This is a genomic window from Coleofasciculus sp. FACHB-542 (assembly GCF_014695825.1).
Classification (GTDB): domain Bacteria; phylum Cyanobacteriota; class Cyanobacteriia; order Cyanobacteriales; family FACHB-T130; genus FACHB-T130.
This window is the reverse complement of sequence record NZ_JACJPB010000051.1, coordinates 1-115,343: the sequence shown is the minus strand read 5'-3', so window position 1 is coordinate 115,343 and position 115,343 is coordinate 1. Positions and strand designations below refer to the sequence as shown.

Annotated in this window: 94 protein-coding genes and 1 tRNA gene (1 of these 95 running past the window's edge); 45 read left to right on the top strand and 50 right to left on the bottom strand. The window is 46.6% G+C overall.

The features are described 5' to 3' along the window. On the top strand, positions 1-1,021 hold the end of the coding sequence (locus tag H6F52_RS21075) for an EAL domain-containing protein (RefSeq protein ID WP_190438600.1). 1,121 nt of this gene lie to the left of the window's left edge; the window shows 1,021 of its 2,142 coding nt (coding positions 1,122-2,142); the start codon falls outside the window, past its left edge; its stop codon occupies positions 1,019-1,021. A 57-nt stretch (positions 1,022-1,078) separates the two neighbouring features. Here H6F52_RS21075 and H6F52_RS21070 read toward each other — a convergent pair whose 3' ends face one another. The 8 genes from H6F52_RS21070 to H6F52_RS21035 form a co-directional block, all read right to left on the bottom strand. Next, positions 1,079-4,666 carry an AAA-like domain-containing protein gene (locus H6F52_RS21070; RefSeq protein ID WP_190536654.1) on the bottom strand — a complete coding sequence of 1,196 codons (3,588 nt, stop codon included), beginning with the start codon at positions 4,664-4,666 and terminating at the stop codon, positions 1,079-1,081. Beyond that, complete coding sequence (locus H6F52_RS21065) at positions 4,663-6,093, bottom strand: AAA-like domain-containing protein (protein WP_190536653.1); 1,431 nt, start codon at positions 6,091-6,093, stop codon at positions 4,663-4,665. Before H6F52_RS21065 ends, H6F52_RS21070 begins: the two co-directional genes overlap by 4 nt. A 365-nt stretch (positions 6,094-6,458) precedes the next feature. Further along, positions 6,459-7,031 carry an HD domain-containing protein gene (locus H6F52_RS21060; protein WP_190438723.1) on the bottom strand — a complete coding sequence of 191 codons (573 nt, stop codon included), beginning with the start codon at positions 7,029-7,031 and terminating at the stop codon, positions 6,459-6,461. Positions 7,032-7,140: 109 nt separating this feature from the next. Beyond that, entirely contained in the window at positions 7,141-7,797 is a 657-nt protein-coding gene (locus tag H6F52_RS25885; RefSeq protein ID WP_242031304.1) for a hypothetical protein, read from the bottom strand. 307 nt (positions 7,798-8,104) lie between these two features. Further along, positions 8,105-9,127: a serine/threonine-protein kinase gene (locus H6F52_RS21050; protein WP_190536652.1), complete on the bottom strand. Its 1,023-nt coding sequence runs from the start codon at positions 9,125-9,127 to the stop codon at positions 8,105-8,107. Positions 9,128-9,320: 193 nt separating this feature from the next. Further along, on the bottom strand, positions 9,321-10,868 hold the full coding sequence (locus tag H6F52_RS21045) for an ATP-binding protein (protein WP_190413058.1): 1,548 nt from the start codon (positions 10,866-10,868) through the stop codon (positions 9,321-9,323). Continuing rightward, the gene (locus H6F52_RS21040) at positions 10,865-11,311 is read right to left on the bottom strand and encodes a response regulator (RefSeq protein ID WP_190413057.1); all 447 of its coding nucleotides are present in this window, start codon (positions 11,309-11,311) and stop codon (positions 10,865-10,867) included. The genes H6F52_RS21045 and H6F52_RS21040 overlap by 4 nt, the downstream gene beginning before the upstream one ends. A gap of 41 nt (positions 11,312-11,352) precedes the next feature. Beyond that, positions 11,353-13,785, bottom strand: a complete 2,433-nt coding sequence (locus tag H6F52_RS21035; RefSeq protein WP_190536651.1) for a PAS domain S-box protein — start codon at positions 13,783-13,785, stop codon at positions 11,353-11,355. 341 nt (positions 13,786-14,126) lie between these two features. Here H6F52_RS21035 and typA point away from each other — a divergent pair, with 341 nt between their 5' ends. After that, positions 14,127-15,917 carry a translational GTPase TypA gene (gene typA / locus H6F52_RS21030; RefSeq protein ID WP_190413055.1) on the top strand — a complete coding sequence of 597 codons (1,791 nt, stop codon included), beginning with the start codon at positions 14,127-14,129 and terminating at the stop codon, positions 15,915-15,917. Positions 15,918-16,185: 268 nt separating this feature from the next. On the opposite strand, the gene H6F52_RS21025 is transcribed toward typA, so the two are convergent. Beyond that, on the bottom strand, positions 16,186-17,406 hold the full coding sequence (locus H6F52_RS21025) for a type IV pilus twitching motility protein PilT (RefSeq protein ID WP_190413054.1): 1,221 nt from the start codon (positions 17,404-17,406) through the stop codon (positions 16,186-16,188). Between the two features lie 208 nt (positions 17,407-17,614). Here H6F52_RS21025 and H6F52_RS21020 point away from each other — a divergent pair, with 208 nt between their 5' ends. From H6F52_RS21020 to H6F52_RS20990, 7 genes are all read left to right on the top strand, one after another. Continuing rightward, positions 17,615-18,772 (top strand): DUF58 domain-containing protein, encoded by a 1,158-nt coding sequence (locus H6F52_RS21020; protein WP_190413053.1) that lies wholly within the window; start codon positions 17,615-17,617, stop codon positions 18,770-18,772. A 95-nt stretch (positions 18,773-18,867) separates the two neighbouring features. After that, complete coding sequence (locus H6F52_RS21015; RefSeq protein ID WP_190413052.1) at positions 18,868-19,230, top strand: ferredoxin thioredoxin reductase catalytic beta subunit; 363 nt, start codon at positions 18,868-18,870, stop codon at positions 19,228-19,230. 628 nt (positions 19,231-19,858) lie between these two features. Continuing rightward, positions 19,859-20,260 carry a DUF309 domain-containing protein gene (locus H6F52_RS21010; RefSeq protein ID WP_190413051.1) on the top strand — a complete coding sequence of 134 codons (402 nt, stop codon included), beginning with the start codon at positions 19,859-19,861 and terminating at the stop codon, positions 20,258-20,260. 132 nt (positions 20,261-20,392) lie between these two features. After that, positions 20,393-20,905, top strand: a complete 513-nt coding sequence (locus H6F52_RS21005; protein WP_190413050.1) for an LptA/OstA family protein — start codon at positions 20,393-20,395, stop codon at positions 20,903-20,905. Between the two features lie 102 nt (positions 20,906-21,007). Then, positions 21,008-21,736 carry an LPS export ABC transporter ATP-binding protein gene (gene lptB, locus H6F52_RS21000; RefSeq protein WP_190413049.1) on the top strand — a complete coding sequence of 243 codons (729 nt, stop codon included), beginning with the start codon at positions 21,008-21,010 and terminating at the stop codon, positions 21,734-21,736. 194 nt (positions 21,737-21,930) lie between these two features. Beyond that, positions 21,931-23,094: an LptF/LptG family permease gene (locus H6F52_RS20995; RefSeq protein ID WP_242034015.1), complete on the top strand. Its 1,164-nt coding sequence runs from the start codon at positions 21,931-21,933 to the stop codon at positions 23,092-23,094. Positions 23,095-23,513: 419 nt separating this feature from the next. Beyond that, complete coding sequence (locus H6F52_RS20990) at positions 23,514-24,683, top strand: hypothetical protein (RefSeq protein WP_190536650.1); 1,170 nt, start codon at positions 23,514-23,516, stop codon at positions 24,681-24,683. Between the two features lie 49 nt (positions 24,684-24,732). On the opposite strand, the gene H6F52_RS20985 is transcribed toward H6F52_RS20990, so the two are convergent. After that, positions 24,733-26,160, bottom strand: coding sequence for an NADP-dependent isocitrate dehydrogenase (locus H6F52_RS20985; RefSeq protein ID WP_190536649.1), 1,428 nt, complete (start codon positions 26,158-26,160; stop codon positions 24,733-24,735). A gap of 681 nt (positions 26,161-26,841) precedes the next feature. On the opposite strand from H6F52_RS20985, the gene H6F52_RS20980 reads away from it, so the two are divergent. The 5 genes from H6F52_RS20980 (at position 26,842) to H6F52_RS20960 (ending at position 32,627) form a co-directional block, all read left to right on the top strand. Continuing rightward, positions 26,842-27,525 (top strand): response regulator transcription factor, encoded by a 684-nt coding sequence (locus H6F52_RS20980; RefSeq protein WP_190425439.1) that lies wholly within the window; start codon positions 26,842-26,844, stop codon positions 27,523-27,525. Between the two features lie 136 nt (positions 27,526-27,661). After that, the gene (locus tag H6F52_RS20975; protein ID WP_190536648.1) at positions 27,662-28,156 is read left to right on the top strand and encodes an adenylyltransferase/cytidyltransferase family protein; all 495 of its coding nucleotides are present in this window, start codon (positions 27,662-27,664) and stop codon (positions 28,154-28,156) included. Positions 28,157-28,269: 113 nt separating this feature from the next. Further along, positions 28,270-28,992 carry a GUN4 domain-containing protein gene (locus tag H6F52_RS20970; RefSeq protein WP_190425442.1) on the top strand — a complete coding sequence of 241 codons (723 nt, stop codon included), beginning with the start codon at positions 28,270-28,272 and terminating at the stop codon, positions 28,990-28,992. A gap of 482 nt (positions 28,993-29,474) precedes the next feature. Then, the gene (locus tag H6F52_RS20965) at positions 29,475-31,079 is read left to right on the top strand and encodes a GAF domain-containing sensor histidine kinase (RefSeq protein ID WP_190536647.1); all 1,605 of its coding nucleotides are present in this window, start codon (positions 29,475-29,477) and stop codon (positions 31,077-31,079) included. Between the two features lie 132 nt (positions 31,080-31,211). Beyond that, positions 31,212-32,627: an IctB family putative bicarbonate transporter gene (locus H6F52_RS20960; protein ID WP_190438581.1), complete on the top strand. Its 1,416-nt coding sequence runs from the start codon at positions 31,212-31,214 to the stop codon at positions 32,625-32,627. 293 nt (positions 32,628-32,920) lie between these two features. Here the strand turns inward: H6F52_RS20960 and H6F52_RS20955 are convergent, their stop codons facing one another. Then, positions 32,921-33,214 (bottom strand): WGxxGxxG family protein, encoded by a 294-nt coding sequence (locus H6F52_RS20955; RefSeq protein ID WP_190536646.1) that lies wholly within the window; start codon positions 33,212-33,214, stop codon positions 32,921-32,923. A 236-nt stretch (positions 33,215-33,450) separates the two neighbouring features. After that, positions 33,451-33,594 (bottom strand): hypothetical protein, encoded by a 144-nt coding sequence (locus tag H6F52_RS20950; RefSeq protein WP_190413040.1) that lies wholly within the window; start codon positions 33,592-33,594, stop codon positions 33,451-33,453. Positions 33,595-34,531: 937 nt separating this feature from the next. Between H6F52_RS20950 and H6F52_RS20945 the strand changes: the two genes are divergently transcribed. From H6F52_RS20945 to H6F52_RS20930, 4 genes are all read left to right on the top strand, one after another. Next, positions 34,532-35,377 (top strand): DUF4114 domain-containing protein, encoded by an 846-nt coding sequence (locus H6F52_RS20945; RefSeq protein WP_190536645.1) that lies wholly within the window; start codon positions 34,532-34,534, stop codon positions 35,375-35,377. Between the two features lie 284 nt (positions 35,378-35,661). After that, complete coding sequence (polA, locus tag H6F52_RS20940) at positions 35,662-38,625, top strand: DNA polymerase I (protein WP_190536644.1); 2,964 nt, start codon at positions 35,662-35,664, stop codon at positions 38,623-38,625. A 25-nt stretch (positions 38,626-38,650) separates the two neighbouring features. Continuing rightward, positions 38,651-39,568 carry a DUF4351 domain-containing protein gene (locus tag H6F52_RS20935; protein WP_190536643.1) on the top strand — a complete coding sequence of 306 codons (918 nt, stop codon included), beginning with the start codon at positions 38,651-38,653 and terminating at the stop codon, positions 39,566-39,568. A 163-nt stretch (positions 39,569-39,731) separates the two neighbouring features. After that, positions 39,732-40,304: a thermonuclease family protein gene (locus H6F52_RS20930; RefSeq protein WP_190413037.1), complete on the top strand. Its 573-nt coding sequence runs from the start codon at positions 39,732-39,734 to the stop codon at positions 40,302-40,304. Between the two features lie 36 nt (positions 40,305-40,340). On the opposite strand, the gene H6F52_RS20925 is transcribed toward H6F52_RS20930, so the two are convergent. Together H6F52_RS20925 and H6F52_RS20920 are read right to left on the bottom strand one after the other, a co-directional pair. Continuing rightward, positions 40,341-40,607: a LapA family protein gene (locus tag H6F52_RS20925; RefSeq protein WP_190413036.1), complete on the bottom strand. Its 267-nt coding sequence runs from the start codon at positions 40,605-40,607 to the stop codon at positions 40,341-40,343. A gap of 74 nt (positions 40,608-40,681) precedes the next feature. Continuing rightward, positions 40,682-42,121 carry a phosphoglucomutase/phosphomannomutase family protein gene (locus H6F52_RS20920; protein ID WP_190536642.1) on the bottom strand — a complete coding sequence of 480 codons (1,440 nt, stop codon included), beginning with the start codon at positions 42,119-42,121 and terminating at the stop codon, positions 40,682-40,684. A gap of 290 nt (positions 42,122-42,411) precedes the next feature. Here H6F52_RS20920 and H6F52_RS20915 point away from each other — a divergent pair, with 290 nt between their 5' ends. From H6F52_RS20915 to tsaB, 3 genes are all read left to right on the top strand, one after another. Then, positions 42,412-42,969 (top strand): Npun_F5560 family protein, encoded by a 558-nt coding sequence (locus tag H6F52_RS20915; protein ID WP_190413034.1) that lies wholly within the window; start codon positions 42,412-42,414, stop codon positions 42,967-42,969. Further along, positions 42,962-43,660, top strand: a complete 699-nt coding sequence (locus tag H6F52_RS20910) for a hypothetical protein (protein WP_190413033.1) — start codon at positions 42,962-42,964, stop codon at positions 43,658-43,660. The genes H6F52_RS20915 and H6F52_RS20910 overlap by 8 nt, the downstream gene beginning before the upstream one ends. Before the next feature lie 78 nt (positions 43,661-43,738). Beyond that, positions 43,739-44,437, top strand: coding sequence for a tRNA (adenosine(37)-N6)-threonylcarbamoyltransferase complex dimerization subunit type 1 TsaB (gene tsaB, locus H6F52_RS20905; RefSeq protein WP_190429185.1), 699 nt, complete (start codon positions 43,739-43,741; stop codon positions 44,435-44,437). A 95-nt stretch (positions 44,438-44,532) separates the two neighbouring features. On the opposite strand, the gene H6F52_RS20900 is transcribed toward tsaB, so the two are convergent. The 9 genes from H6F52_RS20900 to H6F52_RS20860 form a co-directional block, all read right to left on the bottom strand. Next, on the bottom strand, positions 44,533-44,871 hold the full coding sequence (locus tag H6F52_RS20900) for a hypothetical protein (RefSeq protein ID WP_190536641.1): 339 nt from the start codon (positions 44,869-44,871) through the stop codon (positions 44,533-44,535). A gap of 483 nt (positions 44,872-45,354) precedes the next feature. Continuing rightward, the gene (locus H6F52_RS20895) at positions 45,355-47,130 is read right to left on the bottom strand and encodes an iron uptake porin (protein WP_190536640.1); all 1,776 of its coding nucleotides are present in this window, start codon (positions 47,128-47,130) and stop codon (positions 45,355-45,357) included. Positions 47,131-47,276: 146 nt separating this feature from the next. Continuing rightward, complete coding sequence (locus H6F52_RS20890) at positions 47,277-48,422, bottom strand: ABC transporter permease (protein ID WP_190536639.1); 1,146 nt, start codon at positions 48,420-48,422, stop codon at positions 47,277-47,279. Between the two features lie 115 nt (positions 48,423-48,537). Beyond that, positions 48,538-49,419, bottom strand: a complete 882-nt coding sequence (locus H6F52_RS20885) for an Npun_R2479 family HD domain-containing metalloprotein (protein WP_190413028.1) — start codon at positions 49,417-49,419, stop codon at positions 48,538-48,540. A gap of 571 nt (positions 49,420-49,990) precedes the next feature. Beyond that, on the bottom strand, positions 49,991-50,896 hold the full coding sequence (locus H6F52_RS20880; protein ID WP_206753538.1) for an alpha/beta hydrolase: 906 nt from the start codon (positions 50,894-50,896) through the stop codon (positions 49,991-49,993). Positions 50,897-51,017: 121 nt separating this feature from the next. Further along, the gene (locus tag H6F52_RS20875; protein WP_190413027.1) at positions 51,018-51,362 is read right to left on the bottom strand and encodes a DUF1815 family protein; all 345 of its coding nucleotides are present in this window, start codon (positions 51,360-51,362) and stop codon (positions 51,018-51,020) included. A gap of 457 nt (positions 51,363-51,819) precedes the next feature. Continuing rightward, positions 51,820-52,035, bottom strand: a complete 216-nt coding sequence (locus H6F52_RS20870) for a DUF2839 domain-containing protein (RefSeq protein ID WP_190413707.1) — start codon at positions 52,033-52,035, stop codon at positions 51,820-51,822. A gap of 123 nt (positions 52,036-52,158) precedes the next feature. Next, positions 52,159-53,787, bottom strand: a complete 1,629-nt coding sequence (locus H6F52_RS20865; RefSeq protein ID WP_190438553.1) for an ATP-dependent DNA helicase — start codon at positions 53,785-53,787, stop codon at positions 52,159-52,161. 98 nt (positions 53,788-53,885) lie between these two features. Then, positions 53,886-55,466 carry a pentapeptide repeat-containing protein gene (locus H6F52_RS20860; protein WP_190413705.1) on the bottom strand — a complete coding sequence of 527 codons (1,581 nt, stop codon included), beginning with the start codon at positions 55,464-55,466 and terminating at the stop codon, positions 53,886-53,888. Positions 55,467-56,132: 666 nt separating this feature from the next. On the opposite strand from H6F52_RS20860, the gene H6F52_RS20855 reads away from it, so the two are divergent. After that, complete coding sequence (locus H6F52_RS20855) at positions 56,133-56,978, top strand: prephenate/arogenate dehydrogenase (protein WP_190536638.1); 846 nt, start codon at positions 56,133-56,135, stop codon at positions 56,976-56,978. 94 nt (positions 56,979-57,072) lie between these two features. Here the strand turns inward: H6F52_RS20855 and H6F52_RS20850 are convergent, their stop codons facing one another. Both H6F52_RS20850 and H6F52_RS20845 read right to left on the bottom strand, forming a co-directional pair. Beyond that, positions 57,073-57,855, bottom strand: a complete 783-nt coding sequence (locus tag H6F52_RS20850; protein ID WP_190429584.1) for an ion transporter — start codon at positions 57,853-57,855, stop codon at positions 57,073-57,075. A 185-nt stretch (positions 57,856-58,040) separates the two neighbouring features. Then, positions 58,041-59,066 (bottom strand): sodium:calcium antiporter, encoded by a 1,026-nt coding sequence (locus H6F52_RS20845; RefSeq protein WP_190536637.1) that lies wholly within the window; start codon positions 59,064-59,066, stop codon positions 58,041-58,043. A gap of 498 nt (positions 59,067-59,564) precedes the next feature. On the opposite strand from H6F52_RS20845, the gene H6F52_RS20840 reads away from it, so the two are divergent. Next, positions 59,565-60,059 (top strand): DUF427 domain-containing protein, encoded by a 495-nt coding sequence (locus tag H6F52_RS20840; RefSeq protein ID WP_190429582.1) that lies wholly within the window; start codon positions 59,565-59,567, stop codon positions 60,057-60,059. 62 nt (positions 60,060-60,121) lie between these two features. Here the strand turns inward: H6F52_RS20840 and H6F52_RS20835 are convergent, their stop codons facing one another. Next, positions 60,122-60,418 (bottom strand): hypothetical protein, encoded by a 297-nt coding sequence (locus H6F52_RS20835; protein ID WP_190438537.1) that lies wholly within the window; start codon positions 60,416-60,418, stop codon positions 60,122-60,124. A gap of 275 nt (positions 60,419-60,693) precedes the next feature. Here H6F52_RS20835 and dapB point away from each other — a divergent pair, with 275 nt between their 5' ends. Continuing rightward, positions 60,694-61,524: a 4-hydroxy-tetrahydrodipicolinate reductase gene (gene dapB, locus H6F52_RS20830; protein WP_190536636.1), complete on the top strand. Its 831-nt coding sequence runs from the start codon at positions 60,694-60,696 to the stop codon at positions 61,522-61,524. 83 nt (positions 61,525-61,607) lie between these two features. Next, entirely contained in the window at positions 61,608-62,312 is a 705-nt protein-coding gene (locus H6F52_RS20825; protein ID WP_190536635.1) for a phosphate ABC transporter permease, read from the top strand. A gap of 41 nt (positions 62,313-62,353) precedes the next feature. On the opposite strand, the gene H6F52_RS20820 is transcribed toward H6F52_RS20825, so the two are convergent. From H6F52_RS20820 to H6F52_RS20790, 7 genes are all read right to left on the bottom strand, one after another. Beyond that, positions 62,354-62,983 carry a precorrin-8X methylmutase gene (locus H6F52_RS20820; RefSeq protein ID WP_190413018.1) on the bottom strand — a complete coding sequence of 210 codons (630 nt, stop codon included), beginning with the start codon at positions 62,981-62,983 and terminating at the stop codon, positions 62,354-62,356. Between the two features lie 302 nt (positions 62,984-63,285). Further along, positions 63,286-64,089, bottom strand: a complete 804-nt coding sequence (locus H6F52_RS20815; RefSeq protein ID WP_190536634.1) for a TPM domain-containing protein — start codon at positions 64,087-64,089, stop codon at positions 63,286-63,288. Positions 64,090-64,361: 272 nt separating this feature from the next. After that, positions 64,362-65,009, bottom strand: coding sequence for a rhomboid family intramembrane serine protease (locus H6F52_RS20810; RefSeq protein ID WP_190536633.1), 648 nt, complete (start codon positions 65,007-65,009; stop codon positions 64,362-64,364). A 26-nt stretch (positions 65,010-65,035) separates the two neighbouring features. Continuing rightward, positions 65,036-65,554 (bottom strand): DUF948 domain-containing protein, encoded by a 519-nt coding sequence (locus H6F52_RS20805; RefSeq protein WP_190536632.1) that lies wholly within the window; start codon positions 65,552-65,554, stop codon positions 65,036-65,038. Further along, on the bottom strand, positions 65,551-65,919 hold the full coding sequence (locus tag H6F52_RS20800) for a YtxH domain-containing protein (protein ID WP_190413014.1): 369 nt from the start codon (positions 65,917-65,919) through the stop codon (positions 65,551-65,553). Before H6F52_RS20800 ends, H6F52_RS20805 begins: the two co-directional genes overlap by 4 nt. Before the next feature lie 130 nt (positions 65,920-66,049). Continuing rightward, positions 66,050-66,385 carry a hypothetical protein gene (locus H6F52_RS20795; RefSeq protein ID WP_190413013.1) on the bottom strand — a complete coding sequence of 112 codons (336 nt, stop codon included), beginning with the start codon at positions 66,383-66,385 and terminating at the stop codon, positions 66,050-66,052. A 298-nt stretch (positions 66,386-66,683) separates the two neighbouring features. Next, positions 66,684-67,952, bottom strand: a complete 1,269-nt coding sequence (locus tag H6F52_RS20790) for an HhoA/HhoB/HtrA family serine endopeptidase (protein WP_190536631.1) — start codon at positions 67,950-67,952, stop codon at positions 66,684-66,686. Between the two features lie 375 nt (positions 67,953-68,327). Between H6F52_RS20790 and H6F52_RS20785 the strand changes: the two genes are divergently transcribed. The 3 genes from H6F52_RS20785 (at position 68,328) to H6F52_RS20775 (ending at position 72,321) form a co-directional block, all read left to right on the top strand. Beyond that, a complete protein-coding gene (locus tag H6F52_RS20785) occupies positions 68,328-68,789 on the top strand; it encodes a DUF2127 domain-containing protein (protein ID WP_347276238.1) in 462 nt (153 codons plus the stop codon). A 219-nt stretch (positions 68,790-69,008) separates the two neighbouring features. Continuing rightward, positions 69,009-69,746 carry a hypothetical protein gene (locus tag H6F52_RS20780; RefSeq protein WP_190536629.1) on the top strand — a complete coding sequence of 246 codons (738 nt, stop codon included), beginning with the start codon at positions 69,009-69,011 and terminating at the stop codon, positions 69,744-69,746. A gap of 313 nt (positions 69,747-70,059) precedes the next feature. Next, positions 70,060-72,321, top strand: a complete 2,262-nt coding sequence (locus H6F52_RS20775) for a fused MFS/spermidine synthase (protein WP_190536628.1) — start codon at positions 70,060-70,062, stop codon at positions 72,319-72,321. 36 nt (positions 72,322-72,357) lie between these two features. On the opposite strand, the gene H6F52_RS20770 is transcribed toward H6F52_RS20775, so the two are convergent. The 5 genes from H6F52_RS20770 to acpP all read right to left on the bottom strand — a co-directional run bounded on the left by H6F52_RS20770 (position 72,358) and on the right by acpP (position 77,190). Beyond that, positions 72,358-72,618, bottom strand: a complete 261-nt coding sequence (locus H6F52_RS20770) for a hypothetical protein (protein WP_190413006.1) — start codon at positions 72,616-72,618, stop codon at positions 72,358-72,360. A gap of 349 nt (positions 72,619-72,967) precedes the next feature. Further along, entirely contained in the window at positions 72,968-73,099 is a 132-nt protein-coding gene (locus tag H6F52_RS26210) for a hypothetical protein (protein ID WP_277881986.1), read from the bottom strand. 81 nt (positions 73,100-73,180) lie between these two features. Next, a complete protein-coding gene (tkt, locus tag H6F52_RS20765) occupies positions 73,181-75,193 on the bottom strand; it encodes a transketolase (RefSeq protein ID WP_190413004.1) in 2,013 nt (670 codons plus the stop codon). 286 nt (positions 75,194-75,479) lie between these two features. Then, a complete protein-coding gene (fabF, locus tag H6F52_RS20760) occupies positions 75,480-76,733 on the bottom strand; it encodes a beta-ketoacyl-ACP synthase II (RefSeq protein WP_190536627.1) in 1,254 nt (417 codons plus the stop codon). A 205-nt stretch (positions 76,734-76,938) separates the two neighbouring features. Then, complete coding sequence (gene acpP, locus H6F52_RS20755; protein WP_190413002.1) at positions 76,939-77,190, bottom strand: acyl carrier protein; 252 nt, start codon at positions 77,188-77,190, stop codon at positions 76,939-76,941. 380 nt (positions 77,191-77,570) lie between these two features. Between acpP and H6F52_RS20750 the strand changes: the two genes are divergently transcribed. From H6F52_RS20750 to H6F52_RS20725, 6 genes are all read left to right on the top strand, one after another. After that, on the top strand, positions 77,571-78,476 hold the full coding sequence (locus H6F52_RS20750) for a CoB--CoM heterodisulfide reductase iron-sulfur subunit B family protein (RefSeq protein WP_190413001.1): 906 nt from the start codon (positions 77,571-77,573) through the stop codon (positions 78,474-78,476). Between the two features lie 220 nt (positions 78,477-78,696). Further along, complete coding sequence (locus H6F52_RS20745; protein WP_190536626.1) at positions 78,697-79,182, top strand: hypothetical protein; 486 nt, start codon at positions 78,697-78,699, stop codon at positions 79,180-79,182. Between the two features lie 548 nt (positions 79,183-79,730). After that, positions 79,731-80,438 (top strand): response regulator transcription factor, encoded by a 708-nt coding sequence (locus H6F52_RS20740; RefSeq protein WP_190412999.1) that lies wholly within the window; start codon positions 79,731-79,733, stop codon positions 80,436-80,438. Between the two features lies 1 nt (position 80,439). Continuing rightward, positions 80,440-81,537, top strand: coding sequence for a HAMP domain-containing sensor histidine kinase (locus H6F52_RS20735; protein WP_190536625.1), 1,098 nt, complete (start codon positions 80,440-80,442; stop codon positions 81,535-81,537). A gap of 407 nt (positions 81,538-81,944) precedes the next feature. Then, positions 81,945-82,145, top strand: a complete 201-nt coding sequence (locus H6F52_RS20730) for a hypothetical protein (RefSeq protein ID WP_190412997.1) — start codon at positions 81,945-81,947, stop codon at positions 82,143-82,145. Positions 82,146-82,461: 316 nt separating this feature from the next. Further along, positions 82,462-83,340 (top strand): IS982 family transposase, encoded by an 879-nt coding sequence (locus H6F52_RS20725; RefSeq protein ID WP_190413261.1) that lies wholly within the window; start codon positions 82,462-82,464, stop codon positions 83,338-83,340. Between the two features lie 274 nt (positions 83,341-83,614). Here the strand turns inward: H6F52_RS20725 and H6F52_RS20720 are convergent. Then, positions 83,615-83,687, bottom strand: a tRNA-Phe gene (locus tag H6F52_RS20720). 222 nt (positions 83,688-83,909) lie between these two features. On the opposite strand from H6F52_RS20720, the gene H6F52_RS20715 reads away from it, so the two are divergent. Beyond that, positions 83,910-84,074, top strand: a complete 165-nt coding sequence (locus H6F52_RS20715) for a metallothionein (protein ID WP_190413885.1) — start codon at positions 83,910-83,912, stop codon at positions 84,072-84,074. 114 nt (positions 84,075-84,188) lie between these two features. Here H6F52_RS20715 and H6F52_RS20710 read toward each other — a convergent pair whose 3' ends face one another. Further along, positions 84,189-85,067: a metal ABC transporter permease gene (locus H6F52_RS20710; RefSeq protein ID WP_190428163.1), complete on the bottom strand. Its 879-nt coding sequence runs from the start codon at positions 85,065-85,067 to the stop codon at positions 84,189-84,191. Positions 85,068-85,128: 61 nt separating this feature from the next. Between H6F52_RS20710 and H6F52_RS20705 the strand changes: the two genes are divergently transcribed. Continuing rightward, on the top strand, positions 85,129-85,539 hold the full coding sequence (locus tag H6F52_RS20705) for a metalloregulator ArsR/SmtB family transcription factor (protein WP_190530072.1): 411 nt from the start codon (positions 85,129-85,131) through the stop codon (positions 85,537-85,539). A gap of 31 nt (positions 85,540-85,570) precedes the next feature. Here the strand turns inward: H6F52_RS20705 and H6F52_RS20700 are convergent, their stop codons facing one another. Both H6F52_RS20700 and H6F52_RS20695 read right to left on the bottom strand, forming a co-directional pair. After that, positions 85,571-86,353: an ATP-binding cassette domain-containing protein gene (locus H6F52_RS20700; RefSeq protein WP_190536662.1), complete on the bottom strand. Its 783-nt coding sequence runs from the start codon at positions 86,351-86,353 to the stop codon at positions 85,571-85,573. A gap of 23 nt (positions 86,354-86,376) precedes the next feature. Next, positions 86,377-87,423, bottom strand: a complete 1,047-nt coding sequence (locus H6F52_RS20695; RefSeq protein WP_347276237.1) for a zinc ABC transporter substrate-binding protein — start codon at positions 87,421-87,423, stop codon at positions 86,377-86,379. A 334-nt stretch (positions 87,424-87,757) separates the two neighbouring features. On the opposite strand from H6F52_RS20695, the gene H6F52_RS20690 reads away from it, so the two are divergent. Next, a complete protein-coding gene (locus H6F52_RS20690) occupies positions 87,758-89,782 on the top strand; it encodes an iron uptake porin (protein WP_190438512.1) in 2,025 nt (674 codons plus the stop codon). Between the two features lie 357 nt (positions 89,783-90,139). On the opposite strand, the gene H6F52_RS20685 is transcribed toward H6F52_RS20690, so the two are convergent. Both H6F52_RS20685 and H6F52_RS20680 read right to left on the bottom strand, forming a co-directional pair. Further along, a complete protein-coding gene (locus H6F52_RS20685; RefSeq protein ID WP_190536624.1) occupies positions 90,140-91,960 on the bottom strand; it encodes an NFACT RNA binding domain-containing protein in 1,821 nt (606 codons plus the stop codon). A gap of 151 nt (positions 91,961-92,111) precedes the next feature. After that, the gene (locus H6F52_RS20680) at positions 92,112-92,924 is read right to left on the bottom strand and encodes a PEP-CTERM sorting domain-containing protein (protein WP_190536623.1); all 813 of its coding nucleotides are present in this window, start codon (positions 92,922-92,924) and stop codon (positions 92,112-92,114) included. Positions 92,925-93,648: 724 nt separating this feature from the next. Here H6F52_RS20680 and H6F52_RS20675 point away from each other — a divergent pair. From H6F52_RS20675 to H6F52_RS20665, 3 genes are all read left to right on the top strand, one after another. Beyond that, positions 93,649-93,915 carry a DUF370 domain-containing protein gene (locus H6F52_RS20675; protein WP_190413898.1) on the top strand — a complete coding sequence of 89 codons (267 nt, stop codon included), beginning with the start codon at positions 93,649-93,651 and terminating at the stop codon, positions 93,913-93,915. 31 nt (positions 93,916-93,946) lie between these two features. Next, positions 93,947-94,510, top strand: coding sequence for a guanylate kinase (gene gmk, locus H6F52_RS20670; protein WP_190413938.1), 564 nt, complete (start codon positions 93,947-93,949; stop codon positions 94,508-94,510). Between the two features lie 255 nt (positions 94,511-94,765). Further along, on the top strand, positions 94,766-95,461 hold the full coding sequence (locus H6F52_RS20665; protein ID WP_190413900.1) for an SH3 domain-containing protein: 696 nt from the start codon (positions 94,766-94,768) through the stop codon (positions 95,459-95,461). 99 nt (positions 95,462-95,560) lie between these two features. On the opposite strand, the gene H6F52_RS20660 is transcribed toward H6F52_RS20665, so the two are convergent. Together H6F52_RS20660 and H6F52_RS20655 are read right to left on the bottom strand one after the other, a co-directional pair. Further along, complete coding sequence (locus H6F52_RS20660) at positions 95,561-95,932, bottom strand: hypothetical protein (RefSeq protein WP_190413901.1); 372 nt, start codon at positions 95,930-95,932, stop codon at positions 95,561-95,563. Between the two features lie 243 nt (positions 95,933-96,175). After that, on the bottom strand, positions 96,176-97,885 hold the full coding sequence (locus tag H6F52_RS20655; RefSeq protein WP_190536622.1) for an AarF/UbiB family protein: 1,710 nt from the start codon (positions 97,883-97,885) through the stop codon (positions 96,176-96,178). A 656-nt stretch (positions 97,886-98,541) separates the two neighbouring features. Here H6F52_RS20655 and H6F52_RS20650 point away from each other — a divergent pair. Further along, positions 98,542-99,798: a Na/Pi symporter gene (locus H6F52_RS20650; protein WP_190536621.1), complete on the top strand. Its 1,257-nt coding sequence runs from the start codon at positions 98,542-98,544 to the stop codon at positions 99,796-99,798. 115 nt (positions 99,799-99,913) lie between these two features. Here the strand turns inward: H6F52_RS20650 and H6F52_RS20645 are convergent, their stop codons facing one another. Further along, the gene (locus H6F52_RS20645) at positions 99,914-102,574 is read right to left on the bottom strand and encodes a M1 family metallopeptidase (protein ID WP_190536620.1); all 2,661 of its coding nucleotides are present in this window, start codon (positions 102,572-102,574) and stop codon (positions 99,914-99,916) included. 478 nt (positions 102,575-103,052) lie between these two features. Between H6F52_RS20645 and H6F52_RS20640 the strand changes: the two genes are divergently transcribed. Together H6F52_RS20640 and H6F52_RS20635 are read left to right on the top strand one after the other, a co-directional pair. After that, on the top strand, positions 103,053-104,288 hold the full coding sequence (locus H6F52_RS20640) for a glycerophosphodiester phosphodiesterase (protein ID WP_190438711.1): 1,236 nt from the start codon (positions 103,053-103,055) through the stop codon (positions 104,286-104,288). A 459-nt stretch (positions 104,289-104,747) separates the two neighbouring features. Further along, a complete protein-coding gene (locus tag H6F52_RS20635) occupies positions 104,748-107,639 on the top strand; it encodes a tetratricopeptide repeat protein (RefSeq protein WP_242034014.1) in 2,892 nt (963 codons plus the stop codon). A gap of 299 nt (positions 107,640-107,938) precedes the next feature. On the opposite strand, the gene H6F52_RS20630 is transcribed toward H6F52_RS20635, so the two are convergent. Then, the gene (locus H6F52_RS20630) at positions 107,939-108,862 is read right to left on the bottom strand and encodes a class I SAM-dependent methyltransferase (protein WP_190536618.1); all 924 of its coding nucleotides are present in this window, start codon (positions 108,860-108,862) and stop codon (positions 107,939-107,941) included. A gap of 181 nt (positions 108,863-109,043) precedes the next feature. Beyond that, a complete protein-coding gene (locus H6F52_RS20625; protein ID WP_190536617.1) occupies positions 109,044-110,711 on the bottom strand; it encodes a DUF3352 domain-containing protein in 1,668 nt (555 codons plus the stop codon). Positions 110,712-111,222: 511 nt separating this feature from the next. Here H6F52_RS20625 and ligA point away from each other — a divergent pair. Together ligA and H6F52_RS20615 are read left to right on the top strand one after the other, a co-directional pair. Continuing rightward, positions 111,223-113,268 (top strand): NAD-dependent DNA ligase LigA, encoded by a 2,046-nt coding sequence (gene ligA, locus H6F52_RS20620; protein WP_190536616.1) that lies wholly within the window; start codon positions 111,223-111,225, stop codon positions 113,266-113,268. A gap of 89 nt (positions 113,269-113,357) precedes the next feature. Next, the gene (locus H6F52_RS20615) at positions 113,358-114,281 is read left to right on the top strand and encodes a DMT family transporter (RefSeq protein WP_190536615.1); all 924 of its coding nucleotides are present in this window, start codon (positions 113,358-113,360) and stop codon (positions 114,279-114,281) included. 68 nt (positions 114,282-114,349) lie between these two features. On the opposite strand, the gene H6F52_RS20610 is transcribed toward H6F52_RS20615, so the two are convergent. Then, positions 114,350-115,192 (bottom strand): hypothetical protein, encoded by an 843-nt coding sequence (locus tag H6F52_RS20610; protein ID WP_190536614.1) that lies wholly within the window; start codon positions 115,190-115,192, stop codon positions 114,350-114,352. Between the last annotated feature and the right edge of the window lie 151 nt (positions 115,193-115,343).

The following is a 115,343-nucleotide window of genomic DNA, read 5'->3' as shown; positions in this document are numbered from 1 at the left end:
AGTCACCCGCATTGCCAATCGATTGCAAAGGCAACTGCGAAAACCATTGCAGATTGAGGGGCAAGAAGTATTCAGCACTGTCAGTATTGGCATTGCTTTGAGTATGCTGGGCTATGACCAGGCAGAAGACATCCTGCGCGATGCCGACATTGCCATGTATCGAGCAAAGGCACTAGGGAGGGCGCGGTATGCGGTGTTTAACAAGACCATGCACCACCAAGCAGTTGCCCGATTGCAGATGGAAACGGATCTGCGACACGTTCTGGAACGCCAGGAGTTACGGCTGCACTATCAGCCGATAGTATCGCTGGCAACCGGTCAAATTTCTGGCTTCGAGGCGCTGGTGCGCTGGCAGCATCCCACACGCGGCTTAGTTTCCCCAGCGGAGTTTATCCCCGTGGCGGAAGAAACGGGACTGATTCTGCCGATGGGTGAGTGGGTGCTGCGCGAGGCTTGCAGTCAGTTGCAACGCTGGCATTCGGCATTTCCAAACCACCGGGGACTGACAATGAGCGTCAATTTGTCGGGCAGGCAGTTTTTGCAACCCGATTTAATTGAAAAGATCGACCAGATTTTGCACAAAACCGAGTGCGATCCCTACAGTTTAAAGCTAGAGATTACCGAAAGCGCGATCGCAGACAATGAAGATGCGATCGCGATGCTGGAATATTTGAGAGTTTTGGGTGTTGAGCTATCGATTGATGACTTCGGTACTGGCTATTCTTCTTTAAGCCGGTTGTATCATTTTCCGATCAATACCTTGAAGATTGACCGTTCTTTTGTTAGCCGCATGGGCATCGGTGGCGAAAGTTTACCCATTGTCCGAGCGATTGTGACGCTAGCTAATAATTTGGGAATGGATGTCACCGCCGAAGGCATCGAAACGATTCAACAGATGAAACAACTCCAGACGATGGGATGCGAATCCGGACAAGGATATTTATTTTCTAAGCCAGTCGATAGCATGGCAGCCGAGACATTAATCGCCGCATCGTCGTGCTACAACCTTAGCCCAATTTGAGTAATTGTCCTCAAATTTTGCAGGTAGAACGGATTTATGGTGAATATCTAATGTAAATCAGGATTGAATTCCATCGCAAAGATGGCGATCGCTTTCCTCTACTTCTGCATTCGTCCGCAGATAATCCCGCACCCAATTGCAACCATACTGGAGGAAATCGAGCTGGAAAATTCGCTCTAAATTCCATAAAATTGCGGTTCTATCCTGACTTGCTGAGGCGATTAACTTCCCATCAGAGCTAAAGGCAACTCCAAATACCCCATCGCTATGTCCCTTTAAGGTTTCAATTTCTTTACCGTCGTACCCCCAAACTTTGACTGTGCCGTCGAAACTGGCTGAGGCTAAAGTCTTACCATCAGGGCTAAATGCAACTCCGAACACCCCATTTTTGTGTCCTTTCAAGGCTCTGATCTCGGTACCGTCACGCTGCCAAAGTCTCACCATGCTGTCCATACCTGCTGAAGCGAGGGTTTTGCCATCAGGGCTAAATGCCACTCCAGCCACCTGACGGCGATGGCTTTTTAACGTGTGTAGAAGCCTGTAGCTGGGCTTTTCAGATGCGATGGCATTATCCCACTGCCAAAGTTTGACTGTGCCGTCCACGCTAGCTGAGGCAATAAGCTGTCCGTCAGGGCTAAATGCTACTCCGTTAATGTGGTCGGTATGCCCTTTGAGAGTTGCCAATTGAGTGCCGTTAATCCTCCAGACTTTGACGGTTCTGTCCTCACCCGCCGAGGCAAGTGACTGTCCATCTGGATGGAAATCAACGGCGAAGACTCTGCCTTGATGTCCAGTAAACGTGTGGAGTAAGGTTCCATCTCGTCGCCACAACCGAACAGTGCTGTCATAACCGCCTGTAGCAATGGTGTCTCCATTCGGGCTGAAATCTATTCCGAAAAGTTTATCGGCTTGTTTGGGAAACGTGCGAATTAAGCTACCATCAAGCCGCCAAAGTTTAACAGTCTGATCGCGACTGGCGGTGGCAATTGTCTTTCCATCAGGACTAAATTTTATAGTGTAAATCGAGGCTTGGTGTCCGTTGAGAGTCTGGAGCAAACTGTCATCAAGCTTCCAGAGCGCGATTGGGCCATCCCAACTGGCTGAGGCGAGGATTTGTCCGTCAGGACTCCACGCCACTCCAGAAACGACATCCTTGGCGGCTGGCAGGGTTTTTACGAGAGTCCCGTCAAGGTTCCAAAGTTTGACTGTTCTATCAAGACTTGCCGAGGCGATTAAACGACCTTGAGGGTTAAAAGCGATTTTGCCTACTGCATCGCTGTGTCCAGTTAGGGTTTGGACTAAAGTTCCATCAAGGTGCCAAAGTTTGACTGTTTTATCCCAACTCGCCGAGGCAATAAGATTTCCTTGGGGGCTGTTGGCGTAGCCTGCGCTTGGCGCATAGGCAACGTGCTTAACTCTATCGGTATGTCCGGTGAGGGTTCTCAGCAGTTGACCGTCTGTACTCCAGAGTTTGATGGTTTTATCGTGAGAAGCAGATGCAACGATCTGACTGTCAGGGCTAAAGGCAACGCTGGCAACTTCATCCGTATGCCCGGTGAGAGTTCTCAGCAGTTTGCCGTCTGTACTCCAGAGTTTAATTGTTTTATCTTTAGAAGCAGATGCAATGGTCTGACCGTTAGGAGCGATCGCGACTTCTGCAACGTCTTTGGTATGTCCTTTTAAGGTCTGCCACAAGGTATAAATCGGCTTTCCGTCTGGTGAATTTGTCCTGTTTTTGCGCCAAAGTTTAATGGTGTTATCCCCAGAACCAGTAGCAATTAGATTCCCTTTGGGGCTAAATACGACACTCCAAACCGTATTGTTGTGACCTTGAAGCGTTCCCAGTTTTGTACCGTCTTTTTTCCAAAGATCGATGCTTTTGTCCGCAGAAGCTGAGGCAATGAGTTCGCCATCAGGGCTGAACGTTACATCATTAACCACATTGTCATGCCCGGATAACTGGTTATAGTCAACCGCTCCATAAACAGCCTGATGGAGAGCCTCCTTCACTGAGTGCTGAATATCTGCATCTGCAACATTCAACTTGTCTAATCGTCGCTGTGCTGCGATCGCTTGTACGAGTGCATCTAACTTTTGATTTGAGGCGAATAGTGCTTCGGAAGATTTAGCGATCGCTTTGATCTCGCTTACAGCCGTTTGCCGATACTGAACATAAACCGCTAGCCCCAATGCACAGGCTAAAATTAATACAATACTTACGACAAAAAGCAAAAACCTTTGTCGCTTAGAACTTTTTTTCTCTAGTGCTAATCTTTTTTGTTCCTCCGCCAGTCGCGCTTCCACTTCTTTCAGCCGTTCTGCTTCTAGAGTTTGCTGCATTTCCAACCTATCCAATTCGCCAGAAGCGGCTAAAAATTGATAGTCCAAATCGCTCAAGCTTTTACCTTGTGCCCATATTTGAGCGTCTTTCAGCGCTTGTCCGCGCAACAGCCGCGATGCATCCTTTTGCTTTGAAACAATCCAAGCATCAAAAAGTTGAGAGTAAGGGCGCAGTTCCTTTAATTGCTTGTCTACCCATTCGAGATTAAATACTTCTTCATAGATTCGATTTTTTATCTTTAAATAACCCTGAGCTTTTACCACTAAGCCTGATAACAACAGTTCTATTTGCTCTCGGCTGTCATCGGTTGGTACTTCCACACCTTGTAGGATTTGCTGGTAAATTCCCAAAAATCTGCCAGTGCGTTCCTCGTTGCGAAGGATGCGATCGCGTATTGTCTTTAAATGCTCTGGTTCATCTTGGCTTTCCCATTTATGAATGATGCGTGTCTTCACCAAGTTTTCTACCCAAAACGCCTCATTTCCTGGTGGAATGGTCAGAACGCTGTTCATCGTCTCAGACTCGCTCAATCGCGTGTCAACAAGATTCCCTACCAAGTTACACAACTTTTGAGTGAGAAAGGGTTGCCCTCCACTCCAGGCTAATATTTCTTTTAAAACGGTTTGTGAGTTTCCTTCTTTTACCTCTAATCCTTTCACTAATGGCTGAGCTTCGTGCAGTTGAATGCCAGTTAGTTCTATCGCTTTCCCAATATTAAAGGGGGTTCGGTTTCTATCAACAATGAGATCGCTTGGGGTTGCTACACCAAAAATTGCAAAAGTAATCCGTCTGTATTCTGGATTGATGGCTCGTTGGTTGTAGCAGAACCGAATCCAGGCAAAGAAGTCATCGACCGGAAAATCCAAACTTAAAATGCTATCAACTTCATCAATAAAGATAAATAGTCTTTCATTCGGAAATTGAACCAATAACAAATCGGCAAGAAATCGGCTCAACCTTTGGAGCAGGGAGATATCTTCTTGCTCTCGCCACCAGGCTTTCAAATTAAGTTTTTCTAACAAGTTAAAACCTGACCACAGATCGGCAACAATTCCCTTGTACCACTGAGTCGGCGTAATATTTTCACTGCCGATATTAGTCATATCCACAGCAGTGCATTTAAACCCTTCTTGTTGCAAGCGATGGCGAGTTCTCACCAGCAGAGAAGATTTGCCCATTTGTCGGGAGTTGAGAACGTAGCAAAACTCACCCTGTTTTAATGCTTCATAGAGTTGGGAGTCTGCAATTCGTTGTACATAGCTGGGAGCTTCGCTGGTTAGACTGCCACCGACTTGGTATTTCATCGCTCAGTATTCTTGGAGTGGCATTGGCATTCTTTTTTCTCTCCTAGCTGCGAGCGAAAATAGAGACGATATAGCTGGCAGCTGGGACTTGCTCGATTTCCATCCATTTGAATCAATCCCATACTTTCCAACTTATAGGCTGCGATCGCTTCTAATTGTACGCTCTCATCAGCAGTAACAACTTGTTGCAAAGCCGATGCTAATTGTGGTTCATCTTGGAGCATCACCAAATGACTCCGTAGATGGTCGCTATAAATCCCAGCAGGTGTAGGAGCCACTTGCAATAACTCCTCTAATGTCATCGCTCCTCGACGCAGGTGATAAAGCGCTACGCTTACCAAATAGGGATGTCCACCCACCATTGCCATTAGTAGAGATGTGTAATCATTGCCGCAGGAAGTGCCATTTTGTGTCTCTATTTTATCGCTCCAATCAAGTCCATAGCGCTGTGCCAAATCCTGCACCTGTTTGCTAGAAAACTGGGGCAAACCAATGGATATCCCAACATTGAAGGGGGATTGATTCAGCTTTAGCGGAATATAAATTTCTGTACTATGAACAACCAAAAGTCTGAGCTTTTGCCAAACTTCCACTGCTCGTGCTTGTTCGTGCCAAAATCGCAGCATTGGGAGAAAATCTAAGGCGATTTCGGGATGCTCAAAAACCCGATTAACTTCATTCAAAGCCAACACCAGAGGACTGTTAACTTGCTTGAACAGATAACCCTCAAAATAGATTTTGCAGCTAACTTTACTGCCCATATCCTCATCCCAAAACTCATCCATTAGGGGATTGAGATTCAACTGTCTGCTGACATTGGCACAGAACCAGCGTAGGAATTTATCGAGGGAGGCAAAAACTGCTTCGTCGGCTTCCTGAAAATCTAAAGAGACAGTTTTGTAACCAACATCTGTAGCGCGAGCCAGAATCCGAATAAGTAGGGAACTTTTCCCCATTTGCTTGGGTGCTTTAATGCGGAGCAGACATCCAGGTTGGGTAATCTCAGTGTAGGCGAGTTCTTCAATCGGGGGACGATTGATGTAGAGAGGAGAATCTAGCAGTACAGGACCCCCAGGAAATTTTTGCTCAGTCTCTGTTTCTGAAGCTGAAAAATTATCTTCTACTTCTGTGTCTGTTTGCACCTCTTGCGCTCTATTTTGCTGTTCACCTGTCCGGTTTTGCTGGTGCAGGTTAACGAGTAAATGCAAATTTTTTTTCGTCACTCTCTGGTTGAGTGCTGCGGAGAGAGCCTGCCACAAGTGGGAACCAACTTCTTTGAGGTAGGGGATACTGTAAGCAGAATCCCGTGCCATTTCACGATAATCGTCTCCTAACCAAGAGCGATGCAGGATTAATCTCTCAACGGGACTGAGTTGTCGAGAAAGCAGAACTTTTTCTACGGCTTCCAGAACTTCATCTACATTCATACGATGACATCATTTGACGTAGAATCACATCTAGCAAGTTGTCTACAGAATTTTCAGTTCCTAAAACCAAAAAATTCTATTTTAATATTCTTACTTTTTATCGATAAAAATAGATAATTTTTGTACTATTTATTTGTCAAGTAAAGGGAAAATATGCTAATTTCTGGAAGTACCTTCGCTCGCTGTATCTTCCTGTAGTCAAGATGTTGGGTACAGGAATTAGGGGGTCTCTACTTAAGAATCAGATGGCAACCCAAACAACCACGGCAAAAGCATCTAGCCTCTTGTAAAGGTAATGATACCGCTCCCGCATGAGACCACCCTATAAATTGGCAGGGTTTCAAGAGATTTGTCAATCAAGCAGCTTAAGTCGCTTTGTCTACCTGATGTTCTAGTTCTGAAACGACCCGTTCTAATTCATCAATGAGTGGTGATGAACCGGCTTTACGAAATGCGCCAACCAAAGAGCGATAATACCAAAGGGTTCCTTGTTTGCCTGCTTGGAAGCGTTCCCAAATTGCCTCGCCTACAATGTGATAATCAGTCAAAATCGAGCGGGCATTGTGGAGTTTATCGGCTGCTGAGACAAGACGCACCGAGGTTGAAGCAGTCGGGATATGGGCAATATAAGCTTCTTTGCGTTCCTGCCAAGGGGGTTTGGGTGTTGTGTCAGCATCGGTACAACCGTTGACAATTTCCGTGACGGTATCTCCAAACCGACGGCGAATTTCTTCTCGTGTCGCGGCACCGCCTTGGTCTTCGATGGCATCATGGAGTAGGGCAGCGATCGCTTCATCTTCATTTGCCCCATGCTCTAAGGCAATACTGGTGACGCCGAGTAAATGGGAAATATAGGGAACACCTGAACCTTTGCGAATTTGGTTCGCGTGCAAGGCGGTGGCAAAGGTCAGGGCATCTGTAAAGCGTTGTGAGAGAATCATTTTAATTTTGGGTAATGGGTAACGATCGATCGTTTTTAGTTGTTGGTATGTGGCTGCTGACGAATGACAAATGACCCATTACTAATTCCCAACTACTTACCGATCTTTAGTGTAAGCCTGCCTCCCAAATGCCAATATAAACGCGATCGCCCTTATCCCGCTCAATCACTCCCCGCAGGGACTCTAGAGAAAAAAAGAATTTGGGAGACTGACGCTGCTGCACCTGTTGCAAACCCTGCTTGATGGCGTCGTTGAGCTTGCAACCCAACATACTATTCAACGTCACTAGGACGATCTCGCTATTCACCCATTGGGCAAAAGATGCTTCAGTTTGGCGTATGAGTCCAGAATTTTTATCAAATAAAAAACCCAGGCTCACCTGATCTGGGATTAATTGATAGGATATGGCACGAGTATTCGGCCAGTAACCTCTAGTGGTTACGCCGGGACTGCCGAGTATTCGTTGGACAACGCTATTATGTACTCCTGGTTGAAATCCTGGAACGCCAACGCCCATCGGAATATCCTGACAAATATTGGCATTAAAATCGTCCAGGGTTGGCTCTGGACTCAATTCCGGTGGTATTTTTTCTAAAACCCGTGAAGGTGTATAAGGCTGAGCGCTCAGAAAAATGCTTGCTGATACTACCAGCGGTTTTGGCAAGTGCTGAGGAAAAACTAATCCCTGTGCTGGTTTAGTAAACAGTAAACCAGCAAAAATATAGGCACCCATCAACATCATTCGGTGAGGCGGTTTCACCATGTCCTTAGAATTTTTTTTGCATTAGGTATTTACTCATAAAAAGCTGCCCTTTCATCCCAGAACATGGTAAAAGGACAAAAACTAGCAGTCTTCGCTTCTCAGTCTTACCTGGATCTGACGGCAAAGCGATCGCTCTAAGTTCCCCACGGTCTTAAGGATGCAGCGCATCCAGATTCTCGTTTTTCCGGGCGTCAGCGCCCAAAAACGAGGGAAACTAGGTTTTATTTGAGTGCAATGAGTTTCAGGATGCGACCGCATCCCGAACTGACAACTTCAAGATTCAGCTATCGGAGCCATCTTTTCTCTGTCACTTTTGACAAGCTTTTCGCAAGCGATCGCGCCAATTATGATTATCTTTTAATCTGTCTTCTTGCGCTTTTCGGAATCGCTCCCGCCACTCATTACTACCATTTAATTTATTTTCTTGTGCTTCACGCAATCGCTCCTGCAATTGGACAAGAGGACTGGGGTTAGCATTTGGGGGAGGTAAGATTCCCAACAATGCTAGCCATTCCGGCACTGACTGAGGGCGATCTTCTGGTTTTAAGGCCATACCTTTGACGATAGCGTAATTTACGCGATCGCCGAGGAGAGAATTAATGCGTTTGGGTGGTGTGAGTTCCATCCCATACGCTCTCATTGGTGAAGGTGTAGGCACTTGAGCCGTTAATAAGGTATAAAGCGTTGCAGCTAAAGAATAAACATCCGTGTAAGCACCGCGTTTGGAGCGCCAGTCATACTGCTCAATCGGGGCAAAGCCGCTGGAGCAAAATTCTGTCTGTGTTTGGGTGATATCTGGGGTAAACTCGCGGGCAATGCCAAAGTCAACGAGAACCGCTTCCAAGACGCCCTCTATCTCAGAAGTGACAACATCGGCATTTTTACAACGCAGCATGATGTTGAGTGGCTTGACATCCCGATGTAGTAAACCATTGTTGTGAACTAGCGTCAGGGCGTCACCTATCTGCTGAATGTAGCGCAATGCTTCCGCCTCGCACATTGCCCCTTTCTGCCAAACTCGATGGGCTAGACTTTCTCCCGCAATATATTCCATCACAATGCACCACAGCCCATCCTCTTGAATGACTTCATCAATTTTGACGATATGAGGATGATTAAATTTGGCTAACCGCACCGCTTCATTCAGAAAATCCTGCTGAAATTTGCCGAAGTCGTGTTGGCGTTGCAGAAAGTGGTTGAGGGTTTTGATGACAAGCAAATTGCCTTTTTTGTTTTTAACTAAATGCGCGATCCCAAAACCACCTTGTCCAAGCACTTTTTCAATGGTGTACTTGCCGTTTTGTAACTTCTGCCCAGGATTCCAAGCCATTATTTCTGACTCCCTTGCGCTTGCATCGATTTTGGCGCGGTCTGAAGAGGTATTCAATTTAACTTAGTACAAATGTACTATAATCAAAGTACAAATACAAGCGATCGCGCTTTAGCCTAAGCAAAAAGCAATCTTCATGGCTGTGATACTCTACCGTGAAGCTCGGTAGTTGAGAACTGCTATAAATGACAGTTTAATTGGCAAAATACGCAGTCGCATCGTCTAACTCCTCGGTAGACATCTGACTGTTCAATGGCAACAGCACAGTAAAAGTAGTGCCTACCCCAACTTCACTACTGACGGAAATCTGACCGCCGTGCAACTCCACGAATTTTTTAACAATTGATAATCCCAGCCCTGTACCGGGAATCTTGCCAACATTTTTGGCTCGGTGAAACACTTCAAATAGTCGTTCTTGGTCGGTTGGAGGAATGCCAATTCCTTCATCTTTAATTTGAATTGTTGCCTGTCCATCATGACAAGAAAGTTCAAGCTGGACAGTGCCGCCTTGCGGTGAATACTTAATTGCATTCGAGACCAAATTTGTCAGAATATGCCATAGAAGTTTTTGATCCATATATACCTGGGCACATTTACATTTACTGGCAAAGATGAGCGTGTGTTCTTTCCCAGTTGTAAACTGAATTTCCTCCATCAAATCGTGGCAAAATTGTTTTAAATCAAAAGGCTCTACATTAATCTCTAATTCTCCAATTTCTGCTCGGCTAATTGTCAAAACATCTTCTAACAACTGTGTCATATGTTTGGCAGCCGAGCGAATGCGATTGAAATATAAAGCTTTTTGTTCTTCAGTCGCTTTGTAGTTGTAGTGTTCAAGGAGTTCGGCAGACATGAGGATCGTGTTGAGGGGATTGCGAAACTCATGGGCCATCATTGAAACAAAGTAAAATTTCCCTTCATTCAGTTCTTTTTCTTTTTCCAAAGCAATCCGAACTTCTTCTGTCCGCTTCCGTTCGGTAATGTCCCGGCAGTTGACAACAACTCTAGGAATTCCTGACTGGGGAATAAAATTTTTGCAAATTGCTTCTAATATTTGCCAAGAGCTATTTTGATGTAGAAATTTAAATTCTGTAAATAGAGTAATATCGGTTTTTTTAACTGCTTGATTGAGAGTATCAATCACCTCAGTTACGTCTTCAGGATGAATAAAATTATAGAGTTTTTTGCTAACTAGCTCTTCCGGTTTGTAACCTAAAACTTTCTCAACGGATGGACTTGTGTAATAAATAGTGCCATCAGTATCTAGAACAGCGATGATGTCTAAGGCATTTTCGATCAGTAAGCGGAAGCGTTCATCATTTTCCCGTAAAGCTTGTTCTGCTTCGCGCCGTTTGCGCCGCTCAACGGCTTCGCGCAACTCGCGTTCAACTGCGGGAATTAATCGCGCCAGGTTGCCTTTCATCAAGTAGTCAGAGGCTCCAGCTTTCATCGCAGCGACTGCGACATCCTCTCCAATGTTGCCGGAAACAATAATGAATGGTGAATCTAGCCCTTTGTCTTTCAACAAAGTTAAAGCAGCAGGAGCGCTAAAAGTGGGCATTGAGTAGTCTGATATGACAATATCCCAATGTTGTTTATCTAATGCTGTATTCATGGCAGCAGCTGTATCTACCCGCTCGTAAATCGGCTCGTAACCACCGCGCTCTAGTTCGTTGAGCAGTAATTCAGCATCATCTTCTAAATCTTCAACGATGAGAACTCGCAGCGGTTGATTCATCATATTCCTAGTAACGGCGGGGCTTCATTGAAAAGCAGCCAATACATTCCCAACTGCTTTACTGCTGTCATAAATTGTACATAATCTACAGGTTTGCGAATGTAACTGTTACAACCGAAGCTATAGCCGTTGAGTCGGTCTTGCTCCTCTGTTGATGTCGTGAGAATGACGACTGGCAAGAGTTTTGTCAGATCGTTGGCACGCAGTCGTTGCAACACTTCTAAACCATCAATTCTGGGCATTTTTATATCTAGTAGAACGACTGCGGGTAGTCTGTTAATGTCCCTGTCAGTGTACCTACCTGTACCAAACAGATAATCGAGTGCCTCTACTCCATCGCGGGCTACTACAACATTGTATGGAATACCGCTTTGATCCAAAGCAAGTAAGGTAAGCTCTTCATCGTCAGGATTATCTTCCACCAATAGGATGTGTCGGTTATTCAATTTATTTTCCGTTTAGAAGCTAAGTTTAAATTCTGCCCACCTTAGAGCGTGAAATAAAAAGTTGCACCTTGTTCTACTGCGCTTTCGGCCCATACTCGACCACCGTGGCGGTGAACGATTCGCTGGACAGTTGCCAGTCCAATGCCAGTTCCGGGGAACTCAGTCATTGAGTGTAGGCGCTGAAAGGCTCCAAACAATTTGTTGGCATAAGCCATGTCAAAGCCAGCGCCATTGTCACGTACAAAATAAGCAGGTTGAGAATCTATCTTTAGTGTGATGCCAAATTCAATACAAGCATATGAGCGATTTGACGTAAATTTCCAGGCGTTATGAAGTAGATTTTCCAGAATTATTCGTAGCAGCCGCGCATCCCCTTGTGCAACAATGCCTGGAGCGATCGCAACTTCAACGGGTCGTTCCGGTTGCGACTGTCTTAGTTCAATGACAATCTCAGAAGCGATCGCGCTTAAATCAACTTCCGTGGTACGCATCTCGGTGCGTGTCACCCGCGAAAGCTCCAGCAGGTCATCAATGAGTTCTCCCATGCGCTGGCTGCCTGCACGAATCCGATGCAGGTAGTGTTTGCCTTTCTCATCCAGCGTGTCAGCGTAGCGCTCCAAAAGCGCCTGACTAAACCCATCAACACTCCGCAGTGGCGCACGTAAATCGTGGGACACCGAATAAGAAAAAGCTTCCAGTTCCCGATTGGCGGCTTCGAGTTGTGCAGTCCGTTCGACCACCCGGCGTTCCAAGTCTTGATTGAGTTGTGTAATTTCCTGCTGGAATCGTTTGCGATCGCTAATGTCTTCAATAATGGCAATAAAGTACCTGAGTTCACCTGCACAATTACGCACAACCGATCCAGTCAGATTAATCCAGACTGGGGAGGTGTCTTTGCGGATGTAGCGCTTTTCCATTGAGTATGTTGAAATCTCACCAGCTAACATTCGACCAACATTTTCGAGGTCAGTATTGAGGTCATCAGGGTGAGTAATATCTTGGAAAGTTCGTTCTAAAAGTTCCTCACGAGTGTAACCAGTAATATCGCAAAGCTTTTGGTTCACCAGTCGCCATTGTCCATTCCTTTCTACCTCTGCAATACCGACAGCAGCTTGATTGAAAGTGGCACGGAATCGTTGCTCGCTGTTCCGCAACGCTTCTTCCACCTGCTTCAGTCCAGTAATGTCCCGGGAGATACCCAGTACAGAATTGATTAAACCGTCTTCGGTAAATTCTGCAACCAGGCGAGATTGATAATATTTCAGACCATTCGGTGTCGGAAACTGAAATTCAACAACATTCTCTTGACCCGTTTCAAAAACTTGGCGGAAAATGCTTTCCCATTGGGAGACGAGATCCTCAGACATTCCTAAGTCGCGATTCGTTTTGCCGATAAATACCTCAGACGGTACTCCTGTTGCCAGTTCCACTGCTGAGTTGACATAGATATGACGTAAATCTCGATCGAACCGGGCAATGATATCTGGAGTATTTTCGATTAGTGCTTTGAGTTCTTGTTCTCGTTGGTGTAGTGCTGCTTGCGCCTGTTTACGCTCAGCAATTTCAGCTTCTAACGATGCGTTTATGGTTGTTAATTCTGCCGTTCGTTCCCGAACCCGAATTTCTAGTTGCTCGTAAGCTCGCTGTAATGCTTCTTCTGCCCGTTTGCGCTCGGTAATTTCCCGACCTTCTGGAATTAATAGCACCACTTGTCCTGTCTCGTCTTTCACAGGTTTGAGCGAGGCATCAACAAACATTGTGCCTTGAGGAGTGGGCAGATTCCCTTCAAAACGAACAAAGTTACCGTTTGCTGCTTCGGTAATCGCTGCTTTCCACTGATTCAGGAATTCGGTGGGTAGGTTCCAAACTTCATCCCAAAATGGACGACCGACTATATCCGCCGCCTTAATTCCAACGAACTCTAGCGCTGTCTGATTAATCTCTAAGACAGTGCCATCCGGTTTTAGTAATCCAATGAATTGAAATGTTTGGTTAAAAATGGCGCGGAACCGTCTTTCACTTTCGCGTAGCGCTTCCTCCACTTGCTGACGCTCTAGTATTTCGTTTCTCAGCGCCAGGTTTACCGCTTCTAATTCTGCTGGACTAGGGAGAACCAGCGCTTTAGGGATCAATTCTGACAGCAGCACCGCCGTACCGAGGGAGACAATTGCAGTAAAAGCTTTGATCCATCCGGCTAGCCAGTAAGTAGGATGCCACAGCGTCCAGATTTCCATTAAATGAGTGGTGCCGCAGGCGATGATAAAGCTGCCAAACAGCAGAAAAATCCAGTTAAAAGGCACATCTCGTCTTTTGTAGACGAAATAGACCAGCATGAATGAAATCGAATAATATGCCAGCGCAATCAAAGCATCTGACGAAACATGAAGCCAAACTAAATCTGGCTTCCATAGATAGCAGTGTCCGTGGGGAATAAACCCTGCTGAAGCCAAAAGGGTTCTCAGGAAATCTGGCATGAAGTCTCCCTCATGTTGTGCTTGGTGATAAGATTTTCCTCGCCAATTCTCGTCTTCAGTTAGGCTAAGGGCGATCGCATTTCTTGGCAGTGATTCGTTTCACACGACTACCGCAATCATTGCGTCAAATAGTGTCTGTGATGCCTGTGCCTCACGCGCACTGGCACCGGAAAGGCAAAACAAAAATGAAGGATGGGGGATGCATAAAACTAGCGCCATGTTTCGGGCGATTAGGCTAGAATTGTTAAGGCTTCTTTACAGGATTTATGTTAAATCCCAAATTCTGTTAATAAGCCAAGAGACATCTATTTCAATCTCAACACCCTCTCTGGCACGCTTCTATGACGCTCCCTATTCGTAACGTCGCAATCATTGCCCACGTCGATCACGGCAAAACAACCCTCGTTGATGCCCTCCTCCGGCAATCTGGCATCTTCCGCGAAGGCGAAGACGTTCCTGATTGCGTCATGGATTCCAATGCCCTAGAGCGGGAGCGAGGCATCACAATTCTGGCGAAAAATACCGCCGTCAGATATAAAGAAACCCTGATCAATATTATTGATACCCCCGGACACGCCGATTTTGGTGGTGAAGTCGAGCGGGTGTTAGGTATGGTGGATGGCTGCATCCTGATTGTAGATGCCAATGAAGGCCCCATGCCCCAAACGCGATTTGTGCTGAAAAAAGCTTTAGAAAAGGGACTGCGCCCCATCGTTGTCGTTAATAAAATCGACCGTCCTCAAGCCGATCCCCACGGCTCAATTGATAAAGTCTTGGATCTGTTTTTGGAATTGGGTGCCGATGACGATCAGTGCGATTTCCCTTATCTGTTTGCCTCCGGTATCAATGGTTATGCCAAAAATGACCTGGAATCCGACAACATGGATATGCAGCCCATGTTTGAGGCAATTCTGCACCATGTCGCGCCACCTGTAGGCGATCCAAATAAGCCTCTACAACTGCAAGTGACAACCCTGGATTATTCTGAATATCTGGGTCGGATTGTGATTGGCAAAATTCATAACGGCACAATCCGGATGGGGCAACAAGTGGCTTTGGTGACGGAAACCAGCGCCATTGTGAAAGGTAAAATCTCCAAGTTGATGGGTTTTGAAGGCTTAAAGCGAATTGATTTGGAAGAAGCCTCCGCGGGAAATATTGTGGCGGTGGCTGGTTTTGCCGATGCAAATATTGGCGAGACAATTACTTGTCCGAACGAACCGCAAGCTTTGCCGCTGATTAAGGTAGATGAGCCTACCTTGCAAATGACCTTCTCGGTGAACGATTCGCCCTTTGCCGGACAGGAAGGGACGATGGTGACATCACGGCAAGTACGCGATCGCCTGTTCCGCGAACTTGAAACGAACGTCGCCCTGCGGATTGAAGATACCGACTCTCCCGATAAATTACTCGTTTCCGGTCGAGGCGAACTTCACCTCGGCATCTTGATTGAAACCATGCGTCGGGAAGGCTATGAATTTCAAGTTTCCCAGCCGCAAGTGATTTTCCGCGAAGTCAGCGGTCAACCCTGCGAACCTTACGAATGTTTGGTGCTGGATGTCCCGCAAGAAGCGAGTGGTGGCTGTATCGAACGTTTGGGGCAGCGCAAGGGCGAAATGCAAGATATGCAGATGAGTGCCACGGGTCGCACTCAACTAGAATTTGTAATTCCCGCCCGTGGTTTAATCGGCTTCCGGGGTGAATTCATGCGCCTCACCCGTGGCGAAGGGATTATGAACCACAGTTTCCTAGACTATCGCCCCATCACCAGCGATATGGAAACTCGCCGCAACGGTGTCTTAATTTCATTTGAAGAAGGCGTTGCTACCTTCTACGCGATGAAGAATGCTGAGGATCGGGGTGCATTCTTTATCACTCCGGGCACCAAAGTTTACAAAGGCATGATTGTCGGGGAACACAACCGCTCTCAAGATTTGGAACTGAATGTCTGCAAGGCGAAGCAGCTGACGAACCACCGTGCTTCTGGCGGTGATGAATTAGTGCAGTTGCAAGCGCCAATCGATATGAGCTTAGAGCGTGCCTTGGAATACATCGGTTCAGATGAATTGGTGGAAGTTACTCCCAAGTCAATTCGTCTGCGGAAGGTGACGAAGAAGTTGGCGAAGCGGTAAATGATTCGACAACAATAGCCCCAGGCTGAAGCCTGGGAGCTACACGAAAAAAGCCCGCCATCGCGGGCTTTTTTTTAGAGCGATCGCGCATTCCTTATCGCTTTTATCGTTCCGATGCCATACACTGCCATACATCAGTAGGGGATTAGGAATGGGGCAATGCCATGCCCCTAACCAACGTTAGAAATGCAATAGATTTCACCCAACTGCAAACTGCTATAGATGACATCCGAAATGCGATCGCTCTAACTTTCCTGTAAAACCCAGCTTACATCCAGGTACGAGTCGAACTAGAAGCGTCAATTCCACCTGTGCGGATACGGCGATCCAGATCGTTGGGATCTGGGGAAGCACTCAATGCCGCCTCTAGAGTAATCCGACCCTCTAGCATTTGGTCGTAAAGCGCCTGATTCATCACCTGCATTCCATCGAACGTGTCATCTAGCATCAATCGATAAGCTTCCTCATCGTCACCCTTGAGCAAGTAATCTTGCATCGCCGGGGTATTGATCAAGATGTCATGGACTGCCGTGCGACGACTATCCGTGGTTGGCAGCAGCAGTTGTGCAATCACTGCTACCAAAGAATCGGTGATCTGAATTCGCATGGCTGGCTGTTCATCGGCGTTGTACAAGTTCAACAAGCGGTTAACCGCGTTGATGGCGTTGCGGGTGTGCAGAGTGCCTAAAACTAAGTGACCTGTTTGGGCAGCTTGCAGGGCGGTATTAACGGTAATGCGATCGCGCATTTCCCCAATCAGAATCACATCTGGATCTTCCCGCAAAACTGACCGCAGTGCCGCGTGAAACTCATTGGTATGCAAACCCACTTCCCGTTGACTAACCAAGCACTTTTGGGAAGGGTGGACGAATTCAATTGGGTCTTCAATCGTCACAATATGCTTATTCGTCGTCTCATTCAGATGACGAATCATCGCCGCTAAGGTCGTTGATTTTCCCGATCCCGTGGGACCTGTCACCAGAATCAATCCTTGCGGTTTGCTTACAATATCCTTGAGGACTTGCGGTAAGCCTAAACTATCAAGCGAAGGGATCTCTAGGCTGATCAAACGCAGAACCATTGCTCCGCCCATCAGGGATTCAAAACAATTCACCCGACAGCGCACGAAACCTGGGTAGAAAATTGCCGTATCCAGTTCCTTGTTTTCTGCAAACTGCTTTCGCTGAGCAGGAGTCAGGATCTCAGCAAGGTTTTGCTCAAAAATTTCAGGTGTTACCTTGAGCTGACCCTCAGCCTCTACCATCTGACCTCGAATCCGATATCTGGGAACTTGCCCCACTCGAATATGGATGTCCGAGGCTTTTTGAGCATACGCATCTTTGACCATTTGTTTGATGGAAGTCGCGCTGTTAACTTCTGGGGGTCGCCCTGGCTGCATCTGCGGAGGAACGGGTGGTGGCGGTAGTGGTGGTGGCATGCGTGAAGGAGCTTGTGCGCGAGTCGCTTCAGCATCATTGGCTTTGGTCATTTTTTCCCCCTGGGTACTTACTGGGTCCGGCAGCATCGGTAAAACCACAGTTTAATGGATCTTGCCTTTAAAAATTTTCTTTAAGTCAACCGTGAATGTCCTTAATTCTAAAAAATTACCAGACAGGTGTAAAATCTCTTATTTATTTGTAATCAGAATTTTGTTAAGGTGCTGGGATAGCTAGACTCTAGACTGGGCAGCGCTGTTTATGAATATCGGTAATCGGATAGCAGACTGGCTGGAAACTCGGTGGGTAACGCCAGCCTACGCTGGGTGGATATTGGGAATCATCGCCGTCTGTTTTTTTGGAGCTGCCACGAACACAATGGCGGGGTGGCTGTATGTTATTAGTGGCCTCAGCTTTGCGCTACTCGGAATTGCAAGCTTCCTATCCGTGCGATCGCTTCGTCATCTTCAAGTCACCCGACGCCCTATCCAGCCCGTCAGCGTTGGCGACGATCTAACCATTGAATTAGAAATTGAAAATCCGGTTAACCATCCCAAAACCTTACTTTTAGTCCGGGATGTTCTTCCCTTTGTATTGGGACAACCCGTACAAACGGCAATTGAAACGATTTCTCCTCATAGCGTCCACCACTGGGTTTACTACCTACCCACGCAAAAACGCGGAGTTTATCGCTGGAACACCGTACAACTGAGAACTGCTGCCCCTGTGGGATTATTCTGGTGTCGCCGCCAGCGTGAAGTTGCAGCTACAGCATTTGTTTATCCCACCGTTTTACCCCTCACCAACTGCCCGATGGTGGATGAAATTGGTCAAGAAAAAAGTCCCCTGTTTCTGAGTTTAGATCGCCGTTCTCAAGCTGCAACAGAAGGAGTCACGCGATCGCTTCGTCCCTATCGAGTCGGAGATCCCACTCGTTTAATCCACTGGCGAACCAGCGCCCGTTACGGTGAATTCCAGGTACGCGAACTAGAAGTCTTTACAGGTGGACAAGAAGTAATTATCTGCCTCGATAGCGCCACCAGTTGGAATCCAGAGCATTTTGAGCAAGCAGTCATTGCGGCAGCATCCCTGTACTTCTATGCCAGTGGGCGTCAGTTAAGTGTAAAACTTTGGACAGCCTTCACAGGTTTAGTGCAAGGTCATCGCGTGGTTTTAGAAACTCTAGCCGCAACCTACGCCGGAGAAGATGCCCGTGCTGGAGATCCACCGACGCTTCCCTTAATCTGGCTGACTCCCAATCATGTTACTCTAAGCTCTTTACCCCCCGGTAGCCGTTGGATGATCTGGATGCCGGAGTCTTTAACTGAGCCTGCAATGCCTGTGAATCGCAATTCCCCTGGAATTGTCATCAATACCGATCAGCCGCTACAACTTCAGCTACAATCCCCTCTGAAGTAGGCTTGTCCGATTGCATCGATCCCAGCCAATCCCCTTGAGGAAAAGGCTTAAGATACAATGCATAAACACCTGTCGATCTCGCGTCATCTCATATTATGAACCCATCAGAAACTGAAACAAAATCCAGCGAAAAAAGTCTAGAGGCGATGCGCCATTTCTCCGAAACTTACGCCAAGCGTACTGGCACCTACTTCTGCGTCGATCCTTCCGTAACAGCCGTAGTGATTGAAGGACTCGCCAAGCATAAAGATGATCTGGGTGCCCCTTTGTGTCCCTGTCGTCACTACGAAGATAAAGAAGCAGAGGTACATGCAACTTTCTGGAATTGTCCTTGCGTACCGATGCGAGAGCGAAAAGAGTGCCACTGCATGTTATTTCTGACAGAAGATAACGAGTTTCGGGGTGAGATGCAGGAAATCTCTCTTGAAGAAATTAAAGCCGTACGCGATAGTATGTAACGATTTGCTCTAGCTAATCGCTAATTGAAAAGTTGCTACTTATAAATGTTTTTTAGCCTAACTACCAATTATCGATTAGCGATTAGCTGAAGCATCAAACTTATCATGTCGGTAACAGCCACACGTCCTAGAAAGTCTTCAAAATAAAGCCTCCCGCGTGCTGAAAGAATTTTTTAAATTCCGCTTGGTTGGATAAATCAGGAAAAAACTATCCCCTAAAATCCACTTTTTATTGGTTTGCCTGGGCTGATAAACCATTATAACAATTAAGTAAGATTGGAATTTTAAAAATACGTAGCGATCGCAAGCTAAGCCATTAAAAAAAGCCACCCAAAATGTGATTTTGATCAATAGAATTAAAAAAATTAAATGAATTTATATTAAACTTTATTTAAACTTGAATAAAGATATTTCAGAGCAGTTTTTCTATCCGTTAAAAATTTAAAGCGATCGCTTGTTTTGGAGGCTTTCCATCACCCACGCGCGAAGCAGCTAAACATAGGCATCTGCGTCTGGAGCTATTAAGTGTGGTGATGCCTGAACACAACCATAACCACGAGGGAAGGTGCTTGACGGTAGGGAACCGAAAACGGCAGAGTAATGAAATTATTAATATAGTTCCCGACTAATGACTGAAGAAATCCCATCTGAATTTTGGCAAGGGATCGAAGAGTTTAATCAGCATGAATTTTACGCCTGCCACGACACCTTAGAGGCTCTGTGGATGGAAGCCAGCGAGCCGGAAAAAAGGTTTTATCAGGGAGTGCTGCAAATTGCCGTTGGATGTTATCACCTAGGCAACCTTAACTGGCGCGGTGCAGTTATTTTACTGGGAGAGGGAATGCGCCGCTTGGAGGCATACGAACCTGCTTACAGTGGAATTGATGTCACCGAACTGCGGGAACAGAGTGCCGAACTGTTGACGGCACTGCAACAAGCTGGAGCAGAAAACGTGGTTGATTTTGTAGAACAGATGCAACAAAACGAGAATGCTTCACAGTTACCGAAAATAGTGCGAGTAGAGGCTTAGAAACTTCTCAATACTCAGAAACGTCGGGATTGTTGTGCCTAGTTATCGCTGGATTTGTTCTGGATCGAGCCTTTAGAAAGAGTAAACTAGGCACAAGAGCCGATCACCGTCTTTGATGTCTCCGCAAGACCCATGATGTCCTCATTTCAATTTAATCAAAGTCTAATGCGTCGCCTGGGATTAGTGCTGATGCTTCCAGCTGTCCTAGCAGGAGCGATCGCTATCCCCACCCAAATCCAAACCGCCCAAGCCCAAACCGCCGATGACGGACGCGCCCTCACCGTCCGTTCTGATGTGCAAGAAGCCAACTCGAAAACAGGTGTAGTAACAGCTCGTGGCAACGTGCAAATGTATTACCCCTCGCGGCAGATCCAGGCAACTGCTGCCCAAGCTCAGTATTTCAGCAAAGAACGCCGCATCGTTCTGAGTGGGAACGTCTACGTCCTGCAACAAGGCAATAGTCTCCGAGGCGAGACAATCACCTATCTGATCGATGAAGGACGCTTTGTTGCCCTGCCTCAGTCCAATCGGCAGGTAGAATCAGTTTATCTGGTCGCCGATCCAAATTCTCCAACTACACCCGTAGCGCCACCAGCTCCCGCCGTCAATCCTAAACCAGCCTTCAAAACGCCGAATAGCCGCTAGCCATTTGTCACATGGCTAATCGCGAATCGCGAATGGCTAATCGCTAATGGCTTTTAATAATTAGCAGTTAGCCATTAGCAATGAACAATTAGCTAGTTCTCAATGAAAATCGTACTGGAGAATATTCACAAGTCTTACGGCAAACGTGCGATCGTCAATCGCGTCAACCTTTCAGTGGCGCAAGGAGAAGTCGTGGGACTACTCGGCCCTAACGGTGCTGGGAAAACGACGACCTTTTACATTGCAACTGGCTTGGAAAAACCCGATCAAGGTACGGTTTGGCTGAATGACCAGGACATCACCACCTTACCCATCCACAAACGAGCGCATTTAGGCATTGGCTATCTTGCTCAGGAAGCCAGTATTTTCCGCAACCTCACTGTCCAAGACAATATCCTCTTGGTGCTGGAACAAACAGGCGTGCCTCGTCGCGAGTGGCAAAACCGTCTAAATGGTTTGCTGCAAGAGTTTCGGCTAGAAAAAGTTGCAAATACGCTGGGGATTCGGGTATCTGGAGGAGAACGTCGGCGCACCGAGTTGGCGAGATCCTTAGCGTCGGGGCGAGAAGGGCCAAAATTTTTGCTATTGGATGAGCCGTTTGCCGGTGTCGATCCGATTGCCGTATCGGAGATTCAAAAAATTATTGCCGGACTGCGCGATCGCTACATGGGCATCTTGATCACCGATCACAACGTCCGCGAAACCCTCGCCATCACCGATCGAGCCTACATTATGCGCGACGGACAAATCCTCGCCTCTGGCAATTCAGAAGAACTCTACAATAACCCCTTAGTGCGACAGTACTACTTAGGAGATGACTTCCAAAGATAGCCTTGGGTAATCGGTAATCGGGAATTGGTAATCACAAGAGTCATCAGTAAGAAGCATTGAATTTTGAAAGCACAAGAGAGTTTTGAATTCAAAATTTCAGACGCGATAACTGTAAGTCTACTCCTTAAAACTTTCCTCCAATTACCCATTACCCATTACCCATTACCCGTTACCTACCCATCGATCCTTGACCAATGACCAAATCTTTCAATCCGCTCTCCCCCCTGATTTCGACAGTCTCGGTGATGGATCGCTATATTGGCACCGAGCTGGTCGCGCCTTTCCTATTTGGCATGGGATTCTTTTCTTCCATCGGGGTAACGATTGGCAGTTTATTTGACCTGATGAGAAGGACTGTGGATGTAGGTCTACCCGCATCGCTCGTATTGAAAGTCCTGCTGTTAAGTCTGCCACAGTTTATGGCGTATGCCTTTCCCGCCTCAGTGCTACTGGCTGCCTTATTAACCTATAGTCGTCTCTCCGCTGACAGTGAGTTGGTTGCCCTGCGTAGCTGCGGGGTGAGTATTTATCGATTGGTGCTACCAGCGATCGTCCTGAGTTTTGTTGTGACCGGCATCGCCTTTACGTTTAATGAGTATGTAGTACCCGCGGCGAACTATCAAGCCAAAGTTAGTCTAGATAAAGCTCTAAATAAAGAAAAGCCATCTTTCCAAGAACGCAATATTTTTTATCCAGAATATACGAAAGTTAAGCTACCCAATGGCAACAGAGAACAAGTGTTAAAACGCCTGTTCTATGCAGAAAAATTTGACGGTCAGAAGATGGAGGGATTGACAATTTTAGATTGGTCTCAGGAGGGTCTCAATCAAATTGTTACTTCACAATCTGCCGCTTGGAATCCAGGACAAAACACCTGGGATTTTTTCAAAGGCACGATTTATTTAATCTCTCCCGATGCTTCCTACCGCAATATTTTGAAGTTTGAACACCAACAATTGCAGCTGCCTCGTACCGCCCTAGATTTGGCAAATTCTGGGCGCGACTACGGCGAAATGAATCTTGCACAAGCCAGAGAACGTCTGAAATTAGAACGCCTCAGTGGCAATCAACAAAAAATTCGCAAGCTTCTGATCCGCATTCACCAAAAAATAGCTTTACCGTTTGCTTGTGTCGTTTTTGGTATTGTGGGTGCCGCTTTAGCCAATAGACCGACTCGCACCAGTAAAGCGACGGGTTTTGGGATTAGCGTGATCGTCATTTTTGCTTACTATTTGTTAATGTCCGTCGGTGATGCTCTGGGACTAAGTAACTTCCTCTCTCCCGTGATTGCTGCTTGGTTACCGAATCTGTTTGGATTGGGAGCGGGGGCGTGGTTCCTGCTTCGAGCTGCCCGCTAAACTTTAAGGTAGTGTCATCGTCAGTCGTGTAGGGACGGTTCTCGCTCAAGATATTGAGCAATAGCGAAGCATAACGCACTGTGCAAATTACTGTTTTTCTCTCCCTAATTGATTGGGGAGAGAAAAAGTTGCACATGGCCTAAGCATATCTATAAACCCACCCGTTCTTGGTAGAGGCATATCTGTTCCCTGCCCCTCAGTGAGTGTTTTTCGGTTTCTAGTAACTAATGCTCGTTGAGCGATCGCAACCTTTCTAACTTCCTAAATTTAAACTTTAGTAAACTAAAAGCTTGGCTAAAATTTTACAAAAATGAAAGAAATCTTTTAACAAACTGTATATTAAGACAGTTCCTGTTCAAGGCAATAGCGTATAAAATCGACTTACAATCCCTTGTGCAAGTCGAGCTGCACTACAGCTTATGTCATCCTCCAAACAAGTCCCTGCCTCCATCCGCTATCTCAAAGCACGGTTACGGACATTCGCGCGCCCTGCGTTTTGGGGATCGGCGATCGCACTGGTGATGATGGTGATAGGGGTATGGGAGTACTGGGTACACCCAGAATGGCTTAACAGCCTTTTAGATGGAGAAACGGAGAGTGGGCAAGTTGATTCCGCAGAGAATCCCTCAGATGACCCAAACCTTTCTCAAGAAAGCAGTGTGATTGGCGCTGATATCGATAACTTGCCCGCGCTCATGCAGGAATTTAATCGCGGCACTAATCAAGGCGCTGGCAAGAAGGGAAAAGAGAAAGCTCAAGATCCCACGCAGCAAGAGGGTTTATTTGAGCAATTGACTCGCAACCCGGCGACTGCTTCTAATACAGAATCGACCGCGCAGCCTCAAGCGATCGCAGGAATCCCCAAAGCTCCGCAAAACTCGAACAATCCTTTTCTGACATCAGCACAAGATTTATTAAATACTGGATTAAATGTTGGCCCCCAGCCCAATACAGGGGCATTTTTGGGATTGACACCCACGAACCAACAGGCGGTAAATCCTACTACAACAGCAACCTCCACTCCGAATCTGGGCTTTGGCGTGCCCAACCTAACTAACCAGAACCAAAACGTCCTGCCAGTCAACTCCCTGCAACAAGCGTTAAATCAAAATTCGCCAAACCAAGCAGTAAACGCATCGCCATCAGGAAATACGTCTCAACAAACGCTTCCCAATTCCACATCCACTGGGCAAATGGCACCACCGCCAGCAAGTGCCCTAGCGAACACTACAGGCTATAGCACTCCCTTACCCACGACTAGCAACGCTACTCAGGGTTCTTCCACCCCGAATTCTTACACCTATTTAACCCAACCCCAGGCGGTTCCTCCCGTTGTAGCACCTGCTGTCCCCGTAACACCACAGATAGCACCGCCAGTGGCACCGATAACGACCAGTAATTATGGGCAGTACCCATCGGGAGCGAACACTCAAAGAAGCGGGTTCAACAGCAACTCTGGTTTTGGCTCCAATCTTGGTAATTCCGGATCGCAACCGGGTCAGTTGAACCAGCCTAACTTTACAGCTCCTCGTCGCGTTCCAGGACGCTACATTGGTGGGGGTCAGATTAATACTTTCTCAAATCCATAGCTGTTAGCAATTAGCTGTGGGTTGCTCGCTAATTGCTAATCGCTATTTACTAATTACTTTGGCAGTATTTGATGATGGCGGAGGCAAATTCCGAGCATTTCAGAGGCTCCACCGGCGGTTCCATGAGTCGAGCCAAATCATAGGTGACTTCGCCGTTAGAGATCGCCTGACCGAGGCCATGCTTAATCAAGTCAGCTGCCTCCTGCCAGCCCATAAATTCCAACATCATCACGCCTGACAAAATGACCGACCCGGGGTTTACCCGATCGAGTCCAGCGTGCTTCGGTGCGGTGCCGTGAGTCGCTTCAAAGATGGCGCATCGATCCCCAATATTGGCTCCTGGCCCCATCCCCAGGCCACCGACAATCGCTGCCGCTGCATCTGACAAATAATCACCATTCAGGTTCATCGTAGCGAGGATGGAATATTCATCCGGTCGAGTCTGAATCTGTTGGAAAATGCTGTCAGCAATTCGATCGTTCACCATCACCTTGTCTTTCCACTGACCGTTGCCGTGGGTTTCCCAGATGGCATTGAGAACATCTTCCACTTCACGGGTGATTTGGGCTTTTTTCTCTGCCGTCAAGGCGTCGTACCCAGGCTCAATCTGACGGGCGTTTTCTTCCAAGGTAATCTCTGGATTACGGGCTTTGTTGTCCAGAATCCATGATTCTCGTTCTGTAACGCACTCAGCGCGAAACTCAGCGATCGCTACTTCGTAACCCCAATCGCGGAAAGCGCCTTCGGTGTACTTCATGATGTTGCCCTTATGCACCAGCGTCACCATCTGTTTATGCTTGGGTAGGCGCAGGGCATTCTTGATCGCACGGCGCACTAGGCGCTGGGAACCCGTCTTACTAATTGGCTTGATGCCGATTCCAGAGTCTAGGGGAATTTGCTTTTTGCCGTGTTCTGGCGTAGCTGGAATTAGCTCATTATTCAGGATGTCAATCAATTTGTTGCCGATTTCGCTGCCTTGACGCCACTCAATTCCCAGGTAGATGTCTTCTGTATTTTCTCGATAGATGATGACATCAAGTTTCTCTGGGCTTTTGTGGGGAGAAGGGGTGCCTGGGTAATACTTGCAGGGGCGGACACAGGAGTAAAGGTCAAAAATCTGACGCAGTGCCACATTCAGCGACCGGATGCCGCCCCCAATCGGGGTTGTTAGCGGCCCTTTGATGGCAATACCGTATTCTTTAATTGCGTCTAGGGTATCTTGGGGCAAATATTGGTAGGTGCCGTACTTCTCACAGGCTTCATCCCCGGCGTAGATTTTGAACCAGCTGATTTGTCGCTTGCCACCATAAGCAGCTTGGACAGCGGCATCAAAGACCTTCTGGGCGGCGGGCCAGAGGTCGATGCCCGTGCCGTCTCCGCGAATGAAAGGAACGATCGGGTTGTCTGGAACAACGGGTTCGCCATCTTTGAAGATGATACGTTCGCCCATGTCAGGAGGAGTGATTTTTTCGTACATATTGCACTTTTGTTGGATCTAGTCTAGCCAGACAATATTTTGACAGGAAGACTACCAAATCGGCTGATTCGCAAAAGTTTCGGTTAAGCTTTTTTGCAGTTTAGGCGGTTTGATTGCCATGATGTTCGCAAATCATCCAAGCTGAGGCAGGGCTGCTAGGAGGCTGTTACCTCATTTTGGATTTTGGATGGTGGAGACGAGATTAATCGCGTTTCTACGAAGGGGACGTTGTCAGAAGTTTAAACCAGGCACCAAGGAGCGCAAAAAAGGATTACAGACCTAATAGTAGTCTCTAGAAGTGTGACTGGGATGAAGGAATTAGCGCTTCAAATCAAAACTTTGGCATCTATTTAGCCAAGAGGCTCTACGAGAATGGGTCGAACGGCTAATTTTTTGAATAATCTTAAGCGCATTCTGTCATCAGCCTTTATGCTGATCCTTTAGGCTGATAATAAAGTAGACTGAGGGCGATCGCTGGTTTTTAGTCCATCAATCTCACAAATACTGGCTGAGAAATTCTTGACGCTGCCAGATAATGTGAAGCTGATATAAAAAAGAGATATGCTGCACAAGCCGCCTCTGCCCTTTTCACAAAAACCTCAACTTACATCAAAGCGGGATGAATTCAGTTTGCAGACCTAGGCTGATATGGCCCCTGAAAGGCGCTCTTCTAGAGTAACGATGAAAAAAATTTTGCTCGTTGATGATGATAGAACCCTGCGAACTGTCTTGACACGCTACCTGCAAAACCAGGGGTATCTGGTTCAGGATGTAAGTTCTGGTATGGAGGCATTAAGCGCTTTTGAACAAGCTCCACCGGATTTGGTGGTCAGCGATGTAATGATGCCGGAGATGGACGGTTTGGAATTCTGCCGACGCCTGCGAACAACTCCTATCGGGCAATTGGTACCGTTTATCTTTTTGTCAGGCAAAGGAGAGCTAGAAGACCGAATTCAAGGTCATACGATTGGGGCAGATGATTATCTGACTAAACCCTTCGATCCCAGGGAATTAGTCGCAAAAATTGAAGCTCAGCTAGAGCGATCGCGCCGCATCCATGCGGAAATGGTACGGTTGATGCAGCAGATGGCAACCAGTTCCACCGCAGCGACAGCAACTCTGGGAGCGTTGGGTTCTGCCACCTGCGAGCCACTTCCGTTAACACCCGCAGAGCAAAGAGTTTTTTGGGAGGTGATTCAGGGATTTACCAATAAACAAATTAGCGATCGCTTGTTTATCAGTCCGCGCACCGTTCAGACCCATCTTAGTAACATCCTCAGTAAGCTGGAACTAGAGAATCGCTCTCAACTAGTTCGATTTGCCTTTGAACACGGATACCGACCTCCCACCCATGAAGAGCCGTGAGAGATGAGGCAGTCATTGGTAATTGGTAATCAATTTTTAAGTTGTAGAGACAAGGGTTGATCGCCTCTGAATTTTAAATTAAAAATTTTTTGATAACTCAAAACTCAAAACTCATCGCTCAAAACTCTCATTACCCATGATTTCAGGCGTTTATACACTAAATGAGTTAAGTCAAGCGATCGCGGCAGATCCTAGCCGATGGCGACCGCTAGTATTTACTAACGGGTGCTTTGATTTACTCCATACAGGTCATGTTCGATATTTACAAGTAGCAAAGTCCTTGGGGCGATCGCTCGTCGTGGGGTTAAATAGTGATCAGTCCATTCGTGCAATCAAGCCCCATCAGCAGGGATTGCCTCCCCGACCTATCGTGCCTGAGCAGCAGCGGGCTGAAGTTCTCGCTGCCCTTAAGCCCGTGGATGGAGTGGTAATCTTCGACTCATTGACAGCCACTGGTTTAATTGAAACACTCAAGCCCGATATCTATGTCAAAGGAGGCGACTACAGCTTGGAAACCCTGCCTGAAACACCTGCCGTTCAGGCATACGGAGGTCAGATTGAATTGGTCAAAGTGGAAATTTCTACCTCGACCACAGCGATGATTGACCGCATCCTGCACTCAAATGATTAGCGCATTTGTCAAAAGTCATTAGTCATTGGTCATTAGTCATTGGCTACGGACTAAAGACTAGAGACTAATGACTAATGACTAATAACTAACAGCAACCTGAAATGACTTGCTTCATGACAGACCAAACGACTGCCGACCTACCATACACCAGCCAAGACCTTACCGACCTACGCTGCAAGTTTGAGTCGGGTTCTGAAAAAACGCAACTACAACTCCTCCCAGAACTTCTAAAAGCGGGTAATGCCGGTTTGGAGGTACTGATGGAATTTTTACGTAACAATCAGTCAACTCCTACCAATTTAGTTACAGCTAAAGCCTACCAGACCCTCTACAACGCCAATTTGCCAGCTGCAACTGAATTTCTTCAAACCCATTTCCCTTCCGGCATTATCCCCTTACACTCAGAACGCGGCATCGACTACAGTTCCCTGCAACACCTGCTCTTGCAACAAGACTTTCTTGCCGCTGACCGCCTAACCTTGCAAAAGCTGTGTGAATTGGCAGGTGCTCAGGCTGTACAGAGAAAATGGTTGTACTTTACAGAGGTAGAAAACTTCCCCATTCCTGATTTACAAACCATCAATAGCCTGTGGTTCCTACACTCGGAGGGCAAATTCGGTTTTTCCGTGCAACGGGAAATCTGGCTGAGTCTCGGCAAAGACTTCTTAAAGTTCTGGCCCAAAATTGGCTGGAAGAGCGGCAACAACTGGACTCGATATCCCAACGAGTTTACCTGGGATCTCAGTGCCCCTAGGGGTCATCTGCCTCTGTCAAATCAGCTGCGGGGTGTCCGGGTGATTGCCGCCTTGTTATCTCATCCCGCCTGGTCAACTTGAAAACTTCAAGGCTCAGGACTCAGGACTCAGCAAACAAGAGTGATGAGTGAATGAAGCAAGAAAGCCTCTTGCCAGCAGAAATGACTCTACTTTTCACTCTTGTTTTTCATCCTGGCTCCTCAATCGAATCACCGTCACTGAAGACTTGTCGGCTGGGTTGAGCCGAGTGCTAAACTCAACGCCTCCCTTGATTTTTGTTGCTTTCTCCTCCCTTGAAGGCTAAAGCCTTACGGCATGAACGCGCCTGCGCGACCTCAAACACCACGTCGCCAGGGCGGGAGAACCCCCGCTATTCTTGTCGTTCAACCTACGATAGAAGTCAATTTTGTTTAAACTCAGTGTCATTTACCCTTAGTCCTTTTTAACCGAAAAGCAAAACTCTCTGCTCAACGTGTTTGTTAGAGGCCTTCTTCGGGAACGCTAAGTGTAGCGGGATATTAAATTAAGTCATACAAGCAAAGCGTATGGGAGTAGGGATGGTAATGGCAGCCCCAGAAAGCAGACTTTTTTGTCGTTTGGATGGTTTGACACCGGCAGCACGAGAACAACAAAGGTTCACTGCTTTGGGAGAATTGGGTCTACTTGAAGCAGAGATGGTTCCAGTGTTCGAGGAAGCTACTCAAACAGCAGCCCGATTTTTGGAAGCGCCGATTTGCATTTTAAGTTTAATGGCTCAAGACAAGCAGCGGATCAAAGCAGCTGTGGGTTTATCACGATTAGGGTTGATGAACGATCTCGCCACGTCCCGGCAGCTCCCACGCCATCAATCTTTGTGTACTTATGTGGTCGATAGTCATCAAGTTTTGATTGCTGGCGATACGCTAACAAATCGAGCGTTTGCTGAAACTGCTCTTGTGCAGCACTACGGCATCCGTGCCTATCTAGGGACACCGCTGCTATCATCTAGTGGAATCTGCCTGGGCACCCTGGCAGTGATGGATTTAGTGCCTCGTAACTTTACTAGCAAAGATATTGACTTTTTGGAACTTATGGCTCGCTGGAGTCTGAGTGAATTTGAGAGAAACCGTCTGTTTTTAGAAACGCGACAATTGGGGTCTTTAGAGCGTACCAACTCCAGCTATTGGTTTGCTAAGCCGTCGTCTAACGGGCAACCAGAAACGGGTAAAGACCTGGGATACAATGCCGCCTCGAACAACAGCAGTATGGGCAGCAATGCGGGTGAAGTGTTGTCCCTGACCCGTTCAACCCCTAGCCCCTCTGCAACTAGCTCCGTTAAAGTCAAACTGCTATCCCAGCTGTCACAGGAACTGCGGACTCCGTTGACTTCAATTATGGGGATGGCAAGTGTTTTGGGACGCGAAGTTTATGGGCCATTAACGACCAAGCAGAAGGAATACCTGGAGATTATCCACAACAGCGGTCAGCACTTAGTGTCGCTAGTTGATGAAATTTTGTCTCTGGGAGGGTTGGATGAGGTTAGCCAAAAACTCGATTTCACCTCTGTGGACATCGAAATGCTGTGTCAACAGGCGATTAATAACCTGCAACAGATTGCGTCTGGGCGGCAGCAACAGATTCGTCTATCTGTAGAGCCTGGAAAGCGCATCTGGTTGCTTGACAAGGATAAAGTGCGGCAAATTCTTTACTACCTGATTTTTAATCTAATTAACTCAGGGAGTGCAGGGGGCGTGGTTCGCATTCATGTCTCTCGCAAAATTGAAAAGCTGAACATTGCGGTGTGGGTTTCTCATCCCTGGCTAGGAGATGGTCTACCGCAGATTGAGTTTTATGCCCAGTCCGATATGTCGCCAAATCATCACTTAGAACCAGCTCTCTCAGAAGCCAGTGTTGCTTACATTCAAGAGCCATACTCCGTGCCGTCCCTCACATCAATGAATCAATTGTTGCTGAATGACTCTCGTGCCGCTGATTCTGCCGTCTCAGAAGGGCTGTCCCATTTATCAGTCGGCAATGGTTCTCGTGAAAGTTTGGGGTTGTTGCTGAGCTGTTTATTGGCAGAAATTCATGGTGGGCACATTTCTGTTCAAGGCTCTCCAGAAGCGGGATATCGCTATGTAGTCAGCTTGCCACAGGTGGATGCGGTGGAAACAATTGGTGATGATTGACGGACTAGAGACTATAAACTATGTACTTGGGTAATCGGTAATCGGTCATGGGAAATGGCTAATCGTTCATTGACCAATGACTAATGTGACCAATACCAATCACCCATAATCACTTCCCCCCTGACCTATCACATGAGTGTTTGGCAACAATTTACCTTGTCCAGTTTGCCGCTGTATCAATGGCAAAGTGCAAGCTATTTACATCGGTTGGTTGGTAGCTTGCGAAGCTGGCGGCAGAGTAGCGTCTGCGTGCAGTGGGCGGAGCCGTTGGGAGCCTTGTTTGTGGCTTTAGTGTTCGCTTTGGCTCCTTTTGTGTCAACGGCTCTGGTTGGCGTGTTGTTAGCTGCCGGTGCTGGCTTTTGGATACTGCTGACTCTGTCAGATGAGGCGGATTATGTACCGGGCGAAGCGCCTAAAGTTACTCCAATTCACTGGCTGGTGTTGCTGTACTGGGGCATTGCCACTGTAGCAACGGCTCTGTCGCCAGTGAAGATAGCTGCTTTGAAGGGCTGGGGCAAGCTAACGCTGTATTTGCTATTTTTTGCGCTCATGGCGCGAGTGCTGCGATCGCCCCGACTGCGTTCTATCCTGATCGCGGTCTATCTCCACATTGCGCTGATTGTTAGTGTCTACGGGCTGCGACAATGGTTTTTTGGGGCGGCGGCACTGGCAACTTGGACAGATCCAACGTCTCCCCTGTCTAAAACGACGCGAGTTTATAGTTATCTGGGGAACCCCAATTTACTTGCGGCTTATCTTTTGCCTGCGATCGCTTTCTCTCTGGCTGCTATTTTTGCTTGGCGCGGGTGGAGTCGTAAAGCGCTAGCGCTGACGATGTTTTCCGTTAATACTGCGTGTTTGATTCTCACGTTCAGTCGCGGCGGCTGGATTGGCTTTATATTTTTGCTTTTAGTATTTTCGCTGATGCTGCTTTACTGGATCGGCGAACATCTGCCACCTTTCTGGCGGACTTGGTCGCTGCCGATTCTGTTAGGAAGTTTGGCGCTAGTGCTAGCGGTGGCGATCCTATTTGTGGAACCAGTGCGCGATCGCGTTTTTAGTATTTTTGCAAGTCGCAAGGATAGCAGTAACAATTTCCGGGTCAACGTTTGGGAAGCGGTGATTGAGATGATCCGCGATCGCCCGATTTTAGGGATAGGCCCTGGCAACGAGGCTTTTAACAAAGTTTATCCCCTTTATCAGCGCCCCCGCTATACTGCCTTAAGTGCTTATTCCGTTTTCCTGGAATTGGCTGTAGAAACTGGCTTAATTGGTTTTTGCTGCTTTATGTGGTTGCTGATTGTCACCTTTAACCAAGGATGGCTACAGCTAAATCGTTTGCGGCAACTGGGCAGGCGTGAGGGCTTTTGGCTGATAGCGGCGATTGCCACGATATTTGGTCTATTAGGACATGGTTTGGTAGATACAGTCTGGTATAGACCGGAAGTAAATACGCTTTGGTGGATGATGGTGGCGTTGATTGCTAGTTATTACACTTTCTCACCGAGTAGCGATCGCACTCCCCACACACTAACGGAACACAGTTAATCCGATTTCCCTGTTTGATTATTCATTAGTTTTTAGACTTTTTTCGGCACCTACTCCGTCCAAAGGCGAGCGAAAAAACAAGGACTCACAAACTCTTGTCCAAACAGGACTCTTAGAGTGGATGGAGTTGTACTCATGACTAAAGACTAAAGACTCTGACTTTTGATTTATCTTGAATCCAAAAAAGTTTAGAAAATTTCAAAAGCAAAAAGGCAAAGGAAAGATTTCCTCTTCTTTCTTTTGCCTTTTGCCTTTTTTAGTGCCGTTAATTTTCCTATAAGCCACCCGTTTTTTTACTCTCTGTAGCCGGTACGACTTACTGGATCTGGATCGCGGTAACGGGTTGGTTCTTCATGCTTGCGACCCGCTAAGCCTGCTAAACCAAGCAGTCCCAGCAAGCCCAACCAGCCCCAATCAAAATTGCGATCGCTTTCAACGGTTCTAACGTCTTGGCGAGCATCGGTGTTTGTAGTTGTATTTGTATCAGTATTCGTTTGAGCAGAAGCAGGCACAGTCAAAGGCAGAACCGCCATACTTAAGGAGAGAACGCCAGCTCCAATAAATTTTGATAAATCAGATCGTTTCATAAATAAAGCTCCTTGTCCGCTCTTCACTCACAAACTTATAGATTTCCCTCCAAATCAGAATCAATCTACAGCTATAGATTAAAAACTTCTAGACTCTAACTATAGAGATAGAAAATGTCTCTTCTTTCCACCATTTCCTCCCTCTTTATAATTAGGTAATTTTCAGGGTATAAACCAAATTTAACTTTTTAAGACTGGGGATCAATAATAAGCTTGCGAATTCATGTGAGTTTGGCTTAAGCAGCAGGTAGTAAATGGTAGTCAATGGTGATAGAGGGCTGCTTGGTTTGGTGGCTCTTGCAATCAATCCGCACACCAGGTTGACCAGAAAGTTGCCCGACTGCGGTGAGGGAGCAGCCCATTTCTGCAAAAAGGCGCATGGAATTCTCTTCTAAAGAGACTAAACCTGCAAGACAAGGGTTCTAAAGTCCCCGTACCGTCTGAACTCTGTTTGATAAAAGCTCTCACAACTTCTGCCCTCTTCATCTCAAGGAAATAGAAGTTGGCAGGATTTACTTTTCTCCAGAGATAATGGCACCCATCAGGGTGTCTCCCTGAGGTAATGAGAATGCTCGCTCCGAGAAATGTTCTTCAACTGGTCAACTTCAACTGGTCAATCAGTGTCTCAATCATCGACCGCTTCCGCAACACCGTAAACGTTCTCGTTTACGGTGTTGCAGCCTATCAGCGAAGCAATTGTAGCTGCGGACAGGGTTTTCAAACCTTTAGAACCAGTTATCGACACCGTAGAACTTTTCTTTTTATCTGAGCATGGGACAAGCAGATGGATGGAGAATTCAGCAGTTTCGGCCTATCTGTTATGGCTGTTCTTTATCCCGAACTCACGGTTACGTAATCTGCGTAGGCTGTCAGCATTGTGCGTATTACCAGTTCCCGCTCGTGTTTTAACCTGACTCTGGAAATTTCCCCATTCTTGAGAATACTGAATTTTTATGGATAGCGCTGTCAAATAAAAAGCGCTATCCGCAAAATCCCTGAAAAGCTTTCAGAATATTTACCGATGTGCTTCAAAAAAAAAGTTTTGAGGTTGAGGAAAATACTGCTTTAAATTCAAAACTAATTAGTAGCTTTGTAAGTGTATTTAAGGGTTTTACGTAAATATTCAATACTGTGAAGAAGTCAAAAAGAATTAGAAAAGCTGTAGACAAAGAATTATGATTTCAGTTATTAATAAACAAGGAAAAGAAAACACACGTCTGCACCGGGCTTCTAAAGTAAAAATAAACTCAATTATTTTGGATGTATTTGCCGGTTGGATGGGGTGAAGTCGTTCATCGCCTTGGTAGAGGTACTCAAATGAAAATCAAACTAATTACTAGTCTGCTCGCCGCTGCTGCTGCCCTGACCGGCGTCATCTCTGCAACTGCACCGGCATCGGCTGAGATTAACTGGGGTTCTGTAAATACTGCACCCACAAAGAATGCATTGAGCCAATCTGATGATTTTTCAAACATCAGCACGCTTATCGATAGCTTAAACGCGCAGATCAATAAGTCTCAAGAAAAATACGCATTTCCAGACTTGAGCCTTTTAGGCGGTAAATCATTTGATTTAAGCAAATTAACGTTGCAAAACGATACTGATGTTCGTGCTTACTTCGTCAATGAAGGGGCGGATTATAACAATCAGCTAGGTTATCAAGCACTTGACAGTAACGGCGACATTGTCAAAGATGGAATGGCTTTCTGGGAACTCAACAGCACAGAAAGTATTAGGGAAAACCAAACTAGCTTTACTAATCTGAAGCAAGGAGATTGGGTCAACTTAGGCAACTTCAGTAAAGGTACAACCCTGAATTTCCAGTTGAACGCCAATAGCTTATACGGCACCAGCAACTCCTACGGCATTTACAATTCTGCTTTTAATGCTCCTAACCCTGATGGGCTACAGCACGCCAGAGGATATCTCTTTAACTCCCGTTACCTGGTGATCGGTTTTGAAGATTTGTACGGAGATGGAAGCGAGACTGGCGTGACTCCAGCCTCTGACCGGGATTTCAACGACACAGTTTTCATCGTCGATATCGGCAACCAAAGCCTGCAAAGCGTACCTGAACCATCTGCAACGTTGGCACTGGTAGCTGCAAGTACGTTAGGGATGTTTGGCCTGCGTCGCCGCCGCAACAGCCAAATCAATGGCTAATCCCCTGGCCTATCGCTGATAATCTTTGCAAGTTCAATTAGTCAATAACCCCTGTTTCTAGCCTGCACCCTGCGGGCTTTTTTATTGGAAGCTTATGTAGCAGCTGCTTCGCTGTAAGCTTAGCCAGTGAAGCAGCGCATAGATTAGGATATTTCCCCTAGGGGTAGTTAAAATCATTCAGGCTGAGCCGTGGGATGAGATATCTAACAGCTTGTTCGCCTTAAGCGAGCAATCTGAGGCATTGTAAAGAATATCTGCTCTCTGGCGCTAGCTAAAATAAGGCTATGTCTCAATCTACCTCTGCCTCCAACCCCTCTCACTCCGCTGCTAGCTCATCTGATATGCGGCCTGTCTTCATCCTGGTGGATGGTCACTCGTTAGCCTTCCGCGCCTACTTTGCCTTTGCTAAAGGGCGGGATGGAGGCTTAAAAACAAAGACTGGGATTCCTACCAGTGTTTGTTTTGGCTTCCTCAAGTCGTTACTGGAAGTAATAGCATCCCAGCAACCTCAGGCGATGGCGATCGCATTCGACCTGGGCCTACCCACTTTCCGCCACGAAGCCGACGATACCTATAAAGCTGACCGCGCTGAGACGCCAGAAGACTTTATCATCGACCTGAAAAATCTTCACGACCTTTTAGATGCCTTCAATCTGCCAATTGTGACGGCACCGGGGTATGAGGCAGATGATGTCTTGGGAACGCTGTCACAAAAGGCGAGTGCGGCTGGGTATCGGGTAAAGATTGTTACGGGCGATAGAGATTTATTTCAACTGGTTGACACTGCAAAGGAAATTAGCGTTCTTTATCTCGGTCAAACCTTCTGGCAACGTGGCAGCAATACAGGGCCAGTAGAATTTGGGCCAGAGGAAGTTAAAGAGAAACTAAAGGGCATTACACCAGAGCAGGTTGTCGATTACAAAGCTTTGTGTGGCGATGCCTCCGACAATATCCCCGGTGTCAAGGGAATTGGCGACAAAACAGCCGTGAAGTTGCTGACAGAGTACGGCTCCCTGGATGGGATTTATGCCTCATTGGATGAGATTAAAGGAGCGGTCAAACAGAAGCTGGAAGCCGGGAAACAAGAGGCATACCGTTCCCAGCATTTGGCAAGGATAGTTCTTGATGTCCCTCTAGACGTTAGTTTAGAAGACTGCCCGCTGAAGGGATTTGATAACGCCGAGCTAGAACCGCTGCTAGAAAAGTTAGAGTTTAGGACTTATTTAAGCCGAATCCAGCAGTTGCAGCAGGCATTTGGCGGTGTGGCAGAAGAAGCTAAACCCGTTGAATCTAAAGAAGAACTTGAACAAATCACTTTTGATGATGGGGACTCCTGGTTTTTTAGTGCCGCTGACACCGAAGCGGCTAGCAAGGCAGCCACAAATGCTACGAGTAAAATAAGCGCCCAAATTATTGATACTCCAGAAAAACTGACAGAACTGATAAAGCAGCTGCAAACTTGCACCGACCCTGACAAACCAGTAGCTTGGGATACGGAAACGGATGCCCTAGAACCACGCGACGCCCAACTGGTGGGGATTGGCTGCTGCTGGGGCATCGAGCCATCTGAAGTTGCTTATATTCCCACGGGTCACAAAACTGGTGAAAATCTGGATAAAACGGCTGTCTTAGAAGCGTTGCGTCCGATTCTCGAAAGTGTTGACTATCCCAAATCGTTGCAGAACACCAAGTTTGACCGGCTGGTGTTGCGCTGTCAGGGAATTAACTTGGCTGGGGTGGTGTTTGATACGATGCTTGCCAGCTACGTGCTAAATCCAGAAAACAGCCACAATCTCGGCGACTTAGTCTTACGGCATCTGGAGTTAAGTATCAGTAATTATGCGGATGTGGTGCCCAAAGGCAAAACGATTGCCGATATGGATATTCAGACGGTAGCCTACTACTGCGGGATGCAAGTCTATGCCACATTCCAGTTGGTACTAAAGCTACGAGAAAAATTAGAGGAAGTCCCCGCTCTTGAACGGTTGTTACGGGAAGTAGAACAACCTTTAGAGCCAGTTTTAGCCCAGATGGAATATGTGGGCATCCGGATCGATCCAGCCTATCTCCAGACACTCTCTCAAGAACTGGAAAAGGATTTAGCAGGAATTGAGCAAAAAGCTTATCAGGAAGCTGGAGAAAAATTTAGCTTGGGTTCACCGAAACAACTGAGCCAAATTTTATTTGACAAGCTCAAGTTAGATACTAAAAAGTCTCGGAAAATTCAGTCGGGTTATTCTACAGATGCCGCAACGCTAGAAAAACTGCAAGGCGATCATCCACTGGTCGATGCCGTTTTAGAGTACCGCACCCTTTCCAAGTTGAAGTCTACTTATGTGGACGCTTTACCCTTGCTGATAAGACCCGATACTCAGCGGGTGCATACAAATTTTAATCAGACAGGGACGACGACAGGGCGATTGTCTTCTTCTAATCCCAACTTACAAAATATTCCTATCCGCACAGCGTTTAGTCGGCGAATTCGCAAAGGATTTGTACCGGAACCTGGTTGGTTACTGGTTGCAGCTGACTATTCACAAATTGAGTTGCGGATTTTGGCTCACTTGAGCCAAGAGCCGGTGCTGATTGAGGCATACCAGCAAAATGAAGATATTCACAGTGTCACCGCTCGGCTGTTGTTGGAGAAGGATACGGTGACATCTGAGGAACGCCGATTGGGGAAAATTATCAATTTCGGCGTAATTTACGGAATGGGGGCGCAGCGATTTGCGCGGGAAGCTGGGGTGAAGGCGACAGAAGGCAGATTGTTTATCGATCGGTTTAACGAGCGCTACCGTAAGGTTTTTGAATATTTGGAGCGGGTGAAGCGGGAAGCGATCGCTCACGGTTATGTCGAGACTATTCTAGGACGCCGCCGTTACTTTAACTTTGAGGGCGGCAGTCTCCGCAAGCTCCAAGGTAGCAATCCCGATGAAATTAACCTTGACAAACTCCGTAATTTGGGACAAGCTGACGCCGGTTCGCTACGCGCCGCCGCTAATGCTCCCATCCAAGGTTCTAGCGCCGATATCATCAAGATTGCAATGGATAAACTGCACAAAGTTTTGCAGAATTATCAGGCGCGTTTGCTATTGCAAGTTCACGATGAATTAGTGCTTGAAGTTCCTCCCTCTGAATGGGAAGAATTACAGCTTAAAATTCGTTCCACAATGGAAAATGCGGTTTCTTTGAGTGTGCCATTAGTCGTTGATGTGCGTGCAGGGCAGAATTGGATGGAAACGAAGTAAAAAATCGTAACTTCAACAAACGCGGATGATTGACCATGACCGCTTATTTAAGGAACTCCTCACAACCTTTTTTGGGGAGTTCATAGAGTTATTTTTGCCAGAAGTAGCAACTTATCTAGAACGCGACTCCATAGAGTTTTTAGACAAAGAAGTCTTTACAGATGTTACTGCTGGCGAGCATTATGAAGCTGATTTAATCGTCAAGGCTGAATTTCGAGCTCAGGAATCTTTTTTTCTAATTCATGTAGAAAACCAAGCTCAACATCAAACTGACTTTGGCAGGCGGATGTTCCGCTATTTCTCCCGCTTGTCTGAAAAATTCGATCTGCCTGTGTATCCTGTGGTGGTGTTTTCTTATAACAGTCCCAAAACTCCAGAACCGAACGTTTATCAGGTGGCTTTTCCCAATAAAGTCGTTTTGCAGTTCAACTATGATGTCATTCAGCTAAATCAGCTTAATTGGCGGGATTTTGTGCAGCAACCCAATCCAGTTGCTAGTGCCCTAATGGCGAAAATGAATATAGAGCCAAGCGATCGCCGCCGCGTAAAATTTGAATGTTTGCGTCTTTTGGCTACTTTGAGGCTAGATCCCGCCAAGATGCAATTAATTTCTGGATTTATTGACACTTACCTGCGCTTAAGTACAGAACAGGAAAGGCTTTTAAGAGCTGACATTGCTAGGATGGAGCCAACTGAGCAGGAGGTCATTATGCGAATTGTCACTAGCTGGATGGAAGAAGGTATTGAACAGGGAAAGCAACAAGAGGCACTGTCACTGGTTATGCGCCTATTGCCTCGGCGAATTGGCGCAGTTGCCCCTGAGTTACAACAGCGCATTCAGCAGCTATCTCAGACTCAGTTAGAGGATTTAGCAGAAGCGCTTTTGGATTTTTCATCGGCGGCAGATTTGGAGGATTGGTTACACCAGTTTGCAACTGAGTAAAGTGACTGGCAATAAATGCGTGTTAAACTAAGCGTCGATTAGAAGCGCGATCGCATTTCGCTGCACCACTCCAACTGCTAAAAGCCAGTAACAGGCGTCCGAAACTATTGGACAATGGAAACGTCTGTCCAGATGGACTTTTCTTTTGTAGTAAATATTTATAATGACCGGCACTCGCAAACTCATCCAAAATTCTCTCATCTGGACTGGTGCAGTTGTTCTCATCCTTGGATTGGTGGGATGTGAAGCTATTTTTGGTTCTCCTACTTACCCGGTTAAGCGAGTCAGCGATGGAGATACTCTCGCCGTAACGGATCGCAGTGGGAAAAACATCAACGTGCGTTTTGCTTGTGTGGATGCTCCGGAAGTTCCGCATTCCAGCAAGGAAAAGGCAAGCAAAAAAGCAGCAGATCAAAACCAATTTAAGTGGGGAATTAAAACCCAACAACGATTGCAAGAATTGGTACAACAAGGAGGCGATCGCGTTCGCTTAACTGTGACTGATACTGATAGGTACGGGCGTAAAGTTAGCGAGGTGCGCCTGCCTGATGGAACTTTTGTTCAGGAAGTGTTGGCAAAAGAGGGACTGGTACTGGTGTATCGTCAGTATCTAAAAGATTGCCCTAGCGCTGCTATCGTTGAGCAAGCAGAAGCTGAGGCGAAAAAGAGTCGGCGCGGCATTTGGCGTGACTCCAAGTTTCTGCCGCCGTGGGAGTATCGCAGTGAGAGTAAGTAGCAAAGGCTGATAGTTAATTGCAACAAACAATAACCATCAAAAGTCTTCGTCAGCATACTCACTGGCATCTTCTGATTGAGACTGATTACTGGAAGGCGATCCCCAAACAATGGGCACGATTGCACTCCCAATCGCCCCCGCGCCAGCACTAAACGCTAGCACGACGCCTACTGGCATCCGGATCGACTGGAAAGTTAGAAATTTCACCGATACCGGCGTGATGTTTTGAATGGACAACAGAGCGATCGCTGCGACGGAACTGGCTAAAATCAGCGAGGTAAGCAGGTTGGTAAGGGCTTTCATATTGATAATGGCGACTGAGTAAGTTCCTGCTACCAAGTAGGAGCAAGAGCAATGCCCTTGCTCCTACCGATCATTTAGACTGTGACGGGTTCCAGTTTGTTAATGGTTTGTTCCATTTGCTGGGCAATTTGAGTCATTTTTTCTGGAGTATTCGTTTCCAGATAAACCCGCATTAGCGGTTCTGTTCCGGAAGGACGCAGGAGTATCCAACTGCCTTCTTCTAAGTAGAGTTTAATCCCGTCTTTGCGCCCTACTTCTTTCACTTTAATTCCTGCCACTTCTGCTGGGGGATTTTTAGTGAAATCATCAATGACAGCGGCTTTGTGGGCGTCATTTAAGTGCAAATCGAGACGTTTGTTGTACAGAGGGCCATCGGCTTCTGCGATTACTTCTTCTACTAGCTGACTTAAAGGCTTACCTTCGTAAGCGATCGCTTCTGCGACTAGCATATCGGCTAAAATCCCGTCTTTTTCGGGAATATGTCCGATAATGCTCAATCCACCTGATTCTTCGCCGCCGATCAATACCTGCGTCTCGCGCATTTTCTCGCCGATGTATTTAAAGCCTACTGCTGTTTCGTAGATTTCCAAGCCGTACTTAGCAGCGAGGTTATCCAGCAGGTGGGTGGTGGCAACGGTGCGGACAATTGCGCCAGTTTTGCCTTTGTTTTTGACTAAGTGACGCGCCAGCAGCAGCAGCACCGTGTTCGGTGTCAGCACGTTTCCTTGTTCGTCAACAATGCCGAAGCGATCGCTATCTCCATCCGTCGCCAAACCTAAATCTGCCCCGTCTTTTTTCACTGCTTCGACGAGTCCAATCAATTCCTCTCCTTTTGGTTCTGGCATTCCACCGCCAAAGAGAACATCGCGATAGGTGTGGAATGCCTCTGTATCGCAACCACAGCGCTCCAAGACGGTATCCAGGTAGCCACGAGAAGTGGAGTAGAGGGCGTCGTACTTCACCTTTAGCCCTGCGCTCTTAATTCGCTCTACATCCAGCAGGGTGTAAATAAACTGGAGATAATCTGGCTTGGGATCAAAGGTAGAAATCTTGTTGGCATTGTTGCCACTCGGCGGCTCATCCGTAGCGTCTTCAATATTTGCTACAATTGTATCCGTAATTTCCGGTGTAGCCGGACCAGCGTAATCGGGGATGTATTTGATGCCGCAATAGGGAGCTGGGTTATGACTGGCGGTGAACATCAGTGCCCCAGCAGAGTTGAGAAGCTTAGCGTTGTAGGCAATAACTGGTGTCGGGCAATCTCGATCGACAATTTTCACCGTCCACCCAGCGTCTGCCAAAACTTCAGCAGCAGTCCGGGCGAATTGGTCGGCTAAAAAACGGGTATCGTAAGCTACTAAGACGGGACGGTCTTTGGAATAGGCGTTTTCGAGATAACTCGCGATCGCCCGCGTTACTTTACACACATTGGCGAAGGTAAAGTCATCGGCGATAATCCCCCGCCATCCATCGGTACCAAATTTAATCTTGTTTGAACTGCTGGCTGCGCTCATCTTAACCACTTCCTCTTGATTCCACCTAAATACTACAAGACGCCTATCGCTTCAATCTCGCTACCGGATGACAAATGGTTTGTATAAACTGAACCATTTGTTCGCACCGGCAGAAAATCTAGCTGAATCTGAGGATACGATAGACCCAACCCTTAATTGCAAACAAGGGTAGCAATCAGGTGTTAATTGCCGTTGCAAATGGTAAATTAGCTGCAAAAGCAATATGAGCCATCCGCTATCGCCTCGCGCCTGCCATTAGGAAAATCATCTCAAAGGAGCCGTAAGCCATTGTGAGCCAGACAGACACGCCAAACCTACAAACGCTTCAATCTGACGCAACTCGCCTGCGCGAAGAGTTGCAGATGCGAGATCAACTGGTTCAGCAGTTGTCTCAAGAACTATTCCGGCTAGTTAAGGGCAATGCTAATTTTATGCCCAGACCGGAAGTTTCTGAGCGGCACATGGCTCAGATGAGAGCGCTGCGAGAACAACTGCAAGAGGTCGAGCAGCAGGTAACGTTCTACCAGGAACAGATTACAACCCGCGACACCGAGATTTATCAATTGCGGCAGTCTGTACAGGAATTGACCGACCGCAGCCGGATGCTAGAACAAGTGGTGCAGGAGTTGCCACAGATTTATCGCCAGAAATTTGCCGAACGCATGGCACCCGTGCGGGAGAAAGTGGCGATGCTACAACGGGAAAACCGTCAACTCCATGCCGAGTTGCAAAGTGTCAGCTACCGTCTAGCTGTCAGAACCCGTCGCACGACGACCGGACTCGATCTGCCCAGTTTCCCGCGTACGGGTGTTCGTAATAGCCCGATTCCAACCTTTGGTCATGCGTAAAGTTCTGATTGTGGTTGATGCTGCTGATGAACTTCCGGTATCGCCCACAATAGCCGAAATTGTTTCTGCCCTCAAGCAAAGCGCGCTCAATTCCCCAGTACCGACAACGATACAAATTGTAGAGACGCAATTTATTGCCTCAGTCTGGGCGGACTTGCAAAACCAAGCAGAAATTCTTTGGTGTCCTTTAACGCTGAATTTGCCAGAAAGCTTGGAATTTCCAGCCCAATCCCTTTATCAGGCTTGCCGCGATGTGACTGGTTTACGCCAGTTGGTGGAGCAATTAGGATCGACGACGGGTGTCGGTGATTTCTGGTTGCCAATCGTTCTTACGGCAAAGGGGCCGCTCTACGGCGAGGTAATTGGTAGGGTTGAGGATGATGAAAGTAGGCGCTTAGAACCGACTTTGAAAGGTTATCGTCAGCCAGTGCATCTATCGGATATCTGGCGTCAGCCACTGTACCAACTGGGGCATCGATTGCTGCAATTTTTATCAGCGCCACCAGCTGTTTATTTATTACAGTTCGGCTTTCAAGAGCAAGGGATTTTTTTTGACCGACTTTTGCCGTTTCCAGGGGAACCAGCGATCGCTAGCATTAACGTCCAAAAGCCAGATTTATTTACCTGTCACTGGCACTGCTTGACGGGTCAAGCAATTTACGATCTCCAAATCAACGCTTTTCACGACTAAGAAGTCGCGGCTAGGCACTTGTAGGGACTCCGATTTATCGGGTTTCCCTATCTGAGCTATCGATCCCTTGAACTGGGCATAAATTCCGTGAAGCTCGATCCAACAAAATACGGCTTAGCACTACATACCAGCAGTCCTGAACTAGGTCTAGCACTCAATAACTTTTCTGGAGATTCGCGCTGCCAAACTTGGGATTTAGGGCGCGATTTATCCACTCATTTACATCATCATCTGGCTGAGTTTATTCAGCCGCAGATGTGGGCTGATTTGAAATTTATCTGTGTGGCAATAGGCCCAGGCAGCTTTACAGGGACTCGCATCGGTGTTGTTACAGCGCGGACACTGGCGCAACAGTTGGATATTCCTCTGTTTTCCGTCTCTACACTGGCATCTGTGGCTTGGTCAGAAGCCGGTAAAAGTAAACAGCAAGGCAACGGAAACGGTGAAGAATCTTCACTCAGTAATGCGATCGCTGTCCAATTGCCAGCTCAACGGGGTCAATTATTTACCGCCATTTATCAGGTATTGCCATCCAGTTCCGGACTCGCTCAGATGTTACCAGATAGCGTGATGACACCGGCAGTATGGCAACAAACGCTGGACAGTTGGCATCCCTATCAGCTAATTGATATCGCTGCTGGGGCTGGGCTAGGGGCAACCGTTTCGAGCCTACTAGAACTAGCCTATCTAGATTGGCAACAGGGGAAGCGTCCCCACTGGTCAGAAGCACTACCCTTTTATGGTCAACACCCCGTTGAGGAGAAAACATCTGGGTAGAATAAGCGGATGCGATCGCTTAAAGATATCAAACAGCCGACCTCTACAATAATTTCGACACTATCTCAAAAATTGAGATGTATCACCCCTTGGCGCTACTGTCGCATAGAAGATACATCAAAAATTCTGCTTGACATGGGAATCCGTTGATTAGTGGGTTTACTGTCCGCTACAGAGGAGCTAAAATCAGTAGCTTTATTTCCAGCTTCAGAAACAACAACTTGCTCAGCATTGGTAGAATTGACGACAGTATTACCAACGTCAGATTTAACACTTGTATTCCACTCTGCGGTCTGTTCAGAGGAGCTTGAGTCGATAGTATCAACAATGTTAGTTTCTAAAGGAATAAACGTTTGGGCTTGAGAATTAGCCGCAATTAAAATAAAGCTTTGAGTTAAAATAAAAACTAGAAAAGAAAAAATAAATTTAGCCACTTTGACTCAACCTCCTTCAAATAAATAATTAACTTTTGCAAAAGTAAAAATAATCTGTATCTATCTGCAATTACAGATAAAAAATTTGAAATCAACCCATAAGTTTTTCTGCCGTAAATGTTTTCTAGGGTAGACAAATACAGCAAAATTTACAATTTCTATTGAGGTTGATTAAAGAGCGACAAATAACAATTAGAGATTCTTGTAGTTGCCACTATAATTCCTTAACCGAACCTTATGTCAATTTATAGCTTCTACTCTTCTATCTACAAGCGAGATAACACTGAAAATAAAAAAATATTAAATAAAAAAAGTAGACTTAGTAAAATTACGGTAAATTTGGATAAAGTTTTTGTAGCTAAATAAAGGTTTGATGAGGTGTAAACTGGCATTTTGCATCAGAATATCATCCTGAGCAACATCCAAGAACTCCTGCGATGTTGCACTTTGCTGAATGTGACAAGTGTAGATAGGGAAATTTTCCTAGAAGGAGAAGCTAGTCCGTAATATACCTACAGCGATTGGGTCGCTAGCGGGTGTATGTCCCGGTTCAAAAATAAAGACTACCCCTGGCGTGATGCTAATGTTGTCCCTTGCCTGCCAACGATAGAACGCTTCTACATGAGTGGTCGTTCCCGGTTGTCCTCCTTCTCTGCCCAAACCCGTATTGAAGAAGTCAGGGATATTATTTCCTACGGGCAAATCGCTGCTAACAATTTTCGGTGGTTGTCCAATATAAATTCCTCCCAAATTTCCTTGTCCAAATAAATCGGGAAAATTGAGATACACCATATAATTAGTTGTTTCTACATTTCCCGAGCTTCTGGGAATGTGGGAATTGGTATAACCAGCCCATCCACCTAACGAAATGCGCGGCGTAATTCGCCAGTTAATCGTGGCACCAACGGCATTAGTTTGCAGGGATGCTGAATTACCAGTCAGTGGATTAATAGCACTCAACTGGTCATCTCCAATCCCAGTCAGCAAAGAACCATTGGGAGAGTAGTCATTAACATAATACAAAGTGATATCAAGCGGATCGGTTGGGGTAAGCGCTAGTTGGACACCTGCGGTATTGTGCCCGTCAGGTTGTCCATCGCTATGAAAAAATCCTGGAATAGTAGTTGAGTAAACCGCCTGCAAACTGGCACGTTTAGCAAATTGCCAATCAAAACCGATACCGCCACGACCAAAGCCAATATTCAGAATTGGGTTTCTTTGGGCAAAAGCAGAAATTGGACCTGTAGCAGCGCTTTCCACACGATTTGGGCCTCGGAAAGCGTAAGCCATATTTACTCCTTCTGTCCCCACGAGAACAGCAAATTTGTCGGTGAGGAGGAAACGGTAGTTTAGATCGCTTAAAATCGCATCGTTATCATTAAACAATTCATAGCTCAGTAGGACATCGTTAGTTAGTCGAGGTGCAGTGGTTCCTTGACTCGCTTGGAGACCTGCTAACAGGTAACTACGTTCGTCAAATTGGGTAGTTAGATACAGCTGATTAAAATTAATTACGTTAATATTTGTACCCCGATCATCAGTCTCTTTTTTCCCATCTCTAGGAAATAAATCGGCGCGATTGTTGCTACGCCCTTGAACGCCAACAATTGTCAGTCCGCTCAATTTAGTGGTTGTAGAAAATTGGGTTGCTTCTATTTCCGCAGTGCGAGCTTCCAAGCTACCCACGGAACCCCGAAGACTGGCCAATTCGATTGCAAATTCTGATTGCAATCGCTGTAAGGTAGCCAATTCCTCTTGTCTGATTCCATCAGCAGTTGCTATCGGAACCAGGTTAGTAATTTGCTCCAAACAAGCATTTAACCCGGCAGCAAATTCATACCGCGTTAGGGCACGATTACCACGATAAGTACTGTCCGGATAGCCCGCGATACAGCCATAGCGTTCGATAAGCGATCGCAGTGCTTCATATGCCCAATCTGTGGGTTCCACGTCTGTCAGCTGAGAAACATTGGTCACTTGCTCCATCGAAGCTTCAGCAGCGTCTGACTCTTCTGCATTTTCCTCCTCTAGTTCCTCCACCTGTTGCAAAGTCGTGTTGTTATCAGGCTGATTATCCAAATTTGGTAAATCTGAATCTGTCTTTAGAAACGTACTAATTTCTTTGCTACCTTGAGGAGTTTTATCTACATCCGCAGAATAAGCAGTTTGAGAGACAAAGCCACTGACTAAAATCCAGCTAAATAACCCGTATTTCAAACTTGAACAAATAATTTTTTTGAATATAATTTTCAATATCATTTGCTTCCAACTCCTATCAGATCACACGTTTCCGAGCTATATGAATAGCTCGGAAACAAACTCAACAAAAAATTCAGCAGAGTCAGTTCACAAATATGACCGACTCTGCTAAATATGTCACACAAATTCGCAAAAAACTTTTAAAATTACCGCCGCAAACTCCGGGGATCGAGGGCATCCCGCAGCCCATCGCCTAGCAAGTTAAATGCTAATACAGTGAGGATAATCAATAGCGCTGGAGGCCAGATCAACCAAGGTTGTAACACCAAAATTGATGCATTTGTTGCTAGCGATAGCATATTCCCCCAAGACGGATCTGGCTGCTGAATTCCTAGCCCAATCAAACTCAGCACTGATTCCGCGACGATAAAACCAGGGATTGCTAAAGTTGCCGAGATAATCACGTAGGTAGCAGTTTGCGGCAACACATGACGAATGATAATGTACAGCGGTTTTGCACCCATTGCGCGTGCTGCTTGCACAAATTCCCGCTCTTTAATGGACAGCACCTGTCCCCGAATCACCCGTGCTAACCCAGCCCAGCCGACGAATGAGGTAATCAGGACAATTAATAAGAATCGCTGGGCACTCGTTAGTCCTGACGGTAGCACTGCGGCAAGGGCAACCAACAGATAAAGGCTGGGAATTGTCATCAGCACTTCCACAAAGCGCATTAAGATGCTGTCAGTTGTGCCTCCGAAAAAGCCAGAAATCCCTCCAACCAACAAACCTAGGGGGAAAGATATGGCAATTCCCACTAGACCAATGCTGAGGCTGATTCTGCCCCCGTGCAGTAGACGGCTGAACTGGTCACGCCCCTGTTCATCGGTGCCTAACAAATTCAGTTTGCCTTCCCCAAGGGTGCCGAAGAGATGCCAATTAAAGGGAATACCGCTAAGAATTTCCACCTCATCAAATTTGGGTGGCAGCGGTAGGCGAAGCTGAAATAGTTGGTATTTCGGTCCCCGGACAAACAGGCGAACAGGTGAAGGTTTTTGGAAGTCTACAATCACTTTGCGATCGCCCGTCTCTAAATCTGTCGGCCCCTGAGTCGTCGGATAAACGTGCGGCCCAATAAATTGTCCCTCACGGTTGCGCCAGTAAATCTGAGTTGGTGGCAAAAGTGACGTATTTGGCTGTACATCACACAGCCCATGAGACAGGTCATAAGAGTCACATGGACGATAAGGCGCAACAAAATCAGCTGCAATAACGCTAAGGTAAAAAATTAACAGGATTAAAGCGCCAAAACGAGCTAAGGGATTGTTTTTAAGCTTTTGCCACCAGTTCATAAAGTTAGTGCTTAGGAGTTATGAGTTAGGAGTTTTAAATTAAATCATAAGCTAGAATTTAGTATTTCCAAGCTTATTTGGATTGTTCGCTCCTAACTCCCCACTGGTTCCCTTTCTAAGCTCCAACTACTAACTGTTCTTCCAGTTGCCGCCGCTCATCTTCGGCACTTTCGTGCTCAACAACAAACACATTCGAGTAGAGGTTTGCAATGATTTGCTTACCCTGCTGAGTTAGCGACAGGTAGCGAAGCGCATCTTGAATATACGGAAATACCCCATGCCAGTAAAATTTGGGATAGTTCCGGCGCAAGTCTCCAGGATGCCGATAACCTAAGGCTTGATTGACGCCAGTTTCTTCAAACTCATAGTACAAGGCACCAATTTTCTTCAGGTAGCGGGGATCGCTCAGCTGACCAATCAAGTCAGATGCCCGAACCAAGCCTGGATAATTAACCGTATCTTGATGATCCTCTGCTTTTGGGACTGGAAAACGAGTGAGTTCAATATTGCGCTTGATCAATTCCGCATCAATCAGCTTATGACCGCCAAAGCGCTCTTCAATAAAGAGTTTGGCTCGATCGACGTGATACGGTGTCAAGCTGGCATCTGAAGATCCACGAGGCACGGAAACCATTTCTGCATCCTGCCCCGTCGCATACAGTCTTTCGTAGTCTCTATCTAGGCGACACACGCCCTTCACGTAGCCAATGTCATGGCAAACCAAGGAGAGAATGAAGTGCAACCAGTCTTCGCAGGACACCCCGCCCTCACGGATGTGTCTCCCTCTCAAGATTTCTTGCCCGACCAGAGCGACTAGAATCGAGTGTTCAACATTGTGATAGAGGGCGTCACTGTTGGCAATGTTTTCCAGAGCCATACCCCCCGCCCAGGCAATAATATCTTCGTAGTCGGGCTTGTAGCCGCCGTAAGTACGTCGGTAGCCTTCACGAATTCTTTGAACAAAAGAGTCAATTAGAATTTCTGTAGCGTTAAACATCCTTAGTTCTCGCTGATACTGAGTGCAGTGAGGGGGCGTTGCTGATTTGGGAAATGATTGAGCATGAGGCGATCGCTCTCACGGTACCCAATCATTTTGCTGGTGGCGCTACGCCATAAATCGAGTTAATCCGAGGATACAACCTTGTCCTCTGTCGAACGAAATAGATACAACCCCTACCCTTCCAGGATGCAACAAAATTTGGCGACTGGGGTTGTTAATTGTCATGGTTGCTCTGTGTTTCGCATCACAATTCGTTCTTTGACCGCCAGATGGGGGTTTGATACTGCCTTATGACTTGAGTTTGTTGAAAAATTGGAAAATGAGTCTCAACGCGATCGCCTAAAATTCTGTAGTCGAAGAAACTGGGACTATAGGGCTTTTGGGCTATTCCGGTCAATCAGCTTAGTTTCTTCTAACTTTTGCTAAATTAACATTTCCAAAACCAATAGCGCCAATTAATTTGGCGCTATCAAGCGTGTTGTTAAAGATTGTTGACATGAGCGAAGTCGCCAGTTTTAAATCTCACCACACTGGCAGCAGTTTCTTCGATAGATTTTTACCAATAGATTTAGAAGTTTTTTTTGCCACCAGTTAATATTGGGGAGCGGAAAAAGTTTAAGAGTTCTCGATTGACGGTTTGAGGAACTTCTTGCTGCATCCAGTGACCGCAGTGACTAATAAATTTTAGGTTGAAAGGAGCAGCGATTAAGCGTTCCATGCCTTCGGTGAGTTTTCGAGTCAAAAAGGCGTCTTCTTCGCTCCACAAAATCAAGGTAGGCACAGTGACGGGATCGGGCGATCGTCCCCAGTGATGCAGCCAATTTTGAGGCGACAAAGACGATCGATAGTAGTTAATTGCCGCCGCCAAAACCCCAGGCTTTGCCAGTGCTGCCTGATACACTTGGGCATCCTCGGCAGAAAACGCGCCTTTGCGAACCGCCTGTCCCCGAAACACGTTATTTACAAAATCTTTTAAATTTTGCTGAATCAGCCACTCTGGCAAACCAGGAATCTGAAACGCCAGAACGTACCAACTGCGACGCAGGTGATCCAGGTTTCCCGTCAATTCCTGCCAAAACCTGTACGGATGCGGCGCATTCAAAATAGCCAGACGATTCAGAACGTCTGGAAATTTCTGCGCTAGATGCCATGCGATCAATCCGCCCCAATCGTGACCAACAATATGTGCCCGGACATACCCCAAATTCTCAATCAGACCCCGAATATCGGCGCTAAGAGTATCCAGGTCATAACCACTGAGGGGCTTATCCGAATCATTGTAGCCCCGCAAATCGGGAACCACCACCTTAAAATGGCGAGCCAGTGCTGGGATCTGATGCCGCCAGGAATACCAAAACTCTGGAAACCCGTGCAACAGGATAACTAGCTCTCCCTCTCCTTGGGTGACACAATGTAAGCGAATGTTGTTGGTCTCAATAAAATGGTGTTGCCATGCACAATCAAGGGCGGTCATAGACATCTCTTCCGGCATCCATCGCCAGGGGTTAGCACGTAGGTTTCTCACTTTTCAGATTAGCAGTCCTAGGAGCTTATCTGTCTAAAGAGAGTGGTGAAACCTTGCTGCGCTAACTCCTTTAGCCTCGCTGGGGCACGGCAGGACGATACTCAGAAGGTTTGATTTGGTATTTGACTAGATTGGCTAGGTCTTGTAGCTGACAAATTGCTTCAGCGCCCTCTAGCTTCATTAATTCACGGTCATCCCGCATTTCTGTCCAGGTGATCCCATAATCCGAGACTAAAAAGCGAATTAGATGGTTGTCACCTAGACTAACCATAAATGATGCGCTATTCATTTGGCCTCCGCAGGTATAGCAAGAAGCCAGATAGCCTCGCTGCTCTAGCACAATTGCCAGAGCTTGGAGGTTCATCACTAGATCCTGTACAAATTGACGGTGTTGCTCTGCAAGTCGTAGAAACACGGTTGTCCTCCAACCACCACACCTTAGTTTAAACCTTTTATACTTTCTTAAGATTTTGCTCCCCAGGCATGACGGTAAATTAATCGAGGAGCTTGGAAAAATTTAGAACTTGACGTCTCCCTGATTTGCACCAGGTTAACTTGACTATTCAGAAAAGCCAAGTATCAACCATAACAGTTTGAATGATACTCCTGCATCCTAAAGAGCACTGATAAAGGTTACTTCTAACTAAAGACGGACTTAGGGGTAAAGTGTTGCGAGGGGCAGAATCATCGCTGCATTTAATGGAAGCGATCGCTAAGGATAAGAATAATCAATTAAATCTAGTCCTATGGGCGAAACTTACTTATGGATTTAGAGACAAAGCCTCTGATAGCTTTGGTTTACCTGTTGGCAAGACAAATCTATCAAATACTTTGTCTCTAAGCACTTCACCCAACCAGATTTTTAGGAAGGTCTAGTTGACGACCTGCCACCAACCAAAGGAAGGTCCGATGAAGCGGATAGTTATCCAAAAAAGGATCAGGAAACCGATACCGTACCAAGCCCCCTGACCGGAGATTTTCACAAACTGTTGTGCCTGAGTTTTAGTGATCGGCACCCAAGGAAGGATATAGGTATCTTGACCATACTTCTCTTTGAGTGCTTCTTTCCGACGCTTGGATTCACCCATAATTTTTGGTGATGCCTTTAGACATTTGTTTATCATAACGCTGGCGTGGGAGCCGCAGCTGAATGATTGATTAAATTACAAGTATTGAGACAAAGCGATGAGCTGCGAGGGGTGTGGGAGAAGCTAGCGATCGCTTGTAAACCAGTTGCTGTCCAAATAGTTGATCCGAGCCAAAGGACTCAGTGCTTCCAGCACCTGAGAGCCGTAGCTGCGGTTATTTACGCGACCATCGAGGAGAGCAACGACGCCCCGACATTCTCGCACGGGGGCGATCGCTCGCTGCAATTCACTCAAAGCCACGGGCAACAAATACAAGCGAAACCAATCTTTACGCTGTTCCTTGTAATGAGCAACCCGACCCGCTACCAGGGGATTTTCTAGAGAGGGGATCGGCAACGTCGCCATCACTAGCAACTGGGGCGCAGGCAACGCCTCCTGATAATGCCGCCAAAATTCCCATCCCGTAACCAGAATGCCATTGTTTGACAAACTGGTTTTTTCTACTTGCACGCGGGAGCCAAACTCAGCCGCCATCACAGACGCCACCTGGGCTTTTAAAGGCGTGTCCTCGACCAGGATCACCGCTAGTCTTTGAATGTCGGGATTTTCTCCCAGCGACCGATCCATTGTCTCAACTAGCATCTGGACTTCTTGAATCAGAACTCCCTGAAATTGAGGCGTATTTGGCATGGGGAGACGATCGGGGAGATATAGCTGAATCAGTTCGTTCTGCCTGTCTGGAGAAAACTTGAGACACGTTAGGTTGCCCAATCCTACCCGCTGACGATAGGCGATCGCTTCTGTCTCTAAATCCAGTGCCGCACCAATCAATACCACCGGCTCGTGGTGCCAGATTTTTTCTAAAGCAGTTGCCACCTCAACGGGGCCGCAATACAAAGAAAATTGGCCCTGACTCCGAGCAATTTCTGCCCACATGAGTTGGTCTTCTGCTTGCAACCGATGCCAAAAATTTCTCCAAGCCGGGGGTAAATTTGGCGAGGCGGGAAATTCTCCCCCTCTCCCACTCCCCTGCTCTCCAGACGGGATCGTTCTTGTTTCGACAAGATTCTGTCTGCCTTCAACTCCTATCGCATTCTCTAAGACCGCATAGAGACGCCTCAAGATGTCTTGCTCAGCAGGTGAAATCAGATAGCACTCGTAAGGATTGGCTGGATGCTGGAAGACAGCTTTTGTTAGCTGTACCCGCGCATCCCGGATTGCCTTTACCTTACGGGGAAAGGCCAGCATCAACTCTTCCCAATCGCTGGGTCGCAAGCTAGCAGTCAGTTGGTCGCGTGCCCACTCTTCCAAGTCATCGGCACCATCAAAAATAGTCGGAATGCCAAAGGGTATCCGATTTAGCCCTTTGAGGCGGTCAGCTAACCAAACCTCTGGAGAGATTAACAGCAGTCCCTGAAAGTCAGCGTCAGGCCATGCATCGCCTGTTAGGATGGCTTTTTCCCTCCCCATCCACTGTCGCATCTGAGGAATTTCCACCTCTAGCAAGCGTTGCTGAACTGATTCTGGAGCCACCAGGATGACAGATTTCGTCCATAGCAGTGCCGGTGCTAGGTAACTCAGGCGATACTTCCCCGTACCGTGCGAAGAAACTCCAGTCTGAATCAGGGCAGAACGCCCTAATCTTAAAGCCCGTGCCACTAGCCTCGCCATTGTCAGATGATGAGGCCAAGAACGATTCTCCTGCTCGCGAAGGAATGCACGTAGTGAGGAATGAACTTCTACCTCTATCACTTTAGATTTGAGACTTTAGAGTTAGGAAAGCAAAAAGTAAAAAAGATCGCTTTACATATTTTCTCTTTTTTTTCGCCTTTTGCCTGCTGACCCTTTGTTCAACTTTGCTGTAATTTTTCTAAATAATCAAATTCCTTGACAAATTCAACCAACGTACCCACAGGAGGGAGAATTGAGCCTTGCGCTTCAACTAAGTTGTTTTTTGGCAAAGCCCTGGAATTAGATTGACTTTGATTCATAAACCGTTTCCCAAACACTGGGTGATGATAAACATTCAAGGTTTGATCCGTAGAATTATTTAGCACCGTCTGGGTTGGAGCCTGGAAGAAGTTTAATTTTCTTTTCAGTTCGGGCACCATTTTGCAAATATCGAGACTACCGACTTGATCGATTGTTTTATTAAGGGAGGCAGTTAATTGCTTGACCCGCTGAGCATCTTTATGCCCTAGTGATGATTGATTTTGAGATTGAAGTAGGTTCACTAGAGCGCTGATATTTTTCTGAGTTGCTACTGCATCGTTGAAGGGAAAAATAGCCACGTAAGCCAAGGGAAATAATTGATCGTTGCTATCAATTCTGAAAGTGAGAATTGTTTTTCGAGCGCTGACTTCCAAACTGGGAGGATGAGCGATCCCCGGATAATGCTTAGAGAGGTGATGATAAGTAGTGGCTAGTGCTAAATTTGCTTCTAAATCTAACGGTGCATCTACGATAATTCGGACGGTTGGCAGCGTTTCATTGAAGAACTTTTTTGATTCTTCAGTGGTAAGACGAAAAATTTCCGTGCGATCGCCATCCGGACTCAAGTCAACCCACTCGCAGGTCACTCCTTCGGTTTTCAGGCCGAAACGGGAGACTGCATACAGTTTTGCCCCGGTTAGAATCGCCCCGGTCAAGTCAGCTCCAATCCAATCGGCTTTAATCAATCGAGCTTGGGTAAGATCGGCGTGAACTAAGCTGGCATTGAGTAAATTAGCATTGCTAAGGTCTGCGCCGATTAAGTTAGCTCCGCTTAATTTTGCGCCGCTTAAGTCTGCCCAACGCAGATTTGCACCGCTTAAGTCTGCCCAACGCAGATTTGCGCCGCTTAAGTCCGCTCCGCTGAGATTTGCGCGACTGAGATTGGCTTGTCTTAGTTCTGTCTCTCGGAAATTAGCACCGCTCAAGTCGGTGCGGCTCAAGTCGGTGCCATTTAAGTTTGCCTGCTCCAAGTTGGCTCCCGTCAAAAAGGCACCCCGGAGGTTGGCTTCATTCAAACTGGCGCGACTGAGATTGGCTTCTCTAAGAGTGGCTTCACGCAAATCAGCACCGCTGAGGTTCGCTGATTTGAGATTGCATCCACTCAGATCGGCGCGAATTAGCTCGGCTCGAATCAAGACGGCTTGAATGAGCTGCGCCCCCCCCATATCCGCTCGAATCAGGTTAGCAACGTTGAAGTTTGCCTGGTTTAAGATGGCATTGCTAAGATTGGCTCCACTAAGCCTCGCGACATTAAGTTTGGCTTGAGTCAAGTTAGCGGCTTCGAGATTGGCACCGCTGAGATTTGCCACGCTTAAATTAGCGCCTGTCAAATTAGCGCCGCTGAGGTTGATGCCACTCAAGTTTGCCTCACTCAGGTCAATTGCCGCGAAGTTTCGCGCACCGGCTGCGTATCTTACTATCAGTTCATCGACATTCATTTCGAGCCACCTTGCCAGCATTCTCATTTTATGGTTAGGAGGAGGGCGCTACCAGCAAGCCTTGAGGTTCATTTGTCGTTTTGAGTGGCTGGGTGAGTTTGCAGCAGATGAACCCTGGCTTTGCTTGCGTTGAGTCGGGATTTTTCCCCGGCATCTATCTAAAGTTGTACAAAGTTGTACAAGCACTAATCTAGCGTGCCCCTCTGTAAATCTTAGAAGTAAGTTCAGTGAGGGCATCCTCAGAGTGATGAAGGATGAATGAAGAAATCTATTATGCTCCCTACCTCATCTGTTTGGAAGGGCTTTACTTTAAGAAAATAGTCGTCCAGCCATTTTGACAGAAGCCTAACGAGCGGCTGATTGGATCGTGGGGTAAGTTGGCACTGTATGCTAGAACATCATGCTAGAACATCGGTACAGTAGTCCCAGAGAGAACCCCTCTCCAGCCCTCCTTGTTTCGGGGAGACAGCTAAATTGCTCTTGTTTTCCTCATTTTGAGGAAATTTAGGAGTTTATACCATTTTAGATTTTGGATTTGAGATTTTGAACTGTAGAAGACTTGCGGCGATGGCGCAGCGCTGACTTGTCTGTTCGCGTCTGAGCCAGTAGCCATTTCCAGCAAGTTATTTGTGCCGATTTTACGGTGAAATAGTATTAGACAGAACCATGAATATTGGGATTGTAGGGTTGGGGCTAATTGGCGGCTCGCTGGGTTTGGACTTACGAGCGGCTGGCTATCAGGTTTTGGGGATCGCGCGTCGAGAGCAAACCTGTGTTGATGCGATCGCGCGTGGAGTTGTGGATGATGCGAGTGTGGATCTGGCACTCTTGGCAGCTACCGATGTAGTTTTTGTGTGTACGCCCATTAGCGCGATCGCCCCAACCGTACAGCAGCTGATTCCTCATTTGTCTGCCAACGCCATCATCACAGACGTGGGTTCGGTCAAAAAGCCGGTGGTGGAAGCGCTAGAACCGATTTGGACGAACTTCGTGGGGGGGCACCCGATGGCGGGGACGGCAGAAAGTGGTCTGGAAGCAGCTCAGACTCAGCTATTTGCTGGGAAAGCTTATGTATTGACGCCGGTGAAGACGACGCCCCCAGCAGCTGTGAATATTGTCGAGGAAATCGCGCGATCGCTCAAAGCTAAAATCTATCAGTGCCGTCCAGAAGATCACGATCGCGCGGTGGCTTGGATTTCTCACTTGCCGGTGATGGTGAGTGCTGGTTTAATTAATGCCTGCATCAACGAAACCGACCCAGCGGTTCTAGAATTAGCGCAACAATTGGCGAGTTCTGGCTTCCGGGATACCAGCCGCGTCGGCGGAGGCAATCCAGAGTTAGGCGTGATGATGGCGCGGTACAATCGCGGGGAATTACTGCGAAGCCTTCAACAATATCGAACCGGACTCGATCAAATTATTTCTCAAATTGAACAAGAAGACTGGAACGCATTGCAGGAGAAACTTTCTATCAACCAGCAGACACGACCGAAATTTTTAAACCTCGAATAGGGTTATTGCAAAAAGCGCGATCGCTCTACCGAACTATCGTCAATTAGGCAACGACAGCACAATCTGCCGCAAATGCGATCGCTTTCCTTCGCTACTAGCTACCTGTTAGTTTTTCCAACTTTGCTCCGCAAATTTTGCAAAACCGAGCATCTGTATCATGGGATGATAAACCGCAAGTAGGGCAAAGGGTTTGTACCTGATTAGCTGTTTTAACCAATCGCTTGATCAAGTCGCCCAATTGCCAAGGAATCAGAGCAATTCCGGTCAAAATCATTAAGACTGTCATCAAGCGACCTCCTTGTGAAATTGGTGTTACATCGCCAAATCCAACTGTTGTCATTGTGACAATAGAGAAATATACAGCATCCAAAAAAGTAGCGAATACTTGAGGATTTACTGGATGCTCAACTTGATAAATCAAGCCGGAATAAACAAATATGATTGCTAATAAAGTAAATAATATTCGAGCTGAAATCTCTCCATCTTCATTGATGGTGCGACCAAATAATCTTTTACCTTCTATGAATCGAAGAAATCGCAAAATCCTAAACCATCGAAATACCCGGATAAAGCTGATATCTACCACTCCTAATAAAAATGGCAATATTGCTACTAAATCTATAATTGAATAAACACTTAATATATGTTGAACTTTATTGTCTGCACACCATAAACGAAGCAAATATTCCCATGCAAAAAGTAGGAAAATTGCATAGTCTATAGTATTAAGATTAATTCGGACGTAATTTGGGAGTGGATAGGTTTCGATAACAAAAATTGCTGAAGACAGCAAAATCATTCCTGTAATTAGGAAGTTGAACGCTTTTCCTGTTGGTGTTTCAATGTCTTCTAAATAAAAAGCAATTTTTTGCCGCATCTAGATAAAATCACAAAACGAAAAGTGGCAGCTTGATATCAAACAGGAGAAAGTCGGGTAATCGATAATCGGTAAAAATCTTTAAAGATAGAGCGATAAATCACGTTTGAATTTTGAATTAATTATTTTGAATAACTCAAAGTTTTTGTTTCTTTTTTAACAAAGCAAACCTCAGTGATAGTTGCTCAACTCCCAAAAAACAGCAGCGAAAACCCACTTAAGTATAGGAGTAGAATTAAAAAACTCTCGAAGCTAATATTTCCAATTCCATGTGTTTCCCGCCGCAACAAGCCCAAAACTAGAATGACGGTCATCAGGATCGTCAACGCGATCGCAAAAATCTGAGGCTGTGCCAAAGCATGATAAATCGAACCCTGCCGATAAGCAAAGTCAGAGAACGCCACCAGCATCACATCGAAGCTATTTCCCCCGATAACGCCACTCACCGCAAGCGTCAGCGCCCCTCGTCGCACCGCCGCGATGGTTGTTACCAGTTCCGGTAGGGCAGTTGACAAAGCGGTAAAAAGCCCTCCTACCATCGTTTCGGAAAGACCGCTGTGCATAGAGATCGAGATTCCAGCTTCCGCCACAAAATAACCGGCACCGGCAAGCAGCCCCGCCAGCAAAGCGAACCTTAACCACAACACAGTCAATTTAGTACCCTCGGAATTATCTGCCTCCGGTTCGTCAACTTGCGTCTCCGCAGTCCGCCGAGGCCACCACATGGGCGTAGTTTGAGCCTCTGCCGCCAAACGTAAGCCAAAGATATAAGCGGCTGGGATAAGGAACGAGGCGGGATGAATTCCAAAAAAACTGACATCTGGCCCAGACATTGCCATCAGAGGAATTGCTAATAAAGCAACCAGAAGTGTTGCCTGCATCAGATTTGGCACGGAGGCAGCTGCGTGTGTCAGGTTGGCTTTCCCATAGGCAAGATCGGCAATGCTGAGAAATGCTGTTTGGGCAGCAATCCCTCCTAAAGCACTACTGATGGCAAGTTCGGCGTGACCTCCGGCAGCGGCGGTGACAGAGGTAACAATGCCTGCTAATGAGGTGCTACCGCCGAGGAACAAGGCACCCATCAGTGCTTCTCCAAGACCCGTTTCATCCGCTAGACGATCCGCTGTGCTTGCCATCATCGTTCCTACAACGGCAATGACCGCAGCAGCGATAAAAAAAACACTAATACTCAGGGTTAAGGAATCAAACACATCCACCTACTATGGTTCGGTTAATTTTTTCAATACAAAATATTTGATTGCCCCAAGCAGAGTTTCTAAGGGGAAAATTTCTCCACCCTTTTGCAAAGGAGGGAAATTGGCTCATAGCAATGTTTTCCAGAGGGTTGCAGGATCTCCCAATCCGGAAAAGCAGACCGTATTGTGTTTAGGGATATCTCCTCTAGAGTTTTGGGTTTTTGGGTATCTAACCCAAACTGTATTGGTATATCCACCGCTTTTGTCTGCTATTTATTGTCAAAGTAAGCACCCTGAGAATGGCTACCTAAGCTTCATTATTCCTTGCACAGCTTGTCAGGTGCCTGTACTAGAAGTCAGATTCAGCAAAAATTTCTCTTGGAGCGATCGCTCTTTTTGTATGCTCCTATACACGGCTTCTCGCGTTTCTTAGCGCTCGCTACAACAATCAGCAAAGCGACAGCGCGACACATCTAAAATAGCGAGTGTGATTCTACAACAGAAGAAGCCAGCATGAAACGCGATCGCATTGCACCCGGACCCGGTCAAGAGTCAGTCTGGGATTACCCTCGTCCCCCGCGTCTTGAGGAATCATCCAAGCACATCCAGATCGTCTTCAACGGCGTCACAATTGTTGATACTCAGCGGGCAAAGCGCGTACTAGAAACCAGTCACCCGCCTGTCTACTACATTCCTCCCCTAGATATCAAAATGGAATATCTAGTGCGAACTCTTCAGGAATCGTTTTGTGAATGGAAGGGAGGCGCTTTCTACTACACAGTCGTTGTCAGTGACAAACAGGCACCGAATGCCGCTTGGGGTTATCCCAATCCCACACCAAACTTCGCCAGCATCAAGAACTATCTCGCTTTCTATCCCCAGATGATGGATGTTTGTTCGGTCGATGGAGAACAAGTGCAGCCGCAACCTGGAGGTTTCTACGGCGGTTGGATCACCAGCGATATTGTTGGCCCGTTCAAAGGTGAGCCAGGAACCTGGGGCTGGTAGTATTTTCCAGGGGTGTACACCAGATGTACAAGATGTACACCCCTACTCTGCCTAGAACTCATTTAAGAAAATCCGGTCAATCCTTGGCATTGCCGTCTCTTCCACCATCGTTCTGGCGTGCGTTCCGGGTCTTCATCCTCAAAATAGGTCGGGACGCTACTCTCCGTAAGCGGGAGGTTTTGATTATTAAGAGTGGAATCCTCTGCTGACCCGTTTTTGTCGAGGTTACAGAAGAGTGGCGAATCGACAGAGGCGGCGTCAGTCTCATCCGATCGGTTCTCTATTTTTGCAGAGGTGGCATCAGGTTTATTGCCAAAACTTCTCAGATCGTAAGTAGCCGAATTGTTAGGGAATGGCATTGTTTTATAACCGCTGAATAAACTAAATTTGAAACTTTTAAACAGAAAGATGTTCTACTTTGGAGTATAGCTTATTGAAAATTAATTTCAATAAGTTTTGTGACTTAAAGCTAGAGAAAGCCGCTGCTATATCCTCAGCCGTTCTAGCGAGCAGTGTTTGCGACAGAAAGAGAAATTACAAAGAATATCTTCTTGCACGCGATCGCATAATTCAGTTATCGTGGGAAGCCCTTCTTGGTCTAGAATGCGCTTGTCGAGAAGGGTATTCTTAAATCATGGCAAATCAACAGTGTCCGATTCCCGTTGTCGTCAACGGTGCGGCTGGAAAAATGGGTCGCGAAGTCGTCAAAGCCGTTGCTCAAGCAGACGATATGACTTTGCTGGGGGCAATCGATCGCTCTTTGGAATACCAGGGTCAAGACGTTGGAGAAGTGGCGGGTTGCGAACCCTTGGAAGTTCCCATTGTCAGTGACTTACAAGGGATGCTGGTGCTAGCGACCCAGGAAAAACAACAGGGCGTTATGGTTGATTTTACTCATCCTGACTCAGTTTATGAAAATGTGCGGACTGCGATCGCTTACGGCATCCGACCTGTCGTTGGCACAACTGGACTTAGCCCGCAGCAAATCCAAGAGCTTGCTGAATTTGCCGACAAAGCCAGCACGGGTGCCCTGATTATCCCCAACTTTTCCATTGGCATGGTGTTACTACAGCAGGCAGCTGTCCAGGCGTCCCAATACTTTGACCACGTTGAAATTATCGAGTTACACCACAACCAAAAAGCCGACGCTCCTAGCGGTACCGCCCTTCAAACTGCCCAGATGTTAGGCGAACTGGGTAAAACCTACAATCCACCGACGGTAAAAGAAACTGAAAAACTACCCGGTGCTAGAGGTAGCCAAGCCGATGAGGGGATTCGCATCCACAGCGTTCGCTTACCCGGTCTCATCGCTCACCAAGAAGTGATGTTTGGGGCACCGGGTCAAATTTATACCCTACGCCACGATACTTCAGATAGGTCTTGCTATATGCCTGGTGTTCTTCTCGCCATCCGCAAAGTTATCCAGCTCAAATCCCTAGTCTATGGGTTAGAAAAGATACTATAAGTGGCTAATCCCTAATCGAAGGAGCGAAGGATTGCTCTTAAACAATTAGCCATCCTTCAATTAGCAATTCGCTTTTGAACAATATGTTAGTCCCATTAACGCGCAAGAAATTTGAAGACTTGATTCCCCAGATTGCCACTGGCCCGCAGTATGCGTACTGCTGGGGCAAGTTCCCAGACTTTTTAAAGCGATTGCTAATTTCTGTAGTAGCTGTGGTGGTGGTTTTACTCGTCGGCAAGTTTTTGCTGGGCGAGGATCTGAGCGCGATCACCTTTTTTCTGGGAATCATTGCAGGTCTTTACTGGTTGTGGGCACCCGTCTATTGGGCGAGTCTCCGGAATGCTTCTTATCGCCGCTACGCCTACAGTGGATTCTGGCGGGGTGAAGTCGTGGATATCTTTGTTTCTGAAGAGTTGATTGGCGAAGAGCAAACCGTCAACAATCGCGGGCAACTGGTGATTGTTGAAAACCGAGAGCGTCGGTTGAACATCAAAGTTGGGGATGAAACCGGATTTACGACCCAGATGCAAGTACCGCTTCGCCGCATCCATAAAGCAGTTAAACCCGGTCAAGTTGCTGAGATGGTCGTGCTGTCCAATCAAAAAGACTTGGGTCGGATTGCCAAGGTGACAGACATTTATATTCCCAGTCAGAATCTCTGGGTGAGTGACTATCCTTATCTGCGGCGAGACTTTTTTGAGGATGTCAGCCGTCAGTTAGGAGACAATGACGATGTTTCCTATCCTGAAGACCGTACTCCTAAGCGTAGGCGATCGCGTCGCCCTTGAATCGAGAACCGGCTAATGGCTAATGCCCCGCCTCCCTGCCCTTAGCCGACACCATTCGTATCCTGCCCATAAGCTTGCCATGCTAAGTCAACTAAACCATTGACAATCGCCGCTGCTACCACCGCACTACCTTTACGTCCATCAATTCGGATGTGAGAAACTAGCGAATCATTCAGCCGTTCCTTGGCAACATCCACATCCACAAATCCCGAAGGCGTGCCAATCACCAATGCTGGTCGAATTTCTTCTGCCTCAATTAGCTCGACCAGAGAAATGAGAGCCGTCTGAGCCTGACCTACCACAAAAATTCCTTCTGGATAGCGTCTAGCGAGGGTTTCAATTCCCCAGGCAGCGCGGCTTTTGTCTTTTTGAGGCCGCGTCAAGGCTTCCATACTGCAATACACCGGATTAGCAAAAGTACTTTGGATCGTGGGGCTAATGCCGACTTGTACCATTGGTACATCTACCACAATGGTGCTACGAGCTGCCAAAGCGGCTGCGCCAGCTTGGAGTGCCCTCTCAGAAAAGCGAATTAAAGACCGATATTCAAAGTCAGCGGTTGCGTAAATGACCCGACGCACAATCTCAAATTCCGCTGGTGAGAAGATGTGGTCGCCAATTTCTCGGTCAATGATTGCCAAACTTTGGGCATCCGTTACGTGCCATTCCATAGCGATTCGCTTTCAGCTTTTAGCTATCAGCTTACCAGCTAGCAGTCCGAAATGATTTTTGAAAACCAAAAGAGTGTTATTAAACGACAAAGAAATAAAGGAAGAGAAAGAAGATAGAAAGATGTTATGAAATCTTCTTGCTGTATGCAGGTATGTTTAGCAATTCGTTAAAAAAATCTGACAAATCAAATAGGATTGCGATATCAGCTTTTTCCGGGCAAGAGGTGTGAGGGGATGCCTCTTGCCTCTTGCCCTCATTCTCTGGCAAAGCCTGGAAATATTCTAGCCACTGACGGATTTTTTCAAGTTTCCGGAGCCGAAGACTGAACGATCATTGGTGATAGGTAAGCGACTAAAGCACCGATGAAAAAACCGGCGAAGTTGCGAAACAGGGGCAACCACTCCGAGGTGCGAGTGACAACGGGGCCGAGACCAAAAGCAATGAATAGAATTCCCCACAAGGGAGAGAATATTAAAGCCCACTGCCATGCAAAAATTTGTCCCTCTTTGCGGGGTACAGCGGCAAAGCCGCAGATAATTCCGCCCACAATGGAGGTAATTAGAGTGAGAATCCACTGTTCTCTGGGCAGTCCGGGTACAACCCGGCAACCGCCCTGACGCAGACAGGTTTGAATGGTTTCTAATGATTGAATGATGGCTTGGTCTTCGCCATTTTCGCGCACGAAGTAGAGATTGCCGAAGCGCGTTTGCAACTCAATCCAGAAGGTACGGGGCATGAGTTTATAAGCGTCATCGCCTACATTAAAATTGAGAATATTACCGCCGCGTTGGTCGGCAACCAGCAACACGCTTTTATTATCCAAGCTCCAATAATCTTTTAAGGCAAGACCAGGGGTGCGGTCGTATTGAGTTAATACCCGCAGCTTCCAACCTGTTTCTGCTTCAAAACTCTCTATGTTTTTGACCAATCCCTCTTCCTGAATATTTGTCAAGGCTTTGGCTAAGTCAATGATTGGGGTAGGAGTCTCCGGCAGTAAGTCGGGATTGTTATAGGCGTGAGCAACGGGAGCGATCGCCCAAATGGACAAAGCCAGGAAAAATGCGACGAGGGATGCCACAATTCGTTGTTTAGAAAGATGCTTCATTGGCAGTTCGGTTTCTTTAAAAGCGAATGGGTTAGGTAAACTAATATTTCTTTACACTTGTTTACCATATTTTAATACAAGGAGTCTCTAGGGGCATCCATTCAGGAGGACTGAGGATTGGGGACTGAGGACTCAGGACTGGGGGAGAGGAGAAGGGGGAGAGGAAAGATGTAAAAGAGGGGTGACTCCATGCCAGCCTTGATATGGCATAGAATCACCCCAGACTCTTGTGCTACTCTCTGCGATGTCTACTGCGATGTCTACAGGACTAACTAAGTTTTCCGAAACCGGGTGGGGTCAAGCCGCATCAAACCCATAATCAGCGCTACTCCTACAACAGCGCCTCCTAAGTGAGCAAAATGGTCTACTCCGTCTTGAATCCCAGTTTGTTGAAATTCAAAGAACACTCGCTCAATCACAAACTGACCCAAAATCAGAACTTCCAAGACTTTGCGCCAATTCCAGCTCAACTTAATCAACACGCTGACCGCGAATAAGCCAAAGACGGCTCCCGAAGCCCCCAAAGAATAGATTGGCCCATGCTGGAACAGCCAACTCATCAGACTAGCGCCCAGTCCGCAGATGATGTAGGAAGCGACCACCCCGAAGATCCCTTCCTCTTCCTCAACTAGGCGACCAAAGATATAAAGAAAAAATAGATTTCCTGACAAGTGCGCCCAGCTGGCATGACAAAACATCGCCGTGAAGAACTGATAAAAGGCTGGGCGGGCATGATTGAGATATAAACCTTGAAGATTGAGGCTGAGAATATGGTCAGCAATAAAGATAACTAGGTTGATCAAAATCAGGGCAAAAACACCGTTGTATTGGTTGTTTCGTCTGCGGTTTGATGAACGAGCCTCTAGTAGCAAGTCAGTTGCAGAATCGGTCGGTTCTGAGTTTCCCTGATTCTTTCTCATAGCTGGTATTCTCAACGGCATCTGTATTAATAATCTTCTGAGTCTGACGACTCCCACTCCTGATAATTTTTATGAGAAGTGGAGGCATTTTCAGTGTCTTGATAAGAATCACCGTATCCACGAGGCTCAAAACCATTTCTTTGCCCTGGTGGCAAACGATCGATTGACCTGCGCCCTCCCGTAGGACGCTTGAAAGTTTTCCAAGCAGCTTTGACACCTGCAAAGACGCTGCGGGTGCCAACTTGCACGTTTTGAGCCTGCTTCTTCGCACCACTAATGCTTTGATCGACTTGTTTAACGACTTGACTGGCGCTCTTGACACCTTCATTGACATCATCTGTCAAGTCACTAATTTCCAAACCCGTCAGGCGAATTGATTCTAGTGTGGGGGGCATTTCTCGGTTTAGCGTATCTGCTAACTTTTCTACGCTGCGAGCTGCCCGCGCTAATTCTTGTACCGCTGGCAGCAGCGATACTAAGACGGCAGCTAAGCTAACCGCCACCAGTAAAACCGAAAATCCTAACCAAAATAAGGGTTCAGTCACTCTTGCGATCGCCTATCGTCTGTGGTTACAAGGGGGCGTGCATCAGCCTGGACTTCTTCATCCATGATTTGTTTGAGTGCTTCTTGTTCGCGTGCAGATGCTTCAATTCCAGCAGCGATCGCCTGTTTTAATCTCAAAAGCGTTTCATCCCAGTTTCGCAGTGCTGATTCTGAGAGACGGTCAGCTTGCAGTTGCACGCTGGTCGATAGGTCTTCGGCTAATTCTGGTAGGGCATCGGCAGATTTTTTTAACAGCCGCCGCGTGTCTCGGCCTGTACGAGGGGCAACCAATAATCCGGTAATGGTTCCAAGAGCGCTGCCTAGCAGCAGACCACCAATAAATGATCCAGCACGGTTGTTTGACATTTTCTAGTCTCTATGTCTTAATTCCAATTTTAGGCAGTTTTCCTTAATCCGTCGTTGGTACAGGCAACAATACGAGTACCTTCGGAAAAAGAAAATCGCCCTTATCTTAACAGCAGTGGTTTGGGTAGTTTCAACTTCTGCGCCAGAAGCGCTGCGTTATTCCTATCGACTTTGGCTTATTCCGCAGCCACAGTTTTTGTCCCAAACCGAACAATGCCAAAATTTTTTGCACCCGTTGTAGTTGAGGATCGAGTTGCTGATATCGCTCTGTGAGCCGATTAACCCCAAGCTGACCTTTAGAAAGAGTTTTGGGGGCACCCCGTAACACTTTATAAGTATTCCGTTCGGCTGCGAGTACAATCTTTGTAATTTTTGCCAGACGCGATCGCAGTTTTCGGATTTTCCAGGCAACATACAACAGCATCAGCGAGAGCAGCACATTGAAAACCACAACAATTGTCACCATCTCTCATCCTGAAAGCACCCAGCCTCTCTAGTTTGACGCATCTACTGCTTTTTGATCGTTCATCTCCTGCTTCATCAACCCCTCAACTACCTCGCTAGTAGGTAGTGCTTAGGGTTGGATAATTTTCTGAGTTAAGGAGACTTGAAAGATGGTGAATTTATTAACCTCCCATTCCCGATCTAGGGGCGTATTTGCGCCATACCCCTATGGAATCTGATAATACATACAAAAAGGATGGGCAAAATACCCATCCTCAGAAACCTTGTCTTACTGACTGATTGAGAAAGCTATTAACACACTACTCGCTCTGGGTCGGGAGAGCCGCAGTGGTTACAGGTAGGTTAATCGTTTGCCCATTCCGAAGCACCTCCATCTGTAAACTACTGCCCACCTGGCTCCTTTCTACTTGCTGTTGTACTGTGTCTGTGTCTGTGACCAATTGACCGTTGATTTTTTGGATAACATCTCCCGTGCGTAACCCTGCATTGGCAGCAGGGGAGTTTCGCATGACTCTGACGACAAGAATGCCTCGATCCGCATTGATATTCACGCGACTGTTGGAATCTTCATTGATTTGCTGTCTGACTTCAGGCGTGAGTTTCACCATCTGGATGCCCAGATAAGGATGTTGCACGTTGCCAGTCGTCGCCAGCTGATTGCCAATGCGTTGAGCGGTATTGATAGGAATCGCAAAGCCTAATCCTTGGGCACCCCGGATAATCGCTGTATTCATCCCAACCACTTCACCTTTGGCGTTCAGCAGTGGCCCGCCTGAGTTACCCGGATTAATCGCGGCATCTGTTTGGATAAAGTTTACCCGCTTATCGGGAACGCCAACTTGAGAGCTAGAGCGTCCAGTGGCACTAATAATCCCTGTTGTGACGGTATTATCTAGACCCAAGGGGTTGCCGATAGCGATCGCCCATTCCCCAGGTCTCAGCCGATCTGAATCACCCAAACGCACCGTCGGCAGATTATCCGCCTGAATTTTAACGATGGCGACATCTGTTACCGGATCTGTACCCATCACCTTACCTGTAAAGGTGCGCCCATCCTTGAGAATGACGTTTACAGTGTCGGCACCAGCGACTACATGGGCATTGGTGAGAATTTGACCATCCGTATTGATAATAAAGCCCGATCCCGTACCCCGTTCCACTCGCTCTTGTGGGCCAGTCGGCAACTCAGCGCCAAAGAACCTGCGGAAGAGGGGGTCATTGAAAGCGTCAGGAAGTTGTTGTGTCACCGTGCGGGAAGAATTAATCCGCACCACTGCTGGTCCCACCTTGTCCACAACTTCTGTAACAAAGTTAGTGTCTGTGCTAAGTGGTAGTTGTGCCTGAGCAACCGCAACTCCTGGGGTTAGAGACACTTTAGAAGTAGACTCCTTGGAGGACAGCAGGGTATTTGACCCCAGATAGCCCCCTGAGAAGGTGACACCAGCTCCCAGCAGCACCAGCGATACATAGGTGGCTGCCTTTTGCCAGGGTTTAGGTGCCGAAGCGTCAAATCCTTTCTGGTTGGGTTGCCTGGAATTATAATCGCTATCTTGCTGTTTGCTTTTCATTGTTGACACCTGCGACAAGGAAGTTAAAATTCTGTACGCTTGGCTCTGGTGAAGACAGCTCTGTTATCCGCTGGTTTACCAAGTGCGTCCGCGTGAAAACGCTATGTAAATTTGCCTGTATAGATGCTTTGTTTAACATCTCTACATCTCTTAATTTAGACATCTCATGTGACGTGCTTGTGACGTTGATGTTGCACTCTAATGAAAATTCTTGGGGCTGGAGAGGAGATATCTACTTTTTGGAATACCTCTCAAAGGAGCAGCTTTGCCCCACTCGCCCGCATACGATCAAACGTAAGCGAGTGCCTAATTGTTCGGGTGTTCCAGAAGCGGCTGACTCATTCACCAAAATCACGGGTAATTCATGTGAAAAATATTACTAAGCGCCCACCGGGTTTAGTGGCAATCGTTATTTACAAAATCTTCAGTGCTTTACTGCTTGCGGTGATTGCGATCGCTTTAGGATTAACAGTCAAAGAACATCAGCTTTTGGTTGATTTTTCAGAATCTTGTGCTTTAGAAGGTAAATTAGACATTATTAAATGGACTCTGGACAAGATTTTAAATTTTAACCCTAAAACTTTGCAGTTTACCAGCATAACTGTTGGACTCTACGCGATTTTAACTGCGATTGAGGGAATCGGTCTTTGGTATCAAAAAGCTTGGGCAAAAATATTAGTTTTGGTACTGGTAGGGATTAGTATTCCACCTGAAATTTTTGAGCTATTCCGCAGAATATCGCTACTAAAGCTAGCAGTTTTTTTGGTAAATTTAGCTGTGTTTTGGTATTTGTTGCGTCATTCACTCTCTACCCGCGATGATGGGCAATCGCAGTAAAAATTGAAACCCGGCTTGAGCAGACAGCGATCGCTAACTTTAAAATATAGGATTGGATGTTTTTGATTAAAAGTTACTTGACTTAATTTAGCTGACCCCTGTTCTGACAGCTTTAGGAAGCGTTTACATGGTAGCCAGCCTTTTTAGACCCTACTCAGAAATTGGACTGTTATGATGGACTGACAATCCAGCAGTTTATATTGGCTATTTTCTAACTCTATGAACCGTTTAAAAGCTGAAGTTGTCCCTAAATCAAAAATCCAAACGTACCTAATCCGATTGATGTATGACTTATATACCCAGTATTACGATGGCAGCAGTTGGGAAATTTTTCAACAGGATTTGAGTAACAAAGATTATGTAATCCTGCTGTGGAATGAAGAGGAAAAACTTCAGGGTTTTTCCACACTGGCGATTCTTTCGTTTGAATTTGAAGGAAAGCCGAAACGTGCTATTTTCTCCGGCGATACAATTATCCATCATCAATATTGGGGAGAACAAACCCTGCCATTGGCGTGGTGTCGTCTGGCTGGGAAGATTAAAAGCGAAGCAATAGAGCAACCTTTATATTGGTTTCTAATTGTTAAGGGATACCGAACGTATCGCTACTTGTCCGTATTTGCCCAACGTTTTTATCCGACTTGGCGATATCCAACGCCAGCAAATTATCAGGCGTTGATGGATTACCTGGCTAAAACAAAATTTGGAGCTGACTACGATCCTGCAAGTGGGTTAATTCGCTTTCCTGCATCGTTAGGGCATTTGCGAGGAAGCTGGGCAGAGATTAAAGAAGGATTTCAGCATAAACCGGATGTACGCTACTTTTTAGAACGGAATCCGGAATATTACAAAGGACATGAATTGGTGTGTTTAATGGAGTTGAGCGAGGAGAATATGCGATCGCACGCTCAACGGGGCTTCCTAGAAGGCTTGAGGGATGAGCGGAGTGAGGGATGAGCGGAGTGAGGGATGAAGGGATACGCGATCGCTAGTTGAACCGACGCGCCAAGACGATATCTGCATCAGTTATGAGTTGGTGCAAAATCACAACGAATTGACTGATTTTACCTTTGAGAAAAAGTGAGGAATCGGCCAAAAATGGAAGCTGAATTTGACATAAGTATACATTAAAAAAACTAAGTCAAGATTAAACGAATTAATAGAATAAAAACTGGATTTTTCTAATTAGCTATACAAACTGAATTGCATTGTGGGCTGTTGCAAATATAATTAATGTAAGCCTCAGCTATCTACCAAAGGAGCAGTGCTTTTGATTATTCTTTTTTCTTTCACCCTTTTTGTTAGTGCTTTCCTCCTTTTCTGGGTACAATTGATGGTTGCCAAGATGATTCTGCCTTTATTAGGCGGATCTCCATCAGTATGGAACACTTGCCTATTCTTTTTCCAAGCAATTTTATTACTAGGTTATGGCTATTCCCACATCACAACGAGTTGGTTTAGGGTTCGCCACCAAGCTGTTATTCACACTATTTTTCTGCTATTACCAATAGCCTTTTTACCCGTTACTCCTGCTAAGAATTGGATTCCTCCTCATGATGCCAATCCTATCCCTTGGCTGTTAGTTTTGCTGCTTTTTTGTGTCGGATTTCCCTTTTTTGTGGTTGCTACCAGTGCGCCTTTAGTGCAAAAGTGGTTTGCTGAGACAGGACACCCAGCGAGTTCCGATCCTTATTTCCTCTATACTGCGAGTAACCTGGGCAGTATGTTAGGGGTTCTCAGCTACCCCATCTTAATTGAACCAAATTTTTCGCTGACACACCAAAGTTGGCTATGGACAATCGGTTACGGATTATTGTTTTTGCTCACTCTAGGATGTGCAGTATGCCTATGGCGATCGCCTGAAAAATTCAACAGTTTACAAGCGGGTAACGCCGGGTTTATTCAAAATGCTTCTGGGGACGCCAATGTAGGCAACAAATCCGCGCTTACAGAAGAAACTCCCACGATTCGACAGAAAGCACAATGGGTATTACTATCATTTTTACCCTCTAGTTTACTTCTAGGAGTTACCACTTATCTAACGACAGACATTGCAGCAATTCCGCTTTTGTGGGCAATTCCTTTAGCGATTTATCTATTAACATTTATTTTAACTTTTGCCCGTAAACCACTTTTGCCTCATAAAGTTTTAGTGGCAACTTTACCTTTATGGTTGACTATACTAATAATTTTATTTTTGATTCAGGTGATGCAGCCAATATGGGTATTATTTCCCTTACATTTGGCAGGATTTTTTGTGGCGGCTTGTGTTTTTCATGGGAAATTAGCTCGAAGCCGTCCCAGTACGCAGTATCTCACTAATTTTTATCTGTGGATTTCTGTCGGGGGTGTCCTCGGCGGATTATTTAATGCAATCGCGGCTCCGCTTTTATTTCAATCTGTCCTGGAGTATCCTCTGATTATGGTACTTTGTCTCCTCCTTATGCAAACTTCTAAGGAGGCAGACGATCCCCTATCTAACCTACAGCGACGATTAACTTTTCCCATCAGTTTAGGTCTTTTAATCGGCACTTTGCTGGTTGGTTTTACTGGCAAGAATTTTACGAATAACCTGATAAGCGACCTTATCGGTTTTAGCATCCTAGCTGGCATTTTTTACGCCTTTAAGCTACATCCAATTCGGTTTGGTTTAGGCTTAGTTTTGGTTGTTTTAATTAGCCAGTTTTCGATAGGAACTCTCGGTGGTATTCTCGATACCGAACGCAGCTTTTTTGGCGTCTATCGGGTTTTAGATGATAGGCGCGGCAGCTATCATAGTCTTTTGCATGGAACGATCCTGCATGGGAAACAAAGTCTCGACCCAAAACGGCACAATGAACCTTTAACTTATTTTTATCCTACTGGTCCCATTGGGCAATTATTTAGCTCTTTGAATCAAACAAAACTTCCAAAAAATGTTGCGGTGCTAGGGTTGGGAATTGGGACGCTAGCTGCGTACTCAGAATTGGGGCAACAATGGACTTTTTATGAAATCGATCCGACTATTGAAAGGTTAGCTCGTGACACTCGTTACTTCACCTTTTTACAGAATTCAAAAGCGCCATTATCTGTAGTTTTAGGGGATGCTCGGTTGCGATTTACTGAAGTTCCAGATAATCGCTATGACCTGATTTTCATGGATGCTTTCAGCTCGGATTCAGTCCCCATCCACCTAATAACGAAGGAAGCCATTCAGCTTTACTTGAGTAAGTTAGCTAAAGAAGGGTTAATTGTCATTAACATTTCTAATCGATTCCTGAATCTTGAGCCGGTTTTGGGCGCTTTAGCTCAGGATTTAGGATTGTCTACATTGAGGCAGAGAGAAGCAGATATTTCTGAATCTGAGCGGGAAATCGGGAAATCTCCTTCTCACTGGGTGCTATTTGCTCGTAATCAAAAAGATTTGGGCAATCTCGTCAGTGACTCGCGCTGGCAACCCATCCCGGAAACAAAATCAGCGCCTCTGTGGACAGATGATTTTTCTAATATCTTCCGAGTATTACGTGCCTTTGCAGCTAGAAAAGCCGGGTGAATGACAGATGCGATGCGATCGCACGCCGTCTACAATCTACCGTAGCTGCCGTAATACTTTGATTTGTGAGGTGTTGAGTGTGGATGAGTTGGCAAAAGCATCGAGATAAGGAGGCTGATTCAAATAAATTGATTGAGGCGCTGTCTCGGTAGCCATTCTCTTGGCTTTTTCTTTAATTGATTTGAGTACCAGACGAACGACCCATGAAGAGAGTTGTGGATTTTCATCTATTTCGGTCATCAGAGCATCTAAATCGTTAACAATCGCCATCATTGGGTAGTTCAGGTCTTTTTGCATGACTTTCGCTCTTTATTTTCAATATTTGCTCGATTTACGCCTAAATCGCTCAGATTGAGCGATCAGCGTGTTCTCGTTGCGGTACTTACTTAAAATAAAAAACTTTCGCATAGCCCACAATCGTTGTTGTGTCACTCTCTTAGCCGACTTTCTACCCTGATGCTATTTCTGTGTTGTTTTTTAGCCGATGTAGTTGGCTACTCCTTGCTGTATCAACACTTGCGGCTTGGGGAAAAACGAGCGATCGCGCTTTGAAGTCCAAACAACTACTGCCTCTAGCAGTAGACAATTTTTCAACCGGCACACACAATCAAATTGAAATTTTTTTTCCTGAAGTAGAAGATGGGAGTCAATCGAAGTGACAATGCCATGTTAAATTCGCCTGATTCCCCGCCATTAAGCGCAACCCTACCCTGATAGAGCCTGCGGCTCCAGCTTTCCTTGCCAAGAGCAGGTAGGGATTAGGGTGAGGTTCTGGCATTGCCCACCCCTACTTAACTCAGATGTGAATGAAAAAGGGGGGACTTTTCAGCCCACCCTACAAGAGACTATTTCCTAGCTATTAGCCCAACAGAGCCTTCGCCTTCGCGACTACGTTATCAACATTGAAGCCGAACTTCTCTAGAGCAACTGGCCCTGGAGCAGAAACGCCAAAGCGGTCAATGCTAATCATCGCGCCTTCATTTCCGAGGTAACGGCACCAGCCGAAACTAGAAGCGGCTTCTACAGCTAGGCGCTTAGTGACAGCCTTGGGTAATACAGATTCCCGGTAAGCTTCATCCTGCTCGTCGAACAACTCCCAGCTGGGCAGGGAAACGACACGGACTTTCTTCCCTTCACCGCGCAACTGGTCTGCTGCCTTGGCGCAAAGTTGCAGTTCGCTTCCGTTGCCAATCAAGATAATCTCAGGCGTGCCATCGCTATCGGAAAGGATGTAACCACCCTTAGTGGTGCCTTCAATCGAAGTGCCAGCCAAGTTGGGCTGTGCTAAACGAGACAGCGCCAGAAGGGTCGGACGATGCTGGTTAGCTGCCTCAATCGCCACTTTATAACAACCAGAGGTTTCGTTTCCATCAGCAGGACGCATTACCGTTAGCTGGGGAATAGCCCGCAGGGAGGCAATCGTTTCCACAGGTTGGTGAGTAGGGCCATCTTCACCTAACTGGATTGAGTCGTGGGTCATTACCCAGATCACGCCCGCATGAGAGAGCGCTGAGAGACGAATCGCTGCCCGCATATAGTCAGCAAAGACTAAGAAGGTTGCCCCATAGGGAATCAAACCTGTGCCGTGCAGAGCAATGCCATTACAAATCGCTCCCATACCGTGTTCGCGGACGCCAAAGCGCAGGTTGCGATTTTCGTAGTGACCTTTGAGGAAGTCGCCAGAACTCTTGATTAAGGTCATGCAGGAACCAGCCAAGTCAGCTGAACCACCCAAGAGTTCGGGTAAAATTCCAGCTAGAGAATTCAAGCATTTTCCAGAGTGATTGCGGGTAGCATCTGCTTTGTCTTCTGGGGTGTAGGTGGGGAGAACTTTGTCCCAACCTTCTGGCAGTTTGTTGCTAATTAGCCGTTCTAATTCAGCAGCTTCCTCTTCATATTTGGCTTTGTAATTTTCCCAGTTTTTATTCCACTCTTCCTCATACTTAGCACCGCGCTCGATTGCCTTGCGCCAATGGTTGAGGGCATCTTCTGGAACTTCAAAAGGCTCGTATTCCCAACCCAGATGCTCGCGAGTTGCTTTCACTTCATCCCCACCCAAGGCAGAACCATGTACGCCGTGGGTGTTGGCTTTATTGGGAGAACCGTAACCAATGGTAGTGGCAACTTTAATTAATGAAGGCTTATCAGTAACAGCTTTAGCGGCTTCAATTGCTTTGTGAATTGCCTCTAGGTCGGTGTTGCCGTCTTCTACGGTTAGGACGTGCCAGCCGTAGGCTTCATAGCGCTTGCCGACATCTTCGGTGAACGATAAATCGGTGTGACCGTCGATGGTGATTTTGTTGTCATCGTACAGGGCAATCAGTTTGCCCAGCCCCAGGTGTCCGGCTAGGGAACAAGCTTCGGCTGAGACGCCTTCTTGGTTGCAACCATCACCCAAAATCACATAAGTGTAGTGGTCTACGATCGTATGATCGGGCTTGTTAAATTTAGCTGCTAGGTGAGCTTCAGCCATTGCTAAGCCTACAGCGTTAGAAATTCCTTGACCGAGGGGACCTGTAGTGACTTCTACGCCTCGAGTCATGAAGTTTTCCGGGTGACCGGGAGTTTTCGATTCCCACTGCCGGAACTGCTTGAGGTCTTCAATCGTTAAATCTTCGTAACCAGTTAAATACAGTAAGGCGTACTGTAACATGGAGCCGTGACCGGCAGAGAGGACGAAGCGATCGCGATTGAACCATTTGGGATTTTTTGGGTTATACCGCATAAAGCGGTCCCAAAGCACAAATGCCATTGGAGCCGCGCCCATCGGTAGCCCTGGATGCCCTGATTTTGCCTTCTCTACGGCGTCAATCGCCAGAAAGCGGACGGAGTTAATACAAAGTTCTTCGAGTGATTGGGTTGCAACGGCCATAATCTCTTCTACTTAACGACGGTTTAGCACGCTAATTGGCTGAGCGGGAAGTTGAATGCTCTGGATCGCCCTAAGCACCCATTAACCGATCATCCCATTAGCCGGATGGATGGGCAAGTCGTGGGCAGTATTAAGGGATCGCCATTCCATCGAAATAGTGGTCTTGCTTACCCCATGTCGATTCGGAATGGGAGATCCCATACTTTGTGAGAAACAGGATAAATTATAAAGGGTGAAGGATTAAATTTTTTTCCCCTCACCCGACCCGCTGATATTTTTATCGCCCCTATCTGTACTTTTTAAATGCGAGTGTCACGTTGTGACCGCCAAACCCGAAAGAGTTCGACAGCGCCACCTCGACGGTTTGAGAGCGACTTTTGTTGGGTACATAATCCAGGTCACAACCCGGATCGGGGTTTTCCAGGTTGATGGTGGGAGGAATCTGGTCTTGGGCGATCGCCATCACCGTAGCAACTGCTTCAATCCCGCCAGAACCCCCTAGCAGGTGCCCCGTCATCGATTTGGTGGAGCTAACCGCCACTTTGTAGGCAACACTCTCACCTAAAGCTTTTTTGATCGCTGCTGTCTCAGTCACATCGTTGGCTGGTGTGCTGGTTCCATGAGCATTGACGTAGCTAACTCGATCGGGAGCCAATCCTGCATCTTTCAAAGCTAGCTGCATGGCTCTACTAGCTCCTTCACCACCTGGAACGGGTGCAGTCATATGGTAGGCATCACAAGTCATGCCGTAGCCAACAATTTCTGCATAAATCCGAGCGCCACGGCTCAAGGCGTGTTCCAGTTCTTCCAACACTAAAATGCCAGCGCCTTCACCCATGACAAAGCCATCGCGATCGCGATCAAAAGGACGACAAGCATGAGCCGGGTCGTCATTGCGCGTCGAAAGTGCCCGTGCTGAAGAAAATCCAGCCAACGATAAAGGTGTCACGGCGGCTTCGCTGCCACCACAAATCATCGCTTGGGCATATCCCCCTTGAATTAGGCGAAAGGCATCTCCCACCGCGTTAGAGCCAGAGGCACAGGCTGTCACCGGGCAAGAGTTTGGCCCTTTGGCACCCGTGTGGATTGCCGTTAAACCCGCTGCCATGTTGGCAATCATCATGGGAATCATAAACGGGCTACAGCGGTCAGGACCTCGACTCAAGTAGATTTCTTGCTGGTCTTCCAACACTTTGAGACCACCCACTCCGCTGCCAATGATGACGCCTACTTGTTCTGCGTTCAGCTCATTAATGACAAATTGAGCGTCTGCGATCGCCTGCTTGCTCGCAGCTACCGCAAATTGAGCAAAGCGATCCATCCGCTTTGCTTCCTTACGCTCCAGGTATGTGTGGGGGTCAAATCCCTTGACTTCACCAGCGATGCGACAATCATGCCGGGAAGGATCGAACAATGTAATCGGACCAATGCCATTTGTGCCGCTCAACAACCCTGACCAATAATCTGTCAAAGTGTTGCCTATCGGTGTAATCGCGCCGAGACCTGTTACAACAACGCGCTTCCGTTCAAAATTTGTCATTATGCCAGTAATAGATGGGTTTTGCACCCAAAACGCAAAACAGTAATAGGACCGAGGAAAGAAGACTCAGAACTAAGTATCTATTGTTATTTTCAACTTAGGACTTCCCTGTGGGCGAGTTTTGCACCGAGTTTTAATTAGTTTTAATTAACGCGCCCGAAGAAAATTCTTCTTTACCCGCCCCTACAGCATTCAGCACGATTATTTATGCCGAAGCCGCCACTTTGCCACTGATGTAGTCCACAACGGCTTGAACGGTGGCAATTTGCTCAGCTGCCTCGTCTGGAATTTCGATATCAAACTCTTCTTCCAATGCCATTACGAGTTCAACCGTATCGAGGGAATCCGCTCCCAGATCGTTAGCAAAGTTAGCTTGTGGCGTGACTTCGTCGGGTGCAACCTCCAGTTGTTCCGCCACAATCTTCTTGACTCTTGCAAAAATTTCCTCTTGGCTCATATTGATCCTCTACCCATTCCCTCAAGCTATGTTCTTAGGGTTATACGGTTCTAAGCATCTCTTCATCTTATCTGAAAGAGGGGACAACAAAAGCGATAGATAGTCGCTTCTCCAAGTGGCACTGTTCTATTGAAACTTAAACGAATGTCACCAGTTGCCCCCAGTATGGGATGGACAAGCGATGATAGGGGTAAAGGGAGTACTGAGAACTGTTAGCGTAGAGGCGTGAAAGTGCGGACTGAGTGAAAAAAAGAAAAAAGTAATTTTTTGCTCCTCCTGATTCCTGACATTCCTCTGCTCAGTCCAAGCTAACGCCCCGCTACGCTAACAGTCCTGAAATTCTCAGTCCTTCTGAATTGCCTTTGGTCTTTCGTCAAAATATGGCATCCCCAACTCTTAAATATGCTTACTTTCCCGGCTGCGTTGCTCAAGGCGCTTGCCGGGAGCTTTACCAGTCTACAGCAGCCCTCACCCAAGCCCTGGGCATCGAACTGATTGAGCTAAAAAAAGCTGCTTGTTGTGGTTCTGGTACCTACAAAGAAGATTCTCAACTGCTAGAAGATACGGTAAACGCTCGCAATATTGCTCTAGCAGAAGAACTGAATCTGCCGTTGTTAACCCATTGCAGTACCTGCCAGGGCGTAATTGGTCATGTGGATGAGCGTTTGAAGGACTCCCAACAATCAAACCCGGCTTATATAGAACAGGTGAATGGCTTACTGAAGAAAGAAGGCTGTTCTCCTTATCAAGGCAATACAGAAGTCAAACATCTGCTTTGGGCATTAGTCGCCGATTATGGACTAGAGGAGTTGCAAAATCGAGTTAGCCGCAAACTAGCTGGCTTGAAGTGTGCGGCATTTTATGGCTGCTATTTGCTCCGCGCCCAAACTCATATCCCCTATGACGACCCTCTCCAACCCGAATCGATGGAAAATGTGTTTCGGGCAGTAGGGGCGACGCCAGTTTACTACCGAGGACGCACCCAGTGTTGTGGATGGCCTCTTTCCAGCTATGCCACCACGCAATCTTTCAAGATGGCTGGGTCGCACATTCAAGAAGCCCTCGATGCAGGTGCTGATTGTATGGTGACGCCTTGTCCCCTGTGCCATCTAAATCTCGACTCTCGTCAACCGGAGGTTGAAAAAACGATCGGGCATAAGTTAGGTTTGCCAGTGCTGCATTTACCCCAGTTAATTTCTCTGGCGCTGGGGATTAGCCCGAAGCAGCTCGGTTTGGATAGACATATTGTCTCGACTCATCCAGTGTTGGAAAAATTGGGCTTTTAGGGGATAGGGTGGGCTACTTTATTCCTTGTATCGGTGTCGTCTAAGTTTAGAAAATTCACCACTTTGATTGTTTCCTAGAAACTGTCTCGGCGGCTTGGCAGCGCGAGGCAGTTTCTACAAAATCTGACAAATTTGATGTGACATGACAAAGGGTTTCAGGTTAAAAGAATGTTAGGCGTCGGCATAAGTTTATAATTCCGATTAGGGATTGAAATAAGCGATGGATTTTGAACCAGAAGTTACTGCAACCTCAATTCCCGAAGCAACTGAATTTGCTGAACCACCAGAGCGAAGCGCCTTTGGAGCTGCCACGCTAACACCTTTGGAGTTTCTGCGAGACACCGAAGGGTTGCTGCGACGCAAAACCTTAGCAACTCTGTCGCCGGTGTTGCCGCCGCCAGTGGCAATCAGTTTGCAAGATGCTTCCGAGGTGGCTGATGAATCTCTCAACCAACTGGCAGAGATTGACTTGGATGAAATCAGCGATGAGGAATTGAAACCAGCTCGTATTCTAATTGGTTTGACTTTTTCGGGATTTGGGGCGCTTTTTCTGGTTTTGTTGCTGCTTTATCTGTATCTCTTGCATCCAGAACTTAGCCCTGTTGAGCAGGTGCGGGAACATTGGTATCAGTATATTTGGTTTGTCTGTTTGGGCGTTGCCGGAATGATGATGCTAGGTCGAGAGGCAATGCGTCCAAAAGATTAAAAATTAAATTCTTTAATTCTTAATTATCAGGGTTCTGAAAGTAACCATTGTGGCTAAACCAAATATTCAAAAAGTAACCGCTATAGCTAAAGCAAATATTAAACTTATCCAAGTAGCTTAGCTCAATATTACAAGCTTCTCAACTCCCGGAAGCCTTGTCTTTGATTGCCCAACGCTGGGGCTATGTTAACGTTCGGTAGCGCGTTTTCACCATTTGCACTACAGCGGCTTGAACTCTAGCGAGGTACAAAATGATAGGCTAAAATCCTTGCTGAGTCTGAGTTTGGTGTATTCGCACGAGAAAGAAGCACGATCGATTGGAGCCTATCAAAGCCCCGAATTCCCCTTAGAACTATCGAAGTATTGAGAATCTCAGAAGGAACTGGTTTAACATTACTTAGCTTAGGATTGAGTAAGTTAAGGTTTCATAGTTTATCATCACTGAATCCAATCCTTGCAGAATTATTTGCTGGTTCTGCACCAGATGGATGAATTTAAAATGACATAGAAAGAATTTTTTTATTATCTTTATATGTTTCTTGAGCAATATGGATATTTTGATTGTTGAGGATGAACCGGAAATTGCTAAACTCATCCAAATAACTTTAGAAAAAGAGGGGTTTTCCTGTCATCTGAGTCGCGATGGTCTGAGAGCTTTACAAGTTTTTCAAGAGCAACAACCAGATTTAATCATTCTCGACTTGATGTTACCGGGTTTGGATGGCCTGGAAGTGTGTGCCAGAATACGGCAGAAACCAGGAGCGAAAGATCCCTATATTTTGATGCTAACGGCTAGAGGGGAAGAAATTGACCGGGTAATCGGTCTGTCTACGGGTGCTGATGATTACCTTGTCAAGCCGTTCAGCCCTAGAGAACTGGTTGCCAGAGTTCGGGCGTTACTGCGGCGTAGCCTGCGTCAGGGCGGACAACATCAGGTTTATCGCACTCAGCATTTCACGGTTGATGTAGAGCAGCACTCTGCCTCTCGTCAACTGAGTCCCCATCCTTGGGAAGCACTTGATTTGACTACCTTAGAATTTAATCTCTTAACAACGTTTATCAGTCATCCCAGTCGCGTCTGGAACCGAACGCAACTCATTGAGAAGCTTTGGGGGAACGATTTTTTTGGCGATGAACGGGTGGTGGATACTCATGTGGCTCGGTTGCGGAAAAAAATTGAACCAGACCCAGCGAATCCTACCTTTATTAAGACAGTAGTTGGTGTGGGCTATAAGTTTGAAGATTCACCTCTATAAAATGCCCCGGAATAAAATGGGACTGCGATCGCGCTTGTTTCTTTCCCATCTTCTAGTAATGATGGTAGGAGTGGGTAGTTTACTCGTTATCAGCAAACTGTCTTCTCCCCGCTTCTTTATCGTCCAGCTCGAACAAATCGAAGTCAGTGGCATACAGGTACGCTATGCTCGCAGGCAGCTGGTGAGAGGGTTTGAAACAGCCTGGAGTCGCAGCACGTTCTTGTCATTTATCGCGGGTGCTACAGCTGCTGGTGGCTTGAGTTACTGGGTCTCTCGCCGAATTACCCAGCCTTTGACCCAGATGGAACAAATTACCCGCAAGTTTGCTGCTGGGCATCTAGATGAGCGACTACCAAAAAGTGAAATTCCCGAACTCAACCGCCTGGGTTCTAGTTTTAACCGCATGGCGTCTAGTCTTGAAGGTGTGGAACAGCGGCGGCGAGAACTGATTAGCGACCTGACCCATGAACTCCGAACGCCCCTAACTGTAATTCGCGGATACCTGGAGGAGATGGCTGATAGCAGGATTGAACCATCGCCAGAGATTTACCAGCGCTTGGTGAGGGAAACAATCCGGCTAGAACGGTTAGTCAACGATTTGCAAGAACTCTCTAAGGCAGAGGCGGGTTATTTACCAATAAATCTCCAGACGGTCAATCTACGACCTTTATTAGAGTCCCTGTTGGAAAAATTTTCTGACCAGGTGCTGGAAGATGGCCCGGTGCTGCGCTTAGATTGTCCGCCCCAGATGCCCCCGGTCTTAGCTGATATTGACCGTGTGGAGCAGGTTCTGGTCAATTTGTTGGGAAATGCGCTGCTATATACCAGTGCTGGTTCGATTACGGTCAAAGCTTGGACTGAACCAAAACGCCTCTGGGTTGCGGTGGTGGATACGGGTCAAGGAATTGCACCAGAGGATTTGCCGCATATCTTTGAGCGATTTTGGCGGGCTGAACAGTCTCGAAGCCAAAATTCTAGAGGAACCGGCATCGGTTTAGCGATTTCCTCCCGGTTGCTCGAATTGCAAGGCGGTCAGATTGAAGTAGAAAGTGAACTGGGAAAGGGTAGTACGTTTCGTTTTTTCTTGCCTTTAGCTTGACGGTCATACTTGAGCTAATGGCTGTATGGGGCTTTTGTTGAAGCGCCTCAATTTTTATAGATTTCCGGACTAACGCACTGTTGCTTGTTGCGCTTTCTACTTCCTACGGTTGGAGGGAACGTGTGTAATCTCCGAATTGCTTGCGTAAATAGCAAAGCAAGCGTTGATAAGTAATAGAGCGACCTAGCAAAGCAAAAATTAACTTTAGCAACAACCTTGATGGTTCGTTACTAGATCCTTGAATTATAAATTTTCGACATAACTTGCTCCTGTTGTTGGCATAACAGGCTTTGCCTCTGAGAAGGGGAGAAAATGTCTTAGTGCTAAGTTTTGTTAAGCAATAAAAATTCTCGATCTCTGGTATGGGAATGCTCAATAGAGAGAGATAAAGGACTCCGGATAAACTTATGATCTGTATAGAAGTGATTTACCTGTTGATAGCTGCTACTTTGTTTACCCTCTGGCTAGAATTGTTTAAGCGCGATCGCAGTTGGAATACGGAAGAAAGATTTTCCTCTTTTATCACTTTGACGGTCGCAACAGTTTTCTGGCCTGTGGTTCTTCCCATCGCTTACATAGAAGTCTTAAAAACTAAACAGAAATTATAATATTGCGCTGTCGTAACAAGTGCGAGTGAAATTCGCCTAAATCCACTTGCGCGGGTTTAAAAAGTTCGCGTAAATTAATCGGGCTTGCCAAAACCAAGTGGTTTTGGCAAGCCCGATTGCGTGGATATTAGAGTTAAGCCAACTCTAACCAAGAGGCGCTGCTTTCACGCGCTCTTGGAGAGCCACTAATCCCGGATTTCCAGATTGTACTACTGGCAGAGGGATTTTATTTTGTCTGTTAACGTGAGTTCGGGATAAGGAGGGGTGGAACAGATACAGTTGAAAGTACCTAATTCTCAACGCATCTCACCACCCCATGCTTAGTTTAGAATCCTTGTTTTGTCATGTCGATGACTTTTGCCAATGGTTTGAACCTGCTTGGCAACAGCAACTTCTGGGCGATGGTTTACAGCATCGTCGTCGGTGTCGCAGCCTCTGCTTAAGCGAGATTATGACCATTTTGATTGCCTTCCATCAGTCGGCATACCGCAATTTCAAGTGGTTTTACACCCAATTAGTCAGTCGCTATTGGCGCAACGCCTTTCCTGGCTTAGTGAGTTACCAGCGCTTTGTCGAGTGGATGCCGTCAGTCTTGATTCCCTTGTGTGCCTACTTGCGCCACTGCTTTGGCAGATGTACCGGAATTAGCTTCATTGACGCTACCAGCATCAAGGTCTGCCACAACCGCCGCATTGCCTCCCACAAAGTGTTCAAACCTTTAGCAGCCAGAGGCAAAACCTCGGTGGACTGGTTCTTTGGCTTCAAGTTGCATCTAGTGGTCAATGAGCAAGGGGAATTGCTCAATGTCCTGCTTACTCCTGGCAATACCGATGACCGTCTGCCTGTGCCCCAACTGCTGCAACAGCTCTTTGGAACGGTGTTTGGCGACCGGGGCTATGTCTCCCAGAAACTTGCCCAGCACTTGTGGCAGGCGTCGGGTATTCAACTGGTCACCAAACTACGACGGAACATGAAGAACCGCCTGATGAGTTTGCGCGATAAGCTGCTGCTGCGCCGACGAGGGATCATTGAGTCGATCATTGACCAGTTGAAGAACATTTCTCAAATCGAGCATTCCCGTCACCGTTCCCCCGTCAATTGCTTCGTCAACTTGGTCTGCGGCTTGATTGCCTACTGTCACCAGCCCAAGAAGCCTTCCCTGCTCATTGATGCGGCTTTGCCTGCTTCTGCTTAACCCGAACTGACGTTCTGTTAAGCGCGATCGCACGCTCTCCGGCAATATCACTACGCAATCCGGTACGTACTGCATAGACCTCTCGAATAAACCAGAAAGAGCAGGACAAAGCCAATCCAGCAGAAAAGCGGGTTGCCGTGAATCTAAATTCCTTAATTTATCGCTATATAGCTATTTATTATTAATCAGGATTTATGTAGACTCTACAGAATCCCGATAAGAATGTAGCAGTGACAATCAGCTAAAATTTGTGCTGAATCTATGTTTTAGAAAATGCCAGGACGGAGATTTGAACTCCGGACACGAGGATTTTCAGTCCTCTGCTCTACCAACTGAGCTATCCCGGCGCACTTTTTTTGGTGCTTTATTAAATTAACAAAGTTAGACGGTGTTGACAAGCCCCTAGTGGCAGATTCGGTAATATTTTTGTTTTTTGTCAGAGATCGCAGTTCCAGTCAGGGCGATCGCTATCTCTGTATCGCTATTTCTATGACGATTCCTGAAAAGAATCAATATCTGAATATCTGTTCAGATGTTATAGTAAAAGAAGAGTTGACTAGGACAAAGCGATGACTACCGTAACTTCGATGAAATGTGCCTGTGAATCTTGCCTGTGCGTTGTTTCCATCAGCGAAGCGGTGGAAAAAGGTGGTAAATACTACTGCGGCGAAGCTTGTGCCAATGGTCACGAATCTGGACAAGGCTGCTCCCATCACGGCTGTAACTGCGGCTAACTGAAGGTTGAAAGCTTACAAGAGTTGAAGGTTGAAGGTTTACAGCAGTGGAAAGTTCTCATAAACTGGCTAACCTTCAACCGGCTAATCCACAACCCGCTAACCTTACTTGTCTCAGCTAGCTTGCAGATTCAGCTTTGCCCAGCCAAGAACGGCTAGAAACAGCAAAAACTGGACGAGAACAATACTAGGGCCAGAAGCAAAGTTAAAAAGACCGGATACAATCATTCCAGCAACGCTACTCATCGCTCCCAAGAAAACGGAGAGCCAGAGAAAGTAGATAAATTGGTGACTCAACAACTTGGCAGTAGAAGCGGGAATCACTAGAAAGGCATTTACGAGTAAGATGCCTACGGCTTTGATAGAAACGGCAACTGCCAGGGACAGCAGTACAACAAATAAGTAGCGATAGAGCTGAACTGGAACACCCTGAACCTTTGCTACATCGGGGTTAAGCGTCAATAAGATTTGCTCTCGCAGCGTTGACAGTAAGAAGATACCGCTGCCCACAAGCAATAGAAAAACCAGCACCAAGTCGGTGTTATTAATTGCGAGAATATCCCCAAATAGAGCGCCTAAGAGGTTGCCTCGGTATCCCTGGATAAAACTGCTGAGGATGACGCCAATTGCCAAGGCACCGGATAGCACAATGCTGAGGATGTTGTCGCTGGCGAGATTGGTTTGATCAATCAAGTAGAGAACCGCTAGACCAAAAATTACCGTAAAGGGTAGTAGCATCCAGGTGGGATTTAGCTGCAATAAGACTCCCATGACTAGCCCGACTAAAGCTGCGTGACCAACGGCGTGGCTGAAAAAAGACAACTGACGCAAAGTCACAAAACTGCCAAGAAATCCGCCGAGAAGTCCCATCAGGACGCCACCTGCGATCGCTCGTTGCATGAAGGGAAACTGCAACAAGGTGATTAAGTTAGCGCTATCCGCGATCGCTAGCCAGTGAAAATGAAATGAGATCGACCAATCTAGGAGAGTCATGAGCTTTCCATCCACGTCAGCGAATCAGTTACGATAAGAGTATCTACCTATAGCTTGAGAAATGTCAGTGCAACTTTCATCTGATGAAGCTGTAAATAGCGACCTTCAGAAGACAGAAACTTTAAATTGTAATCCGCCACACCCGCTTGACATAGATAACGTTCACCAATTGCAAACTCAGATTCTCAGCACTGAGAAGTCTCAGCGAATGGCGGAGTTCTTTAGTCTCTTAGGAGACGCCAATCGCCTGCGGATTCTATCAGTTTTGGCACTCAAAGAACTGTGTGTGTGTGACTTGGCAGGAGCGCTGGCAATGAGCGAATCAGCGGTTTCCCATCAGTTGAGAGCCTTACGTGCCCTACGACTGGTTAGCTACCGCAAGCGTGGGCGCAAGGTCTTCTATAGCCTTCAAGATAATCACGTTTTAGACCTCTATCGCTCTGTTGCAGAACATTTGGATGAAGCCAATTAAATATTAAAAACTCCTAGCATTTTGATTCTTTTTAGTGGTGATGATGATAGCGACTGAAACTTGGGCCATAAGTGGCTAGCAGGTTTTGGGGGGAAAGGGCAATTTCCGGGGTGCCAGTGCAGACTACCGTTTGATTGAGGCAGAGAACGCGATCGCAGTGGTGACTGACCATATCAATATCGTGGGAAACTTGCAACACCGTCCAATTTTGCTCGCGTTTGAGTTCATTCAGCAAAGCATAAAAATCTGCTGCACCTTGCACATCCACACCGGCAAACGCTTCATCCAGGACTAGAAGTTGACGAGGCATGACTAGACTATAAGCCAACAAAACACGCTTGAGTTGCCCACCACTCAGAGTACCGATGGATTGACGGCGCAGGTGATAAGCGTCTACCCGTTTCAAGGCAGAAGCGATCGCTTCTGATTTCTTTTCATCTTTCCGCCAGAATGACAAAAAGTTTTGAGCCGTGAGTTTTCCTGACTCCTGATTTTTCTTCGCCCATCCCAACCCCACCATTTCGGCGACAGAAATTGGAAAACTCCGGTCAAAGATAAAATTTTGCGGCATATAGCCTAACCAGTGACACCAATGCCCCAAACGTTCAACTGGACGGTCAAAAATTTCTACTTTTCCGGCACTTCGCGGAATTAATCCCAGAATTGCTTGCACCAGCGTACTTTTACCCGCACCATTCGGGCCAACTACTGCTGTATCAGTTCCGGGTAGCAATTCAAAAGAGACATCCCGAAGCGCCAGATAGCTGCCTAGATATACAGTTAAGCCGTCAACTTTCAGAATTGGCGATGGGATAGGGGCGTCAGAGTTTCTCACGTCTACTTGCAGGCAGCTTCCAGGGTTTGCAGATTTTGCTTCATCGCGGTGAAATAATGCTCCGGAGTCAGGGGGCCATTTTCCAGAGGATCGATGGTTCTCAGGGTTAATTTCAAGTCGGTAGAGAGACTTTCAAGCAATTTATTGTCAGTTCCTGGTTCGCCAAGTAGGGCTTTAACATTGTACTTTTTCACTGCCCCAACCGCCTTTTGGATGTCAGCAGGCGAAAGGTTATCTTCGGGAATCTGAACTACTGCAACTTGTTGAAGCTGGTAGCGCTGAGCAATGTAAGGATAGGCATCGTGGAAAGTGACATAAGTACAACCGCGATAGGGTTGCAGACGCTGCTGAAATTCTTTGTCTAGCGCCTCCAGTTGCTGAATGTAGGCGGTGGCGTTTGCTTGATAAGTCGCTTTGTTCTCAGGATTGGCTGCAATTAAACCATCCCGAATATTCTCTACTTGCTGTTTTGCTCGGACTGGATCGAGCCAAACGTGAGGATTACCTTCTGCATGGTCGTGTTCTTCTGCCTTTGCACCGGCTTCTCCCTCGTGGTTGTGGTCTTCGTGGCTAGCTGCTTGACCATTCACCACGGGTGAGGCGTCTTCTAAGGCGTTAATGCTTTTACTACTATCAATTTCTTTAATCTGAGCGTTTCCAGAATTTTTGATAGTTTCTTGAAGAAATTCTTCCAAGCCGAAGCCATTTTTTACCAGCACATCTGCTTGGGCGATCGCTTGTACGTTTGCGGGTGTCGCTTGATACTCATGCACTTCCGATCCTGGTGACACTAAAATTTCTACCTGCGCTTTGTTACCCGCAACTGCCTTGGTAAACCAATAAATCGGCAAAAACGTTGCCACTACCCGTGGAGACTTCGGATTCTGCGCTGCTACTGGCGACTGCGGTGAAGCACTCTGCTGTGGGGATGGGACAGAAGTATTTGATGAGGTACACCCAGCAGCAGCGAACACTGGCAGCAGCAATAGAGACAGGGCAAATTTGCGCAGATAATGTCGGATTTGATGTCGGCTTCTAGGGCGCGTCACGGTTTATCTCCTGATTGACGGTGGAAGTGTCAATCTCTTTTTTTGAGAATGAGTCTTGTTTTAATATTATGAGAATAATTCTCATTTTAGTATGATATTGCTGCCGATAGTTGAGTTTTGACTGGTAAATGCCATCAGGGGGGATTGTAAAAGTTGGAGAAATCTTGTCTCTTAAGTGTTTAAAAGCAAAATTTCTCAGCAGCAACGGATGCTTTTCATTGGAAAAAGGCAATTTATAAGCAAAATTCAGCAAAATTGTCAATAAATTGTCTTTAGCAAACTGTAGAGCAGTCAGTCGCTGCGGAGAATCTTGAAAGGGTGTCAGGAGTGAGAAATGAAATTTAAAAACCTGTGGAATGCGCTGCTGGTAAGCCCAGCAGTGTTCGGTGCAATGCTGTTAACGGATGCAGGGGCATTCGCAACGGAAACCCCGGCGGTGATGGAAGTTAAGGAGAACGCAATCGAGGATGCGATCGCTCCCACTCTCCCAATCAAGGAGGATCAAGAGGAATCTCAAGCGTTACATCAAAAAAATGAAGAATTGGTATCAAACTCGGTAGCCGTGGCAGCTGCCCCAATTACCACTTCTGAGATGAAGCTGGACGAGACATCTGCTGTCAAGGTAGAAACACCCGCATCAGCGGCGATCGCGCCGAATCAGTCAACAGTGGCGGATTTAGCCCAAATCCCAGCTACCACCCCGACATCAGTAACGGCTGATGCCGACGTTTTAGAACAAATCGATGTTTATACCAATCCAGAGGACACGGATAGTTCTCTGGATAGTTCTCTAGAACAAGTCACGAATGTTTCCCAACTGCAAGACGTAGAACCGACAGATTGGGCGTATGAAGCACTGCGATCGCTTGTCGAACGTTACGGTTGTATTGCAGGATATCCCGATGGCACCTTTCGCGGCAACCGGGCACTCAGCCGGTATGAATTTGCCGCCGGTTTGAATGCTTGTCTGCAACAAATCGAGAAATTGATTGCCGCCAGTTCGGCAGATTTCGTCACCAAAGCGGATTTAACTACATTACAGCGACTGATTGATGAATTTGGCGCGGAATTGGCGACATTGCGGACGCGCGTTGATAATTTAGAAGGTCGCACCGCTTTTCTGGAAAGCCATCAATTTTCCACCACCACCAAACTACAGGGAGAAGCGATCTTTGCGCTGGCAGGGATTTTCAAGGGAGAAGATGCGACTGGCGATGAGATCGACGATGTAGCGATTTTTGGTCATCGTACCCGTCTGAATTTTGAAACCAGCTTCACCGGGAAAGATGTGCTGAGAACGCGACTGCAAGCGGAAGGACTGGGTTCTCTTACCGAACGCACTTTGACACCCGAAGGCAACCTGTTTTTCTCAGGTGATACCGACAGTAATGTTTTCGTGGATGCGTTTCTTTACGCTTTCCCCATCGGTGAGAGAACAGAAGTGGTGGTTGCGGCAAATGCAGGTGCGGCGGATGACTTTACCGATACCGTCAACTTCCTCGACGGTGATGGTACAACTGGGGCACTCTCTACTTTTGGAACGCGCCCGCCGATTTATTACCTAGCAGAAGGTGCTGGAGTTGGACTAAGGCAGCAGTTGGGCGATCGCTTTGAACTCAGCTTAGGCTATTTAGCAGGGGACGCCGCTAACCCGGAAGAAGATGGTGGTTTGTTCAATGGCCCTTATGGTGCCTTGGCACAGCTATTGATCAAGCCAAGCGATCGCTTGAAGCTGGGCTTGACGTACATTCATTCCTACAACAACAATGACACCGGCACTGGTAGCAATCTCGCAAATTTCCAGGGCGGACTTGCCCGCTTCTTCGATACCGATATTGACGGTAGTTCAGTCGGCGGGGGGTTAACTAACTTAGGGTTCAGCACCAATCTCCCCGTGATCAGCAATTCTTATGGGGTAGAGTTATCTTGGCAACTGAGCGATCGCTTTGTTTTGGGTGGCTGGGTTGGCTACACCAACACGCGCAACCTCTCCACTTTAGGCGGACTCATTGAGCGTGGCAAAGTTGACATCTGGAACTGGGCTGTCACCTTAGCCTTCCCGGACCTGGGTAAACAAGGCAACTTGGCTGGCATTATCGTGGGTATGGAGCCGAAAGTCACTAACTCAACCATCGATATCAATCCCGGCGCAGTCGCCGCATTAACCGCAGCAGGCATCCCCACCCCGCCAGTGGGAGACAATGACGATACTTCACTGCACATTGAAGCGTTCTATCAGTATCAATTAACGGACAATATCGCCATCACGCCTGGGGTTATCTGGCTTACTGCCCCTGACCACAATAATCGTAACGATGATATTGTGATCGGTACTATCCGCACCACGTTTACATTCTAGTTAAGAGTCAACCGTCATTGGTCGTTTCTTAATTGTGGATACAACCAGATCTGAGATAGCACTCCTAAAGGATTCGTGAAGACGAGATCCCCGACTTCTTTAAGAAGTCGGGGATCTAAACCCTGGCAGCTCACAACTCTGAAGCGGATTGCGATATGACTAATGACCACTTACCACTGAAAAAAAACCAGCTGATGTGACAGCTGGTTGAACAAAATCTTTATTTTTGTTGTCGTTAATCCGAGGAAATCCAGAGCTGCGCGTTCCCATCCGCCAGCCGTAAGATTTCTTTAATATTTACTGTAACAGGAAATACACATTTTTTGAAAGAAATATTTACATTTTTTTGTAAACTTCTTACCTTAGATAGTTGATTCCTGTTTGAGGACTCCCCCAGATAATGCGCTCCTGCTTATAAATAGCGATTCCCGGTTTAGCACCCTTGGGTTTGTAGACGTGCTTGGGTTCCGTGTAAACAACTGGCACGCGATCGCTTTGTCTGGCACGACTGTAGTAGGAAATTAAATCGGCGGCAAATTGCAAATCGGCTTCTTCCGGGACAGAACCCGGAGCGACGCGCAGCAACCCATGACTTCCAGGAATCTCCTGGGTGTGAAACCAGAGGTCGTAGTCTCCAGCCATCCGAAAGGTTAGCTGGTCGTTCTGGCGGTTATTGCGCCCAATTAATAACTCAAAGCCGCTGGGCGTCTGGTAACGATAAGGGTGACTTCCCTCCTCGTCCCTACGGATGCGGTTGTCCGGATCTTGTAGATACTGCTGCTGTATCAGCTCATCGCGGATTTCTAAAAGCGTTTGTAAATCTTCTGGGTCATCGTAAGAATCCAGCTGAGTTAGGCTAGCTTCCACTTGCTCCAAGTAGTCTATTTCCGTTTGCACCTCGTTAAGTAACGGTTCAACGGCTGAGCGAGCGCGTTTCAGCTTCTGATGCCGCTTGTAGAGGGATTGGGCATTTTGGACGGCATTTTTTTCAGGGTCGAGGGGAATTGTGACAGGTTTGTCGGTGTCAAAATCATTGAGGTCAATTGACTTCATCCCTGGTTCCCAGTTCTGAAGGTAAGCCATCAGCAAATCTGCCTGTTGCCGATATTGGTCTGCTTGATCGGATTGCTGCAAGCGTTCCGTAAAAGTAGACGCCTTCAGGCGTAATTTTTCTAGAACGTTGTTAAGTTTCTGGCTCAACTGATGATGAATCTGGTTAAATTCCTGTTGATTGAGCCGATCGGTGTAGTAGCGGTTGAGTAATTCTTGGACTGATTCAGCAGGCTTAACAATGCCCCAGCCCAAGACGTTGTATCCTTCAGGTGTCCAGCCGGGATGAAAAACTGTCCCAGTCTCCTTCTGCGTCACGAGTGTCGTAGGCGAGGGGATAGCAGACTGAGAGGATTGGCTTTTCAGAATTGCTTGCAGCCATTCTTGCCATCGGAGAAATAATGCGTTCCAGTCAGATTGTGGGAGGGTATCGGTAGATTGCTCTGGATCTAGACCCGCGGCTTGTACCATTGAGACAACCAGCGCTGGACTCAAACCCCGGTAATTTTTCAGCATCTGACGCCGCAGTGCTGCGGGAATTAAACTCAGCCGTTCTTGCCAGCGTTCTTGAGATTCGCTTAAAGTCGGGATGGTTGCAGTGAGGGCGGGTGGAGATTCGTAGGGCTGTCCGGTCAGGATGGTACGGACGCTAGATTGTTGGGCGTTGACTTGATGGGCGGCGGTGACAATCAGGTTGTCTGCACCTGTAAGGATGACGTTGCTGTATTTGCCCATGATTTCAACGTACAAGTGCCAGATAGCCGGATCTCCTGGGCGTTTGGCAAATTGTAAATCGATTACTCGTTCCCAAGGCGCGATCGCTGAAGGTGTATTCGCGTCAGCGCTACTCGCTTCTATCGCCACCAAAGCAAAGCCACCCAACTGATGCCGCAACTGGTCGCTGAAGGTAAATGTATCTGGCGTGCGGGGGGGTGGATCGCCAATGCAAACACGCGCTGCTTGCGGATGCCAAGAAACTGTCAGCCAACTCCGCCGCTTCAGGGTTCGCAGGGCTATGGAAATTGTAAAGCGATCGCGCTGATAAACTTGTTCCAGCCGCGCCGGTATCCACTCAGCACGCAGCTCAGAACAAGCGGCAGTTAAGGTAGTAAAGTCAACGAGTTGCACGCGCGATCGGTATTTTTTGTAAAGATTTCGAGGAGCGGTCTCTTTCTATCCTCTCAGTTTCAGGCTACTTCCGACAAAAAACGCACAAAGCTATTTTAAAGGAGCTTTGTGCGTTAATGAGTATCACCCGTTTCTGTTGAGACACATTGGCTTAGACAGATTGGCGACGGCGACGAGTTTTTAAGCCGAGTGCGATCGCGCCCAAGGTCAATCCTAGCGTCGCGCTGGGTTCTGGAACGCTCTGTTGGTTTTTCCAGTCATCGGTCGTCCCAACTTTGATTTGGTAGGCGAGATTGGATTGGGTAGGGATTTTTCCCGTCCAACTCATAATGGAATTACCTGTAAGGCTGAAACTACCGGATACATCGCCGATCCGAAGATATTGCACTCCCCCCTTCACATCCTCAAAAATATTGCCATTGGCATCTTTGTACCAGGTTGTGCAATTAGGACTCAGGGTACATGAAACGCTAGAAGTTTCAGCGATGGACTTCGTACCCGACGCATCTTTCAGCAGTAAGTCTTTGACTGTCATGCTGCTATTCGTGTTATTTGCTCTAGTGCGGACAAAGATATCTGTGACGCCTTGGGTAAATTTCGATGTGTAGTCGTAAGCTAAAGTTTGGTTTCCAACTTTATAAGTAACTATCTTTGTGAGTGCGTCGTAAGCCAGAGTGAAAGCATCCACTCTTCCGCTTTGCCAGAAATTTGAACCAGTCAGTTCCTGTTGTTTTTGTACCGCAAAATTAGTGCTTCCCGTATCATCGTGAAGATCGAGTTCGTAAGTGCTGTTATTGCTACTGCCAATCCGACCCTCCGCAACAAACAATAAATCTACATTTAAATTTTTAAAGGCTTGGTCGGTTTCTAAATAACTTAAAGAAATTGCTTTTGCGTCAGCAGGAGCCGATAATATTCCTAAAGTGGCAACGAATAATCCAATAAGTGTTTTACGAATAGCCATTTTTTTTATTCCCTGGTTTGGGTAAGTGCAGCACGGTATATCAGGATTGATCTTTACGTCCCCGATTGCCGCGCTTGGGTTGGCGCTACTTTTTTAGCATAAATGACTCATGCCAATAACCGCTACTAAAAACAGCCTATTTTACGGAAACTTTATCGCTATAGTTTATATTTTGAAGTTATGGAAAAACCTAGATAAAAGTATTTTGTTTTCGATAGCTTGGGATGGCAAAAAACCTTTGTTTCAATAAAAACACGGTACTTGTTTTTCTAAAAATGGTGAAAAAGCGGATTAATTGTAATTCTACGGATAAGCGCTCTATGTAAAATCTCGTAAATAGTTGCAACCATCCATCCTCTGGTAGAATTTGATTTTTATGGGCATACAAAGAAATACTTCCCACCCTGTGAACGAAGAGCGATTCCACGGACAATCGTGAAGCGATCGCGTCCCTCAAGCTGTTCCAGTCATGCTGGATATCTATTTCACAACCAGCGCCAAGAGAAATGAATTAAGTTGAATTTGTGCAGTTGAATGTTAACGCAACTGTCAAACCTGCCTCTGCCTTTCGGAATAGATAACAGAGGTAAAAGGGAAAAAAAAGCAGCGATCCCTTAAAAACGCGAGTTTTTGTGGATTTTAGGCTTGTAAGTCAAAAATTTTGTAGATAACATGGGAACTAGACTTAAATAAGCTTTTTAGGCGGTTATGCCGCTAGTTTTTTATGGACATTCAGTTAATCAATATCGGTTTTGGTAACATCGTGTCTGCAAACCGAGTGGTTGCCATTGTCAGTCCAGAATCTGCGCCCATTAAACGGATTATCACCGACGCCAGAGATAGAGGGCAGTTGATTGATGCAACCTATGGGCGTCGCACTCGCGCGGTAATTATTACCGATTCCAGCCACATCATTCTCTCCGCCATTCAGCCTGAAACCGTTGCTCATCGCTTTGTGATTGGCAAAGACGTGAATGCCAGCAACAATTAAGGCAATAGGCATTTTCACGGGTGACAGGAGCATGAAAACTGGCAGGCTGATTGTTTTGACTGGGCCGAGTGGCGTAGGCAAAGGTACTTTGCTGCGATCGCTCTTGCAGCGTCATCCGGAGCTGTATTATTCTGTATCCGCGACGACTCGCGCCCCCCGTCCCGGCGAAATTGAGGGAAAACACTATTATTTTGTTAGCCGCAACCAGTTTGAGCAAATGCTGGAAGCCGGTGAATTACTGGAGTGGGCTGAGTTTGCTGGTAACTGTTATGGCACCCTAAGACGACAAGTGGAGGAGCAAATCCAGCAGGGTCAGTGGGTGATACTAGAAATTGAACTAGAAGGGGCGCGGCAGATCAGACAAAATTTCCCAAGCGCCCTACAGATTTTTATCCTACCGCCTTCCGTCAGCGAACTAGAAAATCGAATCCGAGGACGCGGGCAAGATTCAGAGGTAGCGATCGCGCGACGGCTTAACCGTGCCGAAGCCGAAATTGCTGCGGCGAGTGAATTCGATATTCAAATCATGAACGACGATCTGGAAAAAGCCCTGAATCGTATCGAAGCCGCTATCTTCACACCGGCAAGCTGTTGAATTTTTTCCCGCTTTAAATCACAAAGGCGATCGCTTTTACAACTGAAAGCGATCGCCTTTTTCTAGAGCTGGAAAATTGGAATAAAGATAAAAATTAGGCTCAAAAAGTTCCCTATTGACTCTTAAATATATCTTGAGATAGATATGGAATTTTTGATTGTAGGCAAGTCCGAAAAATCAGTTTGCATCATTGTGTTTAATAACATGCGGAAGGAAAACGACCTTCACAGACTGATTTAAAGGAAAAGAACTACTATGCGCCTTGGATCTCTTAAAGTAATTGGTGGATGTGCCACAACGGTTACGCTACTAGCCCTTGCAGTAGGTTTGTCCGTCCCCAAAAATTTAGCTGAACCTTCTCAAGATGGTAACAAATTTGCTCCCAGAACTGTCGCACCAGAACAAGCGGGCGGTGTTACGGAAGCTCAGACAGCCCGCGAAGCGATAAAAGCTAGGGTTGGTACGGCAAATGCTCTCGGTGCAGGTATCGCTGGCACGGCGACGGATGATGGTCGGGTTTATAACGTCCTGAGTACCGTGAACATTCGCTCTTGTCCCAGTACCAGCTGCCGTATCCTGCGGGTCGCTAGACCCGGAGCTGATGTTCTCAACGATCCTAGCGGAGGTACTCAGCAAGGCAATGGTTATACTTGGATTCGCGTAACTTACGGATTTAATTCTACCAATGCTTGTGATAGCAATCGCGCTCAAGGATGGATGATCGTTAATCCTCTCGCTCCTGGAAAGGTTCGCGTAACAAAAGGGCCGTTAAATGTTCGGTCATCGCCATGTTCGGGTCGCATTATTAAAACTTTACCCACTGGCACAACTCTAGACTTCCATCCAGACCAAAACCAATGGAGCAACAAGTGGTATAAAGTTGTTGTTCCTGGGGCGACGCCAGGGCCTTTGGGCTATGTTGATGGTTGGGACTTCGCGGATGTCTACTAATATCGATTCCAAATAATCATTGCTATTTAATCTAAAAGAAAGAGGGTAAGCAGTTGCTTACCCTCTCTCTTTTAAATAGCAAAGCGAATCGCTAATCGCTTATTCCCAAGCATCTAAATCAAGTGCGCGAGAGCCACCGCGTTCTAGCTGACCTAAAAGGCTTTTGAGTTGCGACCAAACTAACATGCCAATAAATAGAGTGAGTGGCATCGAAGTCCCAAAAGACAGCCATCCAGGAAAGCCAAAAATCTCTAATCCAGCTACTAGAAACAGACAGATTCCGCCACAAATTCCCAAGAATGGCAACTGTAATTGTATCCCTTGCATCTGAGCCAAAGTCCGGGTAGAGCGGTTCTTCGACCATTCCCGCACTTGCTGTTTGAGGGTGGCTTCAAAAGCAAGACCACAGGTTATTCCAGCAAACAAACCGAAAACAAGTAAAAAATACGGCGGATCTGGGAAATAGTACACTAAAAACTCCTAATAGGTAACGGGTAAATGGGCAACGGGGAATCGGTAATGGAAGATTTACCAATTACCGCTATGTGCAACTTTTTCTCAGCCTCTAATTTATCAGGGGTTGGGGCGATCGAAATGTCAAGCAAATTTTGTCAGCTCCCCCAATCCCCCCATGAGATGGAGGGAGAAATACAGAAAGTTGCACACCGCGCCAATTACCAATTACTCATTACCGATTCCCTAAGACCCAACACTTTATTCTCTCTCCTGCAAGGCAGCAAGTGTGGCAAAAGAAGGTAATAGTGCGGCGACTCCTTCAGTGGAGAGTTCCGTCAAGGCTCCGAGGGCTACATTAAACAACCGTGACGGCTTCAGGTCATCTTTCACTAGATTCCATAGACGTCGCACTTCTTCGGTATGAAGTCGGTCATCTTCTGTCAAAGCGATTAGCACTTGGCGTCGCAGAAATTGTCCTTCTTCAGAGAGGAGAAACTGTAATCCTAGTTGAGCAGTAGGCAATAGATCGAAGTTATCATCTGAGCGAGCGATCGCAATCATGTTCTCTAACCGCTGCCATTGGAATTTGCCGTCTTTGAACAAGACTTCAATTAAACGTCGCCGCATTTCTGGAGATTCGCCAGTCAGCAAACGCCGCGCTACGTAGGGATAGGCAACTTCGACAATTTTGAAATTGGGATTTAAGCTGAGAGCCAATCCCTCTTGTGTCACCAAGGAACGAATAATTAAGGCAAATTTCGCCGGAATTCGGAACGGATAGTCGTACATCAGTTCCGAGAACTTGTCTGTAATTGTCTTAAAGTTAAAGTCTTGTACACTTTCGCCGATGACATCTCCCAGTACGCTTTCTAGCGCTGGAATGATCGGAACAATATCCGTTTCTGGCGTCAAAAAGCCTAGCTTAACAAAGTCTTTGGCTAACTCAATATAGTCTTTGTTAATTAGGTGAACGACGGCACTGACGAGGGTTTCTTTGGTATGCTCCTCCATCTGATCCATCATGCCAAAGTCTATATAAGCCATACGACCATCTGGCATGGCAAACAAGTTACCCGGATGGGGGTCAGCATGGAAAAAGCCGTATTCCAATAGCTGTCGTAGACCGGCAGTGACGCCAATCTCGATCAAAGTATCGGTTTCTAAATCGGCTGCTTTAATGCGCTCGGTATCGTTCAGCTTGAAGCCGTTAATCCACTCTAAAGTCAGGACGCGGGTGTTGGTGTAGCGCCAGTAGATGGCTGGGACTTTAACGCTGGGGTCGTCGCGGAAATTAGTGGCAAACTTTTCGGCGTTCCGTCCTTCGTTGAGGTAGTCAATTTCTTCAAATAACTTGTAACCGAATTCATCGACGATTAGAGTCAGGTTATGCCCTAAATTTAGGGGAAGCCAAGGACTCAACCAAGCCGCCATCCATCGCATCAAGTAAAGGTCGAGGGTGATTGTTGGTAGCAAGTTGGGGCGTTGCACCTTGACGGCGACTTCTTCGCCGGTGTGAAGACGCGCTCGATAAACTTGACCCAGACTGGCGGCAGCAAGTGGTTCTGGGGATATTTCTCTATATATCTCTTCTACTGAGCGTTCTAGCTCGGTTTCAATGATATTGAATGCGATCGCATTATCAAATGGCGGCAGTTGGTCTTGTAATTTGATGAGTTCTTCTAAAAAGTCTTTCCGCACTAAGTCGGGTCTTGTGGAGAGAGCTTGACCGACTTTAATAAAGGTTGGACCCAGGCGAGTGAGGATTTCCCGCAGTTGAGTGGCGCGTTTCTCTCGATTCTTCCAGTCCTGGTTCAGCCAATCGTCCCACTTTAAGCCAAGAACAAACCCTGCAAATAACCAGATAATTTTGATGGCTCGCCAGAGAACTCGCCAGGGACGATAGCGGAAGTACTGGGCGATCGCTTCGGGATCGTAGCGCCGAGACTGGATGAGGGAGTACCGATTCACGCTTGTGCTTGCCTCTTTTAACCTAACTTAATTCGCCATTAGCGGCTTCTGGGAGTATTCAAGCCACTATTTAACCTAATCAATCGAATAACATTAATTTCCAGGGATTTCGACCGCATTCTTTCGTAACTTTACTCATTGATTTTTACCAGGTTTTTAACGTTTTATTAACTATAGTATACAAAACTACAGACACTTGCGGGGATCGCCCATCTGCTTTAAGAGAGCAAACAGTTCCCTCACTTGCTATTTTTTCTCTGTCAAGGTTCCATGACAAAACTGCTAAAGTCTCCTATTAGCAAAAAAAGCAGCGACTAATTATTCTTAAGGAAGAAATTAAAATAATCTTAAGTATATTTTAAATTACGAATAAATAGTGTATTAGAGCCGTGAATCTCCCTCTGAAGAGGTAAGCACCGTAGGGGAGAGACATCGAAAATCTTTAGTGTCTACCCAGCAGCTCGAAAATGCTGTTTCGAGTCTAGACGCTGGGCAAGGTAGTCAAAGCGCAGCGCCAGTCCGATAGAGAGTTTTATCAGTATCAATTTGGTTTAGGTCAGCATGACGAGTGCTATGGCTTTGCTTTGCCATGAGCGTTTACTTCGCCCGTAGCTGGGATTAAGAACCTATATTGCCGTTATTTTGCGGGGTCATTCATGTTGTTTTCAAAAAATTCAAAGAAAAAAATACTCAAGTTGTTGGGTTTGAGCCTTGTAGTTACAGCTTTGATTGTTAGTCCTTCCCTATCAGGAAATAATTTCCACTTATTTAACGCACCGGCGTTAGAAGTCAGTGTCAACGCTCAGCCTCCGGCTGGAACTGATGCGGCACAGCAGAATCCTGCTTCCGCTGAAGGCGAAGAAAAGGGAAAAAGTGACAAGGCTGAGAGTGCTTCGTCTGAAGGAGAAAAAAAAGGAAAGATTGATATTTTCAAAATTGTCATGGGTGTGCTGGCGGGTCTGGTGCTGTTTTTATATGGTGTGACCCGGCTTGCTGAGGGACTCGAAGCGATCGCAGGCGATCGCGCAAAAAATCTCATCGACAAGTTCACCAGCAATCGCTTTGCCGCAGTGGCAACTGGCACGGTGGCAACAACCATATTAGATTCATCGTCGGTCACGATCATCATGACGATCGCGATGGTGAGTGCTGGGTTGTTGACGTTCGTCCAGTCTCTCGGCGTGGTTCTAGGTTCCAACATCGGAACGACCATCGGCGCTGAACTGATCGCTTTTAAGATTAACGAATATGCACCGATAGCCTTGTTCCTTGGTTTCTTGTTGCATTTTTTGGGCAAGACAGACCGCTGGAAGAACATCGGTTTAATTTTATTGGGGATAGGCTTGCTCTTCTTCGGTCTAGACACGATTGACGAGGCGATGAAACCGTTCCGGGACTACCAACCCTTTATTGATTGGATGAAAACCTTAGGGGAAAATCCGCTGCTGGGTGCCTTAGTTGGGGCGCTGTTTACCGTCTTGATTCAATCCTCTTCCGCCACAGTAGCCATTGTCATTACGCTGGCAGCTTCTGGCTTGATCTCATTGCCCGCAGGCATCGCCTTGATGCTGGGTGCGGAAGTAGGCACCTGTGCTGACACGTTGGTAGCGACGATTGGGCGATCGCGCGAAGCTGTGCGGACGGGTGTCTTTCATGTGATTTTCAATGTGATAACCGCAGTCGTGGGGATCTTATTTGCGGCTCAATTAGCAAGCCTTGCCCAGTGGATTTCTGGGGGGGCTGATGTTGCCCGCCAAATTGCCAATGCTCAGGTGATATTCAACGTATTGGGCGTAGTGTTGGTTATCGGGTTTCTACCGTTAATCGCCCGTGGATTGGAAATGCTAATTCCCGGCGGTAAATCGAACCGGCAACTCGCAGGGGAGCCTCAAAGGGAACAAACTAAAGTGTAGAGAGGCAATACTTATCGGTTCTCTCCCCCAACTCCACTGTGACAGGGAAAGGAGATCCTTGTTTTCCGGTTAGGGGAGATTGGGGGAGAGGTCGGGTTGATGCGATCGCAATTGCTTAGGTACCTGAGGTGCTGGACTTAGCTTCTAGGTTTTCCAAGCGGCTTTTGAGTTCCTGGTTTTGCTTCTTGATCAGGTCGAGTTCGTCTCGCAGTTGCTTGATCGCTTGATCCGATCCAACATTTTTTTGCACCCGCTCAACCGCTTCCTCAGCGATGCGACGGACTCGTCCATCGGGGGTTTGGTCGGCAAGACTTCGCAAAATCCCAATCGCTTTGGGAGTCTCCATTTGCCCTAGTGCGATCGCGACTGATACTTGGGTTAAGAAAAATGTCTCTTTGGAGAGTTCTGCAAGTTGTTCGAGAATTCGTTCCAAGTTGACATTATTCTGACCCGTTGAAATGGTTCCCAAAGCGCGAATGGCAGCTAGACGCAACGCTTGGGGAACGCCTTGGGCGGTGTATTCCAGAATCAGATCCAGCGCTTGGGGCGAAGTTTTGAGTTGAGACAAACCAGCGATCGCGCCAGTTCTCACAACCTCATTCCAACCCGCCTTTTCTTTGAGTACTGTTTGCAGCAGCTTCAGCACTTTCTCTTCTTTGGGCTTTTCGTCCAGATTTGCCGCCCCAATTCCGCCAATCGCATTCACGGCTGCGGACTCCACATAGTAGCTAGCGTCGCCGTCTTCTACGAATGGTTTCAGTGCTTTGTAGCTGTCGTGGGTTTTGATCGTTCCCAATGCTTGCACCACTGCACGACGCACTAAGGCTTCTTTATCTTTTAGACCCGCAACTAGACCGTCAAACGCTTGATCGAGTTTAACTTCTGCCAACTGTTTAGCAACTTCCGCCCGAACGCCCCAGAAAGAATCGTTCTTGAGGGCAAAAGAAAGCGCTTTTACGACCTCCAATCCGCCTTTTTTCGCCAACGCCTCAGCCGCGTAGATGCGAGAGACGGGATCGGGATCGGATTGCAGTTGGGCTTTGAGTTCCTGAACTGGATACTCTAAGGACACCGTTTTTAGGAAATTATTCCCGATGTCAAAGCTAATAAAATCTGGTTTCTCTTCAAGGGGGAAGTAAAAGCTTTGTTCCCGTTCGTGAACCCTGACTGCGAAAGTTTTGAAATTGACAGTGGAGGATTGTTCAGACGAGGAATCTCGCGTCTCTACACGATTCTCGTTAGGGGAATTTCCTGAGACATAGCCAAAAGCGATGGGAATTTTTAGGTCAAATAAATCGCTACGGCTGCCATTGGTATCGCTGGTGGCTTGAGTTTGAGTAACGGTAACTTTAGCCAACTTGCTATCAGTATCCCAGGAATAAGCAACTTTGAAATCTGGATGACCGCCGCGATAAACGTACTGATCAAATAAAAATAGGAGGTTGCGACCCGTCGCTTTTTCAATTGCCCGTAGCAGGTCAACAGTTTCAACTGTTTTATGGGCGTTGTCCTGAACAAAGGTGTGGATGGCTTTAAAAAATAGCTCGTCTCCCAACTCCGCCCGAATCATGTGATAGACACAAGCACCTTTTTCATAGAGGTGGCGGTCATACAGTTCAATCGCCTCGCGATAGACATGAGTGACAATCGGGCGACGGTAACGGCTGCTGTCTTCTACAAGGTAGCTACGAGCTTCATTGAGCAGGTAATACGCTGCATCTTGCAAACCATACTCTTGGTGTGTCCACAGCACTTCTGAGTAAGAAGCCATCCCTTCTTTAATCCAAGCATGAGACCAGTGCTTGATGACTACTAAATCTCCGAACCACTGGTGGGCGAGTTCGTGAGCCACTAAGCTTTCAGTGGTGCGATTATCTAAAGATGCCCGTTTATCCAGCAAGCAGCGGTCGGTTAGCAGCGTGGTGGAGGTGTTCTCCATCCCGCCAAAGATGAAGTCATCGACGCACACTTGGGCATATTTGGGATAAGGGTAGGGATAACCAAATTTTTCGCTGAAAAATTCAATCATTTCGGGCGTTTTGCCCATACTGCGGCGGGCGTCTTCTTCTCTGCCCTTATCCACATAGTAGGTGACGGGTTTGTCGTTCCATTCATCTTGAATTTCGGCAAAGTCACCCACTGCGAGCGTCATCAGGTAGGTGGGATGAACTTGCTCTTGCAACCAGTGATAAGTTTTGTAGTGGTTATCTTCCTCGGTTTTAATGAGCAATCCGTTGGAAATGGCAAGCAGGAGTTTGGGAACTTTGACCCGAATTTCTGAAGTGGCTAACTGTCCGGGATAGTCGAAGCAGGGGAACCAGAAGCGGGAATCCTCATCTTCTCCCTGCGTCCAAACTTGAACGGGTTTGTCGGGATAGTGTTTGTTGGGAGAAATAAAGTAGATACCGCGCTGGGGTTTTTCCACCGAGTAGGCGATCGCTATCTCGATCGTTTTTCCCACCTGAGTGGGTGTCTGCATCTGGATGTGCAGTTGTTCGCCATCATAGTCAAAGCTTTGCGGTATTTCGTCAACCTGCACTGACTGAATATTTAGGTTGACGGCATCTAAGGTTAAACGGTCAATCCCACTCCGCACCGGCAGTAAGGTAATGGCGCAAGTACCTCCGACGGTTTGATTAGGAATATCGAGGGCTAAATCCAGGAAAATATGCTCGACTTGTCCAGGTCGATCTGGGTTGTAGTGGGGACGGGCACCGGGCAGTTCAAAGGATTTGTGACCGTTATTTTCTGAATCGAAATAAGTCTGCAACTTCATGGTGAGATTGACCTGTAAGACTCCGAAGTATAGCCGAGAATCAGGGCTAAGGAGGTTATTTCTTTAGGTTAACGCCTTCAGACTGCGTGGACTTCTCTTCTAAGCAGGGCGACGCGCGGGGTATCCAAATTTGTAGCGAACACCCAGATGCTTTGTCACTTCAGACGCGATGATTTTCAAGCTTCACTTAGCGTTGTGTCTACTTGCGCTCTCAAAAAAGTGCTGACTTGTAGGGGCGTGTTTATGCCCATTGGCGTCAACTTGAGAAAAAGCAGAGCGAGAAAGGGTGGGATCGCAGATTCTATCCAAGCGCAAATGCTATATTTCTGCTCTTTTAATCAATCTTTAAATGGTATTTATACTTAGCTTTACCCAGCCTAATGCTCAAGCTTAATCTCGGCACCGTACATTTACTTAAGTACATTTACTGATGAATTTCATATCAACCAAGCTTGAGCCGATTGGTGAGGAAAGCAATATGTGGCGCGTTTTTAAGCTAGCTTTATTAACAACAGCAGCTTTGGCAGTTTTTCCAGTGGGTGAAGCAGCAGCAGCAACTTTGACGGGTGCCCCTCCAATTGTGATTGGACACCGGGGCGCTAGCGGCTATCGTCCAGAACATACGTTAGCAGCCTATGAGCTGGCAATTGAGATGGGCGCTGATTTTATCGAACCTGACTTAGTTTCGACAAAAGACGGCGTTCTTATTGCTCGCCATGAAAATGAAATTTCTGGAACGACAGACGTTGCAAATCGCCCAGAATTTGCTAACCGCAAGACAACCAAAACAATTGATGGAAAACCAGTCACCGGCTGGTTTACCGAAGATTTTACCTTGGCTGAAATCAAGACTCTCCGGGCGAAAGAGCGTATCCCTGAATTGCGCCCCGGATCGGTTAAATATGATGGTTTGTATGAAATTCCGACTTTGCAGGAAGTTATCGACCTAGCCAAGAAAAAGAGTGCCGAAAAAGGTCGCACGATTGGTATTTATCCGGAAACGAAGCATCCGACCTACTTTGATTCCATCGGATTATCGTTAGAGGAACCTTTGGTAAAAATCCTCAGCGAGAACGGTTACACCGATGCGGATGATGCGGTTTTCATTCAATCTTTTGAAGTTGCAAACTTGAAATTTCTCAAAACACTGACGAATTTGCCGCTGGTTCAGTTGTTTGATGCAAGTACCGCCAAGCCGTATGATTTTGTTGTCAGCGGTGATTCTCGCACCTATGGCGATCTCATAACTTCTTCAGGATTGAATGCGATCGCGCAATATGCAAGCGGAATTGGCCCTTGGAAACGCCTGATTATTCCGGCTGAGACGGTCGATCAAAATGGCGATGGTCAACCTGACGATCTCAATGGAGATGGGGTCATTAGCGATGCTGACAAGCCATTGTTACAACCCACATCCCTAATTAGTGACGCCCATGCGGCGGGTTTGCTGGTTCATGCCTACACTTTCCGCAGTGAAGACTTCTTCCTCGCTCCAGACTACAACGGCAACCCAGAGCTGGAGTACGAACAATTCTTTAAATTAGGGATTGATGGCGTCTTTACCGACTTCCCAGATACCGCTGTTGCAGTTCGCAACCGGATTGCTGGCAATCCCAGCAAAGACGTTCCCGAACCCACAACCTTACTGGCGTTTGGTATTCTTCCAATCGCAGAAATTTTGCGCCGTCGCCAAAATAAATTCAAAAAGGCTTGATTGAGTAACCGTCTTACACTCGCGCTACTCAGATCACTTTCCTCTATTAGCTTTCCTCTGTAGATGCTGAGCTAAACATCGCCGAACGCATCTATCCGAACACATCTATCCGAACGCACCGATAAAGTCCGCTTCAGCGGGCTTTTTTTATGGCTATTGAGTAATTAGACGGTAAACCCTAGTCACAAGGATCGCGAGATACTTTTGAGTTTCACCAGCAGCATTTAGCGATCGCGTAATTACTCAAGACGCAAGCCATTATCGGACAAGTTACTGGATAATCTTAACGGGAATGTGTACCGAGAGCGATCGCGTTTTCTTTCCCCTGCACCACTGGACACTCCCTATCAGTCTGGGCTAAGACTGTAAGCTGCACTCAATCAACATCTTCTTTCAGCTATGCGCCCTCAACTCGGAATCTTTGCGCTTATCGCTTTCCTAGCTACCATTTCAGCGCCTTTGAACGCGCCTTCCATAACACAGGTGTTGGCACAAACTTCAGAATCCCGCAAAGTAGAAGCTGAACACCTTTTAGAGCAAGGTATTCAGCAGATTGATAACCGTCAACTTGACAAAGCCTTACAGTCGATACAACAGGCATTGACGATTTATCGAGAACTCAAAGATCGTCAGGGAGAGGGAACCGCTCTAGCAAACCTGGCAAGTATTTACTATTGGGTGCAACAGTACTCTCAATCAATTGATTTCCAACAGCAAAGTTTAGCGATCGCGCGAGAGATTGCAGATCGTCCCTTAGAAGCGAAGAATCTTAGACAATTGGGAAGTACGTACTCGGCGCTGGGGCAACATCCCCAAGCAATCGAGTATCTGCAACAAAGTTTAACTCTTGCACGGGAAATTAAAAATCCTAAAAGTGAAGCAGCCGCTCTTGGTATGCTGGCTCTTGCTTATCAACGAATAGGAGACTATCAGAAAGCGATTGATTCTTGGCAACAAGCACTCCCTATTTTTCAGCAACTCAAAGAACGTAGGGCTGAAGGAGCTGCTCTTACATCTATCGGAAGTTACTATCAGTTGCTGGACAACTACCCTGAAGCTCGAAAGTTCTTCCAACAAGGTTTAGTCATTGCCCAAGAACTGAAAGATCGCTCTAGCCAACAGGTAATTCTTGCACTTCTGGGTCATGTTCATGAATCCCTCGCTGAATACTCCCAATCTATTGATAAATATCAACAAAGTTTAGTTATGGCGCGGGAAATGGGGGAATCGGCAATTGAAGTAGAAATTTTGAATAATTTGGGCGGGATTTATGCCAATCTATCAAGATATCAGGAAGCAATTGAATATTATCAGCAAAGCTTAACTATTGCCAAAAAAATTAACGCTCGCCAATCAGAAGCGGGTATTCTGTCTAACTTAGGCACTGTATATAAAAATTTGAATGATTCTCCCCAAGCAATTCGCTATTATCAGCAGAGCTTAGCAATTACCGATGAACCCAATAATCAACAAAGTGCCTTAGAAGTTCGAGAAAAACGGAAGTTATATGCCCAAACAATCCTAAACTTAGGAAACATTTATCAAGAAAGTGGCACAACAGATAAAGCAAAAGAATTTTATCAGCAAAGCTTGAAAATCGCCCAAGAAATCAACGATCGGGATTTGCAAGCAGATATCTTAAATTTTTGGGGAATTCTCTCCTATCAAAATCTAGGGGACTACCGGCAAGCTAGTGAATATTATCAACAAAGCTTAGCCTTAGCTAAACAAAATAATAATAAACGCGGGGAAGCAAAAGCGATAGGCAATTTGGGACTCGTTTATAATTCTATGGGCGAGTACGATAAAGCGATTAATTACTTTCAGCAGGATCTTGCAATTTCTCGCGAAATTAAAAATAAACGAGGGGAAGCCATCGCCTTAAACAATTTAGGGCTAACTTTTATGCGTGCGGGTAAGCTATCGGAAGCCGAAACATATTTAAAAAATGGAATCGAAGTATTAGAATCTGTCCGAACCGGATTAGGTAGAAATGATGCTAATAAAGTATCACTTTTTGAAGATCAAGTCAGCACTTATCGCAATTTACAACAAGTTTTACTTGCCCAAAATAAAATAGAAGCCGCATTGGAAATTGCTGAACGGGGGAGAGCAAGAGCCTTTGTTGAGCTATTAGCTTCGCGGTTATCTGAAGCATCCGTTCAAGCTACGCTTACCTCACCGAATATCAACAAAATCAAAGAGATTGCCAAGCTTCAGAACGCTACCTTGGTTGAATATTCTATTGTCTACGAAGACATAGATGCCATAGGAAAAAGATCGCAATCCCAAACATCTGAAATCTATATTTGGGTAGTGAAACCAACCGGAGAAATCGCCTTTCGTAAAGTCAACCTTAAATCTTTGCGACAGCAAAAAAAGAGTTCTTTGGAAGAGCTTGTTGTCAGCAGCCGCGAATCGATTGGTGTTAGAGGTCGTGGTTTAGGTGTAGAGGCTAAAGTTCCTGGAAGTCAAGCAAAACAAGGCTTTAAGGAACTTCACGAACTACTTATTAAACCTATTGCCGACCTGCTTCCAAAAGACCCAAATGCTCGTGTTATCTTAATTCCACAAAGCGAACTGTTTCTAGTTCCTTTCCCAGCATTGCAAGATGCTTCTGGCAAATACTTAATCGAACAACATACTATCCTCACGGCACCTTCAATTCAGGTACTGGATTTAACAAATCAGCAACAACAGCTTGTAGGAACGCGAAGTTCTACTTCTGTACCAAATCAAGATGTGCTGATAGTTGGAAATCCCACAATGCCGAGGGTTCCTGAAAAAATTGGCGATCCGCCGACTCAGTTACCGAGCTTACCGGGTGCAGAACGAGAAGCTTTAGCGATCGCGCCTCTGTTTAAGACTAAAGCTTTCACCGGCTCTGAGGCAACGAAAGCAGCGATTCTGCAACAAATACCCACAGCACGAATCATTCATCTCGCGACTCATGGTTTACTAGATGATATTCGAGGATTGGGAAGTGCGATCGCGTTGGCTCCATCTGGCAACGATAACGGCTTACTCACCGCTGAAGAAATTCTAGACTTGAGATTCAATGCCGAATTAGTTGTCCTGAGTGCTTGCGACACAGGTAGAGGCAGAATTACTGGCGATGGCGTGATCGGCTTATCTCGCAGCTTAATGAGTGCGGGTGTACCCAGCGTAATTGTGTCTCTCTGGCAAGTGCCAGATGCTCCTACAGCCTCATTGATGACAGAATTTTATCAAAATCTTCAAAAAACACCCGATAAAGCCGCTGCTCTGCGAAGCGCCATGTTAAGCACTATGAAGCAACATCCAAATCCTAAAGACTGGGGGGCATTCACTTTAATTGGAGAAGCCGAATAATTAAAATTGAAGAATTTCCAGGCGTTGCACATCGGATGGATGATAGTGCCATTTTCAATTGGGTGAGGTACGCAGACGAAACCTAACACTCTAACCCCGTTCTCGGCTTGGGAACGGGGAATAATTCAAAGCCTCTCTCCTTGTAGGAGAGAGGTTTGGAGAGAGGTCAAAACTGTGCCGCATCCAACCGAGAACCGCGATAACGTCGCACCAAGACGCTAAGTTTTTCTTAGCCTCTTTGGGCTAAACCAAAAAGAATCATCGCCCGATTGTGCAACCCCAATTCCCATGCTTAATTTTCAATTCTGCTTCACCTTGGCAATTACCGTGCGGTGACGATGAGTATTGCAGCTGATTGTCGGCGTAGTGAAACCGGAATCTACTAGCGCTTGTTCAATATCTAACGCAAAATACTCATCTAAATAAGGCTCGGTACTCTTGAGCAACGTCAAAATGTAGGGTGGCATTTTGGTATAAATCTCAGATTTGGGATTCATATCCATAATTGCCAAACAGCCACCGGGACGCAGTACACGCCGCGCTTCGCGGAAAATCTGCATGGTTGCTGACTGGGGCAATTCGTGGCACATCAAAAAGATAGAAACCAAATCAAACGAGGCATCTGGTAAACCTGTAGATTCAGCAGCAGCATGAACCCAGGAAATCGATTTTTGGTGCTGTTGGGATTGGTGCTGGGCAACTGCTAGAAAATAGGGCGACAGATCCAAACCCGTCAGCTTTGCTTGGGGATAAACATCTTGGAAGGCAAATGTACTCATCCCTACACTGCACCCCAAATCTAAAATATCTTGTGGTTGAGTAGAAATTTGGCTTTTGAGAATATCGAAATAACTCTGGCGCAGTCGGGCATCTCCTTGCGCCCCTGCATCAGGCCAAATTCCTGCGTGAACGGCATGAGCAGCAACTTCTACTTCCCAAGCTGCTTCCCAGCTTAAGTTACCATTTTCGTAAGCATGGAACGATTGCAGGTAATAATCCGGGTAAGCTAGCTGGGGATTTTGTACCTGAGTCAGATAGCTTTCCCAATCGTATTGCGAAAGCGTCTGTACTTGTTTTCTCCAAGGCACTCCAATCTTCTCGGCGCGTTTAATCATCATTGAACGCGCTTGGTGTTTGGCTAGATTGGCTAATGGTTTAATCGCTAACAAACCGTTGACCAAGCGTGAAGATAATCCAAGTTCAGTATTTACTGTGGTAGTCATCAGGTAATAGGTAATGGGTAATGGGTAATGGGTAATCGTAAGTAACAAATGACCTTGTGACCCATTTCCAATTCTGAATAAAGATGTCTCAGTAGGATGAGCTTTTATCCCACCAAAGCTTGAAGGGTGGGCAATGCCCACCCTTCAAGAATATTACCAATTACTTATTCCCAGCGACTTCCTATTTGCCCGTTTTAGGCTTGAGTGCAAGTAACACCTCAACTTGACCCGTAGATGCGTCTGGTTGAGTCACGGTCAAACCAATACCATGCATGGAATTCAGAATTGCAGTGGTTTCAGGCGTGATGGAACTCTTTTGTGCTGGAGGTAGCTGGCGATTCACCAAAGACATGGTTTTGTCCATGTCAAGGTAAAAATAGCCTGCGTTTGGCTTCTGCAAAGACCCCGTGACCGTTTTAAAAGATGTGCTATTGTCCAAAGGCTGGCTGGGCTTGTTTGCCATGACATCGGCGATGGGGCCACCAATCGCCACATACATCGTGTTTTCATCTATCCAACCATGCCCTAAGAAAGCGCCTTGTTGCGGGATTTGCCATTCTGTGACGGTTTTACCCTGAATTTTTCTAGGCGCTACGGCGATTGAATTTCCCTTAGCGATCGCATCCAATTTGTTGAAGGTGGCTTCAGCCGTTTTGCGATCGCTGGTTTGAAATACCAAAGCTCCACCAAATCCAACGGGTGCTAAGATTCCCTTGGTCGATGGAATCGCCGCCAGAGCAAATTCCCCATCCATCCATCCGAAGATATCTTTATCCAGGTCAAGATTGACGAGTTTGAGTTGCTGTCTTGCTATGTCAAACCCTTGCTGGACTTGGGGATCGGCTTTGGATTGTTCGACAACTGTTGCCCAAGTTTGGCTGATTCCATTTCCAGCGATGAGGGCAATTGTCTCAGCCGGAAGTTGAGATGCGACTTTGCCGGGAGAAGCTTTGTACTGAACTTTCATCACCGAGGGATCTACCTTTGCGATCGCCTTCATTCTCACACCGGCATTATCAATCCCAACACCCATCACCACTGACTGCACAGCCTTTAACTGCTTTAGGGTTTCTGGAGGAAGCGGGGGCGTATTCGGATTGTTTGCCAGTGCTTGCTGCACCGTCCCCGCATAATCGGGGATATAGAATTGAGCGATGGAGTTTTGTACGTCTACACCCTTAGTCAGAAGGCTGGCTGCACCTGCTTTGCTAGCAAATGAAGGTTGTCCTTTAAAGGTATCAATTGCGAGTTGCACCGCTTCTTTTTCATCGGACATCACTAAATGACTGTCTAAAAAAGCCGTGTATGTTTTGCCACTTTTATCTGTGGTTTCCTCTATCTTGATGCCTTTGTAATCTATTTGTTTGGTTCCAGCTTTCTTGGCTTTCAGCTTATTTGCAAAACTTAAAGCACTTACTTTGTCTTTGACGCCAACCACCATCAACATCCGGACTTCCGGTGACGATTTGGGGGGTGTCGCTTGTGCCGGTTTTACAGTCGGTGATGGCAGAACGGCAAACATCACGCTACCCAGCCAAGGCTTAACATCTTTTTCATAATTGATGTTGGATTCAGTCAACATCTCTTTGTTGAAATCCTTCAGCCCTTTATCAACCAATTTTTGGGCTTCCGGAGTCCCAAACTGTTGCAATTGCGCCCAGTTTTTCGGATCGGTGGAGACAAAACCCGCCATTAATGCTTCATCTGGCACTACTTTGGCACTTGCAAGAGGGCTGGTTGCATCGCTAAAAGCACCCTTCAAGTAAAGATAAGTACCGATGCCTCCCGCTACTACAACGGCAGTGCCAACAATAATAGGAACTATACGATTTGGTCTTCTTTCAGACATTTAAATTTTTCCTTAGATTATTACTGCTTGTGATTGTTATCGATACATCCACAAATGGCATTGTGGATTTTGCGGATTTAGCGGGAATCGCTGTAAGAAAAATTCGTAATTTTGCTTAGTCACGATTCCTACTAAAAGGATTGTTATTGGAATACTTCAACCTGATTTGGATAAACTCCGCAAACCAGAAATATGAAGTTTAAATACAAAAATCGCCTGCTGGTACGAGGGGAGAGGTTTCGCGTCAGATAAGGCTAAGCGATCGCGCTCTAAAATTCTTTTAACAATAATTCCCTCTCCTCTTTCACTTAGTAGGGGCGTGTTTATGCCCCTACTAAATGTCGCAATGCCTCGATATTTTCTGTGACTGTATGAAACCACCTTGGCTCTCGAAAAGCGGAGAGGGAGCTGGGGGCAAGGTTCCGGTTGTGTTGAAATCCATTGAGAGCCGTTCTATATCTGGTGATGGCAGTTAGACTAAAAGCGGAAACAGATAGAGTTTTAAGTAGGGATGGATGCTGTGGAAGTGACACAGGCAGTCAAGCAGCGGGTACAGGAACTGCGACAGTTGTTGGACAAAGCTAGTTATGCCTACTATGTCCAGGATGCTCCCATCATGGAGGATGCCATCTATGACCGGCTGTATCGGGAACTGCAAGACTTAGAAGCCCAGTATCCAGAACTGGTAACACCGGACAGCATCACTCAGCGCGTGGGTGAGAAACCGGCAACTCAGTTTTCCTCGGTGCGGCACAATATCCCTCTCTATAGTTTGGAAAATGCCTTTAATATTCAGGAATTTGCCAAATGGCAGGAACGCTGGCGGCGACAAGTCCCCGAACTCAATGCTTTTGAATATGTCGCGGAGTTGAAAATTGATGGTTCTGCGATCGCTCTCACGTATGAAAGAGGCATCTTGGTGAGAGGAACCACGCGGGGGGATGGCATCGCGGGGGAAGACATTACTCAGAATGTGCGGACAATTCGCGCTATTCCGTTGCGCTTGAATTTAGAAAACCCTCCTACTCACGTAGAGGTTCGCGGCGAGGCGTTTTTAGGCTTAGATGTGTTTAAGCAAATTAATCAGGAACGGCAGCAAGCTGGCGATCAGTTATTTGCCAATCCTCGCAATGCAGCGGCGGGAACTTTGCGGCAATTAGACTCTCGGATTGTGGCAAAGCGGCGGCTGGATTTCTTTGCCTATACGTTGCAAATTCCTGAGAAGCGTGATGCTGAGGTTGCCCTAACTCAGTGGAAATCGCTGGAATTGCTACAGAAAATGGGATTTAAGGTAAATCCCAATCGCAAGCGTTGTCAGTCTTTAGAAGATGTTCGGGATTATTATGACGAGTGGAATACAGGGCGGTTGAATTTACCCTACATGACCGATGGGGTCGTCGTGAAGCTGAATTCGATTCCGCTTCAGGAAAAGTTGGGATTTACGCAAAAGTTTCCCCGCTGGGCAGTGGCGCTGAAATACGCGGCGGAAGAGGCACCAACGCGAGTGGAAAAGATTTCTATCAATGTGGGGCGAACGGGGGCGCTGACACCCTTGGCAGAGTTGCAACCAGTCCAATTAGCTGGGACAACCGTACAAAGAGCCACATTGCACAATATTGATTATGTGCGATCGCTCGATATTCGGATTGGCGATACGGTGATTATCCACAAAGCCGGGGAAATCATTCCCGAAGTGGTGCGCGTGTTGCCAGAACTCCGCCCAGAGGGAACTCAAGCCTTCCAAATGCCCACCTGTTGCCCGGTGTGCAATCAGCCGGTGGTAAAGCCCGTTGATGAGGCGGTGACGCGCTGCGTGAATGCTTCTTGCCCCGCTATCCTCAAAGGGGCGCTGGTTCACTGGGCAAGCCGTAATGCACTGGATATCAACGGCATGGGCGAAAAATTAATGCACCAGCTAGTAGATAAAGGCGTAGTGAATTCGGTTGCAGATTTATACGATTTAACCGCTGATAGGTTGGGAACTTTGGAACGGATGGGGAAGAAGTTAGCCCAAAAGTTGGTGGATGCGATCGCGCACTCAAAAACTCAGCCTTGGTCGCGAGTATTATACGGTTTGGGGATTCGTCACGTCGGCAGTGTCAATGCCCAAACTTTAACTCAAAAATTTACCACCGTTGAGCAACTAGCTTGGGCATTCCCATCGGATATTAAAGCAGTGTACGGCATTGGCCCAGAAATTGCCCACGCTGTTTATGATTGGTTCCAAGTCCCGGCGAATCAAACGTTAATTGATAGACTCAAGGCAGCCGGTTTGCAACTCACCGCCCAGGTAGAAACCCCATCCGCAGAAAGTAGAAGTGTTCCCTCGCCCCTACAAGGCAAAACCTTTGTAATTACTGGCACGCTGCCTACTCTGAAGCGCGACGAGGCGAAAGCGTTGATTGAAAAAGCCGGTGGTAAAGTTACGGGTTCCATCAGCGCCAAAACCGACTACTTACTGGTGGGGGAAGATGCCGGTTCCAAGTTAGAAAAGGCTGAAGCGTTGGGAATCACCCAACTGAGTGAAGCCGAACTGCTGGAAATAGTCGAAGATTAGATGTCAACAGCAAACACACTAAGGAAAGATTGTAGGAGCGTGCGGCACAAAACGTATCGCTCCTTTTCCCTTTTCATCAGAATATACCAATGCCACTTCACTCTAGTTCCGGTAGATGGCGATTAGGGCTAGCCTTATCGCTTGTGACTGTATTTTTGTGGGGAATTCTGCCCATTGCCCTGACGGTGACTCTACAGGTACTCGACGTTTACACCGTTACTTGGTTTCGCTTTTTGGTATCGTTTGGGCTGCTAGCCGTTTATTTAGCCGCACGACGGCAACTACCACCTGTCGAAAAACTGCGTTCAACGCCACTTGGATTGTTAGCGATCGCAATTATATTCTTGGCAATTAATTACATCCTTTTTCTGCAAGGTTTACACCAAACTTCACCCGCTAACGCCCAAGTTCTCATTCAACTCGCTCCAGTTTTAATGGGTTTAGGAGGATTGGTTGTTTTCAAAGAACGTTATACTCTACGTCAATGGGCGGGTTTAAGCGTACTCACCCTAGGATTTGCGCTGTTCTTTCACGAACAACTAGCCAACTTAATTACAGCACAAGGTAAATATTTAATCGGCTGCGGATTAATCTTTTTTGCCGCAGTAACCTGGGCGATTTATGCTTTAGCGCAAAAGCAGCTTTTGCAAAAATTACCATCTTCAAATATTATGCTGCTGATTTATGGAGGCTGTGCGATTTTGTTTAGCCCATTTGCGGCACCTCAACCCATTCTGACGCTGAATCCTTTACATTTAGGAATGCTGCTTTTCTGTGCTTTGAATACCATCATCGCTTACGGTGCTTTTGCTGAATCTTTGGAACACTGGGAAGCATCGCGGGTGAGTGCAGTATTAGCAACAACTCCCATTGTCACCTTAATCTCTGTATCAGCGGTGTCAATGTTTCTGCCCACCCTAATTGCACCGGAACGCCTGACTGTTTTAGGAGTGGTAGGGGCGATTTTTGTAATATCTGGCTCTATTGCGATCGCTTTAGGAAAAGCTCGTTGAATACATAATCAAGCGAAATAAAAAGAGCGATCGCCCTTTTTATTTCGTTCTTTCCCCCACGATCTCTGCTATGGCTTAATCAGACGCCTAGTTTGTGTCGCATGGCGATAATTAGCCATCAGTTTTTCTCGCTGTTGATATGGATAATACATGATAGCAGCTAAGGATAAACTGGTTCCTAGTAAGGATAAAAACAGAAAGAAATTGAAGAAGCCGATATTGAATCCTGTCCCTAAGCTCATGCCGAAACCTGTTATTAAAAGTGCGCTGCCAATGGCAATCTTTTCAGGAAATCCCCTTTCTTTATAATTTTTAATGACTGCCCCATTTAGGAAGCCAATTACTAGACCTGCCAAGGTTCCCAAGGCAGTAATCGCCGCCGGTAAGAACCCTGATGACAACAAAACAACTAACATTGTCACAGTGGTCAACCAAGCTGCAATCTTTATGCCTAGCACAGTTCTGATGCCAACTGCTGCCAGTAGAGTTCCGGCGCTAAACCAAGCCAAAAATACCGCGATTACTCCAACTTCAAAAATTGCTACAGATGTCCAAGAGGTAAATTTGAATAGAATTGCTACCATCCAAGCGATCGCACCTGTCCAAAATCCAGTCATTGCTAAAGCAATTCCTAATAGCAAAGCCATTGAAATATAAGGCGGCTTTGGAGTTTCAAGCAGAGTTGTGCGAACTGTAATCGTGAGCGGGTAAGTTTCTGGGGAAGAATTGGTGTGTAATAAAATCTGACGACTATAGGTTTTATCTGCCATCAACTTATTTGTATTCACGGTGATTTTGCAATCAGCATGATTACCCTTGAATGTGGCTGGTTGAAAAGAAATCCAAGCATGAGAATTGGAATAGCGCGGATCGCTGTGGTGGGGTGCAACTTCCCAAGTACCTTCTAGCAAGGTGTCTGGTATAGAGTTATTAACGCTAACGGTTTTAGTTAACGGTGCTTAAACGAAAAACAAGACTCTAAAAAGGTATAATACAGACATGGCAACCATTTCACGTTATGGTGTGATAAATGAAAGAGACAACTCCCGCCGCCATGCCCCC

Bases quoted from the DNA above. Each gene is read 5' to 3' on its own strand.
- H6F52_RS21070 (WP_190536654.1), bottom strand. From the start codon at position 4,666: ATGAAATACCAAGTCGGTGGCAGTCTAACCAGCGAAGCTCCCAGCTAT.
- H6F52_RS21065 (WP_190536653.1), bottom strand. From the start codon at position 6,093: ATGAATGTAGATGAAGTTCTGGAAGCCGTAGAAAAAGTTCTGCTTTCT.
- H6F52_RS25885 (WP_242031304.1), bottom strand. From the start codon at position 7,797: ATGGTGAAACCGCCTCACCGAATGATGTTGATGGGTGCCTATATTTTT.
- H6F52_RS21050 (WP_190536652.1), bottom strand. From the start codon at position 9,127: ATGGCTTGGAATCCTGGGCAGAAGTTACAAAACGGCAAGTACACCATT.
- H6F52_RS21045 (WP_190413058.1), bottom strand. From the start codon at position 10,868: ATGATGAATCAACCGCTGCGAGTTCTCATCGTTGAAGATTTAGAAGAT.
- H6F52_RS21035 (WP_190536651.1), bottom strand. From the start codon at position 13,785: ATGCCAGATTTCCTGAGAACCCTTTTGGCTTCAGCAGGGTTTATTCCC.
- typA (WP_190413055.1), top strand. From the start codon at position 14,127: ATGACGCTCCCTATTCGTAACGTCGCAATCATTGCCCACGTCGATCAC.
- H6F52_RS21025 (WP_190413054.1), bottom strand. From the start codon at position 17,406: ATGACCAAAGCCAATGATGCTGAAGCGACTCGCGCACAAGCTCCTTCA.
- H6F52_RS21020 (WP_190413053.1), top strand. From the start codon at position 17,615: ATGAATATCGGTAATCGGATAGCAGACTGGCTGGAAACTCGGTGGGTA.
- H6F52_RS21015 (WP_190413052.1), top strand. From the start codon at position 18,868: ATGAACCCATCAGAAACTGAAACAAAATCCAGCGAAAAAAGTCTAGAG.
- H6F52_RS21010 (WP_190413051.1), top strand. From the start codon at position 19,859: ATGACTGAAGAAATCCCATCTGAATTTTGGCAAGGGATCGAAGAGTTT.
- H6F52_RS21005 (WP_190413050.1), top strand. From the start codon at position 20,393: ATGATGTCCTCATTTCAATTTAATCAAAGTCTAATGCGTCGCCTGGGA.
- lptB (WP_190413049.1), top strand. From the start codon at position 21,008: ATGAAAATCGTACTGGAGAATATTCACAAGTCTTACGGCAAACGTGCG.
- H6F52_RS20995 (WP_242034015.1), top strand. From the start codon at position 21,931: ATGACCAAATCTTTCAATCCGCTCTCCCCCCTGATTTCGACAGTCTCG.
- H6F52_RS20990 (WP_190536650.1), top strand. From the start codon at position 23,514: ATGTCATCCTCCAAACAAGTCCCTGCCTCCATCCGCTATCTCAAAGCA.
- H6F52_RS20985 (WP_190536649.1), bottom strand. From the start codon at position 26,160: ATGTACGAAAAAATCACTCCTCCTGACATGGGCGAACGTATCATCTTC.
- H6F52_RS20980 (WP_190425439.1), top strand. From the start codon at position 26,842: ATGAAAAAAATTTTGCTCGTTGATGATGATAGAACCCTGCGAACTGTC.
- H6F52_RS20975 (WP_190536648.1), top strand. From the start codon at position 27,662: ATGATTTCAGGCGTTTATACACTAAATGAGTTAAGTCAAGCGATCGCG.
- H6F52_RS20970 (WP_190425442.1), top strand. From the start codon at position 28,270: ATGACAGACCAAACGACTGCCGACCTACCATACACCAGCCAAGACCTT.
- H6F52_RS20965 (WP_190536647.1), top strand. From the start codon at position 29,475: ATGGCAGCCCCAGAAAGCAGACTTTTTTGTCGTTTGGATGGTTTGACA.
- H6F52_RS20960 (WP_190438581.1), top strand. From the start codon at position 31,212: ATGAGTGTTTGGCAACAATTTACCTTGTCCAGTTTGCCGCTGTATCAA.
- H6F52_RS20955 (WP_190536646.1), bottom strand. From the start codon at position 33,214: ATGAAACGATCTGATTTATCAAAATTTATTGGAGCTGGCGTTCTCTCC.
- H6F52_RS20950 (WP_190413040.1), bottom strand. From the start codon at position 33,594: ATGCGCCTTTTTGCAGAAATGGGCTGCTCCCTCACCGCAGTCGGGCAA.
- H6F52_RS20945 (WP_190536645.1), top strand. From the start codon at position 34,532: ATGAAAATCAAACTAATTACTAGTCTGCTCGCCGCTGCTGCTGCCCTG.
- polA (WP_190536644.1), top strand. From the start codon at position 35,662: ATGTCTCAATCTACCTCTGCCTCCAACCCCTCTCACTCCGCTGCTAGC.
- H6F52_RS20935 (WP_190536643.1), top strand. From the start codon at position 38,651: ATGATTGACCATGACCGCTTATTTAAGGAACTCCTCACAACCTTTTTT.
- H6F52_RS20930 (WP_190413037.1), top strand. From the start codon at position 39,732: ATGACCGGCACTCGCAAACTCATCCAAAATTCTCTCATCTGGACTGGT.
- H6F52_RS20925 (WP_190413036.1), bottom strand. From the start codon at position 40,607: ATGAAAGCCCTTACCAACCTGCTTACCTCGCTGATTTTAGCCAGTTCC.
- H6F52_RS20920 (WP_190536642.1), bottom strand. From the start codon at position 42,121: ATGAGCGCAGCCAGCAGTTCAAACAAGATTAAATTTGGTACCGATGGA.
- H6F52_RS20910 (WP_190413033.1), top strand. From the start codon at position 42,962: ATGCGTAAAGTTCTGATTGTGGTTGATGCTGCTGATGAACTTCCGGTA.
- H6F52_RS20895 (WP_190536640.1), bottom strand. From the start codon at position 47,130: ATGATATTGAAAATTATATTCAAAAAAATTATTTGTTCAAGTTTGAAA.
- H6F52_RS20890 (WP_190536639.1), bottom strand. From the start codon at position 48,422: ATGAACTGGTGGCAAAAGCTTAAAAACAATCCCTTAGCTCGTTTTGGC.
- H6F52_RS20885 (WP_190413028.1), bottom strand. From the start codon at position 49,419: ATGTTTAACGCTACAGAAATTCTAATTGACTCTTTTGTTCAAAGAATT.
- H6F52_RS20880 (WP_206753538.1), bottom strand. From the start codon at position 50,896: ATGACCGCCCTTGATTGTGCATGGCAACACCATTTTATTGAGACCAAC.
- H6F52_RS20870 (WP_190413707.1), bottom strand. From the start codon at position 52,035: ATGGGTGAATCCAAGCGTCGGAAAGAAGCACTCAAAGAGAAGTATGGT.
- H6F52_RS20860 (WP_190413705.1), bottom strand. From the start codon at position 55,466: ATGAATGTCGATGAACTGATAGTAAGATACGCAGCCGGTGCGCGAAAC.
- H6F52_RS20855 (WP_190536638.1), top strand. From the start codon at position 56,133: ATGAATATTGGGATTGTAGGGTTGGGGCTAATTGGCGGCTCGCTGGGT.
- H6F52_RS20850 (WP_190429584.1), bottom strand. From the start codon at position 57,855: ATGCGGCAAAAAATTGCTTTTTATTTAGAAGACATTGAAACACCAACA.
- H6F52_RS20840 (WP_190429582.1), top strand. From the start codon at position 59,565: ATGAAACGCGATCGCATTGCACCCGGACCCGGTCAAGAGTCAGTCTGG.
- H6F52_RS20835 (WP_190438537.1), bottom strand. From the start codon at position 60,418: ATGCCATTCCCTAACAATTCGGCTACTTACGATCTGAGAAGTTTTGGC.
- dapB (WP_190536636.1), top strand. From the start codon at position 60,694: ATGGCAAATCAACAGTGTCCGATTCCCGTTGTCGTCAACGGTGCGGCT.
- H6F52_RS20825 (WP_190536635.1), top strand. From the start codon at position 61,608: ATGTTAGTCCCATTAACGCGCAAGAAATTTGAAGACTTGATTCCCCAG.
- H6F52_RS20820 (WP_190413018.1), bottom strand. From the start codon at position 62,983: ATGGAATGGCACGTAACGGATGCCCAAAGTTTGGCAATCATTGACCGA.
- H6F52_RS20815 (WP_190536634.1), bottom strand. From the start codon at position 64,089: ATGAAGCATCTTTCTAAACAACGAATTGTGGCATCCCTCGTCGCATTT.
- H6F52_RS20810 (WP_190536633.1), bottom strand. From the start codon at position 65,009: ATGAGAAAGAATCAGGGAAACTCAGAACCGACCGATTCTGCAACTGAC.
- H6F52_RS20800 (WP_190413014.1), bottom strand. From the start codon at position 65,919: ATGTCAAACAACCGTGCTGGATCATTTATTGGTGGTCTGCTGCTAGGC.
- H6F52_RS20795 (WP_190413013.1), bottom strand. From the start codon at position 66,385: ATGGTGACAATTGTTGTGGTTTTCAATGTGCTGCTCTCGCTGATGCTG.
- H6F52_RS20790 (WP_190536631.1), bottom strand. From the start codon at position 67,952: ATGAAAAGCAAACAGCAAGATAGCGATTATAATTCCAGGCAACCCAAC.
- H6F52_RS20780 (WP_190536629.1), top strand. From the start codon at position 69,009: ATGAACCGTTTAAAAGCTGAAGTTGTCCCTAAATCAAAAATCCAAACG.
- H6F52_RS20770 (WP_190413006.1), bottom strand. From the start codon at position 72,618: ATGCAAAAAGACCTGAACTACCCAATGATGGCGATTGTTAACGATTTA.
- H6F52_RS26210 (WP_277881986.1), bottom strand. From the start codon at position 73,099: ATGCCAGAACCTCACCCTAATCCCTACCTGCTCTTGGCAAGGAAAGCT.
- tkt (WP_190413004.1), bottom strand. From the start codon at position 75,193: ATGGCCGTTGCAACCCAATCACTCGAAGAACTTTGTATTAACTCCGTC.
- fabF (WP_190536627.1), bottom strand. From the start codon at position 76,733: ATGACAAATTTTGAACGGAAGCGCGTTGTTGTAACAGGTCTCGGCGCG.
- acpP (WP_190413002.1), bottom strand. From the start codon at position 77,190: ATGAGCCAAGAGGAAATTTTTGCAAGAGTCAAGAAGATTGTGGCGGAA.
- H6F52_RS20750 (WP_190413001.1), top strand. From the start codon at position 77,571: ATGGCATCCCCAACTCTTAAATATGCTTACTTTCCCGGCTGCGTTGCT.
- H6F52_RS20745 (WP_190536626.1), top strand. From the start codon at position 78,697: ATGGATTTTGAACCAGAAGTTACTGCAACCTCAATTCCCGAAGCAACT.
- H6F52_RS20740 (WP_190412999.1), top strand. From the start codon at position 79,731: ATGGATATTTTGATTGTTGAGGATGAACCGGAAATTGCTAAACTCATC.
- H6F52_RS20735 (WP_190536625.1), top strand. From the start codon at position 80,440: ATGCCCCGGAATAAAATGGGACTGCGATCGCGCTTGTTTCTTTCCCAT.
- H6F52_RS20730 (WP_190412997.1), top strand. From the start codon at position 81,945: ATGATCTGTATAGAAGTGATTTACCTGTTGATAGCTGCTACTTTGTTT.
- H6F52_RS20725 (WP_190413261.1), top strand. From the start codon at position 82,462: ATGCTTAGTTTAGAATCCTTGTTTTGTCATGTCGATGACTTTTGCCAA.
- H6F52_RS20715 (WP_190413885.1), top strand. From the start codon at position 83,910: ATGACTACCGTAACTTCGATGAAATGTGCCTGTGAATCTTGCCTGTGC.
- H6F52_RS20710 (WP_190428163.1), bottom strand. From the start codon at position 85,067: ATGACTCTCCTAGATTGGTCGATCTCATTTCATTTTCACTGGCTAGCG.
- H6F52_RS20705 (WP_190530072.1), top strand. From the start codon at position 85,129: ATGTCAGTGCAACTTTCATCTGATGAAGCTGTAAATAGCGACCTTCAG.
- H6F52_RS20690 (WP_190438512.1), top strand. From the start codon at position 87,758: ATGAAATTTAAAAACCTGTGGAATGCGCTGCTGGTAAGCCCAGCAGTG.
- H6F52_RS20680 (WP_190536623.1), bottom strand. From the start codon at position 92,924: ATGGCTATTCGTAAAACACTTATTGGATTATTCGTTGCCACTTTAGGA.
- H6F52_RS20675 (WP_190413898.1), top strand. From the start codon at position 93,649: ATGGACATTCAGTTAATCAATATCGGTTTTGGTAACATCGTGTCTGCA.
- gmk (WP_190413938.1), top strand. From the start codon at position 93,947: ATGAAAACTGGCAGGCTGATTGTTTTGACTGGGCCGAGTGGCGTAGGC.
- H6F52_RS20665 (WP_190413900.1), top strand. From the start codon at position 94,766: ATGCGCCTTGGATCTCTTAAAGTAATTGGTGGATGTGCCACAACGGTT.
- H6F52_RS20650 (WP_190536621.1), top strand. From the start codon at position 98,542: ATGTTGTTTTCAAAAAATTCAAAGAAAAAAATACTCAAGTTGTTGGGT.
- H6F52_RS20645 (WP_190536620.1), bottom strand. From the start codon at position 102,574: ATGAAGTTGCAGACTTATTTCGATTCAGAAAATAACGGTCACAAATCC.
- H6F52_RS20640 (WP_190438711.1), top strand. From the start codon at position 103,053: ATGTGGCGCGTTTTTAAGCTAGCTTTATTAACAACAGCAGCTTTGGCA.
- H6F52_RS20630 (WP_190536618.1), bottom strand. From the start codon at position 108,862: ATGACTACCACAGTAAATACTGAACTTGGATTATCTTCACGCTTGGTC.
- H6F52_RS20625 (WP_190536617.1), bottom strand. From the start codon at position 110,711: ATGTCTGAAAGAAGACCAAATCGTATAGTTCCTATTATTGTTGGCACT.
- ligA (WP_190536616.1), top strand. From the start codon at position 111,223: ATGGATGCTGTGGAAGTGACACAGGCAGTCAAGCAGCGGGTACAGGAA.
- H6F52_RS20615 (WP_190536615.1), top strand. From the start codon at position 113,358: ATGCCACTTCACTCTAGTTCCGGTAGATGGCGATTAGGGCTAGCCTTA.